Annotated in this window: 117 protein-coding genes, 4 tRNA genes, 1 pseudogene and 2 riboswitches (2 of these 124 cut by a window edge); of the genes and pseudogenes, 68 read left to right on the plus strand and 54 right to left on the minus strand. The window is 65.6% G+C overall.

Translation table 11 applies throughout. The annotated features are described in order from the left end of the window. The 4 genes in view from VO57_004295 to VO57_004310 are tightly spaced (at most 4 nt apart) and all read right to left on the minus strand, a layout consistent with a single transcriptional unit that may run on beyond the window. Positions 1-767, minus strand: partial view of a DUF58 domain-containing protein gene (locus VO57_004295; GenBank protein XBL70572.1) — the 5' portion only. Its footprint begins 556 nt before the window's first position; the window shows 767 of its 1,323 coding nt (coding positions 1-767); its start codon is at positions 765-767; the stop codon falls past the left edge of the window. A gap of 4 nt (positions 768-771) precedes the next feature. Further along, positions 772-1,734, minus strand: coding sequence for a MoxR family ATPase (locus VO57_004300; GenBank protein ID XBL70573.1), 963 nt, complete (start codon positions 1,732-1,734; stop codon positions 772-774). Continuing rightward, complete coding sequence (locus tag VO57_004305) at positions 1,731-3,026, minus strand: DUF4350 domain-containing protein (protein ID XBL70574.1); 1,296 nt, start codon at positions 3,024-3,026, stop codon at positions 1,731-1,733. The genes VO57_004300 and VO57_004305 overlap by 4 nt, the downstream gene beginning before the upstream one ends. Before the next feature lies 1 nt (position 3,027). Next, on the minus strand, positions 3,028-3,660 hold the full coding sequence (locus VO57_004310) for a hypothetical protein (protein XBL70575.1): 633 nt from the start codon (positions 3,658-3,660) through the stop codon (positions 3,028-3,030). A gap of 165 nt (positions 3,661-3,825) precedes the next feature. Between VO57_004310 and VO57_004315 the strand changes: the two genes are divergently transcribed. Continuing rightward, complete coding sequence (locus VO57_004315; protein ID XBL70576.1) at positions 3,826-4,521, plus strand: c-type cytochrome; 696 nt, start codon at positions 3,826-3,828, stop codon at positions 4,519-4,521. Positions 4,522-4,578: 57 nt separating this feature from the next. On the opposite strand, the gene VO57_004320 is transcribed toward VO57_004315, so the two are convergent. Together VO57_004320 and VO57_004325 are read right to left on the minus strand one after the other, a co-directional pair. Beyond that, positions 4,579-5,259: an RlmE family RNA methyltransferase gene (locus VO57_004320; GenBank protein ID XBL70577.1), complete on the minus strand. Its 681-nt coding sequence runs from the start codon at positions 5,257-5,259 to the stop codon at positions 4,579-4,581. Beyond that, complete coding sequence (locus VO57_004325) at positions 5,259-6,455, minus strand: Ppx/GppA phosphatase family protein (protein XBL70578.1); 1,197 nt, start codon at positions 6,453-6,455, stop codon at positions 5,259-5,261. Before VO57_004325 ends, VO57_004320 begins: the two co-directional genes overlap by 1 nt. A gap of 184 nt (positions 6,456-6,639) precedes the next feature. Here VO57_004325 and VO57_004330 point away from each other — a divergent pair. Both VO57_004330 and VO57_004335 read left to right on the plus strand, forming a co-directional pair. Next, positions 6,640-6,713 (plus strand) — tRNA-Gln (locus VO57_004330). Positions 6,714-6,784: 71 nt separating this feature from the next. Then, positions 6,785-7,672: an LOG family protein gene (locus VO57_004335; protein XBL70579.1), complete on the plus strand. Its 888-nt coding sequence runs from the start codon at positions 6,785-6,787 to the stop codon at positions 7,670-7,672. Positions 7,673-7,716: 44 nt separating this feature from the next. On the opposite strand, the gene thiD is transcribed toward VO57_004335, so the two are convergent. From thiD to glmM, 3 genes are read right to left on the minus strand one after another with little or no spacing between them, the layout of a single operon-like run. Then, entirely contained in the window at positions 7,717-8,532 is an 816-nt protein-coding gene (gene thiD / locus VO57_004340; GenBank protein XBL70580.1) for a bifunctional hydroxymethylpyrimidine kinase/phosphomethylpyrimidine kinase, read from the minus strand. Further along, entirely contained in the window at positions 8,529-8,753 is a 225-nt protein-coding gene (locus tag VO57_004345) for a DUF1272 domain-containing protein (GenBank protein ID XBL71392.1), read from the minus strand. Before VO57_004345 ends, thiD begins: the two co-directional genes overlap by 4 nt. After that, a complete protein-coding gene (gene glmM / locus VO57_004350; protein XBL70581.1) occupies positions 8,753-10,090 on the minus strand; it encodes a phosphoglucosamine mutase in 1,338 nt (445 codons plus the stop codon). Before glmM ends, VO57_004345 begins: the two co-directional genes overlap by 1 nt. Before the next feature lie 137 nt (positions 10,091-10,227). On the opposite strand from glmM, the gene VO57_004355 reads away from it, so the two are divergent. Together VO57_004355 and VO57_004360 are read left to right on the plus strand one after the other, a co-directional pair. Beyond that, positions 10,228-11,487: a cation:dicarboxylase symporter family transporter gene (locus tag VO57_004355; GenBank protein XBL70582.1), complete on the plus strand. Its 1,260-nt coding sequence runs from the start codon at positions 10,228-10,230 to the stop codon at positions 11,485-11,487. A gap of 32 nt (positions 11,488-11,519) precedes the next feature. After that, complete coding sequence (locus VO57_004360; GenBank protein ID XBL70583.1) at positions 11,520-12,134, plus strand: superoxide dismutase; 615 nt, start codon at positions 11,520-11,522, stop codon at positions 12,132-12,134. Between the two features lie 76 nt (positions 12,135-12,210). Here the strand turns inward: VO57_004360 and VO57_004365 are convergent, their stop codons facing one another. From VO57_004365 to VO57_004375, 3 genes are read right to left on the minus strand one after another with little or no spacing between them, the layout of a single operon-like run. Continuing rightward, positions 12,211-13,407 (minus strand): AI-2E family transporter, encoded by a 1,197-nt coding sequence (locus VO57_004365; protein ID XBL70584.1) that lies wholly within the window; start codon positions 13,405-13,407, stop codon positions 12,211-12,213. 60 nt (positions 13,408-13,467) lie between these two features. Then, entirely contained in the window at positions 13,468-14,088 is a 621-nt protein-coding gene (locus VO57_004370) for a sigma-70 family RNA polymerase sigma factor (GenBank protein XBL70585.1), read from the minus strand. Next, positions 14,085-14,297 (minus strand): NepR family anti-sigma factor, encoded by a 213-nt coding sequence (locus VO57_004375; protein ID XBL70586.1) that lies wholly within the window; start codon positions 14,295-14,297, stop codon positions 14,085-14,087. Before VO57_004375 ends, VO57_004370 begins: the two co-directional genes overlap by 4 nt. A gap of 239 nt (positions 14,298-14,536) precedes the next feature. On the opposite strand from VO57_004375, the gene VO57_004380 reads away from it, so the two are divergent. Then, complete coding sequence (locus VO57_004380; protein ID XBL70587.1) at positions 14,537-16,147, plus strand: CHASE domain-containing protein; 1,611 nt, start codon at positions 14,537-14,539, stop codon at positions 16,145-16,147. A 131-nt stretch (positions 16,148-16,278) separates the two neighbouring features. Here VO57_004380 and VO57_004385 read toward each other — a convergent pair whose 3' ends face one another. The 10 genes from VO57_004385 to phaC form a co-directional block, all read right to left on the minus strand. Next, a complete protein-coding gene (locus VO57_004385) occupies positions 16,279-17,082 on the minus strand; it encodes a response regulator (GenBank protein ID XBL70588.1) in 804 nt (267 codons plus the stop codon). Positions 17,083-17,412: 330 nt separating this feature from the next. Further along, complete coding sequence (locus tag VO57_004390) at positions 17,413-17,838, minus strand: response regulator (protein XBL70589.1); 426 nt, start codon at positions 17,836-17,838, stop codon at positions 17,413-17,415. Between the two features lie 94 nt (positions 17,839-17,932). Further along, positions 17,933-19,090, minus strand: coding sequence for an N-acetyltransferase (locus tag VO57_004395; protein ID XBL70590.1), 1,158 nt, complete (start codon positions 19,088-19,090; stop codon positions 17,933-17,935). 15 nt (positions 19,091-19,105) lie between these two features. Beyond that, positions 19,106-19,264 (minus strand): hypothetical protein, encoded by a 159-nt coding sequence (locus VO57_004400; protein XBL70591.1) that lies wholly within the window; start codon positions 19,262-19,264, stop codon positions 19,106-19,108. A gap of 160 nt (positions 19,265-19,424) precedes the next feature. After that, positions 19,425-19,955 (minus strand): GNAT family N-acetyltransferase, encoded by a 531-nt coding sequence (locus tag VO57_004405; GenBank protein XBL70592.1) that lies wholly within the window; start codon positions 19,953-19,955, stop codon positions 19,425-19,427. Then, positions 19,952-21,049 (minus strand): LPS export ABC transporter permease LptG, encoded by a 1,098-nt coding sequence (lptG, locus tag VO57_004410; protein ID XBL70593.1) that lies wholly within the window; start codon positions 21,047-21,049, stop codon positions 19,952-19,954. Before lptG ends, VO57_004405 begins: the two co-directional genes overlap by 4 nt. 11 nt (positions 21,050-21,060) lie before the next feature. After that, positions 21,061-22,284, minus strand: a complete 1,224-nt coding sequence (locus tag VO57_004415) for an LptF/LptG family permease (GenBank protein XBL70594.1) — start codon at positions 22,282-22,284, stop codon at positions 21,061-21,063. A 92-nt stretch (positions 22,285-22,376) separates the two neighbouring features. Beyond that, complete coding sequence (gene clpS / locus VO57_004420) at positions 22,377-22,799, minus strand: ATP-dependent Clp protease adapter ClpS (protein XBL70595.1); 423 nt, start codon at positions 22,797-22,799, stop codon at positions 22,377-22,379. A gap of 163 nt (positions 22,800-22,962) precedes the next feature. Further along, complete coding sequence (gene phaP, locus VO57_004425; GenBank protein XBL70596.1) at positions 22,963-23,766, minus strand: TIGR01841 family phasin; 804 nt, start codon at positions 23,764-23,766, stop codon at positions 22,963-22,965. A gap of 116 nt (positions 23,767-23,882) precedes the next feature. Then, positions 23,883-25,799, minus strand: a complete 1,917-nt coding sequence (gene phaC / locus VO57_004430) for a class I poly(R)-hydroxyalkanoic acid synthase (GenBank protein ID XBL70597.1) — start codon at positions 25,797-25,799, stop codon at positions 23,883-23,885. Between the two features lie 147 nt (positions 25,800-25,946). On the opposite strand from phaC, the gene VO57_004435 reads away from it, so the two are divergent. Beyond that, positions 25,947-27,134 carry an LL-diaminopimelate aminotransferase gene (locus VO57_004435; GenBank protein ID XBL70598.1) on the plus strand — a complete coding sequence of 396 codons (1,188 nt, stop codon included), beginning with the start codon at positions 25,947-25,949 and terminating at the stop codon, positions 27,132-27,134. 151 nt (positions 27,135-27,285) lie between these two features. Then, positions 27,286-28,449: a crotonase/enoyl-CoA hydratase family protein gene (locus tag VO57_004440; GenBank protein ID XBL70599.1), complete on the plus strand. Its 1,164-nt coding sequence runs from the start codon at positions 27,286-27,288 to the stop codon at positions 28,447-28,449. 311 nt (positions 28,450-28,760) lie between these two features. On the opposite strand, the gene VO57_004445 is transcribed toward VO57_004440, so the two are convergent. Continuing rightward, positions 28,761-29,537: a thioesterase family protein gene (locus tag VO57_004445; GenBank protein ID XBL70600.1), complete on the minus strand. Its 777-nt coding sequence runs from the start codon at positions 29,535-29,537 to the stop codon at positions 28,761-28,763. A 151-nt stretch (positions 29,538-29,688) separates the two neighbouring features. On the opposite strand from VO57_004445, the gene VO57_004450 reads away from it, so the two are divergent. The 17 genes from VO57_004450 (at position 29,689) to VO57_004530 (ending at position 44,964) form a co-directional block, all read left to right on the plus strand. Next, positions 29,689-29,762, plus strand: a tRNA-Cys gene (locus tag VO57_004450). Positions 29,763-29,812: 50 nt separating this feature from the next. Next, complete coding sequence (gene proB, locus VO57_004455; protein XBL70601.1) at positions 29,813-30,625, plus strand: glutamate 5-kinase; 813 nt, start codon at positions 29,813-29,815, stop codon at positions 30,623-30,625. Positions 30,626-30,779: 154 nt separating this feature from the next. After that, positions 30,780-30,902: a hypothetical protein gene (locus VO57_004460; GenBank protein ID XBL70602.1), complete on the plus strand. Its 123-nt coding sequence runs from the start codon at positions 30,780-30,782 to the stop codon at positions 30,900-30,902. A gap of 83 nt (positions 30,903-30,985) precedes the next feature. Then, positions 30,986-32,662 carry a dihydroxy-acid dehydratase gene (locus VO57_004465; GenBank protein XBL70603.1) on the plus strand — a complete coding sequence of 559 codons (1,677 nt, stop codon included), beginning with the start codon at positions 30,986-30,988 and terminating at the stop codon, positions 32,660-32,662. Positions 32,663-32,674: 12 nt separating this feature from the next. Continuing rightward, positions 32,675-33,706, plus strand: a complete 1,032-nt coding sequence (gene ilvC, locus VO57_004470; GenBank protein XBL70604.1) for a ketol-acid reductoisomerase — start codon at positions 32,675-32,677, stop codon at positions 33,704-33,706. A gap of 25 nt (positions 33,707-33,731) precedes the next feature. Continuing rightward, positions 33,732-35,441, plus strand: coding sequence for an acetolactate synthase 2 catalytic subunit (gene ilvG, locus VO57_004475; protein XBL70605.1), 1,710 nt, complete (start codon positions 33,732-33,734; stop codon positions 35,439-35,441). Then, on the plus strand, positions 35,431-35,724 hold the full coding sequence (locus VO57_004480; GenBank protein XBL70606.1) for an ACT domain-containing protein: 294 nt from the start codon (positions 35,431-35,433) through the stop codon (positions 35,722-35,724). The genes ilvG and VO57_004480 overlap by 11 nt, the downstream gene beginning before the upstream one ends. Beyond that, positions 35,708-37,273 carry a 2-isopropylmalate synthase gene (locus VO57_004485; GenBank protein XBL70607.1) on the plus strand — a complete coding sequence of 522 codons (1,566 nt, stop codon included), beginning with the start codon at positions 35,708-35,710 and terminating at the stop codon, positions 37,271-37,273. Before VO57_004480 ends, VO57_004485 begins: the two co-directional genes overlap by 17 nt. A 10-nt stretch (positions 37,274-37,283) precedes the next feature. Beyond that, on the plus strand, positions 37,284-38,708 hold the full coding sequence (gene leuC, locus VO57_004490) for a 3-isopropylmalate dehydratase large subunit (protein ID XBL70608.1): 1,425 nt from the start codon (positions 37,284-37,286) through the stop codon (positions 38,706-38,708). After that, the gene (gene leuD / locus VO57_004495) at positions 38,698-39,276 is read left to right on the plus strand and encodes a 3-isopropylmalate dehydratase small subunit (protein XBL70609.1); all 579 of its coding nucleotides are present in this window, start codon (positions 38,698-38,700) and stop codon (positions 39,274-39,276) included. Before leuC ends, leuD begins: the two co-directional genes overlap by 11 nt. After that, positions 39,273-40,352: a 3-isopropylmalate dehydrogenase gene (gene leuB, locus VO57_004500; GenBank protein ID XBL70610.1), complete on the plus strand. Its 1,080-nt coding sequence runs from the start codon at positions 39,273-39,275 to the stop codon at positions 40,350-40,352. Before leuD ends, leuB begins: the two co-directional genes overlap by 4 nt. 31 nt (positions 40,353-40,383) lie before the next feature. Then, positions 40,384-40,459, plus strand: a tRNA-Thr gene (locus tag VO57_004505). 257 nt (positions 40,460-40,716) lie between these two features. Continuing rightward, positions 40,717-41,493, plus strand: coding sequence for a hypothetical protein (locus VO57_004510; GenBank protein ID XBL70611.1), 777 nt, complete (start codon positions 40,717-40,719; stop codon positions 41,491-41,493). Positions 41,494-41,591: 98 nt separating this feature from the next. After that, a complete protein-coding gene (locus VO57_004515; GenBank protein XBL70612.1) occupies positions 41,592-42,170 on the plus strand; it encodes a hypothetical protein in 579 nt (192 codons plus the stop codon). A 378-nt stretch (positions 42,171-42,548) separates the two neighbouring features. Then, positions 42,549-43,001: a MarR family winged helix-turn-helix transcriptional regulator gene (locus tag VO57_004520; protein XBL70613.1), complete on the plus strand. Its 453-nt coding sequence runs from the start codon at positions 42,549-42,551 to the stop codon at positions 42,999-43,001. A 173-nt stretch (positions 43,002-43,174) separates the two neighbouring features. Beyond that, positions 43,175-44,512 carry an aldehyde dehydrogenase family protein gene (locus VO57_004525; GenBank protein XBL70614.1) on the plus strand — a complete coding sequence of 446 codons (1,338 nt, stop codon included), beginning with the start codon at positions 43,175-43,177 and terminating at the stop codon, positions 44,510-44,512. Positions 44,513-44,535: 23 nt separating this feature from the next. Further along, a complete protein-coding gene (locus tag VO57_004530) occupies positions 44,536-44,964 on the plus strand; it encodes a tautomerase family protein (GenBank protein XBL70615.1) in 429 nt (142 codons plus the stop codon). A 13-nt stretch (positions 44,965-44,977) separates the two neighbouring features. Here the strand turns inward: VO57_004530 and VO57_004535 are convergent, their stop codons facing one another. After that, positions 44,978-45,247: a metal-sensitive transcriptional regulator gene (locus VO57_004535; GenBank protein XBL70616.1), complete on the minus strand. Its 270-nt coding sequence runs from the start codon at positions 45,245-45,247 to the stop codon at positions 44,978-44,980. Positions 45,248-45,448: 201 nt separating this feature from the next. On the opposite strand from VO57_004535, the gene VO57_004540 reads away from it, so the two are divergent. From VO57_004540 to VO57_004550, 3 genes are all read left to right on the plus strand, one after another. Further along, positions 45,449-46,417, plus strand: coding sequence for an XdhC family protein (locus VO57_004540; GenBank protein XBL70617.1), 969 nt, complete (start codon positions 45,449-45,451; stop codon positions 46,415-46,417). Beyond that, complete coding sequence (locus VO57_004545; protein ID XBL70618.1) at positions 46,414-47,034, plus strand: nucleotidyltransferase family protein; 621 nt, start codon at positions 46,414-46,416, stop codon at positions 47,032-47,034. The genes VO57_004540 and VO57_004545 overlap by 4 nt, the downstream gene beginning before the upstream one ends. A gap of 94 nt (positions 47,035-47,128) precedes the next feature. Continuing rightward, on the plus strand, positions 47,129-48,409 hold the full coding sequence (locus VO57_004550; GenBank protein XBL70619.1) for a sensor domain-containing diguanylate cyclase: 1,281 nt from the start codon (positions 47,129-47,131) through the stop codon (positions 48,407-48,409). 14 nt (positions 48,410-48,423) lie between these two features. On the opposite strand, the gene fghA is transcribed toward VO57_004550, so the two are convergent. The 3 genes from fghA to VO57_004565 are packed head-to-tail and all read right to left on the minus strand — an operon-like array spanning position 48,424 to position 50,742. Further along, positions 48,424-49,263 (minus strand): S-formylglutathione hydrolase, encoded by an 840-nt coding sequence (fghA, locus tag VO57_004555; GenBank protein ID XBL70620.1) that lies wholly within the window; start codon positions 49,261-49,263, stop codon positions 48,424-48,426. 1 nt (position 49,264) lies between these two features. After that, the gene (locus VO57_004560) at positions 49,265-49,633 is read right to left on the minus strand and encodes a cupin domain-containing protein (GenBank protein ID XBL70621.1); all 369 of its coding nucleotides are present in this window, start codon (positions 49,631-49,633) and stop codon (positions 49,265-49,267) included. Further along, entirely contained in the window at positions 49,633-50,742 is a 1,110-nt protein-coding gene (locus VO57_004565; protein ID XBL70622.1) for an S-(hydroxymethyl)glutathione dehydrogenase/class III alcohol dehydrogenase, read from the minus strand. Before VO57_004565 ends, VO57_004560 begins: the two co-directional genes overlap by 1 nt. A gap of 101 nt (positions 50,743-50,843) precedes the next feature. On the opposite strand from VO57_004565, the gene VO57_004570 reads away from it, so the two are divergent. The 12 genes from VO57_004570 (at position 50,844) to VO57_004625 (ending at position 63,627) form a co-directional block, all read left to right on the plus strand. Next, positions 50,844-51,452, plus strand: coding sequence for a flavin reductase family protein (locus VO57_004570; GenBank protein ID XBL70623.1), 609 nt, complete (start codon positions 50,844-50,846; stop codon positions 51,450-51,452). Between the two features lie 83 nt (positions 51,453-51,535). Next, the gene (locus VO57_004575) at positions 51,536-52,525 is read left to right on the plus strand and encodes a metalloregulator ArsR/SmtB family transcription factor (GenBank protein XBL70624.1); all 990 of its coding nucleotides are present in this window, start codon (positions 51,536-51,538) and stop codon (positions 52,523-52,525) included. After that, complete coding sequence (gene metF, locus VO57_004580; protein XBL70625.1) at positions 52,522-53,472, plus strand: methylenetetrahydrofolate reductase [NAD(P)H]; 951 nt, start codon at positions 52,522-52,524, stop codon at positions 53,470-53,472. The genes VO57_004575 and metF overlap by 4 nt, the downstream gene beginning before the upstream one ends. Further along, positions 53,469-54,518 carry a homocysteine S-methyltransferase family protein gene (locus tag VO57_004585; protein ID XBL70626.1) on the plus strand — a complete coding sequence of 350 codons (1,050 nt, stop codon included), beginning with the start codon at positions 53,469-53,471 and terminating at the stop codon, positions 54,516-54,518. The genes metF and VO57_004585 overlap by 4 nt, the downstream gene beginning before the upstream one ends. Next, positions 54,515-55,042, plus strand: coding sequence for a GNAT family N-acetyltransferase (locus VO57_004590; protein ID XBL70627.1), 528 nt, complete (start codon positions 54,515-54,517; stop codon positions 55,040-55,042). Before VO57_004585 ends, VO57_004590 begins: the two co-directional genes overlap by 4 nt. Positions 55,043-55,045: 3 nt before the next feature. After that, positions 55,046-57,685, plus strand: coding sequence for a methionine synthase (gene metH, locus VO57_004595; GenBank protein XBL70628.1), 2,640 nt, complete (start codon positions 55,046-55,048; stop codon positions 57,683-57,685). A 56-nt stretch (positions 57,686-57,741) separates the two neighbouring features. Next, a riboswitch (glycine riboswitch) is annotated at positions 57,742-57,844 on the plus strand. A 133-nt stretch (positions 57,845-57,977) separates the two neighbouring features. Then, entirely contained in the window at positions 57,978-59,111 is a 1,134-nt protein-coding gene (gene gcvT / locus VO57_004600; protein ID XBL70629.1) for a glycine cleavage system aminomethyltransferase GcvT, read from the plus strand. A gap of 3 nt (positions 59,112-59,114) precedes the next feature. After that, positions 59,115-59,486 carry a glycine cleavage system protein GcvH gene (gene gcvH / locus VO57_004605; GenBank protein XBL70630.1) on the plus strand — a complete coding sequence of 124 codons (372 nt, stop codon included), beginning with the start codon at positions 59,115-59,117 and terminating at the stop codon, positions 59,484-59,486. Next, complete coding sequence (locus tag VO57_004610) at positions 59,483-59,908, plus strand: hypothetical protein (GenBank protein ID XBL70631.1); 426 nt, start codon at positions 59,483-59,485, stop codon at positions 59,906-59,908. The genes gcvH and VO57_004610 overlap by 4 nt, the downstream gene beginning before the upstream one ends. Before the next feature lie 15 nt (positions 59,909-59,923). Continuing rightward, positions 59,924-61,291: an aminomethyl-transferring glycine dehydrogenase subunit GcvPA gene (gcvPA, locus tag VO57_004615; GenBank protein XBL70632.1), complete on the plus strand. Its 1,368-nt coding sequence runs from the start codon at positions 59,924-59,926 to the stop codon at positions 61,289-61,291. Beyond that, positions 61,288-62,889: an aminomethyl-transferring glycine dehydrogenase subunit GcvPB gene (gcvPB, locus tag VO57_004620; GenBank protein ID XBL70633.1), complete on the plus strand. Its 1,602-nt coding sequence runs from the start codon at positions 61,288-61,290 to the stop codon at positions 62,887-62,889. The genes gcvPA and gcvPB overlap by 4 nt, the downstream gene beginning before the upstream one ends. 12 nt (positions 62,890-62,901) lie before the next feature. Further along, positions 62,902-63,627, plus strand: coding sequence for a hypothetical protein (locus VO57_004625; protein XBL70634.1), 726 nt, complete (start codon positions 62,902-62,904; stop codon positions 63,625-63,627). A gap of 151 nt (positions 63,628-63,778) precedes the next feature. On the opposite strand, the gene mmsB is transcribed toward VO57_004625, so the two are convergent. From mmsB to VO57_004690, 13 genes are all read right to left on the minus strand, one after another. After that, a complete protein-coding gene (gene mmsB / locus VO57_004630; GenBank protein XBL70635.1) occupies positions 63,779-64,651 on the minus strand; it encodes a 3-hydroxyisobutyrate dehydrogenase in 873 nt (290 codons plus the stop codon). 134 nt (positions 64,652-64,785) lie between these two features. Beyond that, positions 64,786-65,568 carry an enoyl-CoA hydratase-related protein gene (locus tag VO57_004635; GenBank protein ID XBL70636.1) on the minus strand — a complete coding sequence of 261 codons (783 nt, stop codon included), beginning with the start codon at positions 65,566-65,568 and terminating at the stop codon, positions 64,786-64,788. A gap of 104 nt (positions 65,569-65,672) precedes the next feature. Further along, positions 65,673-66,725, minus strand: a complete 1,053-nt coding sequence (locus VO57_004640) for an enoyl-CoA hydratase/isomerase family protein (GenBank protein XBL70637.1) — start codon at positions 66,723-66,725, stop codon at positions 65,673-65,675. Next, positions 66,722-67,096, minus strand: coding sequence for a VOC family protein (locus tag VO57_004645; protein XBL71285.1), 375 nt, complete (start codon positions 67,094-67,096; stop codon positions 66,722-66,724). Before VO57_004645 ends, VO57_004640 begins: the two co-directional genes overlap by 4 nt. 11 nt (positions 67,097-67,107) lie before the next feature. Continuing rightward, a complete protein-coding gene (locus VO57_004650; protein XBL70638.1) occupies positions 67,108-68,253 on the minus strand; it encodes an acyl-CoA dehydrogenase family protein in 1,146 nt (381 codons plus the stop codon). A gap of 64 nt (positions 68,254-68,317) precedes the next feature. Then, the gene (locus VO57_004655; protein ID XBL70639.1) at positions 68,318-68,962 is read right to left on the minus strand and encodes a hypothetical protein; all 645 of its coding nucleotides are present in this window, start codon (positions 68,960-68,962) and stop codon (positions 68,318-68,320) included. 11 nt (positions 68,963-68,973) lie between these two features. Beyond that, positions 68,974-69,498: a DUF1254 domain-containing protein gene (locus VO57_004660; GenBank protein XBL70640.1), complete on the minus strand. Its 525-nt coding sequence runs from the start codon at positions 69,496-69,498 to the stop codon at positions 68,974-68,976. Further along, positions 69,498-70,106, minus strand: a complete 609-nt coding sequence (locus VO57_004665; protein ID XBL70641.1) for a DUF1214 domain-containing protein — start codon at positions 70,104-70,106, stop codon at positions 69,498-69,500. The genes VO57_004660 and VO57_004665 overlap by 1 nt, the downstream gene beginning before the upstream one ends. A gap of 34 nt (positions 70,107-70,140) precedes the next feature. Continuing rightward, positions 70,141-71,103 (minus strand): polysaccharide deacetylase family protein, encoded by a 963-nt coding sequence (locus VO57_004670; GenBank protein ID XBL70642.1) that lies wholly within the window; start codon positions 71,101-71,103, stop codon positions 70,141-70,143. A gap of 10 nt (positions 71,104-71,113) precedes the next feature. Beyond that, positions 71,114-71,578 carry a hypothetical protein gene (locus tag VO57_004675; protein XBL70643.1) on the minus strand — a complete coding sequence of 155 codons (465 nt, stop codon included), beginning with the start codon at positions 71,576-71,578 and terminating at the stop codon, positions 71,114-71,116. A 112-nt stretch (positions 71,579-71,690) separates the two neighbouring features. Further along, a complete protein-coding gene (locus VO57_004680; GenBank protein ID XBL70644.1) occupies positions 71,691-72,269 on the minus strand; it encodes a hypothetical protein in 579 nt (192 codons plus the stop codon). A 39-nt stretch (positions 72,270-72,308) separates the two neighbouring features. Then, complete coding sequence (locus VO57_004685) at positions 72,309-73,040, minus strand: hypothetical protein (protein ID XBL70645.1); 732 nt, start codon at positions 73,038-73,040, stop codon at positions 72,309-72,311. Positions 73,041-73,100: 60 nt separating this feature from the next. Next, a complete protein-coding gene (locus tag VO57_004690) occupies positions 73,101-74,600 on the minus strand; it encodes a CoA-acylating methylmalonate-semialdehyde dehydrogenase (GenBank protein XBL70646.1) in 1,500 nt (499 codons plus the stop codon). 233 nt (positions 74,601-74,833) lie between these two features. On the opposite strand from VO57_004690, the gene VO57_004695 reads away from it, so the two are divergent. The 6 genes from VO57_004695 (at position 74,834) to VO57_004720 (ending at position 78,169) form a co-directional block, all read left to right on the plus strand. After that, positions 74,834-74,907, plus strand: a tRNA-Gly gene (locus VO57_004695). A gap of 98 nt (positions 74,908-75,005) precedes the next feature. After that, positions 75,006-75,278, plus strand: coding sequence for a UvrB/UvrC motif-containing protein (locus VO57_004700; protein ID XBL70647.1), 273 nt, complete (start codon positions 75,006-75,008; stop codon positions 75,276-75,278). Between the two features lie 186 nt (positions 75,279-75,464). After that, on the plus strand, positions 75,465-76,457 hold the full coding sequence (locus VO57_004705; protein ID XBL70648.1) for a GGDEF domain-containing protein: 993 nt from the start codon (positions 75,465-75,467) through the stop codon (positions 76,455-76,457). Between the two features lie 19 nt (positions 76,458-76,476). After that, positions 76,477-77,028: a TMEM165/GDT1 family protein gene (locus VO57_004710; GenBank protein XBL70649.1), complete on the plus strand. Its 552-nt coding sequence runs from the start codon at positions 76,477-76,479 to the stop codon at positions 77,026-77,028. Positions 77,029-77,164: 136 nt separating this feature from the next. Further along, entirely contained in the window at positions 77,165-77,626 is a 462-nt protein-coding gene (locus VO57_004715; protein ID XBL70650.1) for a DNA starvation/stationary phase protection protein, read from the plus strand. Between the two features lie 78 nt (positions 77,627-77,704). Continuing rightward, complete coding sequence (locus tag VO57_004720) at positions 77,705-78,169, plus strand: NUDIX domain-containing protein (protein XBL70651.1); 465 nt, start codon at positions 77,705-77,707, stop codon at positions 78,167-78,169. On the opposite strand, the gene dinB is transcribed toward VO57_004720, so the two are convergent. Further along, positions 78,166-79,305, minus strand: coding sequence for a DNA polymerase IV (gene dinB, locus VO57_004725; protein XBL70652.1), 1,140 nt, complete (start codon positions 79,303-79,305; stop codon positions 78,166-78,168). The genes VO57_004720 and dinB overlap by 4 nt on opposite strands. A 66-nt stretch (positions 79,306-79,371) precedes the next feature. On the opposite strand from dinB, the gene VO57_004730 reads away from it, so the two are divergent. Continuing rightward, on the plus strand, positions 79,372-80,664 hold the full coding sequence (locus VO57_004730; protein XBL70653.1) for a multidrug effflux MFS transporter: 1,293 nt from the start codon (positions 79,372-79,374) through the stop codon (positions 80,662-80,664). 89 nt (positions 80,665-80,753) lie between these two features. Here VO57_004730 and VO57_004735 read toward each other — a convergent pair whose 3' ends face one another. The 6 genes and pseudogenes from VO57_004735 to crtY all read right to left on the minus strand — a co-directional run bounded on the left by VO57_004735 (position 80,754) and on the right by crtY (position 87,256). Then, positions 80,754-82,622 (minus strand): acetyl/propionyl/methylcrotonyl-CoA carboxylase subunit alpha, encoded by a 1,869-nt coding sequence (locus tag VO57_004735; protein ID XBL70654.1) that lies wholly within the window; start codon positions 82,620-82,622, stop codon positions 80,754-80,756. 33 nt (positions 82,623-82,655) lie between these two features. Continuing rightward, positions 82,656-83,666, minus strand: coding sequence for a phytoene/squalene synthase family protein (locus VO57_004740; GenBank protein XBL70655.1), 1,011 nt, complete (start codon positions 83,664-83,666; stop codon positions 82,656-82,658). Continuing rightward, positions 83,663-84,250 (minus strand): TIGR00730 family Rossman fold protein, encoded by a 588-nt coding sequence (locus VO57_004745; GenBank protein ID XBL71286.1) that lies wholly within the window; start codon positions 84,248-84,250, stop codon positions 83,663-83,665. The genes VO57_004740 and VO57_004745 overlap by 4 nt, the downstream gene beginning before the upstream one ends. 108 nt (positions 84,251-84,358) lie before the next feature. Beyond that, positions 84,359-84,520, minus strand: a pseudogene (locus tag VO57_004750) (barstar family protein). A gap of 29 nt (positions 84,521-84,549) precedes the next feature. Further along, positions 84,550-86,052 carry a phytoene desaturase gene (locus tag VO57_004755; GenBank protein ID XBL70656.1) on the minus strand — a complete coding sequence of 501 codons (1,503 nt, stop codon included), beginning with the start codon at positions 86,050-86,052 and terminating at the stop codon, positions 84,550-84,552. Then, positions 86,045-87,256, minus strand: coding sequence for a lycopene beta-cyclase CrtY (gene crtY / locus VO57_004760; GenBank protein ID XBL70657.1), 1,212 nt, complete (start codon positions 87,254-87,256; stop codon positions 86,045-86,047). Before crtY ends, VO57_004755 begins: the two co-directional genes overlap by 8 nt. A gap of 130 nt (positions 87,257-87,386) precedes the next feature. Between crtY and VO57_004765 the strand changes: the two genes are divergently transcribed. Next, a complete protein-coding gene (locus tag VO57_004765; protein XBL70658.1) occupies positions 87,387-88,271 on the plus strand; it encodes a MipA/OmpV family protein in 885 nt (294 codons plus the stop codon). A 105-nt stretch (positions 88,272-88,376) separates the two neighbouring features. On the opposite strand, the gene VO57_004770 is transcribed toward VO57_004765, so the two are convergent. Beyond that, positions 88,377-90,431, minus strand: a complete 2,055-nt coding sequence (locus VO57_004770; protein ID XBL70659.1) for a S9 family peptidase — start codon at positions 90,429-90,431, stop codon at positions 88,377-88,379. 114 nt (positions 90,432-90,545) lie between these two features. Between VO57_004770 and VO57_004775 the strand changes: the two genes are divergently transcribed. The 3 genes from VO57_004775 (at position 90,546) to VO57_004785 (ending at position 94,458) form a co-directional block, all read left to right on the plus strand. Next, a complete protein-coding gene (locus tag VO57_004775; protein XBL70660.1) occupies positions 90,546-91,817 on the plus strand; it encodes an amidohydrolase family protein in 1,272 nt (423 codons plus the stop codon). 103 nt (positions 91,818-91,920) lie between these two features. After that, positions 91,921-93,738: a DUF885 domain-containing protein gene (locus VO57_004780; protein ID XBL70661.1), complete on the plus strand. Its 1,818-nt coding sequence runs from the start codon at positions 91,921-91,923 to the stop codon at positions 93,736-93,738. A 312-nt stretch (positions 93,739-94,050) separates the two neighbouring features. Continuing rightward, positions 94,051-94,458, plus strand: coding sequence for a hypothetical protein (locus VO57_004785; protein ID XBL70662.1), 408 nt, complete (start codon positions 94,051-94,053; stop codon positions 94,456-94,458). Between the two features lie 13 nt (positions 94,459-94,471). On the opposite strand, the gene VO57_004790 is transcribed toward VO57_004785, so the two are convergent. Then, positions 94,472-94,882 (minus strand): hypothetical protein, encoded by a 411-nt coding sequence (locus tag VO57_004790; protein XBL70663.1) that lies wholly within the window; start codon positions 94,880-94,882, stop codon positions 94,472-94,474. 62 nt (positions 94,883-94,944) lie between these two features. Then, positions 94,945-96,561 (minus strand): AbgT family transporter, encoded by a 1,617-nt coding sequence (locus VO57_004795; protein XBL70664.1) that lies wholly within the window; start codon positions 96,559-96,561, stop codon positions 94,945-94,947. Positions 96,562-96,743: 182 nt separating this feature from the next. Between VO57_004795 and VO57_004800 the strand changes: the two genes are divergently transcribed. The 9 genes from VO57_004800 (at position 96,744) to VO57_004840 (ending at position 103,523) form a co-directional block, all read left to right on the plus strand. Beyond that, positions 96,744-96,929: a DUF1328 domain-containing protein gene (locus tag VO57_004800; GenBank protein XBL70665.1), complete on the plus strand. Its 186-nt coding sequence runs from the start codon at positions 96,744-96,746 to the stop codon at positions 96,927-96,929. A 43-nt stretch (positions 96,930-96,972) separates the two neighbouring features. Beyond that, a riboswitch (TPP riboswitch) is annotated at positions 96,973-97,084 on the plus strand. Between the two features lie 48 nt (positions 97,085-97,132). Further along, positions 97,133-99,022, plus strand: coding sequence for a phosphomethylpyrimidine synthase ThiC (gene thiC / locus VO57_004805; protein XBL70666.1), 1,890 nt, complete (start codon positions 97,133-97,135; stop codon positions 99,020-99,022). Next, on the plus strand, positions 99,019-99,543 hold the full coding sequence (locus tag VO57_004810) for a hypothetical protein (GenBank protein XBL70667.1): 525 nt from the start codon (positions 99,019-99,021) through the stop codon (positions 99,541-99,543). Before thiC ends, VO57_004810 begins: the two co-directional genes overlap by 4 nt. 31 nt (positions 99,544-99,574) lie before the next feature. Beyond that, on the plus strand, positions 99,575-100,156 hold the full coding sequence (locus tag VO57_004815) for a hypothetical protein (protein ID XBL70668.1): 582 nt from the start codon (positions 99,575-99,577) through the stop codon (positions 100,154-100,156). Positions 100,157-100,266: 110 nt separating this feature from the next. Then, positions 100,267-100,821, plus strand: coding sequence for a nuclear transport factor 2 family protein (locus VO57_004820; protein ID XBL70669.1), 555 nt, complete (start codon positions 100,267-100,269; stop codon positions 100,819-100,821). A 181-nt stretch (positions 100,822-101,002) separates the two neighbouring features. Further along, entirely contained in the window at positions 101,003-101,836 is an 834-nt protein-coding gene (locus tag VO57_004825) for an IS5 family transposase (GenBank protein XBL70670.1), read from the plus strand. Between the two features lie 128 nt (positions 101,837-101,964). Then, positions 101,965-102,702 carry an HNH endonuclease signature motif containing protein gene (locus VO57_004830; protein XBL70671.1) on the plus strand — a complete coding sequence of 246 codons (738 nt, stop codon included), beginning with the start codon at positions 101,965-101,967 and terminating at the stop codon, positions 102,700-102,702. A gap of 74 nt (positions 102,703-102,776) precedes the next feature. Further along, a complete protein-coding gene (locus tag VO57_004835) occupies positions 102,777-103,016 on the plus strand; it encodes an AbrB/MazE/SpoVT family DNA-binding domain-containing protein (GenBank protein ID XBL70672.1) in 240 nt (79 codons plus the stop codon). 117 nt (positions 103,017-103,133) lie between these two features. Further along, complete coding sequence (locus VO57_004840) at positions 103,134-103,523, plus strand: type II toxin-antitoxin system death-on-curing family toxin (protein ID XBL70673.1); 390 nt, start codon at positions 103,134-103,136, stop codon at positions 103,521-103,523. Here the strand turns inward: VO57_004840 and VO57_004845 are convergent. Beyond that, positions 103,520-103,996: a YaiI/YqxD family protein gene (locus tag VO57_004845; protein ID XBL70674.1), complete on the minus strand. Its 477-nt coding sequence runs from the start codon at positions 103,994-103,996 to the stop codon at positions 103,520-103,522. The genes VO57_004840 and VO57_004845 overlap by 4 nt on opposite strands. A gap of 74 nt (positions 103,997-104,070) precedes the next feature. Here VO57_004845 and VO57_004850 point away from each other — a divergent pair, with 74 nt between their 5' ends. Then, on the plus strand, positions 104,071-104,667 hold the full coding sequence (locus tag VO57_004850; GenBank protein XBL70675.1) for a hypothetical protein: 597 nt from the start codon (positions 104,071-104,073) through the stop codon (positions 104,665-104,667). A 247-nt stretch (positions 104,668-104,914) separates the two neighbouring features. On the opposite strand, the gene VO57_004855 is transcribed toward VO57_004850, so the two are convergent. Further along, the gene (locus VO57_004855; protein XBL70676.1) at positions 104,915-105,346 is read right to left on the minus strand and encodes a PRC-barrel domain containing protein; all 432 of its coding nucleotides are present in this window, start codon (positions 105,344-105,346) and stop codon (positions 104,915-104,917) included. 316 nt (positions 105,347-105,662) lie between these two features. On the opposite strand from VO57_004855, the gene VO57_004860 reads away from it, so the two are divergent. From VO57_004860 to VO57_004875, 4 genes are all read left to right on the plus strand, one after another. Continuing rightward, a complete protein-coding gene (locus tag VO57_004860) occupies positions 105,663-105,875 on the plus strand; it encodes a cold-shock protein (protein XBL70677.1) in 213 nt (70 codons plus the stop codon). A 74-nt stretch (positions 105,876-105,949) separates the two neighbouring features. Further along, positions 105,950-106,150, plus strand: a complete 201-nt coding sequence (locus VO57_004865) for a hypothetical protein (protein XBL70678.1) — start codon at positions 105,950-105,952, stop codon at positions 106,148-106,150. Positions 106,151-106,374: 224 nt separating this feature from the next. After that, entirely contained in the window at positions 106,375-106,782 is a 408-nt protein-coding gene (locus VO57_004870) for a DUF6491 family protein (protein XBL70679.1), read from the plus strand. A 142-nt stretch (positions 106,783-106,924) separates the two neighbouring features. Then, positions 106,925-107,509, plus strand: coding sequence for a fasciclin domain-containing protein (locus VO57_004875; protein ID XBL70680.1), 585 nt, complete (start codon positions 106,925-106,927; stop codon positions 107,507-107,509). 78 nt (positions 107,510-107,587) lie between these two features. Here VO57_004875 and VO57_004880 read toward each other — a convergent pair whose 3' ends face one another. Further along, a complete protein-coding gene (locus VO57_004880) occupies positions 107,588-108,112 on the minus strand; it encodes a hypothetical protein (GenBank protein ID XBL70681.1) in 525 nt (174 codons plus the stop codon). 172 nt (positions 108,113-108,284) lie between these two features. On the opposite strand from VO57_004880, the gene VO57_004885 reads away from it, so the two are divergent. Beyond that, positions 108,285-108,710, plus strand: a complete 426-nt coding sequence (locus VO57_004885) for a hypothetical protein (GenBank protein ID XBL70682.1) — start codon at positions 108,285-108,287, stop codon at positions 108,708-108,710. Here VO57_004885 and VO57_004890 read toward each other — a convergent pair. Continuing rightward, complete coding sequence (locus VO57_004890) at positions 108,707-109,051, minus strand: DUF962 domain-containing protein (GenBank protein ID XBL70683.1); 345 nt, start codon at positions 109,049-109,051, stop codon at positions 108,707-108,709. The two genes, VO57_004885 and VO57_004890, sit on opposite strands and share 4 nt — an antisense overlap. A 156-nt stretch (positions 109,052-109,207) precedes the next feature. On the opposite strand from VO57_004890, the gene VO57_004895 reads away from it, so the two are divergent. Next, positions 109,208-110,284 (plus strand): PAS domain-containing protein, encoded by a 1,077-nt coding sequence (locus VO57_004895; GenBank protein ID XBL70684.1) that lies wholly within the window; start codon positions 109,208-109,210, stop codon positions 110,282-110,284. After that, positions 110,281-110,394 carry the beginning of a response regulator gene (locus VO57_004900; GenBank protein ID XBL70685.1) on the plus strand. Its footprint extends 270 nt past the window's final position, so only the first 114 of its 384 coding nucleotides appear in the window; the start codon lies at positions 110,281-110,283; its stop codon lies off the right edge, out of view. Before VO57_004895 ends, VO57_004900 begins: the two co-directional genes overlap by 4 nt.

Below are 110,394 nucleotides of genomic sequence, written 5' to 3' on the forward strand. Positions count from 1 at the left end.
CGGTCGAGCCGGGGAACGCCGTCGATCGGCTCGCACATCGCCTGCCCGCAATCGAAGGCGAACACGATCTGGTTGTTGCGCTCGGTCTCGTTCTCGCGCGCATAGAGCGCGGCGTGGCGGGCGCTCGCGTTCCAGTCGATCCGGCGCTTGTCCATCCCCGCCTCGTATTCGGTCAGCGCTTCGAACTGGGTGCCTTCGCCGCGCCGCCGCCGGGCGATCAGGCCCAGCTCCGCATCGCGCAGCAGCGCCTGCAATGGGCGCGAGCGGATCGGCGAGAGGTCGGGCCACACACGGATTTCCCGTTCCAGCGCGATCCGCTGCTGGCGGCTGCCGAGGCCCCAGGGGCCATCCCATGCGAACCACAGGGTGTCGACCGGCGCGGTGCCGCGACGCTGCGGCACCAGCTGCGTCTGCGCGGTCCACACATCCTGTTTACGTCGCAGAGCCAGATCGGCGCGCCCGCCCGGCGCGAGTCGCGGGTCGAGCGACACGGCGGCGCGCACCGCTCCCGGAGTGCCGCCGATGTCCGCCGACACGCTCAGCGGGGCAGGCTGGCCGATCTCGACATCGCCGTCATGCGCGATTGTCCATTCCCCGAGCGTGCCTGCCCGCGCGGCGTCGATCAGCACCAGCACCAGCAGCACCCCCGCCGCGACCGGCACCGCCAGCCACGCCTGTGGCGCGAGCAACGCGACCGCCAGCGCCAGCGGCGCGGCCAGCGCGACGATCCGCGCGGTGCGGATGGTGGGGAGCAGGGCGGCGGCCATGGTGCTAGCGCGGCGCCTCGGTGCTTTCGATCAGGTCGTCGACGATTCCCTCGACCTCGCGCCCCTCGATCTCGGCGGCGGCGGAGAGGATCAGGCGGTGCCGCAGCACGGCCGTGGCGAGAGCCTTGATATCGTCGGGCACCACATAGTCGCGCCCGTCGAGCGCGGCGCGCACGCGCGCGGCATTGCCCAGCAGCACGGCGGCACGCGGGCTTGCGCCCGTGGCGAGGTCGGCATGGCTGCGCGTCGCGCGGACCAGCCGGACCACGTAATCGACATTCTCCGGCGCGAGCGTGACCGCCTTCACCGCGGCAATGGCCTGCTGCAGCGCGTCACGCCCCGTCACCGGCTCGATCCCGAAGGCCTCGGGCCGGGGCGGGCCCTGTTCTGCGCCGAATCGCGAAACGATCCGCGCCTCTTCCTCCTCGCTGGGATATTCGGCGAGCAGCTTGAACAGGAAGCGATCGAGCTGCGCCTCGGGCAACGGGTAGACGCCCTGGCTCTCGATCGGGTTCTGCGTCGCGACGACCATGAAGCGGTCGGGCAGCAGGTGGGTCTCCCCATCCAGCGTCACGCGCCGTTCCTGCATCGCCTCCAGCAGCGCGGCCTGCGTCTTGGGCGGGGTGCGGTTGATCTCGTCCGCCAGCAGCAGCTCGGTAAAGATCGCGCCGCGCGTCAGGATGAACTGGCTGGTCTGGAAGTTGAACAGGTTGGAGCCCAGGATATCGCCCGGCAGCAGGTCGGGCGTGAACTGGATGCGCCCGTAATCGAGGCCCGTGGCCCGCGCGAAGCACTGCGCGAGGAAGGTCTTCGCGGTCCCCGGCGGGCCTTCCATCAGCACGTGGCCCTGCGCGATCAGAGCGATCAGCAGGTGATCGACCATCGCCTCCTGCCCGATGATCGCCTTGCCGACCTCTGCCTTCACATCGGCGGCCAGCGTGCGGAGCGGTTCGAGTTCCTGGGTCATAGGGTCCTTTCGAGATCGCGGAGCGCGCGGGCGGCGCGCAGCAGGTCTTTGCGGTTGCTGGCCGAGGCGAGCGCCTCCAGCGCAGGGTCGAGCGCGGGGGCACCGCGCGCGGCGAGTGCGCGCTCGATCCCCTCGTCATCACCCGGTTGCAGGCCGAGCCGCTGGGCAATCCGCGCGCGCATCAGCGATGCGTAAGGATCGCGCAGCAGGCGCATGCGGCCGCTGCGGGCGATCACCTGCGCGCCATTGGCGACCAGCTGGCTCTTGCCCGGGGCGATCGCGGGGGCGGGGCGCAGCGCGGGGCCGAAGCGGGCGAAGGCGCGCCACATCGCGATGGCCAGCGCCAGCAGCAGGGTCAGCGTGGCGGCGAGGAAGGGCGGCTCGAACGCGAGGGTCAGCAGATTGCGCGATCCGCCCATGCCGTTGAGCGTCAGGTCGAAGCGGACCGGCCCGTCGGTCCCCTGCCGGGCAATGTCGATCAGGTCGAGCGCCAGCAGCGCGCGCTTTTCCTCGGCCATGCCCCAGTTGTTCATGAGATCGGGTTCGGCGACCAGCATCACGCCATAGACCGGCGCGCTGTCGCCACTTTCGGGATCGAGATAGAGATCGCCATCGAGATAGCTGCCGTCGTCGGCGAGGTAGGCGGCGAGCATGCGACCGTCGCCATCCTCCACCAGCGGGGCGAGGAAACCGCTCTCGCTGCCCGCGCTGTTCTCGGCGTCATCCGCTTCGATTTCGACCGCCGCCAGCGCATCCTTGCTGGGCAGGGTTCCGCTCAGGCCGAGGCCGCGCCAGCGCGCGGCGCGGTCCTTCAGCTCGATATGCGGGAAGGAGAGCGTGCGGCCATCGATCGTCATCGCCCAGTCTTCGCTCGCGCCCAGCAGATGGACCCAGCCGGGCTTGCTGTTCCTGTCCCCCTGCGCGGGCATCGCGAACCACTTGGGCGCGATGATCATTGTCGGGCCGATGGTCCGGCGGCGCTCGATGATCTCGGCGAATTCCTCCTCGTCGATATTCGCCGGGGGGGTGAGGACCAGCAGGCCGGGATCGTTCAGCGCACCGCGATCGCGCGACCGCTCGACCCACACGCCGTCTTCTTCGAGCAGGCGCGTGAGCCCGGCAAATCCGGCGAGCCCGGTGCCCGCCGCGTGCGCCTGGCCATTATTGCCGCTGCCTTCCAGCCCGCCCCGCCCGATCAGGAACAGGAAGGCGACGAAGGCGAGCGCCGCGAACAGCACCAGCGCGAAGGTGCCGCGCTTGCCGAAGGCGCCGGATGGCTGTGCATCGGCCATCTCAGCCACGCTCCAGCGCGAAGTCGGCATAGGCGGCGCGCGCTTCGTTCCAGTCGCGCTCGGTCAGGTCTTCCAGCGCGAACAGTGCGCGTTCCACACTGCGCGCGATCGCGGCGAAGGCGCGCCGACCGGCGTCGGGCAGGGCGTCGAGCCGGGACAATTCGCGCGCGGTGCTGGACGGATGGACCAGATCGGGGCGGCGATTGGCGATCTGCCCGATGCTGCGCGCCAGCAGCAGGCGCACCGCCTCGCCATAGCGGCCCTGCGCGGCGAGCGCGTCGGCATCGCTCAGCAGCGCCTCGGCCTCGGCGCGATCGGGCAGGGTATCCTCGGACTGGTCGGACGCCTTGCTGCGCCGCTTGAGCACCGGAATGTCGAAGATCCGCACGATCAGGAGCACCAGCAGGGCGACGCCGATCGCGATCAGCACCCACATCAGAACCGGCCACGCGGCAACGAACAGTCGCGCTACCGGGGCAAGCAGGTCGACCAGGAATTCGCCGAGCGCGCGCAGCCATTCGGGCGTCTGGGGCGGATCGGGCTGTGCGATGGGCGCGAACTGGATGTCCGAATCGCTGCGCACCGCGCGCCAGGCGTCCACTGCCCCCTCACTGGTCGCTGCCCCTGTCGTCACGCGGGCGGGCTTGGCATGGCCTACACGGGGCCGCAAGCCGTCGCGTTCGCGAATGGTTCGTTTCGCAACGCCAGCGTGGCACTTGCGCATATCGGGCGCTCTGGCTAGATCGCGCGCGCACCCTTCCTGCAGTCTCCCATTCCAGAAACGGCCAGGCACATTTCGATGAAAGACAATCGCAACACCGCATTCGGGTGGATCCTGTTTTCCGGCGTCATCGCGCTTGGCGCGTCGAGCATCAGCTCGATGTACTTCCATGCCGACGATAACGAGCTGCCCGAAGGCGCAGAACCTGGCTTCTTCATCCAGGCGGACGAGGAAGAAGGCGCCGCCGATGCTGGCCCGCCGTTTGCCAACCTGCTCGCCGCGGGCAGCGCGTCTGCGGGCGAAGCGGTCTTCGCCAAGTGCACCGCATGCCACACGATCGCCCAGGGTGGCGCGGACGGCATCGGTCCGAATCTGTGGGGCGTTCTGGGCAAGCCGATCGGCAAGCACGCCGCCGGTTTCGCCTACAGCTCGGCTCTGTCGGGCCACGGCGGCGACTGGACTTATGAGAACATGGACGCCTGGCTGACCAGCCCGAAGGCCTTCGCCAACGGCACCAAGATGAGCTTCGCCGGGCTTTCCAAGGCGGAAGATCGCGCCAACGTGATCCTCTATCTGCTCGAAAATGGTGGCGGCCCGCCGCTGCCCGCACCGGTAGCCGAAGAGCCTGCAGAGGGTGAAGAAGACGCCGATTCGCCGGGCGAAGGCCCCGGCGCGGTGGAAGGCGCGGAAACCGGCGAAGCCGAAGCGGCGAGCGCGATGGGCGCCGATCAGCCGGTGCCCGAAAGCGCGCCCGCGACCAATCCCGAAGGCTGAGGGCTGACGGGGCGGCGCTCTGTCGCCCCGGAGCAACCCGCCCCCGGATGAGGGCCGCTAGTCGCGGCCCCCCGAATCCGACCCTTTGAATCCCTGAGCGACGACATACCATTCCGACGAGCCCTTGCGGCTCGCCGGCGGTTTGGCGTGCTTGACCGTCTTGAAATTCTTCTTGAGCAGCGCGAGCAGCTGCGCGTCGGTGCCGCCTGCGAGCACCTTGGCGAGGAATTGCCCGCCGGGCGCCAGCGTCTGGATCGCGAAGTCGGCCGCGGTTTCGACCAGCCCCATCGTGCGCAGGTGATCGGTCTGCTTGTGGCCCACGGTGTTGGCCGCCATGTCCGACATCACCAGATCGGGCGGCCCGCCCAGGTGGCCCATGATCGTCTCGGGCGCTTCGTCGGCCATGAAGTCCATTTCCAGGATCGTCACCCCGTCCAGCGGCTCGGTCGGCAGCAGGTCGATCCCCACGATGGTCGCCTGCGGGCGCTTCTTCTGCGCGATCTGCGACCAGCCGCCCGGCGCGATGCCCAGATCGACGATCCGCTCCGCCCCGCGCAGGATGCCGAACTTCTCGTCCAGCTCGATCAGCTTGAACGCGGCGCGGCTGCGATAGCCGGCTGCCTTCGCCTCGCGCACGTAGGGGTCGTTCAGCTGCCGCTCCAGCCAGCGGTTGGAGGATGCGGTGCGCCCGCGGGCGGTCTTTACGCGCTTTTGCGGGTCGCCCCGGCTACGGCTCATTATGTTCGTGTCCCACGGTCCAGGTCGCCCGACATGAGGCTGCGCAGAATGCCTTCGCGAATGCCGCGATCGGCAACGCCCAGACGTTCGGCTGGCCACAGGTCGAGGATTGATTCGAGAATTGCACAACCCGCCACGACCAGTTCGGCGCGGTCGGTGCCGATGCACGGCACCTTGGCCCGGTCTGCCAGGCTGAGGCCGGAGAGATGCGCGGAAATGTCGCGCATGGAGCGCGACGGCACGATCAGGCCGTCGACTGCGCGGCGATCGTAATGCGGCAGTTGCAGATGCAGGCTGGCGAGCGTGGTCACCGTGCCGCTGGTGCCCAGCAGGCGGATATCCTCGGCCGACGGAGCGTCGCCGATTCGCCGGGCAAAAGGCGCGAAGCTTTCGTCCACCGTCCGGCGCATCGCGGCGTAGAGGTCCAGCCGGCCCTGCTCGTCATCGGCCTGGCCCGGAGTCATGCCGCCCATCACCGTGTCGGTCAGCGAGACGACACCCCACGGCACGCTCTGCCAGTCGAGAATGCGCGGGATCGCGCCTTCGCCCGGGCCGACCAGAATCAGCTCGGTCGAGCCGCCGCCGATATCGAAGATCAGCGCGGGGCCGTCCCCCTGTTCGAGCAGGACGTGGCATCCCAGAACCGCCAGCCGTGCCTCTTCCTGCGCGGAGATGATGTCGAGCACGATGCCCGTTTCCTCGCGCACGCGATCGATGAACTGCGCGCCGTTGACCGCCCTGCGGCAGGCTTCGGTGGCGACCGACCGGGCGAGGAAGACGTTGCGGCGGCGCAGCTTTTCCGCGCAGACATGCAGCGCGCCCAGCGCGCGGTCCATCGCCTCGTCGGACAGCCTTCCCGACAGGGCAAGGCCTTCGCCAAGGCGTACCACCCGGCTGAACGCGTCGATCACGGTGAAATCCTGCCCCGATGGCCGCGCGATCAGCAGGCGGCAATTATTGGTCCCCAGATCGAGCGCGGCATAGGCCTGTCGCCCGCCGCGCGGGCCCTTCTGGCCCGGTGCCGGAGTGCGCTTGGCAGCGCTATTGCGTCGCCTGCCATCGGACTTGCGGTGGCGTTTGGGAGAATTCGTGGGCTTCGGAGGTTGGTGGTAGCGTTTCTCTGCTACCTCGCCGGACATTTTGCCCTCCGTCGGGTAAGCCCCTTTGCTGTCGTCCGGCGGCGCGAAGTCCGCCATAAGTACTTTTCCAATCCACCCGCAGCGAGATCCCGCGGGCACCTGACCCGGACGCTAAACGCCTGGGCGCATTTGAGCAAGGCTGGCCTGAGCGGATGAGTGCTTGACGCTGCGGCCTCGGCTTTCTAGATGCGCCGCTTCGCGAACGTGTTCCGCCCGCTCTGCGGGCCCGTCGCAATGCTATTGCCCCGTCGTCTAATGGTAAGACTACGGACTCTGACTCCGTCAATTGAGGTTCGAATCCTCACGGGGCATCCAGCTTTTTCCAAATTCGCCCAACACGTTCTCGGTCCTTGCCGGGCGCGCGATTGCCGCCTATCGCCGCTTCAATGAGCAAAGATGGTGGTGTGCGCGATCTCTACGATCGCCGGTTTTATGGGGCGCAGGAAGAGGCGGGTTTCGCCGAGGGCGCCAGCAGCTTCGATACGCCGCAGACGCGGCACCCGGCCTACAAGCTGGCGTTCAGCGACGAGGAGTTCCTCCTCAAGCCAGAGCTGCGCCCGGTTCGTTTCCAGCTTGAGCTGCTCAAGCCGGAAATGCTGCTGGATCAGGCGGGCGTGGGCAGCACGCTGGTGATGTACGGCTCTGCGCGAATCCCCTCGACCGAGGATGTCGAGGCGATGGAAAAGCGCGCCGAAAGCGAGCCCGAGGATGAAGCAAAGGTCACCCGGAGCCTGATCGGCAAGGCCAAGTATTATCAGGAAGCCTACAACCTCGCCCGGATGGTCACCGAAAAGGCGATCATTGAGAATGGCGAGCGGCAGTTCGTCGTCACCACCGGTGGCGGCCCGTCGATCATGGAAGCGGGCAATCGCGGCGCAAGCGACGCAGGTGGCGAGAGCATCGGCCTCAACATCGTGCTGCCGCACGAGCAGGCGCCCAATACCTACGTCACGCCCTATCTCAGCTTCCAGTTCCACTACTTCGCGCTGCGCAAGATGCACTTCCTGCTGCGCGCGAAGGCGGTTGCGGTGTTCCCCGGCGGGTTCGGCACGTTCGACGAGTTCTTCGAACTGCTGACGCTGATCCAGACCGGCAAGATGAAGCCCATGCCGATCCTGCTGTTCGGCGAGGATTTCTGGAGCCGGGTGATCAATTTCGAGGCACTGGCCGAGGAAGGGACCATTTCGGCGCGCGATCTCGACCTGATCACCTGGTGCGAGACCGCGGACGAGGCGTGGGCGGCGATCGCCAAGTTCTACGACCTGAAGGTATAGCGGGCGCGGGCGGCTCTCGTCGCTAGGACGCCCGGCCCACAGCTCTACAGTTTGCGCACCGCCTGATGGCCCATCGGGCCGTGGCCGTCGCCGAAGCCCGGCGCGTTCTCGATCGCCGCGCGGGTGAACTGGCGGGCGAGGCGGATCGCGTGATGCAGCGGTTGCCCGTGGCCGACCAGCGTGGCGATGGCGGCGGACAGAGTGCAGCCCGTGCCGTGCGTGTGGCGCGAATCAATCTTCGCATCGTCGAACTGCATCAGGAAACCTTCGGGCGAACACAGGATGTCGATCACCCGCGCATCGTCCGTGTGCCCGCCCTTCGCGAGCACGTGGCAGTCATTCGCCTCGGCCAGCGCGATCGACGCCTCCACGATCTGCCCGGTATCGGTCAGCGATCGTCCGGCGAGAATTTCGAGTTCGGGAAGGTTGGGCGTGAGCAGCGTCGCTAGCGGGAACAGCTGCTCGCGCATGATCTCCACCGCATCTTCGCGCAGCAGCCGCGCGCCCGAGGTGGCGACCATCACCGGGTCGAGGATCAGTGGCACCCCCTGCGCCTCGGGCAGGGTGGCGAGGCCCTTGGCGACCTCGGCGATGATCCCGGCATCGTGGAGCATCCCGATCTTGATCGCGTCCGCGCCGAAATCGGTCAGGCAGGAATCGATCTGTTCGACCACGAAGTCGCCGCTCAGCGGAGTGATTCCCTGCACCCCGCGCGAATTCTGCGCGGTGATCGCGGTAATCGCGGTCATCGCATAGCCCCCCAGCATCGTGATCGTCTTGATGTCGGCCTGAATCCCTGCACCGCCGCCCGAATCGGACCCGGCGATGGAAAGAATGCGGGGAGGGGGCTTGTCGCTCATCCCTTGAACTTGCGCTCGGTGCTGGCGGGATATTTCTCGAGGAGGTCGCCCGTTCGTGTCGGGCGGTCCATCAGCTCGCCTCCGCAATTGGGGCATAGGTCGTCCAGCCTCTCCGCGCACTGCGCGCAGTAGGTGCATTCGAAGCTGCAGATGAAGGCGCCCGGCCGGGGCGCGGGCAGATCCGCACCGCAGCGTTCGCAATCGGGCCGCATGTCCAGCATCAGCTGGCCGCCCTGACCGCGTCGCACACCGCGTCGACCACCTGTTCCACCTCGCCCGCATCGTCGCCCTCGGCCATCACGCGGATCAGGGGCTCGGTGCCCGAAGCGCGGATCACCAGCCGCCCCTTGCCCGCCAGCGCCCGCTCCGCATCCTTGATCGCGGCCTTGACCGTTTCCGCGTCGAGCGGGCTCGCCCCGTCGTAGCGCACGTTCTTGAGCAGCTGGGGCACGGGCTCGAACATCCGCAGCTCTTCCGACGCGGGGCGGTTGGAGCGGACCAGGCTGGCGAGCACGCGCATCGCCGCGACCGTTCCGTCGCCGGTGGTCGCATGGTCGAGCAGGATCATGTGGCCCGACTGTTCGCCGCCGACATTGAACCCGCCGCTGCGCATCCGGCCCAGAACATAGCGATCGCCGACCTTGGTCCGCTCCAGCGTCAGACCCTTGCCTTCCAGATAGCGTTCGAGGCCGAGGTTGCTCATCACCGTGGCGACCACGCCGCCACCGCGCAGCTGGCCCTTTTCCGCCATGCGGGTCGCGATCGAGGCCATGATCTGGTCGCCGTCGATCGCCTCGCCCTTCTCGTCGATCACGATCAGCCGATCCGCATCGCCATCCAGCGCAATGCCGATATCGGCGCCGGTCTCCACGACCTTGGCCTTGACCGCGTCGAGAGAGGTCGAGCCGACCCCGTCGTTGATATTGGTGCCGTTGGGATCGACGCCCAGCGTGATGACCTCCGCGCCCAGTTCCCAGATCGCGCTGGGGGCGACCTGATAGGCGGCGCCATTGGCGCAATCGACTACGACCTTCAGATCGTCGAACCGGGTCTTGTCGCTGACCGACTGCTTGACCGCGTGGATATAGCGCCCGCGCGAATCCTCGATCCGGCGCGCGCGGCCGATCTCGCTGGCGGGCACCAGTTCGGGCTCCTGATCGATCAGCGCCTCGATCGCGGCCTCGTCCTCGTCCGACAGTTTGAAGCCATCGGGGCCGAACAGTTTGATGCCGTTGTCCTGATAGGGATTGTGGCTGGCCGAGATCATCACCCCCAGATCCGCGCGCATCTCACGCGTCAGCATCGCGATCGCGGGGGTGGGCAGCGGCCCGGTCTGGATCACGTTCACGCCCATGCTGGTGAAGCCCGCGACCAGCGCGTTCTCGACCATGTAGCCCGACAGGCGCGTGTCCTTGCCGATCACCACCCGGTGGCGATGGTCGCCCCGGCGAAAATGTGCGCCCGCCGCCTGCGCGACGCGCATCGCCATGGTCGCGGTCATCGCGCCCTTGTTTGTCTCTCCGCGAATTCCGTCGGTGCCGAAGTATTTGCGTGCCATGATCGAGCTCTTCACACCCTTGCTTGTCGTCTGTACCGAGGCGAACCTGCGCCGCGCGCTTGTGGACGCGTGCGCACGGCGATGGAAGGGGGCAATCGCGCTTGTCGGCACCTGAGACAACCCGTCCCGCACGGCTGGTGACTTTGCGCCTGCCGGTCTGGTGGACCTTCGGCGGGCTCGTCGCGGGGCTGATCGCCGGATCGCTGATCGCCGGGCGGCCGGTTGCGGACAGCATTCTGCCGGTCACCGCACCGGCCGGCGCGCTGTGGCTGCGCGCCTTGCAGATGACGATCATTCCGCTGGTCGCCGCGCTGCTGGTTCTGGGCATCACCCAGCTCGCCAGTGCCGCGCGCGCCGGGGCGACCGCGCGACGGATGCTGGTGTTCGTCGCGGCGGCGCTGGTCTTCGGCGGGGTTGCGACATTGATCGCGATGCCGTTGTTGCTCGATGCGGTGCCCGCGCCCGCGGGCGCGCAAAGCCTGCTGGCCGCGAATGTCGAGCCGCAAGAGGTGCCTGGCCTGAGCGAATTCATCCTCTCGCTGATCGCGCCCAACATCATTGCCGCCGCGGCCGAGACCGCGATGCTGCCGCTGACGATCTTCTTCGCGCTGTTCGCGGTTGCGATCACCCGCCTGCCCGATTCCCAGTCGGCTATTTTGCGCAGCTTCTTCGAGGCTGTGGCGAACGCGATGCTGATGCTGATCGGCTGGGTGCTGTGGGTTGCGCCGGTCGGGGTCTTCGCGCTGGCGCTCGGGGTCGCAGTGCGAGCCGGCGGAGACGCGGCGTTCCTGACTCTGATCCACTATATCGCCACCGTCGCGGCGATGGGCGGGATCGTGCTGGTCGCCGCCTTCGTGGTCGGTGCCGTGCGGCACGGGCCGCTTCCTTTCGCGCGCGCGCTGCTGCCTGCGCAGGCGGTTGCCATCTCCACCCAGAGCTCGCTCGCGAGCCTGCCCGCGATGCTGGCGAGCGCACGGCGGCTCGACATCAGCGAGAATGTCGCGGATTTCGTGCTACCGCTCTCGGTCGCGATCTTCCGCGCGACCAGCCCGGCGATGAACCTCGCGGTGGCAATCTACGTCGCGCATCTGTTCGGTATCGAGCTGGGCCTTACCGCCATGCTTGCCGGGCTGGCGGTCGCCTTCGTGATCTCGATCGGGTCGGTCAGCCTGCCCGGCACGATCAGCTTCGTCGTCTCGATCGGGCCGATCGCGCTGGCGATGGGCGTGCCGGTCGAGCCGCTTGCGCTGCTGGTCGCGGTGGAGATGATCCCCGATATCATGCGCACGCTGGCCAACGTCACCGCAGACGTCGCGCTCGCCAGTGCGACCGACGGTGAAAAGGGCGAAAATCTTGCAACGGATGCCGCGCCCGCGCGTTCACTTACCGACAGCTGAACCACAAACCCAAAGAATGGGAGACAACACACATGGCTTTCGAAGTTACCCCGCTGCCCTATCCCGACACCGTGCTGGCCCCGGCGGTCTCCGCCGAGACGCTGAGCTATCACCACGGCAAGCACCACAAGGCCTATATCGACAAGACCAACGCGGCGATCGAAGGCACCGATCACGCGGACAAGTCGCTCGAAGAGATCATCGCTGCCGCGCGCGGCAGCGACCAAGGCCTGTTCAACAATTCGGCGCAGAGCTGGAACCACGGGTTCTATTGGAACTCGATGGCGGGCGAAGAAACCGCCGCCTCGGACGAGCTCAAGAGCATGATCGAAAGCGCCTTCGGCTCGGTCGATGCGCTCAAGGAAAAGCTGCAGGAACGCGGTGCCGGTCACTTCGCCAGCGGCTGGGTGTGGCTCGCCGAAAAGGGCGGCAAGCTCTCGATCGAGGAAACCCATGACGGCGACACGCTGGCCGACCAGGCCGGGGTGAACCCGCTGCTCGTGATCGACCTGTGGGAGCACGCCTACTACCTCGACCACCAGAATGCGCGTCCGGCCTATCTCAAGGCGCTGACGACCGAGAAGCTGAACTGGGGCTTCGCGAGCGAGAACCTCGCGCGCGGCGAGACCTGGAAATATTCCAGCTGATCGGACGAGATATCGTCAATGATTGAAAAGGGGTCGGGCCGCGCTGCGGTCCGGCCCCTTTTTTGTGAAGTTGGTATTACCCGTTGGGCGGAGGCGTGAGGGTCTCGTCCGCCTCTTCGATCAGCGGGGTTTGGAACAGCGGTTCGCCGAAGATGAAGCCGAGCAGGTTGGGCCGCCCGACATGGTCGAAGAAGGCGGTCAGCATCAGCAGCAGCGGGACCGACAGCAGTGCGCCGATCGCGCCCCAGATCCAGGTGAAATAGGAAAAGGCGAGCAGGATCATGACCGGGTTCATGGTGAACCGGCGGCCGAGGATCGCGGGCGTGATCGCATTCGCCTCGAACACGTGCAGCGTGATGTAGGCGACCGCAGGGATCATGCCGAGAAACACCGAATCCGCCGTGCCCAGCCCGAACAGCACCAGCAGCCCGGTCATCGCCAGCGGGCCGACATAGGGGATGAAGTTGAGCAGGGTTGCAAGGCCGCCCCACATGATCGGCGCGGGCAGCCCCATGGCCCACGCGCCCAGCGCGACGACGATGCCGACGCCCAGATTGATCCACGCCACGGTCAGGATGTAGGCAGCAACCCGATCCTGAACCTCGCGCAGCACGCGCGCAGCCTTGACGCTGGTGCCGAAGCTGGTCCGCCCGAACAGGATGTTGCGCCGCAGCCGACCGCGCGCCTCGACCATGAAGAACGCCATCAGGAAGGTCAGCATCACTTCGAGCAGCAGCACCGGCGCGCTGATCGCGACCTGCTGGAACACCGAAGGGCCCGCCAGCGTCACTTCGGTCGCGCCCGATCCGCCGACCAGATCCGCCAGCCGCTCGTTGGCATTGGCGAGCCAGGCGAACTCCTCCTGCATCTCGCGGTAGCGCGATCCGATCTGCTCGATCAGTTCGGGCAGCCGGTCGAACAGAGAGAAAGCGGGCTGCAGGATCGCGCTGAAGGCAAGCACCACGATCGCGACGAAAATGACCAGCGCGAGCACCGAGGCAAGCGTGTTGGGCACGCCCCATGACGACAGGCGATCGGCCAGCGGGGCGAGCAATACGGTCAGGAGAACGGCGGCGGTGACCGGCAGGAAAACCACCGAGCCTATCGACAGGACGAAGGGCAGGGCGAGGAACAGCCCCACGCCCAGCAGCAGCACCAGCGTGCTCAGCAGGCGCAGTTCCTGTTCGGCCAGCAGTGTGCGTTTCTTGGAACCGCCGGTAGCACGTGGCGGCTTGTCAGGCCGACGTTCCGCTTCGCCCCCCGGCTCGCTCATCGTGGCGATCCGACGATGCAGTGTGCGGTCAGGGCGCGCCCGGGCAGGGCGCGGATGCCATCAGCTGCGCCCATTGGTCGGTTCGGCCAGACCATTGCCCGCTGCGACATCGTCCAGCTCTTCCAGAATCGCGCGGTGGGCGGTGTCGTCGTCGATCGACCGGCGCGGGATATCGCCATCGGCAAGCATCGCGTTGAGCGCGGCGCGGGCGCGGCCCACGCGGCTCTTGATCGTGCCGACCGCGCAGCCGCAGATATTGGCCGCTTCTTCGTAGGAGAAGCCACCCGCGCCCACCAGCAGCAGCGCCTCGCGCCGCTCGGGCGGCAGGGTCAGCAGCGCACGGTGCATGTCGGACAGGTGGATCGGCTCTTCCTGGCCCGCCGGGGCAGTCAGGATGCGTTCGGCAACGTTCTCGTCGTATTCGCCGCGAAAGCGGTTGCGGCGCATGTCGGTGAGGTAGGCATTGCGCAGGATCACGAAGGTCCACGCGCGCATGCTGGTGCCCGGCTCGAACCGCTCCTGCGCGGCCCACGCCTTCATCAGCGTTTCCTGCACGAGGTCGTCGGCCATGTCGGGCCTGCCGCACAGCCCGCGCGCAAAGGCGCGCAGGTGCGGAACCACGCCCGTCAGCTCACGCTTGAACTCGACCGGATCGGCGGCGGGTGCGGGGTGCCCGCTCATGACTTGCCACCGCCCTTGTCGGCGTCTTTTTCAGGATCGTCGAACTGAGCGAGCAAATCCTTGAAGCTGTCGGGAATCGGTTCGTCGACCACGGAGTCGTAAAGGCTTCGCAGGCTGTCCGCCCAGCGAGGCTCTTCCATGCTCGCGCCATCCTTGCCAGCGCCCTTGAGGTGCTGGCCCTGCGTATCCGGAGTGTGTTTTTCGTTCATGCCTGTCGGCTTACATGGGGTATCGGTAGCCGAAACCCAAGCCTGCCCTTCCCATAATCGATCCAAGACAACAGGAACGTTGCTGCCCGCGCGTGGTTCCCTTGCTAAATCCAGCATTCACCAGGCCGCCGGACGCGCGGCCCGAACGATATTCAAGCGGAGCAGTAGTGGCGTCCGATCCGACACTTCCGACACGGCGATTCAGGCGATGGCTGGTCCATTACCCCCGTGCCGTGCCGGTGGTAATCTTCCTGCTGATCACCGCGATCACTGCGCTGAGCGTCTATGCGATCGAACGCGGCGAGCGGCGGCGCGAGCAGGCGCAGCTCAACGAAACCGCGCAGGTGATTGCGTCCTCGCTGGACCGGCGGGTCAATACCAGCGGATCGTATCTGATCGCTGGCGCTGCTCTGATCAGCACGCTTGACCGGGTACCCGCCGATCTGTTCCGCCGCTTCGCCACCGAACTGCGCCTGGATGCCGATTATCGCGGGGCGGAGGGGATCGGCTGGGCGCCGATCGTGCCGAGCGGGCAGGTCGGCAGCTTCGAACGCATGGTGCAGGCCGATACCGGCGAGCCGTTCCGGATCACGCCGCGGCCCGAGGCAGGCAGCAACTTCGCGGTGCCGGTGACCTTTCTGGAGCCAATGAGCGAACGCAATGCGCGCGCGCTTGGCTTCGACATGTATTCCGAGGCCGTCCGCCGCAGCGCGATGCAGAAGGCGATCGAGACCGGTCGCCCGACCGCGAGCGGCAGGATCGTCTTGGTGCAGGAAGGCGAAGGGCGCGATTCGGGCTTCATCATCTACATGCCCGTGTTCGAGCCGGGCACGCGCGACGAGTTGATCCGCGGCTTCGTCTATGGCCCGTTCAATTCGCAGGTGTTCCTCGATTCGGTGCTGACGCGCGAACTTGTCGGCCAGCGGGGCGTGCGGCTGTATGATGGCGAGCCGGTTGCCGCCAATCTGGTCGCGGCGCACGCGCCTGGACGGCGGACCGGGCGGGTGATGCGGATCGAGGTCGATCTGGCCGATCGGCCGATGACGGTGGAGGTGGAATCGGCACGCGGCGATGCGCTTTCGCTGCTGTCGATGATCACGCTGCTGTTCGGGATCGCGGTCGCCAGCCTTTCGATGCTGGTCGCACGCCTGCTGACCCAGCAGGCGCATGAGGACCAGGCGGCGCTCGATTTCTATGCCGAGCAGAACTCGATCCGCAATTCCCTGACCCGCGAGCTTAACCACCGGGTCAAGAACACGCTCGCCAATGTGCTGTCGATTGTCGCGCTCACCCGGCGACGGGCGCATTCTCTGGAGGATTTCGCCAGCGGGCTCGACGGGCGGATTCGCGCCCTGTCCGCGACGCACGATCTGCTGACCCAGTCCGAATGGGGCACCACGCCGCTTCGCGCGGTGCTGGAGGCGGAGTTGGCGCCCTATGCCAATTCCGCCGAATCGATCCTCAAACTCGAAGGGCCCGAGGTCGATCTTGCGCCCAATGACGCTCTGTCGTTCGGCCTCGCGATTCACGAACTGGCGACCAATGCGTCCAAATATGGCTCCCTCTCGGTCGAAGGCGGGCAGCTCGATGTCACCTGGCACCAGTTGCGCGACAATCTGGTCGAGGTGCTGTGGCAGGAGCGCGGCGGGCCGACGGTACCGAGCGAGCGCCCGCGTGGGTTCGGCACCGAACTGATCGAGAAGATCGTCGCGCACGAGCTCAAGCACCCGGTCGAGCTCGACTTTGCGCCGCAGGGCGTGCGCTGCGTGCTGCGGGTGCCGGTGCGCAAGCCGACCGAGTTCAGGATGCGGGCGCGCAATCGCCCCGCCGGTGTGCAGGCGAGCGATTGAGTGGCTGCGAGCGGGCGCTAGGCCGCTCGCCGCTGCTCCAGTCAGCGGGAAGCCTTGTCAGAGGTCAGAGGAGACAAAAAAAGGGCGCCGCAATCGCGACGCCCTTTTCTTTTGTTCGATGAGACGTTCCCTCAGGCGGAGGCGTTCTCGTGGCTGGCGTTGAAGAACAGCGCTTGGCTGATCGCCGCGCGCACGGTGGCTTCCTGGAACGGCTTGGTGACCAGATAGGTCGGCTCAGGCCGGTCGCCGGTCAGCAGCCGCTCTGGATAGGCGGTGATGAAGATCACCGGCACGCTGCCGATGCTGAGAATATCGTCCACCGCATCGAGGCCCGAGGAGCCATCGGCGAGCTGGATATCCGCCAGCACCAGACCCGGGGTCTTCTCCGCGACCACCTGCTGCGCCTGCGTGCGCGTGGCGGCGGTGCCGCAGATGTCGTGGCCGAGGCCGCGCACGAGGTCTTCCAGCTGCATCGAGATCAGCGGCTCGTCTTCGATGATGAGCACGCTGGTTGCCGATTCGCGATCGATCTCGGCGATCGCATCCTGGACCATCTTTTCGACGTCCTGCGGCGCGATCTCCATTATTTCGGCCGATTGCTCGATCGTGAAATCTTCCAGCGTGGTCAGCAGCAGCGCCTGCCGGTTGAGCGGCGTGACGGTTTGCAGTCTATCGGCGCTGATCTGGTCGGGCAGGTCGGCATTGTCCGCCCCACGGTCTGACACTTCGAGATAGGCGCTCGACCACACCTTGTTGAACGCCCGGTACAGCGGCACGCGGCCACCTTCGAGCGAGGACTTGAGCTCGTCGTCGGCCAGCGCCGCTTCGAGCGTGGCGCGCACGAAGGCGTCACCGGTCTGCTGCGATCCCGTCAGCGCGCGCGCGTAGCGACGCAGATAGGGCAGGTTTGCAGCGACATTTTCTCCAATGGACATGTAGTATCTTTCCCGTCTGAACCTCTCGCCAACGTCCGGCGTCGAGGCAGGTTCCAAGCCTGCGCAAGTTCGCTTGTAAAGCGCCAGCAAGGTGGTTTCGATGACGTGCTGGTGAAAGGGGCGAAAAAAATTTGCGGGGCGAGGAACCGGCTTCGGGCCGGGGCATTCTCCCTATGTCACCGCCGAGACCCCCCTCCCGTCCAAGCGGCCGGTGATACGATCCCGAAGGCCTTCGTTCCGCACCATGCGGATCGAAGGCCTTTTTTTGTGCCTGAGGGTGGTGTGCGAAAGGCGCAGTCCGGGCGTGCCGGGCGGCGCCCGGAAGAACGCTCAGTCGCGCTTGAGGCGGGAGAGGAAGGAGGGCCGCTCGGGCTTGCCGACATGCGCCAGCAGGTCGTCGAAATCGTACGGTTTACCCAGCACCGGGCCCAAGTCTGCGACGTGGGCGGGTATCTCGTCAGGCGATCCGGTCGCGAAGATGACCTTGGGCGCATTGGGGCCGAGCGCCCGCAGCACTTCCGCAATTGCCCAACCATCGCCGCGGTCGGCCAGATGGACATCGAGGATCACGGTCTCGACGTCGCCATCGCGCAGCCGCTCGATCGCCTGCGATGTCGTCGCGGCGATCGCGATGTCGCGCGCGCCCGCCTCGATCAGCGCGTCTTCCACCGCGAGGGCAAGGACGGCATCGTCTTCGACAATCAGGACAGGCCCGTAATTGCGGGTCTTTCGGGGGCTGGCGCCGTCCGGCGGCATTCGTACGTATCCTTCGCGAGGCCGGGGGTCGGCAAGTGGGGATATGCAGCAAACGCCGCGGGTGTCCCTCGCGTTCCGGAGCGAATGCGCGCGCTTACAGATCCTTCTCGTAGATCACGTATTCGCGGTTGATGCTGCTGTCGATCGCGTCTGCGATGGCGACCATTCCCTGATTGTCTTCGAGGATCCAGCCGACCTCGCCACGATCCGAATGAAACACGCTGCTCGCCGACTGCCTGATCTGGCTGATCATCATGAAAGCGAGCTGGCTGGCGAGGCGGGAGTTATGCAGCCGCTTGCGCACACCCATCAGCGGCACCCGCATCCCTGCGTGCATGGGTTTGCGCAGCCAGCGCAGGGTCGCAAGCCAGCCGAACGGGAACAGCTTGCCGCGCGTGCGCGCGAACAGATCGTTGACGTTGGGCAGCGTCATCATGAAGGCGACCGGTTCGCCGTCCAACTCAGCGATGCGGTTGATTTCCGGGTGGATCAGCGGGCGCAGCTTCTTGCCGGTATAGGCAACTTCCGCCTCGGTCAGCGGCACGAAGCCCCAGTTCTGCGACCATGCATCGTTGAGGATTTCGAGAACGATTTCGATCTCGCTCTCGTAATTGTCGAGGTCGATCGGGCGCACGCGGATCCGGTTATTGCGCTCTCCCGACTTGACGATCCGTTGCACCAGTGGGGGGAATTCCCGAGCGACGGGCAGGTCGTAGGTATAAAGGCGCTTGGCCGGTGCATAGCCCGCCCCCGCGATGTAGCCGGCATAGGGTTCGGGATGGTGGCCCATCATGATCATCGGCGAATGATCCTGCCCGCGCACCAGCAGGCCGGGTTCTTCCCAGATGGACATGGAGATTGGGCCGAGGACCCGGTTCATCCCCTGCGTGCGCAGCCAGTCCTCCGCCGCTGCGAGCAGCGCGCTGGCAACCGCTTCATCCTCGGCATCGAAATAGCCGAACATGCCGGTGCCGGGGCCCATGCCCTGTTCGGCGGGCACCTCCAGCGCCAGCCGGTCGATATGCGCGCTGATCCGGCCGACCGGCTTGCCGCCGCGATGGGCGAGGAACAGTTGCGCTTCGGCATGGCCGAAGAACGGGTTCTTGCCCGGATGGATGAGTTCGAGCTGTTCGGCCCGCATTTGCGGAACCGAGTGCGGCAGCTGCGCGGCGAAGCGGCGGCCCAAGTCGACGAAGGCCGCACGGTCGCGGCTTTTCGTCGCATCGAGCGGCGAGACGGTGATGTCGGTCATAAATCTCTGGGCATTTCAGCCGGCCGGCCTGCTGGTGAGCGCAAGATGGGCCATGATGGTGTGGTGCTGGAAAGCGCTGACGATCGGCTCACGCAAGGTTGTGCGATCGAGATCGTGGCTGCGTTTGCGGAACGGCAGATCGGCTTGGGCCTTCGCGGTGTGCGGTCCCGACACGGGCAAATTCCTGTTTTGCGTCCCCTTGGGTGTTTCTACGCTTTTGCGAGAAGGTTGCAACACCAACACAAACGGCCCGAACCTCGCGTTTAGCGCGACAGATGGCCGTTGGGGGCAACCTTCTGAATGCGCGGTGCATTTAGGGATTGTTGCAAACCAGTCAACCAAGCACGCAGACCATTGCGATGCGCGCTACGGCCGGCATGCCCCGCTCCGCCTCGGCCGCGAGTTCGCCTGCGAGACGCGGGTTGTCGGCTGCGGCGAGCTCGACGAAGCCCATCCGGCGATAGAACGGCGCGTTCCATGGGACGTCGGCGAATGTCGTAAGCGTGATCGCGGTGAAGCCCGAATTGCGCGCGTCGATCATGCATCCGCGCAGCAGCGCGGATCCGATCCCGCGCCCTTGCCAATCGGGATGCACACTGAATTCGTATGCATGCAACTCGCGCCCGAAGGGTTCGGTCGCCAGAAAGCCAACAATCTGCTCGCTGGCCTGCGCCACAAGGCAATGGCCGCGCACGATATAGCGCTCCAGTCGATCGACCGGCACGGTTGCCTGCCCGGCGACCCACGCCAGCCCATCGAAGCGTTCGAACATCCTGCCCGCCGCGCGCTCGATCGCGGGCATCGCTGCCGCATCGTCGCGCTGCGCGAGGCGGATGTGCCAGTCGTCGGTCTTTGCGCCGCTCACTCTTCGGTGCGAACGAGCACGGTCTCGCCGATCATCAGGAACAGCAGGAAGGGTGCCCATGCGGCGAGGAAGGGCGGATAGCCCCCGAAATCGCCCATTGCGAGCGCGGCGTTGTCGATCACGAAATAAGCAAAGCCGAGCGCCATGCCGATCAGCGCGCGCATGAACAGCTGACCCGAACGGGCGAGGCCGAAGCCTGCGACCGCGCCCAGAATGGGCATCAGCACCGCGGCGAGGGGGCCCGAAATCTTGTGCCAGTAATTCGCTTCCAGCTCTTCCGTGTCGCGGCCGGCCTGCCGATAGGCCTCGATAGAGCTGCCCAGCTGCCAGAACGGCTGTGTGGTGGGGTCGATCTCCTGCAGCTCGATCGTGGCGGGGGTGATGCCGGGGGCAACGGTCAGCTGGCTCGGCTGCGCCAGGCTCGCCGTGCCGACGGTGAATACGCTCGGGTTCTGCATAGCCCAGCCATCGGGCCCGTGAACCGCCATCGGCGCATCGACCTTCTGGGTAATCTCGGCCGTCGGACTGCGCCTGTAATAGGTCACATCGCGCAGGGTCGGGGCGGGGCCGCCACCTGAATAGCTGCGCGCGGTCAGGATGTTCTGCCCGTCCTCGAGATAGATGCTGCCCTTGCTTTTGGGCTTGTCGGGCAGCGCGCCGAATTCGGTCGCCTCCCACGCGGTCAGCTGTGCGGTCGCGCGAGTCACCACGCGTTCGTTGAAGGCGAAGCTGATCCCCGCCACCAGCAGTGCGGTGACGATCAGCGGGGCGAGCACCTGATGCGCAGACAGGCCCGCCGCCTTCATCGCGATCACTTCGCTGTTCTGATTGAGCGTGACCAGCGTGATGATCGTCGCCAGCAGCACCGAATAGGGCAGAAACCGCTGGATAAGCATCGGTACGCGCAGCGAGGCATAGAGCCACAGATCCGCCTCGGTATTGCCCGGGACCTCCAGGATCTGGCCGCTGTTGGACAGCAGGTCGAGCATCATCAGCACCAGTACCAGCATCACCAGCACCGCGAAGATGCGCAGTGAGAACATCTTGGCAAGGTACAGCGTCAGCGTGCGCGACGGGAAGAAGTCGAACGTCATATCCTGGCCGCTCAGCTCGCCTGTTCGACGCGGAAGGCGTCGGCCCGGCGCTTGGGACGCAGCAGCTTGCCGATCCGTTTGACGATCTTGGCGAAGGCGCTTTCCAGCGCGCCGATTGGCTGGCCGCCGGGGACATGGGCGATCTGCCAGTACCACCACAGGATCAGCCCGGCGAAGATCGCGAACGGGCCCCACAGGCCCAGCGTCGGATCGACCCGGCCAAGCGCGGCGAAATCCTGCATGTACTGATTGACCTTGTGATAGGCGACCACGAGGATCACCGCGACGAACACACCCAGCGCGCTGGTCGACCGCTTGGGCGGAATCGCCAGCGCCACCGCCAGTAGCGGCATGAACAGCATCATCGCCAGCTCCACCATCCGGTAGTTGAAGCTTGCCTGGCTGCCCAGGCGCTGGGCCTCGGTGGTCGTATCGCTCCACCCCATGCGGAGCAGTTCGGGCAGGATATACTCGCGCTCCGCCTCGCCCCGGGCGCGGAACTGCTCGATCGCGGGCAGGTCGATCGGCAGGTCGTGTTCGGTAAAGCTGAGCACGCGCGGGGTCTCGCCCGGCGGGTCCTGCACGATCGTGCCGTCGGACAGGCGCAGGATGATCGTGTCGGGATTGTCGCTGGTCGACAGGAACCTGCCCTCGCGCGCGCTGATCGAGAGGGTCTGTCCGTCCTCGGCGTTGATCCGTGCGAAAATGCCCTTGAGCTTGCGGCCGGAATCCTCGCTCTCTTCGATCCGCAAAGCCATACGGTCGGCCAAAGTGGTGAACTCGCCGACCTTGATCGACGCGCCCAGCGCGCCTGAGCGCAGATCGAACTGCAACTCCTCGTAATAATATTTGGAGACGGGCTGGACGTAGAACACGATCGCCGCGTTGACCGCCATCAGCGCCAGCGTGATCGCGAAGGGCACCCTCAGCAGGCGCCCGTAGCCAAGGCCGACCGCGCGCATCACGTCCAGTTCGCTCGACAGGGCAAGCTGGCGGAACGCGAACAGGGTGCCCAGCAGCAGGCCGAGGGGGATCGCCAGCACAGCATAATCGGGCAGCAGCGTGCCGAGCATCTGGAACACCACGCCGACCGGCCCCCCCTCGGTCGACACGAACCGGAACAGCTTGAGCATCTGTTCCAGCATCAACAGCGTCGCGGCGAGCGCGAACACGCCGATCATCGGGACGATGGTCAGGCGAAAGATGTATCTGTCGAGACGCGAAGAGAAGGGCAAGCGTGGTCCCGCGGCTAAATGGACGGTCGTGGTCGCGATGCCCTAGCGGCAATGCGCGCAAACGTCATGTGGCTTGTCGCACGTCGCCCGGTTCAGGCCTTTTCAAGCGTGCACTGGAGCGGGTGCTGGTTCTGCCGGGCGAAATCCATCACCTGGTTCACCTTGGTTTCGGCGACCTCGTAAGGGAAGATTCCGCACACCCCCACGCCGCGCTGGTGCACCTGCAGCATCACCCGCGTCGCCTCTTCCATATCCATCCTGAAGAACCGCTTGAGCACGATGACCACGAATTCCATCGGGGTGTAATCGTCGTTGAGCATCAGCACCTTGTACTGGCTCGGCTTCTTGGGCTTGGCGCGGGTCTTGGTCGCGACCCCGACATTGGGGTCGGCCGGGCGACCATCCTCGCCATGGTCGTCGTTTCCTGCTGCGGTCGGTGCGCGCGAAGGAAGGGGCGCAGCATCGCGCGGGCGAAGGCTGGCGTCGGGCGCGCGGGGTGTGGCGGGATCGTGCATGGCCAAACAATATCGTAACGCCGGGCAGATCTGCAAGGGACCGGCGGTGGCGAGGGGGGAATGCAAAAGGGGCCGGGCGACATCTGCGCCCGACCCCTCGTGACTTGGTCCGTTACCGGACTGGCGGATCGTTGCCGAAGCCCGGCCCGCTATGATCGCAAGCTCAGGCGGCGAGCTTGTTCATCTTGTCGACCGCTTCGCTCACGCGGCTGGTCAGCGGCGCGAAGGCGTCGTTGGTCAGCTTGATCCACGCTTCGGTGTTCTTCGAACCGGTGGCGACTGCGTGGTCGAACGAGCGGCGCATGATGTCGCCCTGCAGCTTGACCAGTTCGGTCGGCGACTTGGCGGCGGCCATCAGGCGCGCATCTTCGCTCATCTGGTCGGCAGCCTTGCGGGTTTCTTCCACGGCACCGCGGGTGAGGTCCTGCATGCCGGTGAAGAGGATCTTGCCCGCTTCGGCCATCGCTTCGGCGTTGGCGCGCTGGAAGGTGACCATCTCGCCGGTCATTTCGGTACCCTTTTCATACATGCCCGCGAGGCGGGTCTGCATTTCGGCGGCCATGTCGTTCGCAAAATTGGGGGCGAAATTGGGGGTCTTGGTTTCAGTCTTGGTAGCCATGGTGGTGTCCTTCGTCTTGGGGGAGGCAGCGGTCTTGGGGGCCGCCTTCGATTTGGTGGGGGTGGCCTGCTTGCGCTTGGCGGGGCCGGCCTTCTTCTTCGCGACGGGAGCCTTCACGGCAGGCTTCGCCGGCGCGGTCTTCTTGGCCGGCGCCGCTGTCTTGGCGGTCGCAGGCTTGGTGATTGCCTTTTTCGCAGGTTCCTTCGCCGTCACGGTCGGGGCAGGCGCCTCAGGCGCCTTAGCCGATTCGGTCACGGGCTTGCGCTCGCTGTCGGACTTCGCGGCAACGGCGGACTCGTAAGCCTTCTGCGCCGCGGCGTCGCCCTTGTCGGTGGTCTGGTCAGCCATTTGAACGGTAACCTCTTACTACTTGCTGCATTGCACAAATAGCAATTGTGCAATGCGAATTCAAGCAGTTTTTGTGCAGTGCACAAATTGCGGTTTACCGAGGGGAAATGGGCCCTCTACCGGGTTTTTACGTAGCGCCCCGGGGCAGGTTCGATGACCGTGTCGGTCTTGCCGCTGCCCGGCTTGCGCTTGCCCCGCGCGGGAATTTCCCTGTCGTCATGGCTGCGGATCCACTCGATCCAGTCGGGCCACCAGCTGCCCGGATGCTCCGTGGCACCCTTGCGAAACTCCTCGAGGCTGCCGACGCTTTCGTCCTCGTTGATCCAGTACTGGTACTTGCCCGAGGAAGGCGGATTGACGACCCCGGCGATGTGGCCCGATCCTGCCAGCACAAAGCGGGTGGGGCCGGTGAAATGCTCGGTCAGCTTCCAGACGCTGGTCACGGGCGCGATATGGTCGTCCTTGCCTGCCTGGATATAGGTCGGCACCTCGACCCTGGTCAGGTCGATCGCCTCGCCCAAGGCCTCCAGCTTGCCCGGCTTCACCAGCAGGTTGTCGCGGTAGAGATCCTGCAGATAATTGCGGTGCCACTTGGCGGGCAGGTTGGTGACGTCGCCGTTCCAGTGGAGCAGATCGAACGCGGTGTGATCCTCGCCCAGCAGGTAATTGCGCACGACATAGTTCCAGATCAGGTCGTTGCCGCGCAGCAGGTTGAAGGTCGCCGCCATGTAGCGCCCGTCGAGATAGCCGTCGCGCTCCAGCCCCTTGATCGTGGTCAGCTGCTGGTCGTCGATGAAGTGGAGCAGATCGCCCGCATCGTCGAAATCGACCTGCGCGGTGAAGAATGTCGCGCTCTTGACCTTGTCGGCCTCGCCCTTCGCTTCCATCACCGCGAGCGTCGCGGCCAGCGTGGTCCCCGCTACGCAATAGCCGATCGTGTGGACGGCGGGCTGCCGCAGGCGCTTGCGGACATGGTCGATCGCCTCGATCTGGGCGGCGATATAGTCGTCCCACACCACGTCCTTCATCGATGCGTCGGCCGATTTCCAGCTGACCATGAACACGGTCAGCCCCTGGTCGACCGCCCATCTCACGAAGCTCTTCTTCTCATTGAGATCGAGGATGTAGAACCGGTTGATCCACGGCGGAAAAATCACCAGCGGAACCGACAGCACCTTCTCCGTGCTCGGGTCGTATTGGATCAGCTGGAACAGCTCGGTCTCGTAGATCACCTTGCCCGGCGTGGTCGCGATATTCTCGCCCACCACGAAAGCTTGCGGGTCGGAATGGGTCAGCTGGCCCTTCTGCAGATCCTGCAGCAGGTTCTGCATACCCTTGACCAAGCTGTCGCCGCGGGTCTCCAAGATCCGGTCGAGCACGATCGGATTGGTCGCGGGGAAGTTCGCTGGGCTGAGCGCTTCGGCCATCGCCTGGGTCGCGAATTTGAGCTGTTCGCGCTTGGCCGGATCGATGTTGTCCATCTGCTCGACCATCGCCTCCACCCGCTCGCTCAGCAGCAGATAGGTCTGGTGGATCAGCGCATAGACCGGCTGTTCGCGCCACCGCGGATCGGCGAAGCGGCGGTCTTCGCGGGGCAGCTTCGGGCTGGTCGCCTCGGCCTCGCCGCCCTGATCTTCTGGCGGGAGCATCAGCGCCTGCCACAGCTGCGCGCTTTCCGCCCACCAGCGCTGCTGTTCGGCAGGGTCCGCGAAGGGCAGCTGCTGGGTCCAGCTTTCGAACATCGCGAACCACTTGGCGGGCCACTGGGCGGGATCACCCGCCATCATATCGCTGGTCGTCTCGATCGCGTGGGTCTGGCAGAATTCGAGCCACATCGTCTGCAGACGGGTCGCGTTCTCCGCCCATTTCTGAAGGTCGGCGAGCGCGGGCGGCGTGTCATCCGCATCCTTATCCGCATCGCTCTGGCCCGGGGTGGTGAGTGGCGCGAGCATCATCTGTGTCCAGCGCGCCTGCGCCTCCAGCATCGCGGAGAACATGTTCCCCTCGGCTGGATCGGATGAATCCTTGGCCATCGCATCGGTCCTTTCAGTCGATTTCCCCGCAACCGCATGCTTGGGCGTGCAAAGAAATTTCTGGGCGTCCTCTCTCAAGCTTCAATTGCACAGAAGCGCGCGGCGTTCCAGAAAGGACGAAACGAACCGAGCGAGCGGGAGCACAGCTTGAGCGACGAGCAATTTTACCGGATGCGGCGCCTGCCGCCCTACGTGATCGCCGAGGTCAACGCGATGCGCCATGCGGCGCGCGCGGCGGGCCGCGACATCATCGACCTGGGCATGGGCAATCCCGATCATCCCCCGCCGCAGCATGTGATCGACAAGTTGTGTGAGGTCGCAGGCAAGGCATCCGCGCATGGATACAGCCAGTCACGCGGCATTCCCGGGCTGCGCAAGGCGCAGGCGAACTACTACGCACGGCGATTCGGGGTCGAGCTCGACCCCGAGCGCGAGGTGGTGGTGACGATGGGCTCGAAGGAAGGCCTCTCGTCGATGGCGACCGCGATCGTCGCACCGGGCGATGTGGTGCTGGCGCCGAGCCCGTCCTACCCGATCCACACCTATGGCTTCATCATCGCGGGTGCGACGATCCGCTCGGTTCCGACCACGCCGAACGAGGAATATTGGGACGCGCTCGATCAGGCGATGGCCTACACCTCGCCCCGGCCGAGCGTGCTGGTGGTCAATTACCCCAGTAACCCGACCGCCGAGACGGTCGATCTGGCGTTCTACGAGCGGCTGGTGAAGTGGGCGCGGGAGAACGAGGTTTGGGTCCTGTCCGACCTCGCCTATTCCGAGCTCTATTACGACGGCAAGCCCACCCGCTCGATCCTCGAAGTGCCCGGCGCGAAGGAGGTCGCGGTCGAGTTCACCTCGATGTCCAAGACCTATTCGATGGCCGGGTGGCGGATGGGTTTCGCGGTCGGCAACCCGACGCTGATCGCGGCGCTGACGCGGGTGAAATCCTATCTCGACTACGGCGCGTTCACACCGATCCAGGCGGCGGCCTGCGCCGCGCTCAACGGCCCGCAGGACATCGTCGAGGAAAACCGCCTGCGCTACCAGCGGCGGCGCGACGTCATGGTCGAGAGCTTCACCCGCGCCGGGTGGGAGATACCCTCTCCGCCCGCGAGCATGTTCGCGTGGGCTCCGCTGCCGCCGGGCTTCGAGCATATGGGCAGCCTCGACTTCTCCAAGCAGCTCCTGGAACAGGCCGGCGTCGCGGTTGCAGCAGGCATCGGCTACGGCGAGGAGGGCGAGGGCTACGTCCGTATCGCGATGGTCGAGAACGAGCAGCGCATCCGGCAGGCCGCGCGCAATATCAAGCGCTTCCTGCAGCGATCGAACGCCTAGGAAATATCGGCCAAGCCTGAACCGGTATACATCCGTTCCGGATTGTTCGTGTTTTCCAATAAGGTAAACTACGTGCCACGGTGCATGTCCTTGTGGAGGCAGCGGGCGGCGGGGGCGCGTGCACGCAGCGCAGCAATTCATTGCGAGGTGGATGGAGGCGGGTCCGCTGTGGCTCGACCTGTTCCATCGTGACGCCGCGCTGGAGGGCCGCTGGCTCGCGCTGCACCCGCGCGAGTTTGCGCTGCTCTGGCGGTTGGCGGAGACACCGGACGCCACGGTCAGCCAGCGCGCGCTGCTGCAGGACGTCTGGCGGCTCCCTTTCGAGCCCGGCACCAACCGCGTCGCGGTCCATGTCGCGCGGCTGCGGCGCAAGCTTGAGACCGTCGGCCTTGCGGCGATGATCGCCACCGACGGGGCCGGGTACAGGCTGGACAGCGCCGCGCCCTTGCGCAACGAACTATCCGAACGGATTCAAACGAACGAAGAACGGGAGAACGCAAGCATGGCATCGCAGGTCGAGGAACAGCGGGTCGCGGTGGAGATCGGCGAGGATGGCGTGGCGCATGTCTGCCTTAACCGGCCGGACAAGATGAACGCGCTCGACCCCGCGATGTTCGAGGCGATCATTGCCGCGGGCGAATCGCTGATGGAGCGCAAGGATGTGCGCGTGGTGGTGCTGTCGGGCGAGGGACGCAGCTTTTGCGCCGGGCTCGACACTTCCAGCTTCGCGCGCACGCCCGACGCTAACGAGCCCAAGCTGACCGACCGCACGCATGGCGATTCGAACAAGTTCCAGCAGGTCGCGACCGTTTGGCGTAAACTGCCCATGCCGGTGATCGCTGCGGTGCATGGGGTGTGCTTCGGTGGCGGGATGCAGATCGCGAGCGGGGCCGATATCCGCGTGGTCGCGCCCGATGCGCGGATGGCGATCATGGAGATGAAGTGGGGGCTGGTCCCCGACATGGGCGGTTATCAGCTATGGCGCGGGCTGGTGCGCGACGATGTGCTGCGCGAGCTGGTCTATACCAACCGCGAATTCTCCGGCGAGGAAGCGCAGGTCCTCGGCCTTGCAACGCATGTCACCGACGATCCGCTGGCCAAGGCGAAGGAGATCGCCGCGACCATCGCCCGGCGCAACCCGGACGCAGTGCGCGCCGCCAAGCGGCTCCACAATCGGATGCACGACGAGACGGGCGAGGACATGCTGATGGCCGAAAGCGTCGAGCAGGCGAGCGTGATCCGCCAGCCCAACCAGATCGAGGCGGTGATGGCCGGGATGGCCAAGCGCGCGCCCAATTTCACGGATGCCGCCTGAGCCACCCACCTCCACCAAAACTCGGCCCCCTCCCCACGGGGAGGGGCGTAAATCCCTTCGGTTACGTGGGTGACACGTGTCACCCGAGTGTCACCCTGAGAATTAGTCGTTATCTCAAGGGCTTGGTGCGCGCTGGGTGACGCATTGCGGATTTTTGCTCCGCGCGAGCCTGGCGGGCGGCGTTTGCGAACGGGGACGACGACGATGGGAAAGAGCCGTCGCCACGATAGCCTGTGCGCTCGAAGTAGGAAAATGCCCGTCGCCGGGATGCGTAACCTGCTCCTCCCGCTCCCCACCGGGAGGCGAGTTCGCTAGCCAAACACCGCGGCCGCCTGCTGGCTCATCATCACCAGCCGCCCGTCAGCGTCCCACAGGCGCAGTCGCTCGCTCGAATAGCCGTGGTCGGCGTGGTCGCTCGCGGCTTCCGCGATCCACCAGCCGTCGCGCGTCTGCGCCAGCGGATCGAGCAGGTTGATCGCCCAGTTCATCGAGCTGACCGGGCCGGGGCGCTGCATCGCGCGCATTGCGCCCGGCGGCATGGTGTCGCCGATCAGGATCAGGCGGCTGGTCGGGTCGAGTTCGTCTCCACCTTTCAGGCGCAGCCAGCGGCGGACCACAGGACCGCCCTCGCCGCCGGAGGGGGCTGCGCGGCGCAGTTCGTAATTGTTCTGGATGAAGGCCGGGCCCTGGCCCTCCATCAGCCGTTCGGCCTCGTCGATCGGGATCGGGGCGGGGGCGATCGGCTCGGCGGGGTGGACGGCGTTCGCTTCGCGCGAAGCGCCGAACAGCCAGAAGGATGTCAGCGCGGGGCTGCCTTCCGCCAGCAGGTCGACGCGGATCTGCGTGACATTGCGGCCCTGGCGGATGATGCTTGCATGCGGGCTCACCTCGGCGCCGACCGGCGCGACGAACGCCACCTGGGCGGAGCGCAGCGGCGGCAAATCGGGAAAGGCGCGTATGGCGGCGGTGTATGCAATCAGCGCGCTCGCCCCGCCGTAGAGCGTGCGCCCCTGCATCCACTCGTCCGCGGGAAGGGTTACGGTCTCGCCGTTGCCGGCGATCGGTTCTAGCATGGCAGCGATTGTCATGGCGGCTTCCTTATACGAGGGGGCGGCGATGTGAAGACACCCGGCTGCGGCCATCGAAAGGGCCGGCGCGATATTAGAGACCGAAAGGCGATTGAACTGCTGCGATCATCCCGCTAGATGGCGCGCTTCGCGCCAAGCCCGTGAGCAGCGGGGCCCGATGGCGGAGTGGTTACGCAGAGGACTGCAAATCCTTGCACGCCGGTTCGATTCCGGCTCGGGCCTCCACGCGACACGAGGGTAGGACAAGGCCGCAATGGCCGATGCAGGGTGCGCCGATGACCAGTGCCGATTCCTCCGTTGCCGCCAGCCTGAACAGCGCGCGCAGGATCGTCGTCAAGGTCGGCTCCTCGCTCATGATCGATCCCGAAAGCCGCACCGCGCGGACCGCCTGGCTGGTGACGCTGGCGCAGGATATCGCCGCGCTGCGGGCGGGCGGGGCGCAGGTGATCGTGGTCAGCTCGGGCGCGGTGGCGCTCGGCTGGAAGCGGCTGGGGATCGAGCGTTCGCCGCAGCTCGATCGGCGGCAGGCTGCCGCTGCAGTCGGCCAAGGCCTGCTGATGAATGCGTGGAGCGCCGCCTTTGCGACGCAAGGGATCACGGTCGGGCAGCTGCTGCTGACCTATGACGACAGCGAATCGCCTCAGCGCTCCGCCAACGCGCGGGCCACGCTGGGCGTGTTGCTGGATGCAGGCGCGGTGCCGGTGGTCAACGAGAACGACAGTGTCGCCACCGAAGAACTGAAGCTGGGCGATAACGACCGGCTCTCGGCCCGCGTGGCGGAGCTGGCCGATGCGGACCTGCTGCTGCTGCTGTCCGACGTGGACGGGCTCTACGACCGCGATCCCGCAGATCCCGCCGCGCACCACATCGCCCACGTGTCCCGTATCGACGAGGGGATTGCCGCGATGGCCGGCGGAACGCGTCACGAAGGTGTCGGTACGGGCGGCATGGCGACCAAGATTGCCGCCGCACGCCACGCGATCGGGCAGGGCCGGGCAACGATCATCGCGAGCGGCCGAAGCGACCATCCGGTCAGCGGGCTTCGAGAGGGCGCGCGGGCGACTTTGTTCGATTCGGCAAGGTCCTGATTCCAAACAGAAAAACTACATCAAAAAAAGGCGCTCGGATCGAAACGATCCGAAAGATCCCCTCGTTCGGCAACATTTTTGCTTGCCATTAAGCTTTGATGTTATAAACCGCTCGCCACCGCAGCAATCGTGCTGCGCATGCGAGGAACGACGAATGAAGGCCGTGGCCGCCATCCGTACTGCCGACGAGACTGTGCTGTTTGCGCAGGGTCTTGCGCTGCTCCTCGTTATTTTCCTTGTACTTCTTATTCAGCGGGGGGGAGTGCCCATCGGCTAGGCTTAGCCAGACGGACCTCTCGAACCCCGCTCTCCGAACAGGAAAGCGGGGTTTTTTATTGGGTCCGTCAAGGGATCAACGTGATGACTGAGACAACTTCCAAACGCTCCGACGCAATCACCAAGGGTGCGGCCAAGGCGCCTGCACGCGCCATGCTGCGAGGTGCGGGCTACTCTGACGAACAGATGGCCCAGCCCATGGTCGCGGTCGTCAACACCTGGTCGACGGTGACGCCGTGCAACATGCACTTGGCTGATCTGGCCGAGCCGATCCGGCAGGGCCTGAGCGAAAACGGAGCCACCCCGGTCGATTTCAACACCATCGTCGTGTCCGACGGGATCACCATGGGCGGCGAGGGCATGCGCGCCTCGCTTATCAGCCGTGAGATCATCGCCGACTCGATCGAACTGGCGGTGAAGGGCCATTCGCTGGACGCGGCGATCATTCTGGTCGGCTGCGACAAGACCATCCCCGCCGCCGCGATGGCGCTGGCCCGGCTCGATATTCCGGGGCTGGTTTTCTACGGCGGGACTATCATGCCCGGCCAGCTGGATGGTCGCGATCTGTCGATCCAGGATGTCTTCGAAGCTGTCGGCGCGCATGCCAAAGGCGACATGAGCGATGCCGAGCTGGACAAGGTCGAGCGTGCGGCATGCCCCGGCGCGGGCGCGTGCGGCGGGCAGTTCACCGCCAACACCATGGCGATGGCGCTGGCGATGATGGGCATCAGCCCAATGGGCTCGGGCGATCCGCCCGCGACCGACTCCGCCAAGCGGGTCGAGGCTGCGCGCTGCGGGCGGCTGGCGGCCAAGCTGGCCAAGGAAGGCACCTCGGCACGCAGCTTCCTGACCCCCGCATCGATCCGCAACGCGGCGACGGCTGTGGTGGCGAGCGGCGGCTCGACCAACGCCGTGCTGCACCTGCCCGCGATCGCGGCGGAGGCGGGCTTTGCCTTCCCGATCGAAACCTTCGACGAATTGTCGCGCAGCGTGCCGGTGATCACCGACCTGAAGCCGGGCGGGCGCTTTCTGGCGCGCGATCTCTACGCGGCGGGCGGTGTCCCGCTGTTCGGCAAGCGGCTGGCGGACGCCGGGATGCTGGAAGACACCCCCACGGTGACGGGCGACAGCCTGTTTGCCGAACTGGCCCGCGCCGAGGAAACGCCGGGGCAGCAGGTGGTCAAATCGCCTGTCGACCCGGTCAAGGCGACCGGTGGCCTCAGCATCCTCTACGGCGACATCGCCCCCGAAGGCGCGGTGCTGAAGACCGCCGGCTACGGCGCGGCCTCGTTCGAAGGCCCGGCCAAGGTGTTCGAGGGCGAGGAAGCCTGCTTCGCGGCGGTCAACGCCAACCAGATCCAGGCGGGCGATGTGGTCATCATCCGCTACGAAGGCCCCTCGGGCGGGCCCGGCATGCGCGAGATGCTAGCGGTGACCGCCGCGCTCGCCGGGCAGGGTCTCGCGGGCAAGGTCGCGCTGATTACCGACGGGCGCTTTTCCGGCGCGAGCCACGGCTTCGTGATCGGCCACTGCTCTCCCGAGGCGGCCAAGGGCGGCCCGATCGCCCTGGTCGAGGAAGGCGACATCATCCGCATCGACGCGGAAACCCGCCGGATCGACGCCGATATCGACTGGGATGCCCGCCGCGCCGCGCACACTCCCAGACCGCCAAACTCCATGGGCGGGGTGTTCGACAAATACGCCCGTCTCGTTTCGTCCGCCGCCTACGGCGCAACCACCATTCCACCTGTTACCGAGTGAAGGACTGATACCATGCCCAAGACGATCAAGGTCTACACCGACGAAGATGCAAATCCCGAACTGGTGCGCGGCAAGCCCGTCGCCATCATCGGCTATGGCAGCCAGGGTCGCGCCCACGCGATGAACCTGAAGGACAGCGGCTGCGAAGTCATTGTCGGCCTGCGCGACGGTTCGCCCACCGCCGCGAAAGCTCGCGCCGACGGCCTGACCGTGATGCCGGTTGCCGAAGCGGCCAAGGCCGCATCGCTGGTCGCGCTGCTGACCCCGGACATGAGCCACGAGACGATCTTCGCCTCCGAAATCGCGCCCAATCTGGAGCCGGGCGACGCAGTGCTGGTCGCGCACGGTTTCACCGTGCTGTACGAACGCATCCAGCCTGCCGCCGGAATCGACGTGATCCTGGTCGCCCCCAAGGGGCCGGGCGATCTGGTCCGCCGCGAATACGAGCGCGGTGCGGGTGTGCCCTGCCTGTTCGCGGTCCGTCAGGACGCCACCGGCGAAGCGCGTGAGCGGGCGCTGGCCTATGCCAGCCTGATCGGTGGGACCACCGCCGGTGCCATCGAAACGTCTTTCCGCGAGGAAACCGAGACCGATTTGTTCGGCGAACAGGCTGTTCTGTGCGGCGGCGCGACCGAGCTAGTCGCTGCCGGGTTCGAGACGCTGGTTAACGCCGGCTACCAGCCCGAGATCGCCTATTACGAGTGTCTCCACGAACTCAAGCTGATCGTCGACCTGCTGTACGAAGGCGGGTTCGAGAAGATGCACGAATTCGTCTCCGAAACCGCGATCTACGGCGATCTCGTCTCAGGTCCGCGTGTCATCAACGACGAAACGCGCGCGCGGATGAAGGACGTTCTGACCGACATTCAGGACGGCACCTTCGCGCGCAACTGGATCGCCGAAAACGAGGCCGGAAAGAAGAAGTACGACGAGATGCAGGCAGCCGACCTGTCGCACCAGATCGAAGCCACCGGCAAGGAACTGCGCGGCCTGATGTCGTGGTTGCAGTCCGACGAGAAGAAGAAGGAGCAAAAGGCCGCGTAAGCGCGCCTTTGCCCAAGTGGAAGCTATGAACACCATGACCCAGCCCATGCACAGTCCGCAAAGCCAGCCTGCCACCCGCACGGGTGCGCAGCTGGTAGTCGATACGCTGGCCGCGCTCGGCGTCGATTGCGTGTTCGGCTATCCCGGCGGCGCGATCATGCCCGTGTATGACGCGCTGCCGCAGGGCACCACGCGGCACATCCTGGTCCGGCACGAACAGGCCGCCGCCTTCGCTGCCGATGCCTATGGCCGGATCACCGGGCGCGCTGGCGTGTGCCTGGCGACCTCGGGCCCGGGCGCCACCAACCTGATCACGGGAATCGCCAATGCCTATCTGGACTCGGTCCCGATGGTGGCGATCACCGGGCAGGTGCCCCAGACGCTGATGGGCACCGACGCGTTTCAGGAAACCGACATCTTCGGCATGACCATGCCGATCGTGAAGCACTCGATCATCGTCCGCCGGCCCGAGGATATCCCCTCGGCCATGGCGGAAGCCTTCGCCATTGCAGAAGGGGGCCGCCCGGGCCCGGTGCTGGTCGACCTGCCCAAGGACGTGCAGCAGGCGGTGTGCGAACCCGGCGCGCTGCGGCGGCCCGAAGCCGACATCCTGCCTGCGCCGACATCCGAATCGATTGCCGAGGCAGAGCGCCTGATTGCTCGTGCGAAGAAGCCGCTGTTTTATCTGGGCGGCGGCGTCGCGCGCGCCAATGCGAGCGAGATGGTGCGCCGGATCGTGGAGGAAAGCGGGATTCCCGCAGTCGCCACGCTGCAGGGCTTGGGCGTGCTGCCGCCCGAGCATCCGGCGATGCTGGGCATGCTGGGCATGCACGGCCACCGGCCTGCGAACATGGCGGTGCAGGAATGCGACCTGCTGATCGTGCTGGGCGCACGGTTCGATGACCGGGCGACCGGCAAGCTGGCCGAATTCGCTCCGCATGCCTCAGTGGTCCACATCGATGTCGACGCCGCCGAGCTCGGCAAGCTGCGCTTCGCCCATGCGGCAGTGTGCGGCAACCTCAAGTCGAGCCTCGCCACGATCGATTTCGAGAAGGGCGAGATCGACGCGTGGACCCGCTCCACTGCCGAAATCCGCGAGAAGCATGCTCCACGCTATGATGCGCCGGGCAACGGGATCTATGCGCCCGCCATGCTCAAGACCCTGTCGGAGCGGGTCGGCGACGATTTCGTGGTCGCCTGCGATGTCGGCCAGCACCAGATGTGGGTCGCCCAGCACTGCCGCTTTTCGCGCCCGCAGGCGCACCTGACCAGCGGCGGGCTGGGGGCGATGGGCTTCGGCCTGCCCGCAGCGATCGGCGCCAAGCTGGCCGAGCCCGATTCCCACGTCTTCGCGGTCTGCGGAGACGGGGGCTTCCAGATGAACCTTCAGGAACTGGCGACGCTGCGCCGGTACCAGATCCCGGTGAAGATCCTGCTGCTCGACAATGCGATGCTGGGCCTGGTGCGCCAGTGGCAGGAGCTGTTCTTCGACGGGAATTATTCCGAGGTCGACCTGTCCGACAATCCCGATTTCGTCGAAGTCGCCAACGCCTTCGGCATCGAAGCCTTCGGGATCGAGCGCCGCGAGGAAGTGGACGGGGCGATCGACCGCCTGATCAACGCACGCGGCCCGATCCTCGCCCATGTCCGGATCGACCCGGAAGAAAACGTCTGGCCGCTGGTGCCGCCGGGCAAATCGAATGCAGAAATGATGGAGAAGCGCCATGACGCGTAACACCCCGAGCCTTGAGCATATCCGCATCGAATTCGCGTGCGAGGAAGGCGCGCTTCGCCGGACGCTCGGCGTGATCGAGGCGCGCGGTTTCTCCGTCCGCTCCATGCAGATGGGCAGCGACGGGGACCGCGCGGTGATGACCCTCGCGCTCGCGCCGATGGACCCGTCGCGCAGGATCGACACGCTGCTGCGCCAGCTGGACCGGGTCTATGCGGTCGAAAACGCCATCCACCTGAGCAATGACACGCGCGTAGCGGAGGTCGTCCATGTCGCAAACGGATGAGGCGCAGCCGCGCCAGATCGCAATTTTCGACACGTCTCTGCGCGATGGCGAGCAGGCGCCCGGCTTCTCGATGAACACCGCGCAGAAGCTGAAGCTGGCGCATGCGCTGCGCAAGCTGAAGGTGGATGTGATGGAGGTCGGCTTCGCCGCCGCCTCGCCCGGCGATGCCGAGGCGATCCACGCCATCGCCAGCGAGATCGGCTATCTGCCCGATGCGCCCATGCTGTGTTCGCTCTCGCGCGCGATGGAAGGTGACATCATCGCCGCCGAACGCGCGCTGGGCCCTGCCAAGCGCAGCCGCCTGCACCTGTTCTTCGGCACCAGCGACCTGCATCTGGCGGCCAAGCACCGGATGGAAAAGCCCGAAGCGCTCGCCACGATCGAGCGTGCGATCAAGATGGCCAAGGGCCGCTTCACCGAAATCGAGTTCTCCGCCGAAGACGCGCTGCGCACCGATCCCGCGTTCCTGAAGGAAGCGCTGGAATGCGCCGCCGCCGCAGGGGCCGACGTGCTCAACGTGCCCGACACGGTGGGCTACACCTCGCCGGAAGAGATCTACGCCCTATTCGCGGATCTGACCGCCAGTGTCGCGCGGCCCGATCATGTCGTGTTCTCGACCCACAACCACAACGATCTGGGCATGGCGGTGGCCAACAGCCTCGCCGCCGTGCGCGGCGGGGCGGGCCAGGTCGAATGCACGATCAACGGGATCGGCGAGCGTGCGGGCAACTGCGCGCTGGAAGAGGTGGTGATGGCGCTGAAGACGCGGCCTGATCACTACCGGGCGACCAGCGGGGTCGAGACGCGCGAGATCTTCGCGGTCAGCCGCCTGCTGGGCGAGGTTACCGGCAATGCTCCGCCGCGCAACAAGGCGATCGTCGGGCGCAACGCCTTCGCCCACGAGGCCGGCATCCATCAGCACGGCGTGCTGGCCGACCGGCGGACCTACGAGATCATGAGCCCGGAAGACATCGGCCTGCCGTCCAACGCGCTGGTGCTGGGTAAGCACTCTGGCAAGCACGCGCTGCGCGCGCGGCTGGAGGCGCTGGGCCAGGGCGAACTGGGCGATAACCGGTTCGAGAAGCTCTATGCCGATTTCAAGCGGCTGGCCGATACCAGGCGCGAAGTGACCGATAACGACCTGTGCGATCTGCTGGCCGAAGACGGTCGCGGCCACGCGTGGGAGCTGGTCCGGGTCGAGATGCGCACCGGGACCAAGGCCAACGACCGGCCCACCGCCAAGGTCACGCTCGACCACCGCACCCGCGGCCGGTTGACCACGATCGGCCACGGCACCGGCCCGTTCGAGGCGCTGACCGATGCCTTCTGCGTTGCCGCAGAGGTGAAGCATGGCACGCTGGAAAGCGTCGACGCACACCAGCTCAGCCGCGAGATGGAGATCGAGGTCGGCCTGCTGGTCGATGGCGTGGCGATATCGGGACGCAGCCAGCACACCGACGTCGTCATCGCCGCCGCCGAAGCCCTGCTGGCGGCGTTCAACAATCACGAGCGGCTGTCGCACGCCGCGAATTTCGCCGACGCGGCGTAAGGGTCTCGCGATGTCTCAACCACGCTCGCTGTTCGACAAGCTGTGGGACGCGCATGTCGTCGTCCCCGAAAGCGAGGACGCGCCTGCGATCCTCTTCATCGACCTGCACCTGGTGCACGAAGTCACCTCGCCGCAGGCCTTCGCCGTGCTGGAAGACCGCGGGCTCAAGGTTCGCCGCCCCGACCTGACGCAGGCGACGCTCGACCACTCGACGCCGACCCTGCCTGCGGGCGCGGACGGGCGGCTGCCCTACGCGACCGAGGCGGCGGAACGTCAAGTCCACCAGCTGGAGGCGAACTGCGCCAAGCACGGCATCGACCTGCTCGGGCTCGACGATGCGCGGCGCGGGATCGTCCACGTGATCGGCCCGGAAATGGGCCTGACGCAGCCGGGCAAGACTATCGTGTGCGGCGACAGCCACACCTCCACGCACGGCGCCTTCGGCGCGCTCGCCTTCGGGATCGGGACGACCGAGGTCGGCCATGTGCTGGCAACGCAATGCGTGCTCCAGCGCAAGCCGAAATCGATGCGCATCACCTTCGAAGGTGCGCTGTCGCCCGGCGTTGGCGCAAAGGACATGGCGCTGGCGATGATCGCGCAGATCGGTGCCGACGGCGGGCAGGGCTACGCGGTCGAATTCGCCGGAGAGGCGGTGCAGGCACTGTCGATGGAAGGTCGCATGACCCTGTGCAACATGGCGATCGAGGCCGGTGCGCGCGTCGGCATGATTGCCCCCGACGAAACCACCTTCGCCTACCTCGAAGGGCGCGAGCGCGCTCCGCAGGGCGAGGATTGGGACGCGGCGGTTGCCCGCTGGCGCGAGCTGCCCTCCGATCCCGATGCGAGCTTCGACAAGGAAGTCACCGTCGACGCCGCCGCGATCCGCTCGATGATCACCTACGGCGTCTCTCCCGATGCCGCCGCGCCGGTCACCGGCAACGCGCCTGCGCCCGCGGACGATTCCGAACGCGAGGCGGCGGAATATATGCGCTTCGCCGCCGATCGGCCCTTTGCCGAGGCGAAGGTCGACCGCGTGTTCATCGGCAGCTGCACCAATTCGCGCCTGTCCGACCTGCGCGAAGCCGCTGAGGTCATGCGCGGGCGCACAGTGGCAGACGGTGTCACCGCGCTGATCGTGCCCGGCTCCGAAGCGATCCGCCAGCAGGCCGAAGCCGAAGGTCTCGACGCGATCTTCACCGACGCAGGGGCCGAATGGCGCCTGCCCGGCTGCTCGATGTGCATCGCGATGAACGGCGATCAGGGCGCGCCGGGTGAACTGGTCGTCTCGACCTCCAACCGCAACTTCGTCGGTCGGCAGGGCAAGGGCGTGCGCACCGTGCTCGCCGGGCCAGCCACCGCCGCCGCCTGCGCGATCGCGGGCCATATCGCCGACCCTTCGCAATATATGAGCACGGAGGCGCGCGATGCAGCCTGATCCGTTCACACGCCTCGAGGCGCGCACGCTGGTGGTGCGCCAGAGCAATATCGACACCGACCAGATCATCCCCGCGCGCTTCCTCACCACCACCACCCGCGAGGGGCTGGGCGCCAACGCCTTTTACGACTGGCGCTACACCGCCGACGATCAGCCCAAGAACGCCTCGCCCTTCCCGGTCGCAGGCGCAGGCGACCGCCAGGTTCTGGTCGCGGGGCCGAACTTCGGCTGCGGCTCCTCGCGCGAGCACGCACCGTGGGCGTTGCTCGATTACGGTTTTCGCGCGGTGGTCAGCTCGGACATCGCCGACATCTTCAAGAGCAACTCGCTCAAGAACGGGCTTCTGCCGGTCGAGGTCGACGCTGAAACCCACGCCGCCCTGCTCGACCGGCCCGGCGTTGCCATCGCCATCGACCTAGAGGAATGCACCCTGACGACCGAGGACGGGATCGAAGCCAGCTTCAGCGTCGAACCTTTCGCCAGGCGCTGCCTGCTCGACGGGGTCGATCCGCTGGGCCACATCCTCGCGCACGACGCGCAGATCGCCAAATACGAGGCCGCCGCGTGACCCATAAGATCGTACTCCTCCCCGGCGACGGGATCGGCCCCGAAGTCGCCGCCGCCGCGCGTGCCGTGCTCGAAGCGGTCGCGGCGGCGCATGCGCTTTCGCTCGCCTTCTCGACCCACGATTTCGGCGGCTGCGCGATCGACGCGCATGGCGATCCCTTTCCCGAAGAGACGAAATCCGCCTGCCTCTCTGCCGATGCGGTGTTCCTCGGCGCGGTCGGCGGACCCAGGTGGGACGGCGGCGGCCCCCGGCCCGAAGCGGGCCTGCTGGCGCTGCGTACCGAACTGGGCACCTTCGCCAACCTGCGCCCGATCACATTGTTCGACGGCCTCGAAGCGCTCTCCCCCCTCAAGCCGGAACGGGTCGCGGGGACCGATCTGCTGATCGTGCGCGAACTGACCGGCGGCATCTATTTCGGCAAGCGGCAGGAAGGCGACGAGATCGCCACCGACGAATGCGCCTATTCGCGCGGCGAGGTGGAGCGGATCGCCCGCATTGCCTTCGAAGCGGCGCGCGGTCGCGATGGCCGGGTGACCTCGGTCGACAAGGCCAACGTGCTCGCCACCAGCCGCCTGTGGCGCAAGACCGTGATCGCGCTGCGCGACGCGGAGTTCCCCGATGTCGAACTCGATCACGTGCTGGTCGACGCGATGGCGATGAAGCTGATCGAGCGTCCTGCCGCCTTCGACGTGATCCTGACCGAGAACATGTTCGGCGACATCCTGAGCGACGAGGCTTCGGTGATCGCGGGTTCGATCGGCCTCGCCCCCTCGGCCTCGCTCGGCCTGACCCACGGCGGCCTGTTCGAGCCTATTCATGGCTCCGCGCCCGATATAGCCGGGCAGGGCAAGGCCAACCCCATCGGCGCGATCCTGAGCGCGGCAATGCTGCTGCGCCACGCGCTGGGCGAGGAAGCGGCCGCAGCGACGATCGAACGCGCGGTCGCCAAATGTCTCGCCGAGGGCGTGAGCACCGCCGACGTCGGCGGCAGCGCGACCACACAGGAGGTCGCGCAGGCCGTATGCGAAAGGATTCGCGCAGCTGCCCCCAGCATCCCCCTTGCAGGCACCGCATAGCGAGGATAAGGGGCGTCCCTCCAAGCGACATGCCGCTTTAGCTCAGTTGGTAGAGCACATCATTCGTAATGATGGGGTCACGTGTTCGAGTCACGTAAGCGGCACCACCATCCTCAGCTTGTCCACGCGCCATTGTAACGCGAAGAGACGTTCGGCTGGTCCCGCGTGTGGGACTGGACTGGGTAGGCGTTATTCATGGCTGACGTGCGAAAAGCCTGTCAGGGTTAGGTCCCGCCGCTGATGTCGTCTGTTGGGCCGACTGCCGACTGTCAGGTTTTTCTCACTAGGCTGGCCAAACCAGACGTTCTAACCACCGAGCATCTTGATGGAATGTCATTGATCACCAGACGGGACTGCATCACGCATGGCAGCAGCAAATGGCGGCGATTGGCACCCCTTTGCGCACATCAGCGGAAAGGAAGGCTCCACGATGGCCCGACGGACATTCGGGCAAGGTGTTTTAGGCCTGCTGGGTGGCGTTGCGTTTGCTGCGCTTTCCGGATGCCGCCTGTTTGGAGGGAACAGCTACCGCTTCCGCATGACGGTGCAGGTGGAGACGCCCGGTGGGGTGCGCACGGGTTCATCGGTCTATGAGGTCAGCGCCGGGAACAAGGTCGCGATCACGCGCGAAATGGCTACTCGCGATTGGTCGGTGAAAGGGGAGGCAGTCGCGGTCGACCTTACAGGCGGAAGAACCCTGTTCGCGGTGCGCAGCACGGGTGCGCATTTTGGCGACCTGATGGGGCTGTCGATGAATACCCTCCATCCGAACTTTCGCGGCACCGGCTATGATGTGGTCGAGGTGGCAAAGGAACTGGCGCATGGCGAGTATCCCGGACCTAGCGAGGTGGCGCGGGAAGACTATCCGCTGCTGGTAACTTTCGGCGACATCGCCGATCCGGCCAGTATCGTCCGGGTCGAGCCGGACGCGCTTGCCACCCATTTCGGCGAGGGCGTGACGCTGCGCTGCATCACCGTCGAGTTGACAGACGATCCGGTGACCACCGGGATTGAGAAAAGGCTGGGGTGGTTGCCTTCCCACGTAGGAACTCTCGTGCGCCGTCCAACGGACTTGCCGATAGGCGAAATGCCGATCGAACAGCGCTTAATCCGGACCGATTTCCGCTACGGAGATGCGTGATCTGTAGTGTGCGGCACACGGGCTGCTATGGCCGATCTTGGGCGGCTTGCTGACCTTCCGCTTTTGGCAATCGAACTCGCTCATGCGGATGTTCGGCTTTGGCACTCAACTGTTGGCTCGCCGATCGCGGCATTGCCGCGTTCATTTTCAAATACCGACTGGAACCGACGCCCGAGCCGCTCGATGCCTTTCGCTGTACGATGATCCAGAGATTCGCTGTCGCCGCTGCGGGGGGCCCTGAGCTATCGATTCTTTCATCCGCTGTTGCGGATGCACAGGCGGCTATCCGCATGGTCCGAAAATCCGCGACGGAATGGAATATCGTTCCCCACCGTGTTGGTTTCCTGGGCTTTTCTATAGGCCCGATCGCCGGGATCGAAACAGTGGTTAACGCCGATGCGGAGACGATGCCTGACTTGATGGCTGCAATCTACCCGGCAATGGGGCGTGTTGCCGTGACGCAAAACGCCCCACCGCTTTTCGCCGCCATCGCCGCTGACGACCCGTTATGGCGTTCACGAGAGTTCGGCCTCGTTCAGGGATGGCTCGAGGCTGGCCGGTCCGCGGAACTCCATTGCTATCGCGACGGAGGCCACGGCTTCGGAATGGGAACGCCGCAGACTACAAGCGCATGGTGGCTGGACTCGATTGATAGATGGATGCGTGGTTTGGGTTGATGCCAACCGAACGGCAGCTTTGGGGCACTGCCGAGCACCTACCGATGGTCTTAAGTGGGGTGCAAAGCTGACGGAAGTGAGGTTGCCGGAGGTTGCTTGCGCCAGGCCCACAGGGCCAATGATTCAGTAACGATGGGGTCACGTGTGCGAGTCACGAAAGCGGCACCACTATTCTTCGACGGCACATCGCTCAGCATAGTTGCCATCGGGCGCGAGGCGCTTTCAGCGTGGGATCGCTGAAACCTGGTGTAATCTCAGCGAGATTGCACATACATGTTTGTGCGTGTAGGCTGAGCCAGAGATGATCCGCAGGCATTACCGGCCCGGGCTTTGTGCAACAGCCTGGTATCGAGGCATGGCCGAGCACATGGTGGCCCGATGAGCGACGAAGCGAAAACTCCCGACAACAGGACTATGCTCGACGAGATCACGTCGAGGTGTCTTGCTGCGCCAACTCTCAGGACGGCCCGCGTCATCGGCAGATCCTATGATCGCGCGCTCGCCGGAAGCGGGATAACGATCACGCAATTCACGCTGCTGGTCACGATCGCCAAGTATCGGCCGACGTCGATCGCGCAGCTTGGCGAATGGCTCGACATCGAAGCGAGCACCCTGTCGCGCAATCTGGCAAAACTGCGTAAGTCGGGTCATGTCGAGCCGCTCGGTAACGAAGGGCGCGCGCAGGAACTGGTTCTCACGGAAAAGGGAATTTCGACGCTGCGCGAGGTCTATCCCCGCTGGCTCGACACGCAGCAGGATCTTGAAGCGCGCCTCGGCCCGCAAAATGTGGCGGGCGTTCGTAGCAGCCTGACCGATCTTAGGACCGCTTAGCAACCGCGCTGCGGCTGATGCGCCGCGGGACTTGCTTGCACACCTCTAACATGTATATGCATGATTCGTTTAGGAGGCGGTGGTCATCGTCGCCGATCCCAAGTCGCAGAGGGCAGTCCATGCAATACCAGTCGATAAACCCAGCCACCACTTCACCCGGGGCGGAATTTGCCTTGATCACCAATGAGGCGCTCGAAGCGACCGTGCAGCAGGCTGCGGACGCCTTCGAGGTCTGGCGAGGCACCGAGGTGTCTGTCCGAAGCGCAATGCTCCGCGCGGTTGCCGCTTCCTTGCGCGAGGATGCCGGTCGGCTGGCCTCGGTCATCGTCGCGGAGATGGGCAAGAGGGTTCAGGAGGCCTATTTCGAAATCCAGCTCTGCGCGCAGATCTGCGACTATTACGCGGACCATGCCGGGCAATTCCTCGCCCCGGAGCAGGTGCCCGGCGTCGAGGGCGCGCTCGTCCTGAAAGAGCCGATAGGGCCGATCCTCGCGATCGAGCCGTGGAATTTTCCGTTCTACCAGATCTTCCGCGTCGCCGCACCGCAGCTTGCGGCGGGCAATGTTGTGATCGTGAAGCCTTCGGAGCTGGTCCCCGAATGCGCGGTGGAGATTGCCGCGCTGTTCGAAAAGCACTGCGACGCCAAGGGTGTATATACAAATATCTTCGCGTCTCACAACCAGATCGGAGAGCTGATCGCGGATGCTCGGATCAGGGGCGTCACCTTCACCGGCAGCACACAGGCTGGTGCTGCGATTGCCGAACAGGCGGGGCGTAATCTGAAGAAGGTCGTGCTCGAACTGGGGGGCAACGACCCGATGATCGTGCGCGAGGATGCGCCGGTCGAATGGGCGGCTCAGCAGGCTGTGTTCGGGCGATTGCTCAATACCGGCCAGTGCTGCGTCGGGACCAAGCGGCTGATCGTCGTCGGGAAGGACCGGGCGCGAATCGTGGAAGCCGCGCTTGCGCGCATATTCGCGAAGATTCCCACGGGGGATCCGGGCGACCCGGAGACCAAGCTCGGCCCGCTCGTCTCTGCGCGCGCGGCGCAAACGCTCCAGGATCAGGTCGACCGGGCGGTGGCCCACGGTGCGCGCCTGGTCGCGGGCGGCAGCCGGATGAACCGGGCGGGGTTCTACTTCGAGCCGACAATCCTGGCCGACATGGCGCCAAACAACCCCGTCTATCGCGAGGAATTCTTCGGCCCGGTGCTAATGCTGGACGCTGTGGCCAGCGATCACGAGGCCGTGTCGCTCGCCAACGCGACGCCGTTCGGGCTCGGCGCCTCGATCCTGTCCGAAGACATGGAGGAGGCCGAGCGCATGGCGCGCCGCATCGCCAGCGGCATGGTCTTCATCAATCAGGCATCGCGCACCCAGGCCGATTTGCCCTTCGGCGGGATCGGCCAATCGGGCTTCGGGCGCGAACTGGCCGAGGCAGGCTTCGGCGAATTTCTGAATCGCAAACTCGTCACCGCAGTCCCCTGCGGAACCCCGCCGCTGGGCGCTTGATCACCACCACAGGAGAAGAAGAAATGCCACTCTGGACCATCTATCACCCGGTCGATGCCTACACGCCCGAGGCCAAGGCCGAGATCGCGAAGACCATCGTCGATTTCTACCCGATGCTGCCGGCCTTCTACGTCGGCGTCGTGTTCCACGAGATGCCACGCGACAGGATGTTCGTCAGCGGCAAGCCGACCGACGATTTCGTCCGCATCGCGGTCGATCATATCGCCCGGCAGTTCCCCGAGGATGCACTCGCCCAGAAATGGCTCAACCATGTGAGCGCCTCGCTGGCCGCCTTCACATCGGATCTGGGCTATCGCTGGGAGGTCCATTTCGACGAGACCCCATTCAAGTTCTGGCGCATTCAGGGCTATCCGGCACCGCTTCCCGACAGCGAGACGGAGCGCAAGTGGAAGGCGGACGACGCAGCGAGTCCCTACGACTTCGCAGCCTGAGAAATCTACCCAGTCAGCGGCGCTTGGCGAACAGCTCGATCAGTTCCTCGAACTTCTCGCGCTGGTCGCCCTCGTCGCCGCTGGCGATCGCTTCGGCGACGCAGCAGGCGGCGTGATCCTTCAGAACCTGGGTTTCCACCTTGGCGAGCGCGGATTTGACCGCCTGCATCTGATGCAGGATGTCGATGCAATAACGATCATCCTCGATCATCTGCGCAAGGCCGCGCACCTGCCCGGCAATCCGGTTCAGCCGATTGATCTTGGCGGTCTTGGTGTCGCTCATTCTCGACGCTCGTTTCTGCATACCCAAGGGGGGTATAGGCCTGCGCGGGTGCGGGTTCAATCTGGTGCTTGGACCGGGGGCGACAAGATCTGACTGTTTCGCTGGTCCCTATGCGGGCAGGCCTGCTAGCGGTGCAGCAATGCATAAGCCCTCCCCAAATCAGGCATTTGCCCATGAAGTCGACGGCATGACGGTGGCCGCATGAGCGCTGCTGAACCCGGCATTGGAGAGTGGCCGACCGAGGGGCTGGTGGATGATGTCCGCCCGCAGATGTTCCGCGCGGCCGACGCCGGCGAGACGTTCGCGCTGGCCACGATCGTGGCGGCCGATGGCGGGCCGCGCCCGGTAGGGGCGCAGATGCTGATCACGGCAGCTGACTATTGGGGCTTCCTCTCGGGCGGCTGTATCGAGGCGGACGTCGCGCTTCACGCGCGCGAGGCAATCGCCGACGGTCAGCCGCGGCGGCTGGTCTATGGCGAGGGCAGCCCGTTCATCGACATTCGCCTGCCGTGTGGGGGAAGGATCGAAGTGGAGCTCGAGCGGGTCCTGCCCGACGATGCGGCAGTCCACGATCTGCGCCGCCTGACGCAGGCGCGAGAGCCCGCCTTGTGGACCAGCGACGGCAAGCACCGAAGCTGCAGCAGGGACGGGGTGACCGACCCGGCTCCTCGCGCGCGGGTCCGCCGTCGCTACGATCCCGCGCAGCGGCTGGCGGTGGTCGGCACAGACCCCTTCGCGCTCGCGATTGCCGGTCTTGGCCAGCGGATCGGCTGGGATACCGTGCTGCTCGCGCCCTTCGCCTTGGAAGGCGAGACGCCTTTGGAGGTGCCGGTGCTGCGCAGCGCCTTGGCCGATTCGCTGGCGAGCATCGCGCCCGACCCATGGACGGCCATCGCCGTCGCAACGCACGATCTGGAGCGCGATCGGGAGGCGCTGGTGCCCGCACTTGCCGGGGCGGCCGGCTATGTCGGGGTGCTCGGCTCGCGCCGCAAGCTGGACGAGCGAAGGGCTGGCCTGCGCGCCGCAGGATTGCGCGAGGCCGAGATCGACCGCCTCAAGGCCCCGATCGGCCTGCCTATTGGCGCGGCATCGCCGTGGGAGGTCGCGCTGGCGGTGATCGCCGAGATCGTCGCAGATGCCCGGTCTCGCACTAGCGGTGAATCCGCATGACAGGCCACGCTGGGCGCGAGGCAATGCTCGCCGGATGCCACGCGATCGTGCTGGCGGCGGGCGAGGCGAGCCGGTTCGGTGGCGGCAAGCTGCTCGCACGGCTCGATGACACACCGCTGGTCTGCCGGGCGGTGCGGGCCGCCTTCGCAGCGCCGGTGGAATCGGTCCGGGTGGTCATAGGCGCCGACGCCGAGCAGGTCCGCGAGGCGGTGCTGGCCGAGCAGACGCCGCCGCCTGAATTCGTGCACTGCGACAGTTGGCAGCAGGGCCTCTCCGCGTCGCTAAAAGCAGGAATCGGCGCGCTTCCCGCCGATGCGCGGGCGGTGGCGATCTTCCTTGGCGACATGCCGGATCTCAGCGGGCAGCTCGCTGGCGAGGCTCTGCGCGCGGTGCTGGCCGGGGCCCCGGCGGCCTACCCGGTTTTCGGGCAGGCTCCCGGTCATCCGGTCGCGCTGTCGCGGGCGCTGTGCGAGGGGGTCGCGCAGCTGGAGGGCGATCGCGGCGCGCGCGCGCTGATAAAGGATCATCCCGGCGTGGTCCGTCTGCCGGTCGATGATCCGGGCTGTATCATCGATATCGACACGCGGGACGATCTGCGCGTCTACGCGCGCGCGTAGACGCGGCTTATACCTCCGGTAGGAACGCGCGGTCATTAGTTAGGCACTGATTTACGATTTGGCCCTAGCCATAGGCATAGGGAGGAGTTCGTTGATGATGCCGGAGACTCTATTGCAAGGCCGCAACGGGACCTTGTTCTACGTGTTGGCCCAGATCGCCCTGCGCTACGCACTGGTCGTCGCGCTGGTGGCGGTGTTGTGCATTCCGGTGGCGCAAGGATCGTGGGTCACCATGCTGCAGGTCCTTGGGGCCGGGCATCTGTTTTTGGCCTTCGCCCTCAGCCTCATCATCCATTGGGTCCGGAAAGCGCAGTCGGCGGAGAACAAGGCGCGCCTCACCGGCATCAACGAGACGCAGGAACAGATCGAAGAGCTCTTCGCGATGACCGACACGCTGCAAAGCGCGGACAGCAATGCGGACGCTGCGCAGGTGCTGCGCGCCACCAGCCGCAAGCTTCTGCCAGGCTGCGGCGTCGCCCTCTATGTGTTCAACAATTCGCGCGACCGGCTCGACCTGATCGACAGCTGGGACATGCCCGAGGCCTATGTTGCCTCGGACAGTCTGGTGCCGTCCAACTGCTGGGCGCTGAAGCGGGGCAAGGACCATTTCAACAATCCGCAGGAACAGTCGCTGTGCTGTTCCCACTATATCGGTGAGGTCGCGAGTATCGAAGTGCCGATGATGGCGCGCGGGCAGGTTTTCGGCCTGCTGGTGCTGGGCGATCGTGGCGGCAAGTGCTCCAATGTCGAGAAAGCCCGCCGGATCGCGCGGGCGCTGGCCGATTCGACTTCGCTCGCGCTGTCCAACATCTCGTTGCGCGAACAGCTGCGCACCCAGTCGCTGCGCGACCCGATGACGGGCTTGTACAACCGCCGCTATATGGAAGACACGCTCGACCGCTTCCTCGCGCTGGCCCAGCGCCAGCGGCAGTCCACCTCGGTGCTGATGATCGACCTCGACAATTTCAAGACGCTCAACGACGAGCATGGCCATGCCAAGGGCGATGCCGTGCTCAAGGATGTTGCCGCGCATGTGGTCGGTGCGCTGCGCCCGTCGGACATCGTGTGCCGCTATGGCGGCGAGGAGCTGCTGGTGATCCTGCCCGATTGCGGGATCGACGATGCGATGATGCGTGCAGAGCAGGTGCGCGCGCGCATCGAATCGCTGTCGGAACAGCATGGCTGCCGCGTCACCGCCTCGATCGGGATCGCCTCGATTCCGGAGACCGCCAAGTCATCCAGCGATCTGCTGTCCGCCTCCGACGCCGCGCTTTACGAAGCGAAGGCGATGGGCAAGAACCAGGTCCATGCCGCACCGCCGGTGATGACCAAGAAGGCGGGCGAAAACGTGACCGCCCGCCTCGTGGTCAGCTGACCCGCCCGCCGGGCTCAGGCCTTGAGCCGCGCGGCGTGCCACGCCACGTGATCGGCCAGGAAGCTCGAGATGAAGTAATAGCTGTGATCGTACCCGTCGCGCATGTTGAGCGTGAGGGGGATGTTCGCATTCGCGCACGCCTCCGCCAGCAGTTCGGGCTTGAGCTGTTCTTCCAGGAACTGGTCCGCGGTGCCCTGTTCCACCAGCAGCGCATCGGCGCGCGCGCCATCCTCGATCAGGGCGCAGGCGTCGTATGCACGCCATGCTGCGCGGTCTTCACCCAGATAGCCCGATAGCGCCTTCTCGCCCCAAGGCACCCGGCTGGGCGCGACAATCGGACTGAACGCGCTGATCGACGCGAAGCGATCCGCGTTCCTCAGGCCGACGGTCAGCGCGCCGTGGCCGCCCATCGAATGGCCGGTGATTCCCTGGCGAGACATATCGACCGGGAAATGCTCCGCGATCAGCGCAGGCAGCTCGTCCTCGATATAGCTGCGCATCTGGAAATGCGGGGCCCACGGCTGCTGCGTCGCATCGACATAGAAGCCCGCGCCCTGACCCATGTCGTACGCATCGTCATCGGCCACGCCTTCGCCGCGCGGGCTCGTGTCGGGAGCGATGAAGATGATCCCGGCTTTCGCGCAGGCCGCGCGATACTCGCCCTTCTCGGTGACATTGGCATGCGTGCAGGTGAGGCCGGAGAGATACCACAGCACCGGCAGCTTCGCTCCTGCCTCGTGATCGGGCACGAAGACGGAGAAGGTCATGTCGGTGCCGGTGGCAGTGCTCTTGTGACGATAGACGCCCTGCGTCCCGCCATGGCTGCGGTTCTCGCTGACGGTTTCGATGCCCATCCTACACCTCCACCGGAACGAAGGCGGTTGCTGCGTCGCCGGTATTGGGCGTGCCGTCGGCATCCATCACCAGCAGTTTCGCCTCGCCGGCGGTGGCGCGGGGGCGATGCTCGACGCCGCGCGGCACCACGATCAGTTCGCCCTGCGCGAGGTGCTCGACCCGGTCGCGAAACTCGATGTCGAGCTCTCCCTCGACCACCAGGAACAGCTCGTCGGTGTCGGGGTGGCAATGCCAGTGATAGTCTCCCTCGACCCGCGCGAGCCGGACCTCGTTACCGTTGTAGCGCGCCGCGACGCGCGGCGACCAGTGCTCGGAAAACAGGGCGAACTTCTCGGCCAGATTGACCTTTGCCGGGGCTGCGCTGCCCATCAGTCGTACACCACGACGGAGCGGATGCTCTCGCCCGAGTGCATCAGGTCGAACGCCTTGTTGATTTCTTCCAGCTTCAGCACGTGGGTGATCATCGGGTCGATCTGGATCTTGCCGTCCATGTACCAGTCGACGATCTTGGGCACGTCGGTGCGGCCCTTGGCGCCGCCGAACGCGGTGCCGCGCCAGTTGCGGCCCGTCACCAGCTGGAACGGGCGCGTCTCGATCGTCTTGCCCGCTTCGGCGACGCCGATGACGATCGAGGTGCCCCAGCCCTTGTGACAGCATTCCAGCGCCTGGCGCATGACATCGGTATTGCCGGTGCAGTCGAAGCTGTAATCAGCCCCGCCGTCGAGCATTTCGACCAGATGCGCGACCACATCGTCGACATCCTTCGGATTGACGAAATCGGTCATCCCGAAATGTTCGGCATAGGGCTTCTTGTCGGGGTTGATGTCGACGCCCACGATCCGGTCGGCCCCCGCCATCCGCGCGCCCTGAATCACGTTGAGGCCGATCCCGCCGAGGCCGAAGACCACCACATTGTCGCCCGGCCGCACATCGGCGGTGTTGACCACCGCGCCGACGCCCGTGGTCACCCCGCAGCCGATATAGCAGCTGGTGTGGAACGGCGCGTCTTCGCGGATCTTGGCGACCGCGATCTCGGGCAGGACGGTGTAGTTCGAGAAGGTCGAGCAGCCCATGTAGTGGTAGATCGGCTTGCCCTGATAGGAAAAACGCGTGGTCCCGTCGGGCATCAGGCCCTTGCCCTGCGTTTCGCGGATCGCGCTGCACAGGTTGGTCTTGCCCGACAGGCACATCTTACACTGGCGGCATTCGGGCGTGTAGAGCGGGATGACGTGATCGCCTTCCTTCACGGATGTCACGCCCGCGCCGACCTCGCGCACGATGCCTGCACCTTCATGGCCGAGCACGCTGGGGAACAGGCCTTCGCTGTCGAGCCCGTCGAGCGTGTAGGCATCGGTGTGGCAGATCCCGGTCGCCTTGATCTCGATCAGCACTTCGCCGGCCTTGGGGCCTTCCAGATCGAGTTCGACGATCTCGAGCGGCTTCTTTGCTTCGAAGGCGACGGCTGCGCGGGTTTTCATGGGGGAATTCTCCTTCTCGCGGGGTCTGTCTGCATGGCAACGCGCCGGGTGGCGCAAACGTGCCTTGCGCTTGTTCGGATGCCTGCCTAGGCCCTTGATCCGTGATCGATCAATCCGCCTTTCGCGATGCGCTCGGTACTTTTGTCACCGGTGTGACGATCGTGACCGCCTATGATGAGGACGGGCAGCCTTCCGGATTGACGGCGAACAGCTTCAATTCGGTCTCGCTCGACCCGCCGATGGTGCTGTGGAGCCTGTCTCTGGGCAGCCGCAATCTGCCCGTGTTCCGCAATGCGAAGGCATGGGCGGTACACGTGCTGGCGGCGGACCAGCAGTCGCTTTCCAACCGCTTCGCCAGCCGCGGGGCGGACAAGTTCGGCGATCTGGACTGCGGCGACGGGCCGGAAGGGGCCCCGCGCCTCGAAGGGTGTGCGGCGCGCTTCGGCTGCACCGCCAAGTTCGAGTACGAGGGCGGCGATCATGCGATCTTCCTTGGCGAGGTGGTCGATTTCGAGCGGACCAGCGCCGAACCGCTGATCTACCACGGCGGGCGCTATGGCCGGGTGATGCCCGATGGCGAGCCCGCCAGCGATACCGCCAAGGCGCAACTGGTCAGCGACGGCCTGATCGTACAGGGCGGCGAGGGCTGGCGGCTGACCTCCGCAGGCCGCGCCCAGCTACAGCTTCTGCGACAGATCGAGAGCGGCTGAGGCAGCTGCAAGTGCAGGCTGCGTGAGCCTCTCGCTCTCGCAGGACTTGTAGATATAAAAATATCTTTATATGTCGGATCGCGATGCGGACCGAAGCCATCCTGCGCGCGCTTGGCGACACCACCCGGCTGCGGATCATGCGGCTGCTGGGGACGATCGAGCTTGCTGTGGGTGAGCTGTCGCAGGTGCTCCAGCAGAGCCAGCCGCGTGTTTCCCGCCATGCCTCGATCCTGTGCGATGCAGGGCTCGCGGTGCGTCGCCGCGAAGGCAGCTGGATCTATCTGCGCGCCGCGACCGAGGGCGCGCATGGATCGCCGCTGACGGCGGCGGTGGCCCGGCTGCTTTCGATCGCCGAGCAGGAAGACGCCGAATTCGCCGCGCAGTGCGAAGAGGATCGGGTCCAGCTCGCCGCGATCCGCAATGCGCGCGAAGACAAGGCGGCCGAATGGTTCGAAGCCCATGCGACCGAATGGGACGACCTGCGCCGCCGCCATAGCCCGGATGAAAAGGTCGAAGCCGCCCTGAACCGCGCGTTGGGGGGCGAGCCGCTGGGCGAACTGCTCGACATCGGCACCGGCACCGGGCGGATGGCGGAGCTTTTCGTCGAAGGGGCATCGCGGATCGTCGCGCTCGACAAGAGTCTCGAGATGCTGCGGGTGGCGCGGGCCAAGCTTCAGCATCTGCCCGCAGAGAAGGTCGAGCTGGTGCAGGGCGATTTCCTCTCCCTGCCGTTCGACAGCGCGTCGTTCGACACGGTGCTGTTCCACCAGGTGCTGCACTATGCGCCCGATCCGCTGGTGCCGCTGCGCGAAGCGGCGCGGGTGCTGCGGCCGGGCGGGCGGATCGCGATCGTCGATTTCGCCGCACACCAGCAGGAAGAACTGCGCGAACGTTTCCAGCATGCCCGCCTCGGCTTCGAAGACGGGCAGCTGGTCGGCGCTCTGGAGCAGACCGGCTTTGCGAGCGAACCTCCGCGCTCGCTCGAAGGCGACACGCTGGAGGTCAGAATCTGGGTCGCCCGGCGCATCGACGCGCTCGGCACCCGCGAAACCACACGAAAGGCGGCACGATGACGGCCGGACCAGGCACCATGTTCGATCCCGCTCGCGAAGCAGACTATGCGACCACCCCGCCGCTGTTCAGCGGACTGCCGGGCGATATCGACGTCAGCTTCGAATTCTTCCCGCCCAAGACGGAGAAGATGGAAGCGTCGCTGTGGAGCGCGATCGAGGAGCTGAAACCTCTCGATCCCCACTTCGTCTCGGTCACCTACGGCGCGGGCGGCTCGACGCGCGAGCGCACGCACAAGACGGTCGCGCGGATCATCGCCGAGGCCGGGTTGCCTGCCGCTGCGCACCTCACCTGCGTCAACGCTTCGAAGAAGGAAACGCAGCGGATTGCCGAGCACTACTGGGAAGCGGGCGTGCGCCACATCGTGGCGCTGCGCGGTGACATGCCGCGCGAGGACGGCACGCTCGGCCCGTTCGAACCGCACCCCGATGGCTACGCCAATGCCGAAGAGCTGGTGCGCGGGCTGAAAGAGGTCGCCGATTTCGAGATTTCGGTCAGCGCCTATCCCGAATGCCACCCCGACGCGCAGAGCCCGCAGGCGGAGATCGATTACCTGAAGCGCAAGATCGATGCGGGCGCGGACCGCGCGATCACGCAGTTCTTCTTCTCGCCCGAAACATTCTTCGCGTTTCTGGAAAAGACCGACAAGGCGGGTATCGACGTGCCGATCGTGCCCGGCATCCTTCCGATCACCAATGTCGCCAAGGCGCGCGAATTCGCCGGGCAGTGCGGCGCCGAAATTCCGCAGTGGATGGACAATCTTTTCGAAGGGCTCGACCAGCGCCCCGCCGCGCGCCAGCTGGTTTCGGCCACGATCGCTGCAGAAATGTGCCGTCGGCTCTACGCGGGCGGAATTCGCCACTATCATTTCTATACGCTCAACCGCGCCGACCTCGCTTACGCGATCTGCCACCTGCTCGGCATGCGGCCCACGGAGAACCCAGCATGACCGACGCCCGCCAGACCCTGATGCAGGAAGCCGCCAAGCGCGTCCTCATATCCGATGGTGCGTTCGGCACGCAGATCCAGAACCGCAAGCTGACCGAGGCGGATTATGCGGGCGATCTGAACCTGCCCGCCGACCAGAAGGGCAATAATGATATCCTCGCGCTCACTCGCCCCGACGTGATCGCCGACATTACCCGCGCCTATCTGGATGCCGGGTCGGACATCGTTTCGACCAACACCTTCTCCGCCAACACGATCAGCCAGGCGGATTACAAGGCGGAAGACAAGGTCGACGCGATCAACTTCGAATCCGCCCGCATCGCGCGCGAACTGGCGAATGAATACGCGGCGAAGGACGGTCGCCCCCGCTTCGTCGCGGGCGCGATCGGCCCGACCAACAAGACCCTCTCGCTCTCGCCCGATGTCGAAGACCCCGGCTATCGCGAGATCACCTTCGATCATCTGGTCGAAGTCTATCGGCAGCAGGCCGCCGGGCTCGTGCAGGGCGGGGCGGACTTCATCCTGATCGAGACCGTGTTCGACACGCTCAACGCCAAGGCGGGCATCTTCGCGGTGAAAAAGCTGGAGCGCGAGCTTGGTCGCGAGGTGCCGATCATGATGAGCATGACGCTGACCGACCTTTCGGGCCGCAACCTGTCGGGCCACACGGTCGAGGCGTTCTGGCACTCGGTTCGCCATGCCAGGCCGGTGACCATCGGGCTCAATTGCAGCTTCGGCGCGGAACAGCTGCGCCCGCATGTCCAGTTGCTGGCCAAGCTCGCCGATACGTTGGTGATGGTCTATCCCAATGCCGGCCTGCCTAACGAGCTGGGCGAATATGACGAAGAACCCGACACCACCGCAGCGCTGGTGAAGGCTTGGGCGGACAAGGGACAGGTCAACATTCTGGGCGGCTGCTGCGGTTCGACCCCCGAACATATCGCCGCGATGGCGAAGGCTGTTGTCGGTCTGCCCCCGCGCGAACTGCCCGAACCGCCCACGGTGATGCGCCTCGCTGGGCTCGAACCCTTCGAGATCGCTGCATGAGCGATGCCGCTGTGGAGCGTGTGGTGGTGCGAGAGGCCGGCGGAGAGGATGCTGGGCGGCTGGCGCTGGTGTCTGACGCGACCTTCCTCGAAACCTTTGCCGGAATGATTTCGGGTGACGCGCTCGTTACCCATTGCCAGAAGCGCCACGCGCCCGCCTATCTTAGAGGACTGCTCGAAGGCGGGGCGCGAGCCTGGCTGGCCGAGCTGGACGGCGCGCCGATCGGCTTTGCCCTGCTCACCGCGCCCGAACTCGACGCCGCGCGCGAGGGGGATGTCGAGCTCAAGAAAATCTACGTTCTGTCACGCTTTCACGGCAGCGGGATCGCGGCCCGCCTGCTGGACGCCGCACTCGCCGGGGCGGCGGGCCATGCGCGCCTGCTACTCGGCGTGAAGGACGATAATCAACGCGCCATCGGCTTTTACACCAAACAGGGATTTCGCCAGATCGGCACGCGACGCTTCGATGTCGGCGGTACGCTGTACGACGATGTCGTTCTCGCCCGCGATCTGGACCGGACTTAAATCATGACCGAGCAAAATATCGCCAACTTCGTCAATATCGGCGAGCGGACCAATGTGACCGGCTCCGCCCGGTTCAAGAAGCTGATCATGGACGGCGACTACGCGACCGCGGTCGAAGTCGCGCGCCAGCAGGTCGAAAACGGCGCGCAGGTGATCGACGTCAACATGGACGAGGGCCTGCTCGACGCGGTCCACGCGATGACCACCTTCCTCAAGCTGATCGGTGCCGAGCCCGATATCGCGCGCGTGCCGGTGATGGTCGACAGCTCGAAGTGGCATGTGATCGAGGCGGGCCTGCAATGCGTCTCGGGCAAGCCGATCGTTAACTCGATCTCGATGAAGGAAGGCGAGGAGGAATTCCTGGCCCACGCGCGTCTGTGCATGGACTACGGCGCGGCCGCCGTGGTGATGGCCTTCGACGAGACCGGCCAGGCGGACACCAAGCAACGCAAGGTCGAGATCTGCACGCGCGCCTACAAGCTGCTGACCGGAATCGGCTTCCCGCCCGAAGACATCATCTTCGATCCCAATATCTTCGCGGTCGCGACGGGGATCGAGGAGCACGACCGCTACGGGCTCGATTTCCTCGAAGCGGTGAAGGAGATCAAGGCCGCGTGCCCGCATGCCAAGACCAGCGGCGGGCTCTCCAACCTCTCCTTCAGCTTCCGCGGCAACGAGGTCGTGCGCCGCGCGATGCACTCGGTCTTCCTCTACCACGCGATCCCCGCCGGGCTCGACATGGCGATCGTCAATGCAGGGCAGATCGACATCTACGACCAGATCGACCCGACTTTGCGCGAAGCGTGCGAGGACGTGATCCTCAACCGCGATGTACCGGGCGAGGAGACCGCGACCGAGCGGCTGATCGCGCTCGCTGAAAGCTACAAGGGCAAGGACCAGAAGGCGGAGAAGGAAGCCGCCGAATGGCGCGGCTGGCCGGTCGAGAAGCGGCTGGAGCACGCGCTGGTCAAAGGCATCGACGCGCATATCGTCGACGATACCGAGGAAATGCGCGCCGCCACCGAAACGGCCGGCGGTCGCCCGATCGAGGTGATCGAAGGCCCGCTGATGGACGGGATGAACGTGGTTGGCGACCTGTTCGGTTCGGGCAAGATGTTCCTGCCGCAGGTGGTGAAGTCGGCGCGCGTGATGAAGAAGGCGGTCGCCCATCTGATCCCCTATATCGAGGCGGAGAAGGACAAGCTTCCCGAGGCCGAGCAGAAGACCAAGGGCAGGATCGTGATGGCGACCGTGAAGGGCGACGTCCACGATATCGGCAAGAACATCGTCGGCGTCGTGCTCCAGTGCAACGGCTACGACGTGATCGACTTGGGCGTGATGGTGCCGTGGAGCGACATCCTGAAGGCCGCGAACGACAACAAGGCGGATATCATCGGTCTGTCGGGCCTGATCACCCCCTCGCTCGACGAGATGGTGACCGTCGCGGAGGAAATGCAGGGCGCGCAGATGTCGATCCCGCTGCTGATCGGCGGGGCGACCACCAGCAAGGTGCACACCGCACTCAGGATCGATCCGGCCTATGAAGGCCCGGTGATCCACGTGCTCGACGCGAGCCGCGCTGTCGGGGTGGCGAGCCGCCTGCTGTCCGACACCCAGCGGGATGCCTTCGTCGACGATACGGCCAGCGAATATGTGAAGGTGCGCGAGGCGCGCGAGGGCAAGACCAAGAACCCGCTGTTCACGCTCGAGGAAGCGCGCGCCAACCACTATGATCCGTTCTATTCGGACAAGCCCGCGCCGCCGATGCGGCCGGGCCTGCACGTGTTCGACGACTGGTCGCTGGCGGACCTGCGCGAATATATCGACTGGACGCCGTTCTTCCGCGCGTGGGAACTGCACGGCAAATACCCGAAAATCCTCGACGACGAGGTGGTCGGCGAAACCGCGCGCACGCTCTTCGCCGATGCCAACGCGATGCTCGACCGGATCATCGATGAGAAATGGCTGACCGCGCGCGGCGTGTGCGGCTTGTGGCCCTGCGCGCGCGATGGCGATGACATTACGGTCTATCTCGAGCGCAACGAGGAGCATGTTGTGCTCCCGATGCTCCGCCAGCAGATCAAGAAGAGCCGTGATCGCGCGAACATGTGCCTCGCCGATTTCATCGACCCCGCGGGCGACTGGATCGGCGGTTTCGCGGTCGGCATCCACGGGATCGACGAGCCTTCGCGCAAGTTCATCGCGGACAAGGACGACTATTCGGACATCCTGCTCAAGTCGCTCGCGGATCGCTTCGCCGAGGCTTTTGCAGAGCGGCTGCACAAGCATGTCCGCACCGATCTGTGGGGCTATGCGCCCGACGAACAGCTGACCAACGATGCGCTGATCAAGGAAGAATATCGCGGCATCCGCCCCGCGCCGGGTTATCCTGCGTGCCCCGATCACTCGCTCAAGCCGATGCTGTTCGAGTTGCTCGATGCCGAGGCCAATACCGGCCTGACGCTGACCGAGAATTTCGCGATGTGGCCCACGGCGGCGGTCAGCGGGTTCTATTTCGGCCACCCGGAAGCGGAGTATTTCGGGGTTGCGCGGATCGGCCGCGACCAGCTGGAAGACTATGCGCAGCGCAGAGGCGTGGATATCGCGACCGCCGAACGCTGGCTGCGTCCCAATCTCGATTGACGCACCGCAGCAAATAACGCACACCGCCAGTCGTTCTCCGCAGAAGCGATTCTGCGGCGGAGCGCGCGGGAGAGATCGTGGAGAGGCCCTGGCCGAACCGCGGCGCCGAAGGAGCAACCGCCCCGGAAACTCTCAGGCAAGGCGAACCGCGCGCGCCGATTGGACACTCTGGAAAGCGTCTCTGGCACTGCCAGCGACCACCGAAGGGGTAAGCTCTCAGGTATTCCGACAGAGGGGGCAGGCGGCAAGGATGCGCACCAACGCGCGTCTTCCCGCGGCTGTCGGATATTGAATGATGAGCGAAGAAGAGACCGAAACCGCGCCGGAAAAGCTGGCTCTCGATGCGTGGCATCGTGCGCATGGCGCGCGCATGGTGCCCTTCGCGGGCTACGAAATGCCGCTTCAGTACGAAGGGATCGTGGCCGAACACGATTGGACCCGCGCGCATGCGGGCCTGTTCGACGTGTCGCACATGGGCCAGCTGACTCTCGAAGGCCCCGATGGAGACATTGCCGCGGCGGCAGAGGCGCTGGAAGCCCTCGTCCCCGGACTGGTCAGCAGCCTGAAGCCGGGCCGGATGCGCTATACGCTGCTGCTGGCCGAGGATGGCGGCATTCTCGACGATCTGATGGTGACCAATACCGGGCAGCACGTCGCGCTGGTGGTCAACGGCGCATGCAAGTGGGACGACATCGCCTTTTTGCGTGAGCATTTGCCCGACGACATCACCCTGACCCACCACGAAGACCAGGCGCTGCTCGCGCTGCAGGGCCCTGAAGCGGTCGATGCGCTGGGCGAACTGGTCCCTGCCGCCGCCGAACTCGTGTTCATGACCGCAGGGTTTTACGACTGGAACGGCGTGCCGCTGTGGATCAGCCGCGCGGGCTACACCGGGGAAGACGGGTTCGAGATTTCGGTGCCCGCCGATCACGCGGAAAAGCTCGCCGCGGCGCTGACGGAGGACAAGCGGGTCAAGCCGATCGGGCTGGGCGCACGCGATTCACTGCGTCTCGAAGCGGGCCTGCCGCTGTATGGTCATGACCTGACTGCGGAGGTCGATCCGGTCACCGCCGAGCTGACCTTTGCGCTCAGCAAGAAGCGGCGCGAGGCGGGTGGCTATCACGGGCACGCGCGGATCAGCGGCGCGCTGAGCGATGGTGCGGCGCAAAAGCGTGTCGGCCTCGTGCTCGACGGGCGGCTGCCCGCGCGCGAGGGTTCGGAGATTTTTGCGGGCGACGCCCAGGTCGGTACCGTCACCAGCGGGGGCTTCTCGCCCACGCTCGGCCACCCAATCGCGATGGGCTATGTCGATGCTGCCCATGCCGAGATCGATACCGCGCTCGAAGTGCAGGTCCGGAACAAACGCCTGCCCGCGCGCGTCGCGAAAATGCCCTTTGTCCAACACCGCTATTTCCGGGGGAGCTAGCAAATGTCCCGTTACTACACCGAAGATCATGAGTGGATCGAAGTCGAAGGCGAAGCCGCGACGGTCGGCATCACCGACTATGCGCAGGAACAGCTGGGCGACATCGTGTTCGTCGAACTGCCCGACGAAGGCGCTGAGCTTGAAAAGAGCAAGGACGCGGCCGTCGTCGAATCCGTGAAGGCGGCGAGCGATGTCTACGCCCCGATCACCGGCACTGTGATCGAGGTGAACTCCGCGCTCGAAGAAGACCCCGCGCTGGTCAACTCCTCTCCCGAGGAAGACGGCTGGTTCTTCAAACTGACCATCGCCGACGAGAGCGAGCTCGAAGGCCTGATGGACGAAGCCGCCTACAAGAGTTTCGTCGAGGGTCTTTGATGCTGCGCGGCGTCACTCTTCTGGCGGGCGCCGCCTTGCTGAGTGGGGGTGCGTTTTCAGTCCCCAGCGATGCGATGTCCGTGGAAGAGGTCATTGCCAATATCGAGGCGTTCGATGGAAAGGACGTCACTGTCCACGGATGGCTCGGCCGTTGCAGTGGGTATGACTGTGGCCTGTTCGTGTCGGTTGAAGACGCCGAGATGGTTGAGAATGGTGAGACCGGTTCAGACGAGTGGCTGGCCGCGTTCGACCGAAGTTTACGTATTGGCGGAGGGAGTGCTTTCGATGCTCTCGCTAGCACAATGCAATTTCGTGAAGTCGTGATTGAGGGTCGGGCTAGCAGCGAGTGTTTCCAACCCAACACTTTCTGTTTCGATCGCGCGAGCGACATCGAGCCGAGTTCAATTCGTAGAGTTCTATAAAGCGGAAGCTATACAATGCGCTACCTCCCTCTGACCGATGCCGATCGCGGCGAAATGCTCGCCAAAGTCGGCGCGTCCAGCATCGACGACCTGTTCGTCGATGTGCCCGAACATGCGCGGCTCAAAGGCCCGATCGAGGGCCTGCCGATGCACGCCAGCGAGATGGCGGTGGAGCGGCACATGCGCGCGCTCTCCGGCAAGAACCTCGCGGCGGGGGATGCGCCCTTCTTCCTCGGTGCGGGGGCCTATCGCCACCATGTGCCCGCATCCGTCGATCACATCATCCAGCGCGGCGAGTTCTTGACCGCCTATACTCCGTATCAGCCGGAGATCGCGCAGGGCACGCTGCAGATGCTGTTCGAGTTCCAGACGCAGGTCGCGCGGCTCTATGGCTGCGCGGTCGCCAATGCATCGATGTACGACGGCTCGACCGCGTGCTGGGAAGCGATCGCGATGGCGGGGCGGATCGCGCGCGGCAAGCGCAAGAAGGTCGTCCTCTCGGGCGCGCTGCACCCGCATTACGCCGAGGTCGTGCGGACCATGGCGAAGTTCACCGAGGACGAGATCGCCGACGCGCAGCCGACCTTGCAGGGCTCGCCCAATCTCGACGGGCTGATAGGCCGGATCGACGAGGATACTTCGTGCGTCGTCGTGCAGTACCCTGATATTCTCGGGCGTCTCTCCGACCTCGAAAAGATCAGCGAAGCCGCGCATGCCAAGGGCGCGCTGGTGATCGCTGTGAACCTTGAGCCGGTCGCGCTCGGGGCGGTGAAATCCCCGGGCGAAATGGGCGCGGATATCGTCGTCGGCGAAGGTCAGTCGATTGGCGTCGGCCTTCAGTTTGGCGGGCCCTATCTGGGCCTGTTCGCGGTGCGCGACCCCAAGCATGTCCGCATGATGCCCGGCCGTCTGTGCGGCGAGACGCAGGATGCCGAGGGCAAACGCGGTTTCGTGCTGACGCTTTCGACGCGCGAGCAGCACATCCGGCGCGAGAAGGCGACCAGCAATATCTGCACCAACAGCGGGCTGTGCGCGCTGGCGTTCAATGTCCACATGAGCCTGCTGGGGGAGAAGGGCCTGCGCCAGCTCGCGGCGGAGAACCACCGGCTTGCGTGCCTTGCAGCGGATAAGCTGGCGGCTGTGCCCGGCGTCACCGTGCTCAACGACAGCTTCTTCAACGAATTCACGCTCATGATCGGGCAGGATGCACGCAAGGTCGTCCGCAAGCTGGCCGATCAGGGCATCCTCGCGGGCGTCTCGCTCGGTCGGCTCTTCCCGGCCAATGATGCCCTGTCCGAAGGCCTGCTCGTCACGCTCACCGAAACCACCAGCGAGGAGGATATCGAGACCCTCTGCGCTGCCCTGAAGGAGGTGCTGGCATGAACGCGCCCAACAAGTCCGGCTGGAAGCCCAGCGCGCCGCTCGCTGGCGATACCGAAAGCGCCACCTTCACCGGCAACCGTGCGTTGATGCTCGAAGAGCCGCTGATCTTCGAGATCGGCCATATCGAGACCACCGGGGTAGACCTGCCCGAACCGCAGGCCGATGCGCCCAGCCGCCTCGGTGGGCTTGAGCGCACCGACACGATCGGCCTGCCCGGTCTGTCAGAGCCCGAATGCGTGCGTCACTATACGCGGCTCAGCCGGCAGAACTACGCGATCGACCTCGGGCTCTTCCCGCTTGGCAGCTGCACGATGAAGCACAATCCGCGCCTGAACGAGAAGGTCGCGCGGATGCCGGGCTTCGCCGACGTCCACCCGCTCCAGCCGGTCGATACGGTGCGCGGCGCGCTCGAAGTCATCAACGAACTTGCCTTCTGGCTGATCGAGCTGACCGGCATGCACGGCGTTGCGATGAGCCCCAAGGCGGGCGCGCATGGCGAGCTGTGCGGCATCCTGTGCATCCGCGCCGCGCTCGAAGCGCGCGGCGATGCGCGCAAGGTCGTGCTGGTGCCCGAAAGCGCGCACGGCACCAACCCCGCCACTGCCGCCTTCGCTGGCTATGAGGTGGAGGATATTCCGGCGACCGCAGAGGGCCGCGTCGATCTGGAGAAGCTCAAGGCGCGGCTCGGCCCCGATGTGGCGGCGGTGATGATCACCAACCCCAACACCTGCGGGTTGTTCGAGCGTGACATGAAGGCAATTTCCGACGCGGTCCACGCGGCGGGCGGCTTCGTCTATTGCGACGGCGCGAACTTCAACGCGATCGTCGGCAAGGTGCGCCCCGGCGACCTCGGCGTCGATGCGATGCACATCAACCTGCACAAGACCTTCTCCACCCCGCACGGCGGCGGCGGACCCGGCTCCGGCCCGGTGGTCCTGTCCGAAGCCCTGTCGCCCTACGCCCCGCTGCCGTTCACCGCGCGCGGCGAAGACGGCACGGTGCATCTGGTCGAGGAAGAGAACGCGCACGAGTTCGGCCATTCGGACGCCTTCGGCCGGATGACCGCGTTCCACGGGCAGATGGGCATGTTCACCCGCGCGCTCGCCTACATCCTCAGCCATGGGGCGGACGGTCTGGCGCAGGTCGCGGGAGACGCGGTGCTCAACGCCAATTATATCCTGCGCTCGCTCGATGATCTGCTCTTCGCGCCCTTCGGCGAGAGTGGCCCGTGCATGCACGAGGCACTGTTCGGCGACAAAGGCTTTGCCGAGGATGTCTCCACGCTCGACCTCGCCAAGGCGCTGATCGACGAGGGCTATCACCCGATGACGATGTACTTCCCGCTGGTGGTCCACGGCGCGATGCTGATCGAGCCGACCGAGACCGAGAGCAAGGCGGGCCTCGACCAATTCATCGGTGCACTGCGCTCGGTCGCGGAGCGGGCGAAGGCAGGCGACGAGAGCCTGAAGGCCGCGCCCTATTTCGCGCCGCGCAGGCGCCTCGACGAAACGCAGGCGGCGAGGAAGCCGGTGCTGGCTTGGGAGGGCGAACTCGCCCCCGCAGGCAAGCCGGTGCCGAGCGAGATCGGCGGGCAGTAGAACCCGCGCGGCATGAAGATCGTCTTCAGCCGCAAGGGGTTCGACAGCGGATCGGGCGGCGGATCGTCGCCCATCGTGGATGGCGTACCGGTCTCGCTGCCGATCCCCGACAGCAAGGGGATCGCGACAACAACCTACGGCGACCTGAGGCTAGGCGAGCTTGCCGCTCGGGCGAGCCGGAATGCTTTCGGGGCGGACAGCCTGTGCCACCACGATCCGCTGTTCACCGGCGAAGGCCGCTGCATCTTCGGGCAGGTCGGCGCGGCGCAGACGCATCTCGCCAATCACGGTGTGGGGCTGGGTGACGTGTTCGTGTTCTTCGGGCGGTTTGCGGGCGAGGGGGAAGCGGCGCACCATCGGATTTTCGGATATTGCCAAGTCGAGCGGGTGATCGACCTGACCGCGTGCGACAAAGCGGAGCGTGCCGAGTATGCGGCGCTCGGTCATCCCCACGCGCTGGGCCTGCATGGGCCGAACGATACGCTCTATGTCGGGCCGGGGCGAACGGCGGGCAGGGCCTCGGATGCGCTGCGTCTGACGGCACCGGGCGAAGCGCTAAGCCGGTGGGTTCGGCCGAAGTGGTTGCGGCGCGGTGACCTCTCCTACCACGATGCCGAGTGGCGCTGGGCTGCGCGCAATCGCCTGATCGCCGTCAGCCGTGGGCAGGAATTTGTCGCGGACGTAGGACGGCGCAAGGCTCCGCGCGAATGGCTGGAGCGGATACTCGAAGAATTCTGATCCTCCCCGTTTCTCCGCAGGATAAATGGGGAGGGGGACCGCCCGCAGGGCGGTGGAGGGGCCAGTGGCGCCATGGCCCCTCCGTCACGCAGCCTGTGGCTGCGCGCCACCTCCCCATTCACCGATGCGGAATGGGGAGGATCTTGAGGGCTTACTTGTACGTCTTGATGATCGCCGAGAAGTCGAGGCCGTCATTGCCCGCGCCCGAGAAATCCTCGTACAGGCTCGCCGCGCGTGCGCCCAAGGGAACGCCCGCGTCGACCTCTTCCGCCGCCGCCATCGCGAGGCGCAGGTCCTTGAGCATCAGCGCGGTCGCGAAGCCGCCCTGGTAATCCTTGTCGGCAGGGCTCTCGACCCCCACGCCCGGAAGCGGGGTGTAGGCGTTGAGCGACCAGCAATAGCCCGAGGACTGCGACGAAATCTCGTAGAACTTCTGCGGATCGAGACCCAGCTTCTGCGCCATCTGCATCGCTTCGGCGACCCCGATCATCGAGATGGCGAGCAGCATGTTGTTGCAGATCTTGGCTGTCTGGCCCGCGCCAGCGTCGCCCGCATGGATCACTGCCTTGCCCATGCCTTCGAGGATCGGCTTAGCCGCCGCGAACGCCTCTTCGGTGCCGCCGACCATGAAGGTCAGCGTGCCACCGTCCGCCGCCGCGATCCCGCCGCTGACCGGCGCGTCGACCATCTTGTAGCCCTTGGCGGTGGCCATCTCGGTCACTTCCTTGGCGGTGGCGACGTCGATGGTCGAGCAGTCGAGCAGCGCCGCGCCTTCGGGCGCATGGCCGATCACGGCGTCGGAATAGACCGACTTCACGATTCCGCCATTGGGCAGCATCGAGACCACCGCGTCGACGCCCTGCACGGCTTCCTTGGCATCGGTGAAGGTCTCGCAGCCATTGCCCTTCGCCTTGGCGAGCGCGTCCTCCGACAGGTCGAACGCGCGCACTTCGTGGCCGTTCTTGACCAGGTTCGCGGCCATCCCGCCGCCCATGTTGCCGAGGCCGATAAAGGCGATTTTCATAGTGCTATCCTCTCTCAATCATTCGTCATCGCGAGCGTAGCGACGCGATCCATGGAGCGACCGCCGCCTCTGCGAGTATTGGGCCATGGATTGCTTCGTCGCCTGCGGCTCCTCGCAATGACGAAGCTAAGGGTTCACCGCCCCTTCCACTGCCCGTCGCGCTTCTCGATGAAGGCTTTCATGCCCTCGGCCTTGTCCTCGGTTGCGGTGAGGATCTGGAACAGGCGGCGTTCGTGGAGCACGCCTTGGCCGAGGAAGGTCTCGTAGGCAGCGTTGACCATTTCCTTGTTCACCATCGCGGCCATCGGCGGCATCCCGGCGATGGTCGCCGCAGAGGCTCGCGCCTCGTCCATCAGCGTGTCGTGCGGCACGACGCGCGCGACGAGGCCGCTGCGTTCGGCTTCCTCGGCGTCCATCATCCGCCCGGTCAGGCACATTTCCATCGCCTTGGCCTTGCCGACTGCGCGGGTGAGACGCTGCGATCCACCCATGCCCGGCGCGACGCCCAGCTTGATCTCGGGCTGGCCGAACTTCGCCTTGTCGCTCGCGATGATGAAGTCGGCCATCATTGCAAGCTCGCACCCGCCGCCCAGCGCGAAGCCGTTGACCGCCGCGATCCACGGCTTGCGCACGGCTTCCACGATGTGGCTGGTCCACTTGGCGAAGAAGTCCTGCAGGTAGAAATCCGCCGCGTCCTTCTCGCTCATCTCCTTGATGTCCGCGCCCGCCGCGAAGGCCTTATCGCCCGACCCGGTCAGGATCGCGCACAGCTGGCTATCGTCGTTCTGGTAGGCGGCGAAGGCCTCGATCAGTTCGTCGAGCACCACGCTGGAAAGCGCATTGAGTGCCTGCGGGCGGTTGAGCGTGATGGTGGTGACGGCACCGTCGGTTTCGCTGGTGATGGTTTCGTAGGCCATTTCTACTCCTCGTCGCTCCTGCGCAGGCAGGAGCCTAGATAACGTGTGTTGTGCGACCTGCGGGCCGCATCTGGGCCCCTGCCTTCGCAGGGGCGACGGCAAGTTCAGTTGCCGAGCGGCGTCCACTCCTCGCCCTCGGGCAGGGCGGCGAAGATCGCCTCGATCTGTTCGTCGGTTACGCCTTGGGGCGTGGCGGGGTTCCATTGCGGGTCGCCGGTCTTGTCGACGATCACTGCGCGCACACCCTCGGCGAAATCGTGGCTGACGAGCACGCGGCTGCCGATGCGGTATTCCATCCGCATCTCGTCGGCGAAGCTGCCAAGCGTCAGGCTGTCCGCCAGCTGGCGCAGCGCGACCTTGCAGCTCTGCGGGCTCTTGGCGCGCAGCGTCTTGAGTTCCTTCGCGGCCCAGTCGGAATCATCTGCCTCGAGCGCGGCGAGGATATCCTCCAGTGTGCGGCCCGCGAACAGCCGGTCGATCGTCTCGCGATTGGCGAGGATGCGCGCCTCGGGCGGGGTTTCGGATGCCTCGTCGAGGATCGACTGGATGTTGGCCGGATCGTCGATGATCGCGGCCTTCACCCGGGCGAGGTTCTCGCTCGCAATGTAGTGCGTGGCGAGACCGATCGCGTGGCACTCCGCCCCGTCGAGCCGCGCGCCGGTGAGCGCGAGGAACTTGCCCGTCTGGCCCGGCAGGCGGCTGAGATACCATCCGCCGCCGACGTCCGGAAACAGGCCGATCCCCGTTTCGGGCATGGCGAACTTGGTATTCTCCGTCGCCACGCGGAACGCCGCAGGCTGGCTGATGCCGACCCCGCCGCCCATCGTGATCCCGTCCATGAAGGCGACCACCGGCTTGGTGTAGGTGAACAGCTGGTGGTTGAGCTGATACTCGGCGTGGAAGAACTCGCGCCCCGTCTTTCCCTCGTCGTTCAGCGCCGAGTTTCGCAGCATCGCGATATCGCCGCCCGCGCAGAAGCCGCGGCCTTCGGCATGGTCGATCATCACCACCGCGATGCCGGCATGGTCGGCCCACGCGCCCAGTGCCTCGGCCATCGCGACGCACATCTCGGTCGTCAGCGCATGGATCGCCTTGGGGCGGTTCAATGAGATGTGGCCCACGCTCTTGTGGGTGTGGATGTTGAGCTGGTCGGTCATGCCGCGTCCTTGTGTTCGATGAGATCCCAGCGGTTGCCCCACGGATCGTTGAAAACCGCGACGGTGCCATAGGGCTCTTCGCGCGGTGCTTCGGTGAATTCGACGCCCCATTGCGCCATGCGGCGATGGTCGGTCGCAAAATCGTCCGACTGGAGAAACCAGCCGACACGCCCGCCTGCCTGGTGGCCGATCGCCGCAGTCTGTTCGTCGTTTGCGGCGCGCGCGAGCAGCAACTTGCCGCCGCTTGCACCTGCCATGACGACCCAGCGCTTGCCGTCGCCCAGATCGCTGTCTTCCTCGACCGTGAAATCGAGCGCGTCACGGAAGAAAGCGATCGCCTCGTCGTAATCGGGGACGAGGAAGGTGGTCATGGCAAGGCCGGTCACTGCCGAAGCAAATCCCGGCCCACGATCATGCGCATCACCTGGTTGGTGCCTTCGAGGATCGAGTGCACGCGCAGGTCGCGCCAATAGCGTTCGATCGGGTAGTCCTTGAGGTAGCCGTAGCCGCCGAACAGCTGCAGCGCGTCGTTGACGACCTTGGAGCCATTGTCGGTCGCCAGCCGCTTGGCCATCGCGGAGAAGCGCGACTTGTCGGGCGCGTTGTCGGTGACTTTCGCCGCCGCGAGATAGAGCAGCGCGCGCGCTGCCTCCAGATCGGTCGCCATGTCGGCGAGCATGAATTGCGTGTTCTGGAAGTCCGCAATCTGCTGGTCGAACTGCTGGCGTTCCTTGGTGTATTTCACCGCCTCGTCGAGGCAGCGCTGCGCCCCGCCCAGCGAGCAGGCGCCGATGTTCAGCCGTCCGCCGTCGAGCCCCATCATCGCGAAGCGGAAGCCTTCGCCTTCGTCGCCTACGCGGTTCTCCACCGGTACGCGCGCATCCTCGAAGATGACCTGCGCGGTCGGGCTGGCATTCCAGCCGAGCTTCTTCTCGGGCGCGCCGAAGCTGACGCCCGGCGTGTCCTTGTCGACCACCAGGCAGGTGATGCCCTTGGTCTTGTGCTCGCCCGTGCGGACCATGGTGACATAGACGTCGTTCACGCCGCCGCCGGAGATGAACTGTTTGGTGCCGTTGAGCACATAGTGGTCGCCATCCAGCACCGCCTGCGTCTTGAGCCCCGCCGCGTCCGATCCGCTGCCGGGTTCGGTGAGGCAGTAGGAGGCGAGCTTTTCCATCGTCACCAGCTGGGGAAGGTATTTCTCCTTCACGCCTTCGCCGCCGAAGCGGTCGATCATCCAGCTGGCCATGTTGTGGATCGAGATGAATGCGCTGGTGGTGGGGCAGCCATAGGCCATCGCCTCCATGATCAGCGCCGCTTCGAGACGGCCGAGGCCGATCCCGCCGCTCTCCTCGCTGACATAGATCGCGCCGAAGCCGAGCTCGGCGGTCTGCTTGATCGTGTCGACGGGGAAGTGGTGATCCTCGTCCCACTTGCCCGCGTGGGGCGTGATGTTGTCGGCGGTGAACCGCTGCGCCATGTCCTGGATCGCGAGCTGGTCGTCTGAAAGCTGGAATTGTCCGGTCATGGAAGGCGACCTAGCCCCCCGGACGCGGATAGAAAAGGGGACAAAACGCTAGGGCGGGCTGCGATCAGGGTGCGCTGGAGCCGCGATCCGCCGGGCAGCGTTTGCGCATCGTGATGCGATCGGGGTAGCTTGACGCGGTAACGGCCAGCCGCTCCCGCCCGCCGACCAGCCGCATCGAGTAGTCTTCTTCCCAGCGCTCGCCTTCGCCTTCCATCGCCAGCGACACCACCAGCCCATCCCGGGTGCGGCGCACCGCGGTGACCTCGCCCCGCGATTCGTAGAAGCCGATGCTGCCCGGGCGCACCATCATGCGCAGGTCGGAGTCGGGCGCGCAGCTACCCTCGACGCCATCCCATTCGCCCAGATAGCTCGCCGGAATCGCGGTCAGCGCAGCGCGGTTGCGCGCGACATCGTCTGCCGGGACATTGGGCAGGGTGTAGAGCGTCGGTTCGGAAGAGGGCGCAGGCGAGGGTGTAGTTGGGGGTGTGGTAGAGTGCGGGGGCGAAGCGCTGGTCGAGGCGCTTTCCACGGCTGTCGGCGTTGCATCGCCTGTCGGTGCGCGCGCGGTCGGTTCTGATGTGGTGGTCGACGGGGCGCGCTCGCCTGACACCGCCACATCGCCGGCAGCGTCCTCGCCCGGTTCCGGCTGCGAATCCCCGTTCCTGCCGTCGCAGCCGACCAGCACGATCAGCATCGCGGTAGCAGGCATGATCCGCCTCATCATCGTGCATTGCCCCCTCTGATCGCACGGCAGCTGTCTTCTACCGCAATCTTCTCCACCGCGCGATAGTCGGCCTCGTTCGGTGCGATCCGGCGGATCAGAACGACCCCGCGCTGGGTCGGGGCAGGGATGGAGAAGCCCTCGGGCTCGCTGAGGGGCGGTAGCAGCCGCATCGCGAAGCGCTTCCCCTCGCCCCGGAAGGTCAGGAAATTATTGGTCTGCGCGTCATACACCGAGAGCGAGGAATAGCCCGGCCAGGCGGCCATCTCGATCGCGACCGCGTCAACCCCCTCGGAAAAGTCGAACAGGCAGATCGAATAGGCGAGCTCAGGGGAAGCGCGCACTACCCGTTGGGTCTGGGGTGTCATCCGCGGCGCAAGCCTGAAGCCGTGCTGCGGAATGCCACGCTGTTCCATCGCGGCCATTGCGCGTTGCATGATAAAGCCAGGCGCGCCGTACAGCACCGCAAGGTGGCCGATCACGATCGCGGCAAGCAGGACGAACAGCGTCAGAAACGTGCGCATCACAGATCCTCCGCAGTGGTGCAGCCCAGCCGCGCGATACGCGGCGGGTTGAGCGCGAGCTTGGGCGTTTCCAGCACCTCCGCCGATGGCACGTAGAGCCGCAGAGTCAGGTCGAAATGGCCCGCGTTGCGGCTGGAGATCCAGTGCTCCGCACCCTGCGGCCGCTGGGGCGCGATGATCGCCTGCCACGCGCCCTCGCCTGTCTCGCTCGCACTGATCGACAGCGCCTGGTCTTTGTTCATCGGCAGGCGGCTGTTCGCATCGTAGAGCGTGATCGACCACCACCGCGCGGCCTGCCCCATGCCCGACAGGCGATAGCGGCAGCCTTCGCGCAAGGGACGTCCACGCTCATCGCGAGAGCGGGTGAAATAGATCGCCTCGCGTCGCTGCAGCGCGAACAGCCCGTGCTTGGCGACGCGCGCGCGGGTGTAGGGATCGGCGCCGTCCGAACCGATCGCGAAATCGGTGCGCCAGCCATCAATGGCGATCCCGGCGATCCCGGTGGGGGCGCTGCTGCGCGGCCAGATGCCGGACAGCACCAGCGCAGACGCACCGCCTATCGCGAGGCCCACCAGAATGGCGGCGAGAAGGCCCAGCACAAATCGCATGGCCGGCCCACGATAGCAGCTTGGTGGTTAAAGATCAGTCGTTCTGTTTGCGCGGCAGGCCGAGCACGCGGGTATCGAACCATTGCTGCGCCCGATCGGTGTCGTTGCCGCGATACCAGCGCGGGGCGGGCAGGCCCTTTTCCCACGCGACCATCTCGGTCAGGCTGCCTTGGGCGGAGGGAGTGTCATAGACGGGGGCATAATCGGCGAAGGGATCGGCATAGGCCTCGTCCGCGCTGACGATCGTCCAGCCCTTTGCCTCCAGCGCGCGGACCAGATCGCCGATGTACATCGCGTTGAGGTCGGTCTCGTGCAGCAGGATCACGTGAACCGGGGAGCGCCCGATCGTCTGCCGGGCGAGCTGGTCGTAGAACTCGGCGGCGTCGACCTGCGTTTCGATATAAAGATCGTGCAGCGCCTGCCGGTCGATCTTGTGCCCGTCTGCAACCGCGCGCTTGGCGGCGCTTTCGTAGAACCAGTCGCTTGCGTCGATCGTCACGTAGCCATTGGAGAGGCCACGCTGCGCCAGACCTTCACGTACCGCGTCGCGCTTCCCCTTATCCTGCCGACCTTCGTCGAGGTAAGGATAGCGGAACCACGGGCGGTATCCCGCGCGCCCGTGCAGCCATTCCTCGGCGGCGTCGATATCGGCCAGATATGCGGCGGCGTCTGTCTGCGAGAGGTGGGGGTGGCTCGCCGAATGGTTCGCGATCACGTGCCCGGCGGCGACATAGGCTACGATCCGTGCCTCGTCATCCGCGCCATCGATTTGCCCGGGATTGACGAAGAACACCGCCTGATCGACGCCCGCTTCGGCAAGGTTTGCGATCAGCAGCCGGGTGCGCTCTTCCTCGCTGAGGAAGGCGCCGGGTGCGCGCGGCGCATCGTCGAAGCTCAGCGCAATCCGCTTTTCGGGCGGTTGCGGCGGGGCGGATGTGTCCTCGGCATGCGCGCAGGCGGCGAGCAGGCCGAGCATGAGGGGAACGAGCCAGCGCATGGCCCGGACGCTAGCCCGGACAGCGGCGGTAGGTAGTGGTGGAGCGTTCACCCGTGTCGAAATTACGGACGGTCAGCGTCTTTGCCACCGGATCGACCCGGAATTCGAGCTCGTCACGGGTCGGCTCGTCGGCATAGGTGGTGTCGAACAGCGCGCGGATGTGGCCGGGCGCGCGATCCGAGACGGAGATGAACTTTCCGCCGGTCTCGAAGAACGAATAGCCATCCTCCCGAATGGTCAGCACTTTGCCTATCTTGTCCTGCTGGTAACCGTCACATTGAGCCTTGGTTACCGCCGCGCCATCAGTTTCGCGCCACTTGCCGCGGATCGCCGCAGGGAAGGTCTGGGCAAAGGCGCTAGGTTCCTGTTGTGCGTCGCCGTCCGAGGGCAGACCCTTGGGCGGGCCTGCACCATCGCCGATCCCGCCATCGGGTTCGACCGGGATCGGGGGCTGGCCGGCATCCGGCCCTTGCATGCCTCGATCTGCGGCTGTCGTGTCGACCTCCTGCTCGTTGGGTGTGGGCGAGCACGCAGACGTGGCGAGCAGGGCGACAAGCATGGGAAGAGCCAAACGCATGGTCGCGATGCTAGCGCGTACAGCGGCGGTATGTCCTGATTGAGCGTTCATCCGTGTCGAAATTGCGGACGGTCAGAGTCTTTGTTGCCGGATCGACGCTGAATTCCAGTTCGTCACGGGTCGGCTCATCGGCAAAGCTGGTGTTGAACAGCGCACGGATGCGCCCCGGCTCGCGCTCCCTGACGGACACGAAGCGCCCGCCCGCTTCGAAAAACGTATAGCTGTCGTCGCGGATCGTCAGCACCCTGCCCATGTTGCCGGGCAGATAGCCGTCGCACTGCGCGGGGGTTGCCGCAGCATCCTTGGTCTCGCGCCACTTTCCCCGGATTGCGGCAGGGAAGCTCCTGGGCAGGGTGCTCTGCCCTGCGGACCCGTCTTCGTCCGGAAACAGCCCGGGCCAGGGCGCCGCGTAGAGCTGGCTCGCGCCACCGCCGATCGTCCTGGCCGGTTCGACGGCAATCGGGATCTGGCCGGTTTCGACGGAGGGTGCAGGCGCGTTCGAGCCGGGTGCGGCATCATTGTCGCTATCCGCAGCGGAGCAGGCAATCACACCCAGAGCGACTGACGATAGGAGAGCAAGCGATTTCATCGACGGTGAATGTCCTGCTGCCGCTCGCTGTCCGACTGCTCAGCCACCGCACCGGGTCAGCGGAATCGGGCTATGCCCGGGCCCGACCAAAGCACCGCTCTTGCCTCCCTGGTCCAGCACGATGCCATAGGGTTCCTCCTGGCCATCGTCTTCCAGCTCGATCGCGTTCGGCCCGGCGTAGTGGACCTTGGTGAAATTGCTCGTCTTGCCCTGCCAGGTGATCTTCGTCGGCGCGATCTTGATCAGGCTGTCGGAGGCGGCCTTGCAGGTGCCGTAGGTGGACCAAGTGCCTTCGTACTCGGAGGGGATCAGATGCGCCTCGCGGATTGTCGCGCACTTGCGGAATTCGAACGGTTCGAAACCGTCGCCCGAAAGGGTCAGGCGCTTGCCACCGTCCGACAGCCGCAGCGTGTAGGACTCTTTCGACCGGTCGTCGGCATACTGGAAGAAGCCCTCGCTCTCGATCCGGTCGTCGGAGATCTGCGAGATCGTCTCGGGAGTGAACGCGCCCTCGTAATATTGCAGCAGCTTGGGCTCGATCGTCAGCGCCGTGTCGCTGAGCGTGGTGCACGCGAACTCGCCCGCATCGACACTGTCCCACCCGCCGCGGAAGTTCATGGGAATGGCGTCGAGTGTGCTCGGCGTGGGCTCTGCCTGCGCGGGCGGGGGCGCGGCGTCCGCGCTTTTCCTGTCCGCGTCCTCGGCTTCACCCCCACATGCTGACAAGGCGACCAGAGCCGCCACTGGCGCAATGAACCTGACCATATTCATCCGTCTTCCCCCTGTAGTGGTGTGCCCCAAGCGGATATTGGCAAGGTTTCCGGCTGCGGATCAACCCATGGTGGGGATGACGAAGGCGTTGGAGCCATCGCCACCGCCATCGGGCCAGCGCTGGGTGACTTTCTTGGTCTTGGTCCAGAAGCGCAGCCCTTCCTGCCCGTACTGGTCGATGTCGCCGAAGCCCGAACGCTTCCACCCGCCGAAGCTGTGGTAGCTGACGGGCACGGGGATCGGCACGTTGATGCCGACCATGCCGACGTTCACCCGGTGCGCGAATTCGCGCGCGGCGTGGCCGTTGCGGGTGAAGATGGCGACGCCGTTGCCGTACTGGTGCTCGCTCGGCAGGCGCACCGCATCCTCGAAATCCTTCGCGCGCACGATCTGGAGCACGGGGCCGAAAATTTCTTCCTTGTAGCTCTCCATGTCGGTGGTCACGCGGTCCAGCAGCGTCGGCCCGACGAAGAAGCCCTTTTCGTGGCCTTGCAGGCTGAACCCGCGCCCGTCGATCACGACCTCGGCACCTTCCTTCTCCGCAGTGTCGATCCACTGTTCGATCCGCGCCTTGTGCTCGGGCGTGACCACGGGGCCGTATTGCGCATCCTTGTCGGTCGAGACGCCGACCCGAAGTGCGTTGATCGCGGGGATCAGCTTTTCGCGCAGACGGTTCGCGGTATCCTCGCCCACCGGTACCACCACCGGCAGCGCCATGCAGCGTTCGCCCGCCGAGCCGAAGGCGGCGCCCGCCAGATCGTTCACCACCTGATCGAGATCGGCGTCGGGCATCACGATGCCGTGGTTCTTCGCCCCACCGAAGGCCTGCACGCGCTTCCCGTTAGCGGTGCCGCGCGAGTAGATATACTGCGCGATGTCGGACGATCCGACGAAGCTGATCGCGGCGATGTCGTCATGGTCGAGGATCGCGTCGACCATTTCCTTGTCGCCATTGACCACCTGAAGCAGCCCTTCGGGCGCACCGGCTTCCACGAACAGTTCGGCGAGGCGGATCGGCACGGAGGGATCGCGTTCGGACGGCTTGAGGATGAAGGCGTTGCCTGCCGCGATCGCCATGCCGAACATCCACATCGGGATCATCGCGGGGAAGTTGAACGGGGTGATGCCCGCCCCGATGCCGAGCGGCTGGCGCATCGAATAGACGTCGATGCCCGGGCCGGCTCCTTGCGTGTATTCGCCTTTCAGAGCCTGCGGGATACCGCAGGCATATTCGATCACTTCGAGCCCGCGCTGCACGTCGCCATGCGCATCGTCGACCACCTTGCCGTGCTCGCTGGAGAGCAGCTCGGCCAATTCCTGCTTGTTCGCTTCGACCAGCCGCTTGAACTCGAACATCACGCGCGCGCGCCGCTGCGGGTTGGTCGCAGCCCATTCGGGCTGGACTTCCTTCGCCTTGGCCACCGCCCGTGCGAGCAGTGCGGCATCGCCCAGCGCGACCTCGGCCTGCACCTCGCCGGTGGAGGGGTTCCACACCTTGTGCGTGCGGGCGGCTTCGCCGGCGGCGACGCCTGCCGCGAGATGGTGGTCGATAGTGCGCATGGGGGCTCTCCGTGAATTTACTCTTCGGTAGCGCGCTAGACGCTGCGCCCGCACCAGATCAAGGGAGGAAGGGCCCGCACACCACTGGCGAAAGAGCTAGCCGTAGCGTCCATCGCGCTCGATGCGCCCGAAATCGCATGGGGGTTGGCCGCAGTCAGGGGCGCTGCGTTCAACCCATCTTGACCGGGACCTAGCGAAGGTGCAATCGCGCCACGGCCCAATGCGGCCCCGATGCGGGTGTAGCTCAATGGTAGAGCAGCAGCTTCCCAAGCTGACGACGAGGGTTCGATTCCCTTCACCCGCTCCACAATCCTGAATTAGCCGCAGAAAACCGCGACTTCGGAGGCGAGCGTGCGCCTTGTGCGGAGCGTGGGACCGGAAGTCGCATCCGCGCGTTCAACCGTCATGAGGAAGACCGTCGAGGATCTCCAGCGCGAGATGGAAGCCGCCGCGCGTGCGCTCGATTTCGAGACCGCAGGGCGAATACGCGACCGGATCAACCTGATGCGCGGCGGAGCGAATGCCGAAGAGGCGGCAAAGGCGGATACCTCCGGCCTGATCCGCCAGCAGCCCGGTGCCATGGGGCTGGGCACGAGCCGGCAAAGGCCGATTCCTCCCGCAGGCTGGAAGAAGCCGCCTAAGCCCGACCTCATGACCTCAGGCCGAAAACGCAAATGAGCATCGGCACCGCGCATGGCGCGATCGGGCAGGCGGCACGATTATCCCCTCTTTTGAGACTTTTGGAATTGCGTCACGGATGCGGGCTTAGATAAAAATTCACCAACGCGCCGTATAGTTAATGCCGCTGCGGCTCATGGATGATCGGGCGCGGCACGATGAGGATACCGGACGGACGAGTGGGGTATGGGTAAGGACAATATCGGGCGCGACGTGCTCACGTTTCTGGCTGGCAATCTGCTCGATCCCACGCCGATGAACTATCGCTTCGGCTATCTCTACCTGACCCGGTCGAGCAAGGTGATCTGCGAGGAAACCGACACCTACATCGAAAACGGCATGCGCATGAAGCAGGAGACGATCGTCGAGATCATGGGCAAGCATGCCTCTGCCTCCGACGATCCCGAAGAGCGGATTGCCGCGCGCGACGAAGCGGTCGAACTGTTTCTCAACACTGCCGGAGAGCTCGCCCGCGAGGCAAAACGCCAAGCGGACGGTGTCGGACGCGACATTGCGGAGGAAAGCCAGGTGATCCGCGAGGGCGCGCAGGGCGAGGATCTGACCGGCGCGATCCGCCGCATCATCGACCGGGCGGAGGAGGCGGAGCGGGAATTGTCCAACGCCTCCAACCGGATCGACCGGCTCCAACGCGATCTCGACGAGGCGCGCAACAAGGCGCTGGTCGACGAACTGACCGGCATCCCCAATCGCCGTGCGACCCGCGCGACCATTCAGGATCTGGAGATCCGCAAGGTCCGCTATTGCCTCGGCCTGATCGATATCGATCATTTCAAGGCGATCAACGATACCTACGGCCACCCGGTGGGTGATCGCGCGCTGAAGCTGGTTGCCGAAGCGCTGAGCGAATCGCTCTCCCCGTGGCCGGTCGCGCGCTGGGGAGGAGAGGAGTTTCTCGTGATCGCCGAGGTCGCCGACGCGAAGAAGCTGGCGGAGCGCGTGGCCGAGGCGAAGGAAACGCTCGCCGAACGCAACCTCAAGCTGCGCGAGACCGACGAGCCGATGGGCCCGATCACCTTCTCCGCCGGGGTCGCGGTCAATTCCGAAACCAGCGACGAGACGCTGCGCCGGGCCGACAACGCGCTGTACGAGGCGAAGAAGGCAGGCCGCAACACGGTGCTGATCGCGCCCGAGAGCGGCCGCGTGGCAGACGCCGCCTGACCGCGCGCACCGCCCGCCCATGTCCTCCTTCCTCTTCGGCTTTGCCGCGGCCCTGCTGCTGACCATCGGCGCGCGCGACCAGCTGCTGGTCGCTCGGCTGGCCGGGCCGCTCGGCGCGATCATCCTGCTGGCGGCGCTGGTCGCTGCGGTCTTTACCGCCGGGCTGATGGCGCTGGCGGGCGATGCGATTGCGCAGATGTTGCCCGACGCGGCGCGTCGGATGCTGGTCGCCATCGCGCTGGTCGTGGCTGCGGTGGAACTGGTGTGGCCGGGGCGGGACAGGCGCCCGAAAGAGCCGACCCGCTCGCCCTTCGCAGCCTTCGTCGTGCTGTTCGCCCGGCAATGGGGCGATGCCGCGCGCTTCCTGCTCTTCGCGCTCGCCGCCGCCACCGCGCTGCCTGCCTATGTCGCGCTCGGCGGTGCGGCGGGAGCGGGGGTGGCGCTGGCCGGTGGCTGGGCGCTGGGGGAAGAGCTGGAAGCCCTGCCGCTGCGCGCCTTCCGGCTAGTGATGGCGGGGATCGTGCTGTTCGCTGGGCTGCTGATCGGGCTGGGTGCGCGCGGGATCATCTGAGCCCCGCTACCCCCGCCGGGCGAAGGCCCAGTCAATCACAGTAATCGAAGCTTTGGCAGGAAACCGGGAGCGGCTTGCTCCGTTGACCTCACGAGACCCTTTCCAAGGCCCAATAAAATAACACAGGAGACCAAACATGGCTCAAGCTGGCGACAATTCGAAAACCGCACTGGTGCAGGAACTTAACGGCCTGCTGGCGGATCATCTCGCGCTCTACTTCAAGACCAAGAACTTCCACTGGCACGTGAAGGGCCCGCGGTTCCGCGATCTGCACCTGCTGTTCGACGAGCAGGCGATCGAACTGCGCGACCAGATCGATGCGATCGGCGAACGCGTGCGCAAGCTGGGCGAGGTGACGCTGACCTCGATCGGTTCGGTCGCCCGGGCGACGCAGGTCAAGGATCAGGATTCGACCGACCTAGATGGCGACGCGATGGTCAAGGAACTGCACGACGACAACGTCGCGATGATCAAGCGCCTCAAGGGCATGAAGCCGCTGGCCGAAGAGGCGGGCGACAATGCGACCGACGGCCTGCTAGACGACTGGACCGACATGGCGGAGGAACGCGCGTGGTTCCTCAAGTCGACGCTCGGCTAGTCCCCCGTTAGCCAGGCAACCAGAAGGGCCGATCCAGCGCTATGCCGGGTTGGCCCTTTTCTATATCCCGCATCCATCATGCCGCCACTGCTGCCCCGCTTGCTCCACCGCCTCGCGCTGCGCGTCGCCCACCGTCTGCGCCACGTCTGGCGGCGGCTGGCGAAGCCGCAGCTGCGCGGCGTGAGCGTCATCCTGCGCGATCCCGACGGCCGGGTGCTGTTCGTCCGACATACCTATGGCCCGCCCGACTGGAGCCTGCCGGGTGGCGGGATCGCGCGCGGCGAAGCGCCCGAGGCAGCCGCGCGGCGCGAGATGGCGGAGGAACTGGGGCTGACGCTCGGCCCGGTCAGCGAACTGGGCACGATTGAGGAGACGATCTCCGGCGCGCCGCACACTGCGTATCTCTTCCTGGCCGAGATCGACGATGCCCCGGTGCCCGACGGTCGCGAGATCGTGGAGGTGCGCTTCGTGATGCCGGACGACCCGCCGCAGCCGGTCAGCGGCCTCGCCGAAAGGCGGATCGGGTACGTCCTGAAGGCCTAGAAGAGAGCGAGCTGCCCGCTGTCGGCGTCGTCGGATCGCCCCTCGTCTTCCTCTCCGGAAGCGTCCCGTTCGAGATTGGAGAGTGTCAGCCCCATCAGGCGGATCGGGCGGGGCAGGGGCAGCAGTTCATCGAGGATTGCGTGCCCGATCGCGGCGAATTCGGCCTTGTCTGCGACATTGCGCGGCAGCGATCGGGCGCGGGTCATCAGCTGGAAATCGTTGTATTTGAGCTTGAGCGTTACCGTACGCCCGCGTGCCTGCGCCCGCTCGATCCGCTCCCACACGATGTCGACGATCTCGTCCAGCGTGGTGCGCAGCTCCTCCGCCTCGTGCCGGTCGACCGAGAAGGTGCGTTCTCCGCCGACAGACTTGCGGATGCGGTTGGCGCGCACGGGCCGGTCGTCGATTCCGCGCGCCGCGCGATAGAGATAGTCGCCGAAGCTGCCGAAATGCTGCGCCAGCCACGCCGCGTCCTTCGCGGCAAGATCCGCGCCGGTCGCGATGCCCAGCCGCGCCATCTTCTCCTCGCCGCGTGGGCCGACCCCGTGGAACCGGCGGATGGGGAGCGTCTGGACGAAGGCCGCGCCCTCTCCGGGGCGGATCACGCACATCCCGTCGGGCTTGTTCTGGTCGCTCGCCAGCTTGGCGAGGAACTTGTTGTAGCTGACCCCCGCGCTCGCGGTCAGGCGGGTCTTGGCGCGGATTTCCTGCCGGATCATCTGCGCGACCTGCGTTGCCGAGGCGATGCCCAGCTTGTTGACCGTCACATCGAGATAGGCTTCGTCCAGACTCAGCGGTTCGACCAGATCGGTGTGGTGGCGAAAGATCGCACGGATCTGGTCCGACGCCTCGCGATAGGCGTCGAAGCGGCTCTTCACGAAGATCAGGTCGGGGCACAGCCGCTTGGCGGTAACCGACGGCATCGCCGATTTTACGCCGAACTTGCGCGCCTCGTAACTGGCGGCGGCGACCACGCCGCGCCCGCTCGCCCCGCCGACCGCGACCGGTTTGCCCCGCAATTCAGGGTTGTCGCGCTGCTCCACGCTGGCGAAGAAGGCATCCATGTCGACATGGATGATCTTGCGAGTCGGCGGTGCTTCGCCGCGATCTTCCGGAGTGGTCTCGCCTTCGCTCATCGCGGCCCTGCGATAGCACACAGGTTGCCAATCGGAACCGACGACGCCATTTGCGGTTTTGTGCACATGCGAAATCCAGATTACGGGCCCGGCGAGTCGATCGACCGGCAGAGCGTCGATGCTCGCGCGCCTGCGGCGCTGCCGCCGTCGGGCCAGCGGATCGGCGAACGCCAGCTGATCGCGATGATGGCGCTGCTGATGGCGCTCAACGCGCTGGGCATCGATGCGGTGCTTCCTGCGCTCGACAACCTTGCCACCGATCTGGGCGCAAGCGGCAATTCGCGTCAGTTCGTGGTCGGCGCCTACCTGCTCGCGGCGGGTCTGGGCGCGCTGGTGCCCGGATCGCTGGCAGACCGATACGGTCGGCGTCCGGTGCTGTTCGCGGCGCTGGGCCTCTACATCGCCTTCTCGCTGCTGTGCGCGATGGCGTGGAATTTCGAATCGCTGCTGACGCTGCGCTTCCTGCAGGGCTTCGGCGCGGCGGGGATCGTCGCGCTTCCGCCCGCGATCATCCGCGACCGGGTGGGCGGCGACAAGATGGCCCGGATGATGAGCCTGATCTTCGTCATCTTCCTGATGGTGCCCGCGATCGCGCCCAGCATCGGGCAGGGCGTGCTGATGGTGATGGGCGACTGGCGCTGGATCTTCGTGTTCACCGCGGTCGCCGGCGTGGCGATGGGCGCATGGGCATGGCGCAACCTGCCCGAGACGCTGCATCCAGAAGACAAGCAGCCGATCCAGCCGCGCGTGATCGCGCGCAACATGCGCGCCACGCTGACCATGCGGCAGGCGCTGGGCTACACGCTGGGCAGCGCGGTGATCTTCGGGGCGCTGTTCGGTTTCATCAACTCGGCGCAGCAACTGGTGGGCGAGGCATTCGGCGCGGGGCCGTGGTTCCCCGCGATCTTCGCCTGCTGCGCGGGCGCGATGGCGGTGGCCAGCTGGACCAATTCGCGGATCGTCGAGCGTTTCGGTGCCCGCCGCGTGAGCCACACTGGCCTGTTCCTGTTCCTGATCGTCGCCGCGGTGCAGCTGTTCGTCGCGACCATGACCGAGGAAACGCTGTGGACCTTCGTCCCGCTGATGGCGGCGAACATGATGCTGCTCGGCTTTATCGGTGCCAATTTCGGCTCGATCGCGATGCAGCCCTTCCGCGAGACGGCAGGCGCGGCGGCAAGCGTGCAGACCTTCTTGCGGATGGTTACCGCAGCGGTGATCGGCGCGAGCATCGGCTATGCCTATAACGGAACCGCGATCCCGCTGGCGACCGCGCTGTTCGGCGGCGCGCTGATCTGCATCGGCCTGGTGCTGTTCGCGGAGCGCGGCAAGCTGTTCGGCCCGCCGGTGGACGACGATTGAGTTGGGCGTGAGCCCACCCCGCTGGGACTAGCGGGCAAGCCCGCAAATCTCGCTCCCCTCCCGCTTGCGGGATGGGGTGGGGATAGGTTCTATTCCGCAGGCTCCACCACGCACAGGACTGCTTCGACCTGCACCTGACCGCCTTCGCTGGCGGAAAGCTGGGTCACGGTGCCGTCGAACGGCGCGGTGAGCGAATGCTCCATCTTCATCGCCTCGAGCACCATCAGCCGCTGGCCGGCGGTGACGCTGTCGCCCTCCGCCACATCGAGCGCGATGACCTTGCCCGGCATCGGCGCGAGGATCGCGCCGTCGCCTGCCGCAGCCGCCCCAGAGCCGCGCGAACCCCGGTCGAAGGCGAAGGACATGCCGTCGGCGAAAACGACCACACGGTGCGGATCGACGAAGCCCGTCGCAGCCTCGAAAGCCGGACCCTCTGCCGCCGCGACGACGCGCGTATCGCCCTTGAAAGAGAGGCTGGTGGTCAGGCGCCCCGATGCATTGAGCCGGAAACCGGCAGGCTGGTCCTCGTGCTCCTCTGTTTCGGCGAGCACCACGAAGTCCGCAGCGGTCTGCCAGATCGCCTCGTAGGGCTCGTCCGATTCCACCAGATCGTCGATCTTGCGTTCGATGAAGCCGGTATCGAGGTTGGCATCCTCGAAATCCTCGTCGCGCAGGCAGTTCGCGATGAAGGCCGCATTGGTGCGCACGGGCCAGATTTCGACCCCGTCGGCGATCTCTGCCAGCTGCTCGATCGCATCTTCCCGGGTATCTGCCCAGGTCACGAGTTTGGCGACCATGGGATCGTAGTAGGGCGATATCTGATCGCCTTCCTCGACGCCCGTTTCGATGCGGCCCCGCAAGCCGATATCGAAATGGTCGAGTGACCCGGTGCTGGGCAGGAAACCGCTGGACGGATCCTCCGCATAGAGCCGCGCCTCGATCGCATGACCGTCGATGAACAGCTCGTCCTGCTTGAGCGGGATCGCTTCCCCCGCTGCGACCAGCAGCTGCCACTCGACCAGATCGACCCCGGTGATTTCTTCGGTCACCGGATGCTCGACCTGAAGCCGCGTGTTCATTTCCATGAAGAAGATGCGGTCGGCTCGCAGGCCTTCGCTGGCGTCGGCGATGAATTCGATCGTGCCCGCGCCTTCGTAATCGACCGCCTTGGCCGCGCGCACCGCGGCGGCGCAGATTTCCTCGCGCGTGGCCTCGTCCATGCCCGGCGCAGGCGCTTCCTCGATCACCTTCTGGTGGCGGCGCTGGAGCGAGCAGTCGCGTTCGAACAGGTGGACGTGGTTGCCGTGGCTGTCGCCGAACACCTGCACCTCGATATGGCGGGGCGAGGTGATCCATTTTTCGAGGATCACGTCGTCATTGCCGAAGCTGGCCTTCGCCTCGCGCCGGCAAGATTCGAGCGCGGAGAGGAAGTCTCCCTCGGCATCGACCTTGCGCATCCCCTTGCCGCCGCCACCCGCGACCGCCTTGATCAGCACGGGATAGCCGATCGCGTCGGCTTCCTGCTTCAGGCGTTCCGGGCTCTGGTCGTCGCCGTCATAGCCCGGCGTCACGGGCACGCCCGCCTCGCGCATCAGCTTCTTGGCCGCGTCCTTCAGGCCCATCGCGCGGATCGAGGAGGGCGGCGCGCCGACCCAGATCAGCCCTGCGTCCTTCACAGCCTGCGCGAAATCGGCGTTTTCCGAGAGGAAGCCGTAGCCCGGGTGGATCGCCTGCGCGCCGGTCTGCTTGGCGGCGGCGATGATCTTCTCGCCCACCAGATAGCTTTCGGCAGCGGGCGAGGGGCCGATGTGTACCGCTTCATCGGCAGAGCGCACGTGCAGCGCCTTGGCGTCGGCATCGGAATAGACCGCAACGGTGGCAATGCCCATCTCGCGCGAGGTGCGAATGATGCGGCAGGCGATTTCGCCGCGATTGGCGATCAGGAGCTTCTGGATCATGCCCGCAGCGCTAACGCCAAGTGGGCGGCAGGTCTACCACCCGGCAACCGGGCGCAGATCGTCGCGGGTGTAGGGCGGCCAGTGCTCGGGCTCGGGCGCGTGCTTCGTGACGGCCTCACCGAAGGCGGCGATCACATGGACGAGCTTTTCGTACCACGGCACATAGGTGCGGGTGTCCCACGCCAGCTGGCCTCGCGCGCGGACCTTGCGCCCGATCACGCCGTAGATGCGCGCGGCGGACAGAACCGCCCAGCGCTGGCGGAAACGCAGGTGTTTTGCGCCCAGCCGGGACGCGACCTCGTACATTTCCATCCGGTCGACCAGCCGTGCGGAGACCGCAGCGAGCGCGAAGCGGTTATCCTCGTCGGCATAGTTCTCGCGCGTCAGCCCCGCGTCTTCCAGCCACTCGTCGGGCAGGTAGCAGCGCCCGGCTGCCGCATCCTCGATCACGTCGCGCGCCACATTGGCGAGCTGGAAGGCCAGCCCGAGATCGCACGCGCGGTCGTAGATGAAGCTGTCGTTGGGGGCGAACATCACCCGCGCCATCAGCACGCCGACCGCGCCCGCCACGTGGTAGCAATAGCGCATCAGCTCCTTCTCGCTGTGCGGGCTGAAGCCGTTGGCATCCATCGCGAAGCCTGCAATGACCTCGTTCGCCATGTCGAGCGTGATGCCCGCCTCTCCTGCGACCTGGCCTAGCGCGTCGAACGCGACATCGGCGGTCGCGCCGCCTTCCAGCGCGCGGCGGGTGAGCACCTTGATCGCCTGCAGTCGGTCCTCGATCCCCGCCTGGTCGCCCAGCTCGCCGCCCTTCTCCTGCGCGTCGGCCAGATCGTCGCACCGGCGGCACCAGGCGTAGAGCATCCACACGCGTTCGCGCGTGGCCTTGTCGAACAGCTTGGAGGCAAAGGCGAAGCTGCGCGATCCTTCTGCAATCGCCTCGTAGGATTCGCGCACCAGCGCAGCCCGGTCGCGTCCGCCGCCGGGGCGGGGGATCGAGGGGCGCACGAAGCGGGAAGGGACGAGGGGGCGGGCCTGGTTCAAAGCTGGTCTGCGCTCATGCGATAGATCGGGGTATTAGGCTTATAAGACGCAAGCTTGTCGAGCAGTTCCGGCAAACTGTCCGCAACCTGAAGAATTTCGCGATGTGTTGCACGTACGAAACCCGTATCGGCCATCCGGTTTACGAATTGCACAAGATCGTCGTAAAAACCGAAGGCGTTGAGCAGGCCGACCGGATTTTCGTGATAGCCGATCTGCGCCCAGCTGAGCGCTTCGAACAGTTCGTCCATCGTCCCCATGCCGCCGGGCAGGGTGATGAAGCCGTCTGCAAGGTCGGTAAAGTGCTGCTTGCGCTGGTGCATCGTATCGACCGTGATCAGCTGCGTGCAGTCGTGGTTGGCGAATTCACGTTCCACCATCGCATGCGGGATCACCCCGATCACCTCGCCGCCCTCGGACAGCGCGCCTTGCGCCAGCGCGCCCATCAGGCCCAGCCGCCCGCCGCCATAGACGACGCCGATACCGCGTTGTGCGAGCAGCGCGCCAACGTCCCGCGCCAGCTCGAGATAGCGCGGGTCGGGCGGGGTCGCCGCGCCGCAATAGATGGCGAGGCGAGAGAGTTTCATATTTTCATCCTGTCCTTCTTCGATGCTAAGGATGAACTCATTCTCGTGCTCGGCATGGTACTTCTCGGCGTCGCGTAGCACCTGCATGAGCTTCGCAAAGTCTTCTCCCAACGTCTCGCGTGCGAGGTCCGTGTCACGCCACCGCACTTCGAGTGGACGCGGAAGAATAGCGACCAGCAGATCGAACAGCGCGTCCAAGTTGGGCCCGAACCAGTCTGGAGTATCTGGATGTCCGCGCACCTGCGCGTAAAAATCGCCCACGTTACGCATTTTGCTGCCATCAAGATGGAGCTGCGTCGTCAAGCGGAGAGATCCTCTATCATCAGTCCGGCGGTCGCCTTCGCGCTACCGACCACGCCGGGGATGCCCGCGCCTGGATGGGTGCCCGCGCCGACGAGGTAGAAGTTCTTGATCACATCGTCGCGGTTGTGGCCGCGGAAATAGGCGCTCTGTGTCAGCACCGGTTCGAGGCTGAAGGCGCTGCCCAGATGCGCGTTGAGATCGGTTGCAAAGTCGCTTGGCGCGTAGTGGAACTTGGTCACGATGCGCTTGTGAATGTCGGGCACCAGCCGCTTGCCCACCTCGTCGAGGATGCGCTTTTCGAGCAGCGGGCCGACCTCGTCCCAGTCGACCGGCAGCTTGCCCTGGTGCGCCACCGGGACCAGCGCGTAGAACGTGCTGTGGCCCGGCGGCGCCATGGAGGGATCGCTCTTGCTCGGGTGGTGGAGGTAGATCGAGAAGTCCTCGGGCAGCACGCCGTTGGAGTAGATATCGTCGAGCAGCCCTTTGTAGCGCGGCCCGAACAGGATCATGTGGTGCGCGATGCCCGGCCATGTCCCTTCGAGGCCGAAATGCACCACGAACAGCCCGGGGCTGTAGCTCTTGCGGGCAAGACGGCGACCCATGCTCCACCCCCGCTGCGAGCGGCCCAGCAGGTCGCGGTAGGAGTGCATGATGTCGGCATTGCTGGCGACCGCGTCGAAGCGCTGGACGAAGCCGCTCTGCGTCATCACGCTCTTCGCGCGCTTGTCGTCGACTTCGATCCCGACCACCGGGTCGCCCAGCCGGATCGTCCCGCCGATCCGCTCGAAATGGCGCACCATTCCCGCGATCAGGCGGTTGGTGCCGCCCTTGGTCCACCACACGCCGCCATCCATCTCCAGCTTGTGGATCAGCGCGTAGATGCTCGACGTCTTCATCGGGTTGCCGCCGACCAGCAGCGTGTGGAAGCTCAGCGCTTCGCGCAACTTCTCGTTCTCGACGAAGCTGGAGACCATCGAATAGACGCTGCGATAGGCCTGCTTCTTGGCGAGCGCGGGCGCAGCCTTGAGCATCGATTTGAAATCGAGGAAGGGCACCGTGCCCAGCTTGACGTAGCCTTCCTCGTAAACCCCCGCGGAGTATTCGAGGAAGCGCTGGTAGCCTTCGACGTCCTTGGGGTTGAGCTTCGCGATCTCCGCGAACAGCTCTTCATGGTCGTTCGAATAGTCGAAATTCGTGCCGTCGGGCCAGTTGAGGCGGTAGAACGGCTTGACCGGGACCAACTCGACATCCTGCGCGATGTCGTGGCCCGAGAGTGCCCAGAGTTCCTTGAGGCAATCGGGATCGGTGACGACCGTGGGCCCGCCGTCGAACGTGAAGGTGCCCGTGTCGGTGTCCTTCTCCCAGTAATAGGCGCGCCCGCCGGGCTTGTCGCGGCCCTCGATCACGGTCGTGGCGATCCCAGCGCTCTGCAATCTGATGGCGAGCGCGAGGCCGCCGAAACCGGCCCCGATAACGCATGCTGTGCGGCCTTCAGCCATTGTCGGCAGTTCCTTCTGGTGGGGCGAGCGGCGGGCGGTGCGATGCCAGCGCGCGCAGGGCATGGGGGATCGGGACCGGCGGCTTGCCGGTCAAGACCCTGAGCTTGTCGGGGGTGGTCGAACGTGCGGCATAGAACCGCTCGATCAATCCCGGCGATAGGCGATAGAAGCGCGAGAAGATGCGATATCGTTCCTCAGGTTTCGCCGCGCCGAACAGCATTTTGCCGAGCATCCGGTAAAAACCGGTCCGCTGCCACACACGGCGCGCATGCGCTTCGAGTAGGGCGGCCATCTGTTCGCCGGGCAGATCGCGGTTGTCGGCCACCAGCAGCGCGGTTTCGACCGCGAAGGGCAGGGTATAGCTGGTCAGAGGGTGGGATATCATCGCCCTCGCGCCTGCCATCGCCACGCCGGGCACGCGCACTTCGCGCTGGTAGCGGGCCAGATCGCCGCCGGTCACGACTGGGAGCACGCCGGTTTCGAACGCGAGGGGCTCGCCGTGCCAGCCCATCGCATCGCAATAGCGATCGATCCTGCTCGAGAGCGCTGCGCGGTCGAGCACGGGGCTGTCCTGGTAGTAGGTATCCTCGACGAACAGCTCGTCGGCGGCGAGGGGGAGGGTGTAGACGAAGCGGAACGCGTCGTGCTGGGCGAGCTTCGCGTCCATCACGATCGGGCGGTCGACATCGTGTGGGGTGTCGGTGCGCAGATGGCGTCCCATGAACACCTGCCAGCCACCCTCGAACGCGTCGGACAGGATGAAGCCGCGCGCGTCGATCACGCAGCGCGCCTCGATCCGCTCGCCCCCCTCCAGTGTGGCTCCGCGCGCATCGACCGAGGCCACGTTGCGGCCCGTGTGAATGGTCGACTGCGACAGTTCGCGGCGCAGCGCGGCGTCGAAATCGGCGGATGCGAGGGAGACGTAGGTGCTGTCCAGACGGCGCGAATGTTCGGGGAAATGGACGTCGTAACCAGCAGGCCAGTGGATCTTGCGAAACGGGGCAAGCAGCGCCGCGCCGTCGCGCGTCAGATCGCTTTCGAACCAGCTCCAGCGGTGATTGCCGCCCAGCATCTCTCCCGCCTCGACCAGCACCACTGCCAGCGAGGGGTCCGCCCGGCGCAGGGCGAGCGCGATCAGGCCACCGGCAAGGCCGCCGCCAAGGATTGCGATGTCGGCACGAGCCCCTGATGTCGCCGGTGTCATCGCCAATGCTCGTAGGGCGCTGGGGAAAAAGGTGCAATTGAACTTGCGGTTGCCCGCGCAATCATGCGCTTTTGCGTGGAACTATGCCTCTACATCGCCGTTCAAAGGGGCGCAACATGAGGGATAATCCATGCGTTCAATTCTACCCACCCCCGCAACGTTCGCTGCGGTCGCGTTCGCCTGTGCCGGGGTGGCCACGCCGGCGCTCGCGCAAGACGGCCCGGATGATGATGCTCCGGCCCGCTCTGCCGAAGGCACAGTGTTCGACGGCGACTGGGTCCAGGTCGGCATAGGCGCGGGCTTTGCGCCCGATTACGACGGTTCCGACGATTACGAGGTGTTCCCACTGCCGATCATCCAGGGGAGCCTCGGGGGGATCGATATCAACCCGCGTGCGGCCGGTTTCGCACTCGATTTCATTCCCGACAGCGCTGACAGCAAGGTCAATTTCGGCTTCGGACCTGCGGTGCGCCTGCGTACCTCGCGGACCGGCGATATCGAAGATCCGGTGGTCGCCGCAGCAGGCGAGCTGGATACCGCAGTCGAGGTCGGGCCGAGCGCCAGCATCGGCGTGTCGGGCGTGCTCAACCCGTACGACAGCCTGTCGGCCAATGTCGACGTGCGGTGGGATGTCGCGGGCGCGCATGAGGGCATGGTGATCAACCCGGGCATCACCTACTTCACCCCGGTCAGCCGCGGCGCGGGCATCAGCCTGTCGCTCAGTGCGGAGCACGGGGACGAAGCGTTCAACGAATACTACTATTCGGTCACCCCCGCGCAGGCGACCGCCAGCGGCCTGCCGGTCTACGATGCCGGTTCCGGCTTCAACAAGCTCAGCGCGAACCTGCTGGTGGGGGTCGATCTGGATGGCGATCTCGCCAATGGCGGCCTCGCGCTGTTCGCGATCGGCGGCTATTCGCGGATGATCGGCGATGCGAAGGATTCCCCCTTCGTCGCGCTGCGCGGCGATGCCGACCAGTTCCTGATCGGCGGCGGCATCGGCTACACCTTCTGACGCGCGGGGTGCGCTAGGTTCGCGCGCAGCGGACTGCCATCGCAAACGCATAAAAAAGGGCGCGGAGGCTTAAACCTCCGCGCTCTTTCTATTGGCAGGGTGGCATTATTCGCTCTTGTCCTCGATCATCAGGTCGGGACGCGGGGCAGGCATCTGCGCATCGCGGTCGCCCGTCTTCAGAAAAGTGTCGAACCACTGCATCATGCGCAGGTTGTAGTCGTATCGGCTGGCCGCGAGCCGGTTGCCGTGGCCTTCGCCCGGGAACAGCACGAGGCGCACCGGGGTATCGGGCTTGCGCACCTTGATGTTGCGATACAGCTCGTAGCTTTGCGTCGGCGAAACGCGCGTGTCTTCCGCCCCGTGCATGATCAGGATCGGGGTTTCCGCCTTGTCGACGTGATAGATCGGGCTGCGTTCGAGCAGGTGATCCCATTCTTCCCACGGCCACTTGCGCTCGTGCACCAGATACATTTCGTTGGGGATGTCGGTGGTGCCGAACTTGCTGATATTGTTGGAGATGCCGACGAACATCACGCTCGCGGCATATTCGCTGGAATAATAGGTCGCGCCCCAGGCGCTGGCGAACCCGCCGTAGGAGCCGCCGGTGATTCCGGTGCGGTCCGCATCGGTCACCCCTTCGGCAACCAGCGCGCGCTTGGCATCGACGATGTCGTCGAATTCCTTGCCCGCATAGTCGCCCTGGTGCTGCTTGGAGAACGCGGTGCCGTAGCCGGTCGAGCCGCGATAGTTCGGGTGGAACACGGCATAACCCTGACCCGCGCCGACCTGGCCGGGCATCGAATAGCCGGTCAGCCAGCCATTGGTATAGTGCGCTTCCGGCCCGCCATGGACCATCATGATGGTCGGCGCGCCGCCCTTGGGCACACCGCCGACCGGTTCGATCAGAATGCCCTCGATCTGCTGCCCGTCGCGCGCGGTGTAGGTCATCGTGCGCTGGGTGCCGAAGTCGATTTCGGCGAGCCACGGGTTGTGGCTGGTCCAGCGGGTGAGGGTGGTGCCGTTCAGCGCGAACAGCTCACCGGGATGGCGCGGGCTGTCGGCACGCACGAACAGAGAATCGCTACCGCCGTTCTCCAGACTGGTCGGCACCAGCTCGCCGGGGTCGATTTCCTGCGCCACGCTGCCATCGGCATTGTACATGCGCAGGATCGTATCCGCGCCCTTGTCCACGATCGCGGCAAGCTGGCCATTGGCGAGCCATTCGGTATCGCCGACCGCTTCCGCCGCGCCCTGGTTGAGCGCGCGGTATGCACCGCTGGCGACATCGACCAGATGCAGCGTGGTCGCGGCGGGATCGTGCTGGTCGATCCCGGCGACCAGCGAGAGCTGCCTGCCGTCGGGCGAGACTTCCAGATCGCCCAGCTTGCCCGGCGTTTCTACCTCGCGCAGCACGCGGCCCGTGCCCAGATCGATGATGTTCACCCGGCTGGCGGTATAGGTGTCGTCGATCCGCGGGGTCGGCTGGCTTTCGACAATGCCGAGCTTGCCGTCGGGCGTCAGCTTGAACGAGGTGACGTAGCCGGACACGGCGATCTCGCGCGGCTTGGCGTCGATCTCCTCGCCACCGGCCTGCGCGGCGAACAGGCGGTTGAACCGCTCTTCCTCTTCATAGACCACCGCGTTGAAGCCTTTCTTGGCCTCTGCCTTGCGGTCTGTGTCGGGGGCGGCGCTCGCCAGCAGATAGAGCGTCGCGCCATCGGGTGCCCATGCGTAGCTGCGCACGCTGGCGTCCTTGACCTCGGCGAGTTTCATCTGCGCGCCACCATCGACGGGGATGCCCCAGACCGCGCGATCTTCGTCGTCCTTGCTCCACAGGAAGCTGACCATCCGCCCGTCGGGCGAGAATTCGACGGTCGAGACGGAGACATCCTCGGGCAGGAAGACCCGCGTGTTGTCAGGCCCGTAGGCCATTTTCAGCTGCTGCTGCGTGCTGCCATTATCCTCGCCCGCAACCACGTCGGGCAGGCTGGCGGTGGTGTAGGCGACGCGGCTGCCATCGGGCGAGACGGCGATTGCGCCCACGCTTTCCAGCTGTGCCACATCCTGCGGCGTCATCGGGCGCGCTTGGGCGGTCGCGGCGAGCGACACCCCGGCGAGCAGGCTGGCGGCGGTCAGGGCAGTGCGGGTGGCGTGGTGCATCTTCTGGTGGTCCTCTCGTATCGTTTCGGTTGTTTTTGCCAAACTGTGCGGCAGGTTATAGCCAGCCATCAGGTGTGCGCAAACGTGCGAGCGGGCAAAAGGGGGAATAGGACGATGCGGGTACTGGTCTGGATGATGGCGGCGATTGCTGCGCTGCTGGGTACGCCTGCGCTGGCGCAGGTGACGGTGATCCATGCCGGATCGGTGATCCGCGATGCCGATGGCGAGCCGAGCGGCCCTGCCACCATTACGATCGAGGACGGCCGGATCGTGTCGATCGTCGACGGGCTCCAGACGCCGGGTGGCGAGGCGCAGGTGATCGATCTTGCCGACAAGACCGTGCTGCCCGGCCTGATCGACCTGCATGTCCACCTCACCGGCGATCCCGGTGGCGATTTCTGGAAGGAAGCGACCGAGCCTGACGAGTGGGGCGTGGTCGTGGGCGCGAAGAACGCGCGGATCACCGCACTGGCGGGGTTCACCACCGTGCGCGAGGCGGGCAGCGGGCCCGAAACCGCCTTCGCCCTGCGGCGCGGAACGGCCGAGGGGCTGATCCCCGGCCCGCGGATCGTCGCGGCGGGCGTGCCGCTGGCGATCATCGGCGGGCACGGCGACGTCAACGGCTTCCGGCCCGAGGTCAACGAACTGCTCGACAGCGGCTTCACCTGCACCGGCCCGGTCGAATGTGCCGCCAAGGTGCGGCTGGCGAGCCAGAACGGCTCCGACGTGATCAAGATCACCGCCACCGGCGGCGTGCTCAGCCAGCAAGGCCGTGGGCTGGAGGCGCATTTCAGCGATGCAGAGATGAAGGCGATTGCTGACACCGCCCACTCGCTCGGCCTCAAGGTGATGGCCCATGCGCATGGCGCGCGCGGGATCGAGGCGGCGAGCCGCGCCGGGATCGATACGATCGAGCATGGCACCTATCTGGACGAAGCTGCGACGCGCGCGATGCGTGAGAACGGCACCGTGCTGGTCCCCACGCTGATGGCGTTCCAGGGCGTGACCGAGCGGCTGGGCAAGGGCATCTACACCCCCGTGGTGGAGGACAAGATCCGCGCCGTGGCCGAAACTGCGCGCGTCTTCATGGGCAAGGCGCTGCGCTGGAACGTGCCGATCGCCTTCGGCACCGATGCGGGCGTGTTCGCGCATGGCCGCAACGCGGGCGAATTCGCGCTGATGCGCGCACAGGGCATGACCGACCGGCAGGCTCTCGCCAGCGCGACCACTATCGCCGCGAAGGTGCTGGAGATGGACGACCAGATCGGCCGCCTCGCGCCCGGCTATTCGGCAGACATCATCGCGGTCGACGGCAATCCGCTGGACGATGTGACGGTGCTGGAGAAGGTCGACTTCGCGATGGTGCGTGGCCGGGTGATCGAATAGCCGACGTTCGTCGATTGGCCGCTGGCCTTTGCAGAAGGCGATTGGCGGGCGTCCTGGCCCGGCCTACCGTCGCGCGATTATATTCCTGGGGGAGACTACCGACATGACCATCCGCCGCCTGCTGACCGGAGCCGCCGCGCTCGCCCTGCTTGCCTCGCCCGGGGTGGCGCTGGCCGATCATCACGAGGAAGCGCCCGCCGCCGCGCAGCAGTCCGAACACGACAAGCTGTTCGCGCTGTTCGCCGATTCCGATGCGCGCAGCCTCGAACTCAATCCGCTCAGCCGCCTGTTCCGCGGCGACGACACCAATGCGGACCGATTGGGCGACTATCTGACCGATGCGAGCTATTACGCCTCGCTTCGCGATACGCAGCTCAATGTCGCGCTGCTCGAACAGATCGACCGCGCCAAGCTCTCGCCGACCGACCAGCTCGCCTACGACGTGTTCAAGTACAACCAGGATGAATCGCTCAAGGGCGCAACCCCGGAAATCCGCGCGCTGACCGAGGTGCGCCCGGTCAACCACTTCAGCGGCTTCCACACCTTCTACCCCAATTTCGCGAGCGGTACCGGCGCGGCACCGTTCAAGACCATCGCGAACTACGAAGACAACCTCAGCCGCCACGACGACTATATCGCCATCACCGACCGCTCGATCGAGAAGTTCCGTGAAGGGATGGAAACGGGCGTGGTCGAGACCAGGCTGACCATTGGCAACGTGATTTCGCAGCTCGACACGCAGCTGGCGATCCCGATTGCGGAATCGCAGTTCATGGGCCCGACCACCATGTTCCCCGAGGATTTCTCGGACGCGGAGAAGGCCCGCCTGACCGCCGCCTATGAGGCCAAGACCCGCGAAATCTACGCCGCGCACGAACGGCTGCGCGATTTCCTGCGCGACGAATATCTTGCCGCCGCGCGCGAGGAGGTGGGCCTGAGCCAGATGAAGGGCGGGGCGAAGCTGTACGAACAGCTGATCGAGAGCACCACGACCCTGCCGCTCAAAGCCGACTACATCCACCAGCTGGGCCTCGCCGAGGTCGAGCGGATCAAGGGCGAGCTGGAGGCGTTGAAGGAAGAGGTCGGCTACGAGGGCACGCTGGGCGAGTTCTTCGACTACGTGCGCACCGATCCCAAGTTCAAGCCGGAGAGCCGCGAGGCGCTGACCCAGACCTATTACGATATCGGCAAGCAGGTCGATGCGAAGATCGGCGAGCTGTTCAGCCTGGTCCCCAAGTCCGAGCTCAAGATCGAGCCCTACGACCCCTCGATCGAGCAGTTCAGCGCGGGCGGGTCTTACCAGTCGGGTACGCCCGACGGATCGCGCCCGGGCACGTTCTTCTTCAACGCCTACGACCTGCCCAGCCGCCTGACGACGGGCAATGTGACGCTCTACCTCCATGAAGGCGCGCCGGGGCACCATTTCCAGATCAGTCTGGCGCAGGAGAACGAGGATCTGCCCGCCTTCATGCGCTTCGGCGGGACGACCTCCTTCGTCGAAGGCTGGGCGCTCTATGCCGAGACGCTGGGCAACGAGATGGGCTTTTACGAAGACCCGTGGGCGCGGTACGGCACGTTGCAGGACGAACAGCTGCGCGCGATGCGGCTGGTGGTCGACACCGGCATCCACTCCAAGGGCTGGAGCCGGGAGCAGGCGATCGACTTCATGCTCGAAAATTCAGGCATGACCCGCACCGAAGTGGTCGCCGAGGTGGAACGCTATATCGCGATCCCGAGCCAGGCGCTGGCCTACAAGATCGGCGCGCTGAAGATCCAGGAACTGCGCGAGCGCGCGCAGACCGAGCTGGGCGATGCGTTCGACATCAAGGATTTCCACGCGCAGGTGCTGAACACCGGCGGCCTGCCGCTGCCCGTGCTGGAGGAAAAGATCGACCGCTGGATCGCGAACGGCGGCGGCTGACCGCGCGCCAGCTGGGCACTATCCCTCCCCGCGCCTGATAAGAAACCGGGCTGCGGCTGTCGCATAACGGGGCGGTCGTTCGGCGGGGCTGCGGCCCGCTTGCGAACGCGTGCGCCATCGGCCAAGAAACAATTGTTAACTACGCAATTTCCGGCAGTGAGTCACACGCGCATCATGTGGCGGTGGCACCTGGCAGGGCGCGGTACCGGAACGGCGAGCTGCCGCGCGGGGCCGCTGCCCGCTGCGGCGCATCCGCATCGCGACCGGTTCTTGCGATGCCTGGCACGATTATCACAGGAGCAATCGCCACCGATGGCCACCGCCGACACCATTCCCGCCTGGATCGCCATGTTCATCGGCATCTATGCCTTCGCCGCCGCCATGGGCGAGCTGCGGCTGCCGGGCACGTGGAAGGCGATGATGCAGGATTTCGAGCAGTCGCCGGGCATGCGCTTCATCGCGGGAATCATGGCCCTGACGCTGGGCGCGGTGATCTATCTCGTGGTGCCGTGGCGGCCGGACGACTGGTTGTTCATCGCAGTCTCCGCGCTCGGCGGGCTGCTGGTGCTGGAAGGCATCGTGCTGCTGGCGGCGGGCGAACGCGTCGTCACCTTCGGTCGCTGGCTGATCGCGAGCGCGAGCGAGGTGTGGGCGGGTCTTTCCGCGATCCTGGGCGCAGGGTGCATCTTCGTCGCTCTGTCGCGGCTGGGCACGTTCTGAGCCGCTGCCGGCCCTAGGGCAGGCGGCAATCCTGATAATATTCGTAGGCCTGCCCGCCCTCGCCGGTGAAGGGCGCGCCCTTCTCGCAATCGAGGCGCAGGTCCGCGCCGACCCCGCCCCAGGCATCGATCACTGCCTCGACATTCTCCGCCGGGATTTCGAATGCCACGGTGCGCCCGTCGGCGGTGGTCATGTCGCCGATCGGCGGGTCCATATCGAGCGCGATGCCCGACACCGCGCCGGAGATAGTCTCGCGCGTGCTGGCCGGTTCCGCTTGCGCCTCGGCAGTCTCCTCCGCCTCCGGCGCGGGGGCAGGGTCGGCCTCGGTGACCGCTTCGTCTGCCTCGGCCGAGCTGTCGTCGCCATCGGAACAGGCGGCCCCTGCGAGCAGGATCGCGGCTACCAGCATTCTGCGCATCGTCATTCCCCCATCAATCGCGCGGGGAAGCATACCGGCGATACCTCACGCGGCAAGTCGGGCAGCTCTCACTGCGCCGGGTAATAGGTCGGCGAACCGGGCCCCACCGGCAGGCCCAGCGCAAAGGTCCACAGGTAGAAGAAGATCGACCACACGATGAAGAAGCAGATCGAATAGGGCAGCATCATCGCGATCAGCGTGCCCACGCCGAGGTCCTTCTGGTAACGTGTCGCCCAAGCCAGGATCAGCCCGAAATAGCTCATCATCGGCGTAATGATGTTGGTGGTGGAATCGCCGATCCGGTAGGCGGCCTGGATCGCTTCGGGCGAATAGCCGATCAGCATCAGCATCGGCACGAAGATCGGCGCGGTCACCGCCCATTGCGCGCTCGCGCTGCCCAGCGAGAGGTTGATCAGCGCGCAGATGCCGATGAAGGCGAAGAACATCGCCGGGCCGGTCATCCCGGTGTCCTTGAGGAATTGCGCGCCGGTGACCGCGGTGATCCCGCCCAGATGCGTCCACCCGAAGAACGCGACGAACTGCGCGGCGAAGAATACCAGCACGATGTAGAGGCCCAGGGAGCTGAGCGCGCCCGCCATCGCGTCGATCACGTCGCGGTCGGTCTTCATCGTCTTGGCCGCGCGGCCATAGGCATAGCCCACACACACGAAGAAGATCAGGATCCACACCACGAACCCGTCGAAGAAGGGCGAATCCATCCGCTCGCCCGTCTCCAGATTGCGCAGCACGCCCCACTCGGGCCACAGCGTCAGCGCCATCAGCGCGAAGACGCCCAGCATCGCGATGCCCGCCCAGCGCAGGCCCTTGCGCTCGCTCTCCTGCAGCGGCTGCATCATTCCTTCGTCGAGGATCTCGGGATCGGCCTTGGAGGCGTCGAATTTCCCCAGCTGCGGCTCGACGATGTAGATCGAGACGAGGCTGCCGATCGCGGTGATGAGGAAGGTGCTCGCGACCATGAAATACCAGTTGGCGGTCGCCAGCACGGTATAGTCGGGGTCGATCAGCTGCGCCGCTTCCTCGGTAATCCCGGCCAGCAGAGGGTCGATCGTGCCGATCAGCAGGTTGGCGGAATAGCCGCCCGAAACGCCCGCGAAGGCCGCGGCCATGCCCGCCAGCGGATGACGGCCGAGCGCGTAGTAGATCGCGCCGCCCAGCGGGATCAGCACGACATAGCCGACTTCGCTCGCGGTGTTGGAGATGATCCCCGCGAACACGATCGCCACGGTCACCAGCTTGGGCGGTGCACCCAGCACCAGGCTGCGCACCGCCGCGCTCAGCAGGCCGGATTTCTCCGCCACGCCGACGCCGAGCATCGCGACCAGCACCACGCCGAGCGGCGCGAACGAAGTGAAGTTGTCGACCAGCCCGGTGAAGATGCGTTGCAGCCCCTCCACGTTCATCAGGCTGACCGCGCGGATCATCCCGTCATCGGCCACGCCGGGCGCGCCAGCGGGCCTCGGGTCGACCACCGCGACGCCAAGATAGCCGAACAGGCCCGACAGCAGCACGATGCCCACCGCCAGCAGCGCGAACAGAGTGACGGGGTGGGGGAGGAGGTTGCCCAGCCATTCGACGCCGTCGAGGAAGCGGGTAAAGGCGTTGCGCTTCGGCTTGGCGACAGCCTCGGGCGTATTCTCGTCTGCGGGCGGGGGAAATTCGGTCATCGTGGCTCCGGTCGATTGGCGGCCTGGGCGCGCGAAAGAAAAGGTGCGAGTGGGTGTGCCCTCAAAAGTACCCGGGGGACAAGCCCGTCCTCCAAAGCCGCCAACAGGCACGAACGCGCCTGAACTGGCACTAAACGAGTGCCGACTGCGGAACCGGGCGCGCAACCGCCGGTTGGTCGGGTATGATCAAACTGGCTCTCATATGTCTCGTCGTCGCCGCTGTTGCCGCGATCCTTGGTTTCGGCGGCGTTGCCGGTGCCTTCGTCGATATCGCGATCTGGCTGGCGGTCATCGCCGCCGTCCTGTTCGTGATCTTCCTGGTGCTGGGCATTGTGGCCGGTAAGAAGGCCTCCGACGCGCTCGACTGATCCGGCGAGCGCTTTACGCCGGGCACCGCGTGCTCTACAGTCATGAACATCCCCGGGGAGCCTGCCGCGAAATCGCAGGTTGAGAGCGGAATAGACCGCGACCCGTCGAACCTGATCCCGGTAATACGGGCGGAGGGAGGGAGCGGTTTTCGGAAAAACTCCCGGCCTCCGCCCTCGCTCCGACTTTGTAAGGAGCGTTTTTCATGGCCGACATCCCCGCCCGCACCGAAATCGGAGTTACCACCGGGCCCATTCGCGGCAGCCGCAAGGTCCATGTCGCCGCGCGCACCGGCAGCGGCGTTCGCGTTGCCATGCGTGAGATCGACCTCGAGGGCGGAGAGCCTTCCCTGCGCGTCTACGACACCTCCGGCCCCTACACCGACCCCAATGTCGCGATCGACATCAACATGGGCCTCCCGCAGCTGCGCCGTGAATGGATCATGGCGCGCGGCGATGTCGAGGAATACGACGCGAGGCCAGTGAAGCCGGAGGATAACGGCCAGCTCGGCCCCGACCGCAGCGGCGGCGTTCCGCAGTTCCCCAACGTGGTGAAGCGGCCTCTGCGGGCCAAACCGGGCGCGAACGTCAGCCAGATGTACTATGCGCGCAAGGGCATCATCACGCCCGAGATGGAATATGTCGCGGAGCGCGAGAACCTGGGTCGCGAAATGATCGCGAAGGACCGCGATGGGCAGAGCTGGGGCGCGGCGATCCCCGATTTCATCACGCCGGAGTTCGTTCGCGACGAGGTGGCGCGGGGCCGAGCGATCATCCCCAACAACATCAACCACCCCGAAAGCGAACCGATGGCGATCGGGCGCAACTTCCTGGTCAAGATCAACGCCAATATCGGCAACTCCGCCGTCGCATCCGACGTCGCCAACGAAGTCGACAAGATGGTCTGGTCGATCCGCTGGGGTGCCGACACCGTCATGGACCTGAGCACAGGCCGCAACATTCACGACACCCGCGAATGGATCATCCGCAACAGCCCCGTCCCCATCGGCACCGTGCCGATCTACCAGGCGCTCGAAAAGGTCGGCGGCGTGGCCGAGGACCTGACGTGGGAGATCTTCCGCGACACGCTGATCGAACAGGCCGAACAGGGCGTCGACTATTTCACCATCCACGCGGGCGTGCGCCTGCCCTACGTGCCGATGGCAGCCAAGCGGATGACCGGCATCGTCAGCCGCGGCGGATCGATCATGGCCAAGTGGTGCCTCGCGCATCACAAGGAGAGCTTCCTGTACGAGCGCTTCGACGAGATCACCGAGATCATGAAGGCCTATGACATCGCCTATTCGCTGGGCGATGGCCTGCGCCCCGGCTCGATCTACGACGCCAATGACGAAGCGCAATTCGCCGAACTCTACACGCTGGGCGAACTCACGAAGAAGGCGTGGGAGCAGGATGTGCAGGTGATGATCGAAGGGCCGGGCCATGTGCCCATGCACAAGATCAAGGAGAACATGGACAAGCAGCTCGAAGCCTGCGGCGAGGCGCCCTTCTACACGCTCGGGCCGCTCGTCACCGACATTGCGCCGGGCTACGACCATATCACCAGCGGCATCGGCGCGGCGCAGATCGGCTGGTATGGCACGGCGATGCTCTGCTACGTGACGCCGAAGGAGCACCTCGGCCTGCCCGACCGCGACGACGTGAAGGTCGGCGTGGTGACCTACAAGCTGGCCGCCCACGCGGCGGACCTCGCCAAGGGCCACCCGGCGGCGCAGGTGCGCGACGATGCGCTGAGCAAGGCGCGCTTCGAGTTCCGCTGGCGCGACCAGTTCAACCTCTCGCTCGATCCGGACACCGCCGAGCAGTATCACGACCAGACACTGCCCGCAGAAGGCGCCAAGACCGCGCATTTCTGCTCGATGTGCGGGCCGAAATTCTGCTCCATGAAGATCAGCCAGGAAGTGCGCGAGTTCGCCGCGAGGCAGAACTCGGACAGCTATCTGGCGAGCGAGAACCTGAAGGGTGAGAACTCGCCCGACCAGCGCGCCGAGAACGAGAAGGGCATGGAAACAATGAGCGAGGTCTACCGCGCCAAGGGCGAACGACTCTACCTGCCCGAGCAGGAGACCGAATGAAGCCGCGCGCCATCGCAGCAGCGCTCTCGCTTGCCCTCTGGCTCGCCCTCGTGCCCCGTGCGGCCGCCGCACAGGACGAGGGCGGCGCTGAGGTGCGCGCGGGAGAGCTGCGGATCATCCACCTCTGGTCGGTCGATCCCGATGCTTTCCTCGCGCAGTGGAACCAGCCCGACCCGCCGACCCTGCCGACCACGACGCGGACGGCCCGCAACCGGCCGATCCAGCAGTTCATCCTGTACGGCGGGTGCCAGCGCGATTTTGCCGGGCAGTGCCATCTCTCCGCCGTCGTCACCGTCACCGCGCCCGACGGCACGCCCTATGGCGATCCGATCGCGTTCGACGCGCTCCCGCTCTCGCCCACGGTCGCGCAGGGCTTCGGTCTCGCCCCCAATTCGATCGGCCTGGTGATCGAGGATGGCGAGCAGCTGGGCGACTACACCGTGCAGCTCGACGTGACCGACGAGATCGCCGGGGTTACCGCCAGCCAGACGACCGTGCTGGAGATCGTCGAAGCCGACTGAACGGCGGTGACGATAGGAGGCGGGGCGACGAATGACCGAATACCTGATCTTCTTCGCCATCGTGTTCGGCGTGAACCTGCTCCCCGCGTTCGGGCCGCCGACCTGGTCGATCATCGCGCTCTATACGCTCAGCGGAGATCTGGCGCTGCCGATCCTCGTTCCCGTGGGCGCGCTGGCGGCGGCATCGGGGCGCTTGCTGCTCGGCCTCGCCACGCGCTATCTGGGCGCAAGGTTCCTCTCCGCGCGCACGCAGGACAATCTGGCGGCGGCGCGCGAAGCGCTCGAGAAGCGGCGCGGCAGCACGCTGCTGGGGCTCGGCCTGTTCGCGCTCTCCCCGCTGCCATCGGCGCAATTGTTCATGGCCGCGGGCCTCGCCCGGATGCGCCTGCTGCCCTTCACCGCGGCGTTCTTCGCCGGCCGGTTCGTCTCCTACACGATCTACGGCGTCACCGCGCACACCATCCGCGCGACCAGCCTGGGCGAGGTCATCCGCAGCGGCCTCACCAGCCCGTGGGGCATCGCGCTGCAGGTCGCGATGCTGGCGGGGATCGTCGCGCTGACCCGGATCGACTGGCGCAAGCGGCTGGGCGGCGGCGACACGCCCGAAGGCTGAGCGCGCCCAGTGCCGCCGGTCCGCCTGGGAGCGGCTTTCGCAGAGCCGCCGCTTGACCTTCGCACCCGCGCGCGGTTGCATCGGCCACCTGATAGAGAGGGGGCTGTCCGATGAACTCCAATCGCCTGAATTCCGCGCGGTCTAACCCTCCGCGCACCGCCTGTCTCGCGCTGGCCGCGGCGCTGCTGTGCGGGGCCGTGCCGCTCGCCGCGCAGGAGGCTCCGCCGCGCGATTATGGCGAGGTGACCGCCGACAACACGCCGCTCGCCGCCGCCTATATCGCCGCCTACACCTCGCGCGACTGGGACGCGCTGGAGCCGCTGCTCGCAGAGCAGGCCAGCTTCCGCGACCCGACCGCCACGCTGGTGTTCGGCGGGGTGGAATCGCAGGGCCGCGCCGCGATCATGGAGCGGTTTCGCGTCGGTTACGCGGGCATCACGCACATGGAGTTCACGCCTTTCCGCCAGATCGTCTCGGGCGATGTCGCGGTGGCCGAAGGCGCACTCCACTGGGGCCTCGACCTCGGCGAGGGCAAGGCGGTGGACAGCGTGACGCCGATGGTGATCGTGCTGACGCTGCAAGACGGCAAGGTGATCGAGCACCGCGACTACGTCGACTACGCCCCGTTTCTGGAGGGGGTGCGCGAGGTGCGGGCTGGGGGGTAGGCTGGGGGCTGGGCTTCGCGGCGAAGCAGAACGCGGATAACTATCTGGCGAGCGAGAACATCAAGCACGAGACCTAAGAGCCTGTCTTCAAAAGTAGTTGGGAGATATCAGCTGGTTGCGCTTGACGCGCTGGTGCATCGCTGATTCCGGGGTTTCGCCAGAAACGACCGAGGAATAAGCGATGTGGACCGATACCTCCCGGCAGCAGCATAGCCGCCCGGGTCTACGTTATCCAAGCGATTTGCGCGATGCCGAGTGGGCCTTGATCGAGCCTCTGTTGCCGCCCGCGAAACCTGGCGGCAGGCCGCGCTGCGCCGACCTGCGCGAGGTGATGAACGCGATCCTCTATCTGGCAACAAGCGGTTGCCAATGGCGGATGCTGCCCAAGGATTTCCCTCCGCTCTCGACGGTTCAACGCTATTTCTATGCCTGGCGCGACAGCGGCCTATGGCAGACGATCAATCACCTGCTGGTGATGGCTGCGCGCCAGATCGAAGGGCGCGAGGCCAGCCCCAGCGCCGGGGTGATCGATAGCCAGAGCGTCAAGACCACCGAGAGTGGCGGCCCACGGGGCTACGATGCGGGCAAGAAGATCATGGGACGCAAGCGTCACATCATCACCGATACGCTCGGACTGATGTTGTTCGTCACCATCCACGCTGCCAGCATTCAGGATCGCGACGGGGCGGTCGATCTCATCAAGGCAATCCGCTACCGCTTCCCGTGGCTGCGCCACCTCTTCGCCGATGGGGGCTACGCAGGCGACAAGCTCATCGGCGCGCTTCAAGGGCATGGGCAATGGACGCTCGAGATCGTGCGCCGCTGCGACACCGCCAGGGGCTTTGTTCTGCTCCCGCGCCGCTGGGTGGTCGAGCGCACCTTCGCCTGGCTCGGCAGATGTCGACGGCTCGCAAAGGACTGGGAAAGAACTATCGAAAGTTCCACCGCATGGACTACCATCGCCCACATCCGCCGCCTCACCCGCCTCATCGCAAGCCACTGCCAGATCGCATAAACTTCTGAGTCAGGCTCTAAGTGCGGGACGCCAAGTAAGCCGGTGGGAAGACGGGAGCACGATTGCAGAAAGGTCTTACCGCCGTTACCTCTTACGCGAAGAGCACTATACAGAGAGACCGTTTGTAAATGGGCGGCTACCGAAGACCTTCATTGCCGAATGCCGTCGCGCGACAATTGAGGCAGGCAGCTGGCTTTGGATGTGCGCGTTGCGGACATCCTTACATTGAATATCACCATATTATACCGTGGTCGGAGGAGCAGCATTTTCGTCCGTCCGACATGGTTGCGCTATGTGGAAATTGCCACCCAGCTGTCGCTAATTGGGCGCGGGATCGTCAATACGAATTGAAATATGCACCCTACAATATCTCACAAGGTAAGATGCAGGGGGCGCTAGACTACGACAAACGTACCTTAAATTTTAAGGTCGGAGGGACTCGATATGAAGAAACGCCTACAATTTTGCAATTTTATGATACACCAATCATTAAGTGCCGCCTTGATGAAGGGCAGGCGAAAGTCAGCCTAGTAATTTTGGATGAAACATTTCATCAAGTTCTTGTGATCGAGGACAATGTGATACGGTTTCGTGTCGATGACCTTTGGGATTTTGAATACGGCCATCGGCATGCAGTGGCCCGTCGCGGAAAGGGGGATGTGATCCTCCGTATGGACTTTCGCGGGGACGAAGCGATCATTGAAGGCCGAATTTTTCTTGGTTGCGATAGGGTTGATCTGAGCCCTGATCGAATGACCATGCCGCGGGGTATGCAAGTTGCTGGAGGCCACGTGCGACAATGCGCGGTCGGTATCCAAATTGGCGATCCAGAAGTTGCACTGCCTGTTCGTTGCCGATTGTCTTAGGATCAAACGGACGGTGTGCCATCCTCACTCTGAACACGCATGGTGCTCCAATCAAATATCGTTATAACATCCGTATGAACAAGCCGCTCAAGATCACTAAGATCGGCAATTCCGCCGGGATCGTCCTGCCCAAGGAGGTGCTGGCGCGTCTGCGGGTCGGGCCGGGGGATCAGCTCTATCTTTCCGAAGCGCCGGACGGGGTACGGCTGACGGCGGTCGATCCGGATTTCTCTGTTTCTTGGGCCGCGAAGATGGATGCTGCCGAGGCGATCATGCGCGAGGATCGCGATATCCTGCGCGAACTGGCGAAGTGATCCTCCCCTCCTTTTCAAAGGAGGGGATTGAGGGGTGGTATTGCGACCGCAAGGTCGCAAATACTCGCTTCGTCCGCCACCACCCCCAACCCCTCCTCTGAAGAGGAGGGGGCTTCGGTGACCGCCCGCAAAGAACCCCAATGGCTCTCGCTCGACCTCGCGCTCGCCATCCATGATCGCCAGTTGGCCGAACATGGCGGGCCTACGGGCGTGCGCGATCAGGGGATGCTTGAAAGCGCGCTGGCCCGTCCGCTCAACCAGTGGACCTATGGCGAGGATGATCTGTGCGCGCCCGCCGCCGCCTACGCCTATGGCATCGCCCTCAACCATCCCTTTGCCGACGGCAATAAGCGCACGGCGTGGGTGTTTGCGCGCCTGTTCCTAAGGCTGAACGGGCAGGCCCTATCTTTTGCGCCGAGGGATGCGATCGATATCGTGCTGGCGCTGGCCGCAGGCGAACTTTCGGAAGACGAGTTGGCCGACTGTTTCCGCCAGCACCTCGCCTAACTCCGCCCCATCCCCACCAGCACCCGGTCCAACGCCTGAAGGAACCGCGACCGGTCCGCCTTCCCGAACGGCGGCGGGCCGCCACCAACGCTATCCATCCCGGCGCGCAGGTCTTCCATGATGGCGCGGGTGGCGATCGCGCTGCCGATGCTGGCGGCGTCGAAGCTCTTGCCGTTGTGGCGCAGCACTAACGCGCCCGCCTTGAGGCAGCGCTCGGCCAGCAGGATGTCGGCGGTGATGACCACGGTCCCTGGGCTGGCATTCTCCGCGATCCAGTCGTCCGCCGCGTCGAAGCCATCCGAGACCACCACGCGCTTGACCCGCTCGCTCACCGGCACGCGGAAGGGGCTGTTGCTGACCACGCGGACATGCGCCTTGTGGCGCGCGGCCACGCGGTAGATTTCCTCCTTCACCGGGCAGGCGTCGGCATCGACCAGAATGGCGGGGTGCGGGATGGTGGTGGGTTCGCTCACGCGGGGTCTCCTAGCGAAGATCGCGGCGTCGCCAAAACTTTCCTACTCCGCGCAAATCTGCCTTAACCTCTCCGATGAGCGCCTCCGACAAACCCCGCCCGTCCGCCGTTTCCTCGCAAGTCCGCGACGTCCCGCCGGAAGACCGCTGGGACAGGCGCAAGATGGCGGAGTTCCTGCGCGTGCTCGCGGCGACGCAGCAGGTGACGGCGGCGGCGAAGGCGGTCGGCATGTCGCGCCAGTCGGCGTACCGCTTGCGCAACCGGCAGAAAGGCGAGCCGTTCGATATCGCGTGGGAGGCGGCGTTCCAGCATGGCTACGACGCGCTGCATCAGGCCGCGCTCGAACGCGCATTGCACGGGGTGGAGGAGCCGGTGTTTCACGGCGGGGAGCAGGTCGGCACGCGGCGGCGGTATGACGAGCGGCTGACCGTCTTCCTCCTCGCGCGCCGCAACGCGCTCGGCGCGCAGCGGCTGTCGCGCTATGGCGTGGCGGCGGAGTTCTGGTCCGAACGGTGGGAGCAAATGCTCGACCGGATCGAGCATGGGCCGATCGTGTGGCAGGACGAGGACGGCACGCGGCTGCTCGACGATGATACCAAGCGGGCGAAGGATATCGAGGCGCGCCACATGCTCGACGCGAGCGAAGATCGCGCGCGCAACGGCTCGCGATAGAATGGCGGGCGATTTGCGCGATGTGTCACCCTGCGGGCGATGGCCGCGGGTGAAAACCGTTTTTCGACAGTGGTTTATGCCGCGCAAGATGTGCTCGGCGAGGGGGTGACAGGTGGGTGACACGTGTCACCCTGTCGCCGCCGCGCTTTCGCCGCCACGCCGCAGCCCGGGCGGGGCGGGTGTAGGCTACGAAAAAGCCCGCCCGGCGGGTCTGCGCGGGCGGGCCCTGTGGAGGGTGGGGGTGCGCCTACATTCCCGCCGCGGGCATCTGCGCATCGGGCAGGGCGGCGAGGTCCTGCGCGGTCATTTCGGTCTGCACATCCTTGTCGTCGCCATCCATCCGCATGCTCAGCCCGTCGAGCGGGATCATCACGAAGCGATCGGGATCGGTGTTGTCCAGTTCGACGAACAGCCCGTCGACCGCGCCCGATGCATCGCGGTGGACCGCTTCGATATCGCCCAGCTCGGTGCCGTCGGCGGCGACCAGGTCGGCATCGATCAGCTGCAGCTCGGTCATTCCCAGCGCGGCCTCTTCCATGCCCGCCGCAGCGGCGCTCTGTTCGGCCTGCGCCTCCATCCGGTCCTCGGCCACGTCGGCCTGCTTCTCGGCCTCGGACTCGCAGGCGGTGATCGCCAGCGCGGCGAGCGGGAGGGCGGCGAGTTTGAGAATCTGCATCATCTGTCTCCTCTTGTACGGGGCGACCAACGGCGCGAGCGGGGATCGCGTTCCGACGCTCGCAGGGCGGGGTGGCGAGGGGGCGCGCAAGAGATGAGGCAATGGGGATTAGGTAATTGCGCCGATCGGTGCTACATAAGCCTCGCTGACGTCGAAATTTGCGACGGACTTCGGAATTTGCCTCGCCGCTTGCCCCTGCTTACCCGCCCGGGCCCCGGCGTAAACCAGACGACGTTTTCCTTTCATCGGACGATTTGACGCAAAACCCTGCGCGCAATTTCGCGCGAGGGGCCTTCATTGTTCTTGAAAGGAACATCACATGGCCAAGACTGGCACCGTAAAATTCTTTAACAGCGACAAGGGCTTCGGCTTCATCCAGCCGGACGACGGCTCGGCCGACAGCTTCGTGCACATCACCGCCGTCCAGGCGGCCGGGATGCAGGGCCTCGATAAGGACCAGCGTCTCAACTACGAAGTCGAGCAGGGCCGTAATGGCAAGGAAAGCGCCGTGAACCTCTCGGCCGCCGACTGATCATCGCGAGGGCGTCGCTTCACACCGAAGCGGCGCCCTTTCTCTTTCACCCACCCCCCGCCGGAGGACGCCCCATGAGTCAGAGCTACGAATTCTATTGCGCCCGCGCGGACCAGGCCGCCGCCGCCGCGGACAAGGCCGAACTCGCCAATGTGCGCGACCGCGAACTGCGCGCCGAGAAGACCTGGCGCGGCCTTGCCGAACACGCCCGCGCCGTGGCCGAGGAACGCGCCAAGCTGGTGCGTGACAAGCAGGCGGAAGCCGACGCGGCCTGAGCCCGCTTTCCTACTCGCCCAAAATATGGCTTGTTCCGAGGGATGAGCCAGTGCCCACTATCCGTCCTTCTGTGCGCAGCTTTTGCGGTTCGGCATGATCCGCATGCGCCAGCCGGGCCTCCGCGCTTGGGCGGGAAGCGGCAATGGGCCGGGCGGGAACGCGCGCGGCCGGTTTTCCGTTTTCAGAGCATAACCGCGCTTACGCACCGCATAGGAGGTTCGTTATGAACAATCCAATCGCCTGCCTGACGGCCCTGGCCGGGGCAACCGTCCTTGCATCCTGCGCACCCGTTCCCGAACCAGCGAGCGCGCAAGGCGATCCTGCGGAGGAGACGCTTGCCGGGCTCGACACCAGCAATCAGTGCTTCTTCATGCGCAACGCGGATCGCTATTCCGAAGCGCCCGATGCCCCCAACGGGAATGAGCGGATCTTCGTGAAGACCCGCGCCAACGAGCGGTTTGTGCTCGAAACGCTTAGCAACTGCCGGGATATCGACTTTGCCTACGAAGTTGCGCTCGACAACCGCTTCGGGTCGAACCTGTGCACCGGGGATACCGCAAACCTGCTGGTCCCGTCGCCGAGCGGCACCGACAGCTGCATGGTTCGCGTGATCGGCCGGATCGAGGATTAATCGCGTCTGGTGCGGGATTGCGGCCAGATGCCTCATTTTTGCCAGAATCGGAACATCGCGAGCCCAAGCCCGTTGATGGGGAGAACGGAGCGGCCAACCGGTTGCGACGTGTCTACGAAGCTCCCAAGAGGACGATAACCCCATGAACAAGCTAGCCCTAACGCTCGCCTCGGTCGCCGCGCTCTCGCTCGCCGCATGTGCCGAATCCGACACCGTCAACGATGACGCAGCGATGACCGATGACACCGCCGCCGACCAGATGGCGGTCGATGACGCGGCCAGCGGTACCATCGTCGAAGTCGCGCAGGCCGACCCGCAGCTCTCGACCCTCGTCGAAGCGGTAACCACGGCGGGCCTCGGTGAGACTCTGTCGAGCGGTGAATACACCGTGTTCGCACCGACCAACGCCGCCTTCGACAAGGTGCCGCAGGCGACTCGCGACGAACTGATGAGCGAAGCAGGCAAGGAAGACCTGGCCAACATCCTCACCTATCATGTCGTCGAAGGGGCGACCGATGCAGCCGCGCTGACTGCAGCGATCGAGGCCGCGGGTGAAGACGGTTACACGCTGACCACCGTCAATGGTGCAGAGCTTACCGCGATGATGGACGGCGACAATGTCGTGTTGCGAGATGCGGCGGGCAACACCGCAACCGTCACGATGACCGATATCGACGCCTCGAACGGCGTGGTCCATGTGATCGATACCGTGCTGATGCCGCAGTAAGCGCATCCGCACCTCTGAACGACGAAGGGCTCCCGGTTACGGGAGCCCTTTTCGTGTGTGTAGCGGTGGCTTGTGCGATCAGCGCGCAGCCGCGCTGGAGGTTTCCTGCACCACCGGGCGCGAGACATAGGTGATCGCCTGTCCTTGCGAAGGCTGGGCGACACGGGCGGGCCGGTCGAGCTCCAGCGGACGGCGCGGTGCCGGACGAGGCGGTGCCCGACGTGCATAGCTGCGCTGCTGGTCGATCGCGCGGCGCTGCTCGGCCTCCCACCGCAGCGCCTCGGCCTGAGCGGCGTCGAAGTCGAACTCGCCAAGTTCGGCTCCGGCTTCGCTGTAGGCAAAACGCGGAGCGAACCGCTCTTGGCTGTACAGCCCGCGTTCTCGCAGTTCGGCGACCTCGTAGGTCTTGCCGTTCGCCTTCAGCGGGTAGTGATCTGCGGCGCCGAGGGCACGACGCTTGTCGTCGATCGCGATCGGTCCGGGGCCGGGCAGCGGCGTCTCGGCGTGGATCTGGCGCGGGGTCGTATCGATGGCGGCACCGGCTACCGCACCGCCGATCGCGACTACCGCGACTGCTCCAACGATCCCGGGTAAGGCGCGCATCTTGCTGTACTCCCTGACAAATTCTGCGTCGAATTCCTTTGCCATCACAATACGCAAGCGCCTTCCGGGGTTCCCGTAAGGTCTTGCGATCGGCCGCGCTTTCCGTTTCCTGCGGTGCAGGATAGATAATGCGCCAGTAACAAAGCACCCTCTCTCGCCGAAAGGAACCCCCATGCGCCTGCTGGTTGTTGCCATTCCCCTGCTGCTCGCTGCGTGCCAGACCGAGAACGGAGCGCGTGCGCCCGGTACTTCGCCCGAAGGTTTCGACGCCATCGGAAAGAGCGAGACGATCCGCTTCACCGGCACCGAGCCTTTCTGGAGCGGCAAGGTGAGCGGGGAGAGCCTGACCTACAAGACACCCGAGAATACCGAGGGCGTCAGGTTTGCTGTCCGTCGGTTCAGCGGGCAGGGCGGGCTCGGCTTCTCCGGCACGCTCGACGGGGCGGCGTTCGACATGACGGTAACGCCGGGTGCCTGCTCCGACGGGATGAGCGACCGGACCTATCCCTACACGGTGACGCTGAAGATCGGCGACGACACGCGCGAAGGCTGCGCGTGGACCGATGCGCAACCCTTCGAAGGCCCGGAGGCGCCCTAGCCTTGCGGTCGGTTCACGCCTGCGCGATCGAGCTCCGGGCCGAGCCGCCCGGTGATCCACAGGAAGAACATCCGGAAATCGGCGATCAGGCTCCACAGCGGATAGGTGAAGGTCGCCGGGCGGTTCCGTTCGACCCGGAAATGCGCGATCCAGGCAAAGAAATAGCCGGCCACGGGCAGCGCAAGCAGCAGCCACCAGTTGCGGCTCGCCAGGGCGACAACCGCAAGCGCGATGACCAGCCCGGTGCCGACATAGTGCAGCCGGCGCGTTGCCGGGCGGCTGTGTTCGCGCAGGTAGAAGGGCCAGAACTCCGCAAAAGTGGTGTAGGTGCGCTCGCCCATCAATGCCTCCCCGAGATGCTTCCGAACCATCGACGCGCGCAGATGCCCGAAAAGGGATGCGCGTGAAGAAAATGCAGGAACGAGCGCGGAATATGCTCGTTCAAGCGATCAATGTTAATAGCGCGCAGCCTTCGGGCACCAGCTTAACGGACACCTATGGCCGACCGACCCGAAGTACATAGTCAGGCATCGCAACGCGATCCCAATGCCCGGCCGCGGCGCGACATGAAGGATGTCGGGCACGAGGACCGGTTCTCCGACACCTCGGGCGTGCTGTTCGAACAGGCGATGGCGCAGACGCGGATGGCGGTGTGCCTGAGCGATCCGAACCTGCCCGATCAGCCGATCGTGTTCGCGAACCGCGCGTTCCGCCGGCTGACCGGTTACGACGAAGACGAAATTCTCGGTCGCAACTGCCGCTTCCTGCAAGGTCCGAAGACCGATCGCGCCGAGGTTGCTCGGGTGCGCGAGGCGATCGAGAACGAAGACGTGGTGGTGGTCGAACTGCTCAACTACCGCAAGGACGGCACCGAGTTCTGGAACGCGCTGCATCTGGGCCCGATCTACGATGCGCAGGGCAAGCTGCTCTACTTCTTCGGTAGCCAGTGGGACGTGTCGGACGTGCGCGCCGCGCGTGAGGAAGAGCGCCACGCCCGGGCGATGGCGCGCGAATTGTCGCACCGGATCAAGAACATGTTCTCGGTCATATCGGGCATCGTCAACGTGATGGGCCGGGTGCGCGGGGTGGAAGACACTACATCGGAGATAAACAGCCGCATCCATGCGCTGGGCCGGGCTTATGAGACGACCCTGGACGAAGCATCGGTCGGGGTGATCGATCTTGGCCCTGCGGTGAAGGCGATCCTCGAGCCTTACGCGGTCGACGAGCGGGTGAAGTTTCTGGGTAACGGCGCACAGGTACCATTTTCGGCCATGTCGCTGATCGGCCTTGTGCTTCATGAGCTGGCGGCCAATGCCACACGCTACGGCGCCTGGGCCGAGGGGTATGACGGGCAGGTGTCGGTCGACTGGCAGCGGCGCGATGGCAACGCGGTGCTGACCTGGATCGAAACCGGCGGGGCACCAATTTCCGGTGCGCCGGCGCATATTGGCACCGGAGCGACTATTATGAATCGTATGGTAGCTGCGGCGCGAGGCACGATTGAGAGAGAATGGAAGCCGGAGGGGCTGCACGCAGTCCTGACCGTGCCGATCGAAGGGGGCAATACGTGATCGATGGATGCCGCATCCTGTTGCTGGATGACGAACCGCTGATCCTGATGGATCTCGAATTCGCGGCGGAAGACCGTGAATGCCGTCCGCTGACCGCCACCAATGTGCGC

The sequence above is a fragment of the Citromicrobium bathyomarinum genome, assembly GCA_001306305.2.
In the GTDB taxonomy this organism is placed as follows: Bacteria; Pseudomonadota; Alphaproteobacteria; order Sphingomonadales; family Sphingomonadaceae; genus Alteriqipengyuania; species Alteriqipengyuania bathyomarina.

What these genes read in the sequence shown, in the direction of transcription:
- VO57_004300 (XBL70573.1), bottom strand. Translation starts at nt 1,734, where the DNA reads ATGACCCAGGAACTCGAACCGCTCCGCACGCTGGCCGCCGATGTGAAG.
- VO57_004305 (XBL70574.1), bottom strand. Translation starts at nt 3,026, where the DNA reads ATGGCCGATGCACAGCCATCCGGCGCCTTCGGCAAGCGCGGCACCTTC.
- VO57_004315 (XBL70576.1), top strand. Translation starts at nt 3,826, where the DNA reads ATGAAAGACAATCGCAACACCGCATTCGGGTGGATCCTGTTTTCCGGC.
- VO57_004320 (XBL70577.1), bottom strand. Translation starts at nt 5,259, where the DNA reads ATGAGCCGTAGCCGGGGCGACCCGCAAAAGCGCGTAAAGACCGCCCGC.
- VO57_004325 (XBL70578.1), bottom strand. Translation starts at nt 6,455, where the DNA reads ATGGCGGACTTCGCGCCGCCGGACGACAGCAAAGGGGCTTACCCGACG.
- VO57_004335 (XBL70579.1), top strand. Translation starts at nt 6,785, where the DNA reads ATGAGCAAAGATGGTGGTGTGCGCGATCTCTACGATCGCCGGTTTTAT.
- thiD (XBL70580.1), bottom strand. Translation starts at nt 8,532, where the DNA reads ATGAGCGACAAGCCCCCTCCCCGCATTCTTTCCATCGCCGGGTCCGAT.
- VO57_004345 (XBL71392.1), bottom strand. Translation starts at nt 8,753, where the DNA reads ATGCTGGACATGCGGCCCGATTGCGAACGCTGCGGTGCGGATCTGCCC.
- glmM (XBL70581.1), bottom strand. Translation starts at nt 10,090, where the DNA reads ATGGCACGCAAATACTTCGGCACCGACGGAATTCGCGGAGAGACAAAC.
- VO57_004360 (XBL70583.1), top strand. Translation starts at nt 11,520, where the DNA reads ATGGCTTTCGAAGTTACCCCGCTGCCCTATCCCGACACCGTGCTGGCC.
- VO57_004365 (XBL70584.1), bottom strand. Translation starts at nt 13,407, where the DNA reads ATGAGCGAGCCGGGGGGCGAAGCGGAACGTCGGCCTGACAAGCCGCCA.
- VO57_004370 (XBL70585.1), bottom strand. Translation starts at nt 14,088, where the DNA reads ATGAGCGGGCACCCCGCACCCGCCGCCGATCCGGTCGAGTTCAAGCGT.
- VO57_004375 (XBL70586.1), bottom strand. Translation starts at nt 14,297, where the DNA reads ATGAACGAAAAACACACTCCGGATACGCAGGGCCAGCACCTCAAGGGC.
- VO57_004385 (XBL70588.1), bottom strand. Translation starts at nt 17,082, where the DNA reads ATGTCCATTGGAGAAAATGTCGCTGCAAACCTGCCCTATCTGCGTCGC.
- VO57_004390 (XBL70589.1), bottom strand. Translation starts at nt 17,838, where the DNA reads ATGCCGCCGGACGGCGCCAGCCCCCGAAAGACCCGCAATTACGGGCCT.
- VO57_004395 (XBL70590.1), bottom strand. Translation starts at nt 19,090, where the DNA reads ATGACCGACATCACCGTCTCGCCGCTCGATGCGACGAAAAGCCGCGAC.
- lptG (XBL70593.1), bottom strand. Translation starts at nt 21,049, where the DNA reads ATGACGTTCGACTTCTTCCCGTCGCGCACGCTGACGCTGTACCTTGCC.
- clpS (XBL70595.1), bottom strand. Translation starts at nt 22,799, where the DNA reads ATGCACGATCCCGCCACACCCCGCGCGCCCGACGCCAGCCTTCGCCCG.
- phaP (XBL70596.1), bottom strand. Translation starts at nt 23,766, where the DNA reads ATGGCTGACCAGACCACCGACAAGGGCGACGCCGCGGCGCAGAAGGCT.
- phaC (XBL70597.1), bottom strand. Translation starts at nt 25,799, where the DNA reads ATGGCCAAGGATTCATCCGATCCAGCCGAGGGGAACATGTTCTCCGCG.
- VO57_004440 (XBL70599.1), top strand. Translation starts at nt 27,286, where the DNA reads ATGGAGGCGGGTCCGCTGTGGCTCGACCTGTTCCATCGTGACGCCGCG.
- VO57_004445 (XBL70600.1), bottom strand. Translation starts at nt 29,537, where the DNA reads ATGACAATCGCTGCCATGCTAGAACCGATCGCCGGCAACGGCGAGACC.
- proB (XBL70601.1), top strand. Translation starts at nt 29,813, where the DNA reads ATGACCAGTGCCGATTCCTCCGTTGCCGCCAGCCTGAACAGCGCGCGC.
- VO57_004460 (XBL70602.1), top strand. Translation starts at nt 30,780, where the DNA reads ATGAAGGCCGTGGCCGCCATCCGTACTGCCGACGAGACTGTGCTGTTT.
- VO57_004465 (XBL70603.1), top strand. Translation starts at nt 30,986, where the DNA reads ATGACTGAGACAACTTCCAAACGCTCCGACGCAATCACCAAGGGTGCG.
- ilvC (XBL70604.1), top strand. Translation starts at nt 32,675, where the DNA reads ATGCCCAAGACGATCAAGGTCTACACCGACGAAGATGCAAATCCCGAA.
- ilvG (XBL70605.1), top strand. Translation starts at nt 33,732, where the DNA reads ATGAACACCATGACCCAGCCCATGCACAGTCCGCAAAGCCAGCCTGCC.
- VO57_004480 (XBL70606.1), top strand. Translation starts at nt 35,431, where the DNA reads ATGACGCGTAACACCCCGAGCCTTGAGCATATCCGCATCGAATTCGCG.
- VO57_004485 (XBL70607.1), top strand. Translation starts at nt 35,708, where the DNA reads ATGTCGCAAACGGATGAGGCGCAGCCGCGCCAGATCGCAATTTTCGAC.
- leuC (XBL70608.1), top strand. Translation starts at nt 37,284, where the DNA reads ATGTCTCAACCACGCTCGCTGTTCGACAAGCTGTGGGACGCGCATGTC.
- leuD (XBL70609.1), top strand. Translation starts at nt 38,698, where the DNA reads ATGCAGCCTGATCCGTTCACACGCCTCGAGGCGCGCACGCTGGTGGTG.
- VO57_004510 (XBL70611.1), top strand. Translation starts at nt 40,717, where the DNA reads ATGGCAGCAGCAAATGGCGGCGATTGGCACCCCTTTGCGCACATCAGC.
- VO57_004520 (XBL70613.1), top strand. Translation starts at nt 42,549, where the DNA reads ATGAGCGACGAAGCGAAAACTCCCGACAACAGGACTATGCTCGACGAG.
- VO57_004530 (XBL70615.1), top strand. Translation starts at nt 44,536, where the DNA reads ATGCCACTCTGGACCATCTATCACCCGGTCGATGCCTACACGCCCGAG.
- VO57_004535 (XBL70616.1), bottom strand. Translation starts at nt 45,247, where the DNA reads ATGAGCGACACCAAGACCGCCAAGATCAATCGGCTGAACCGGATTGCC.
- VO57_004540 (XBL70617.1), top strand. Translation starts at nt 45,449, where the DNA reads ATGAGCGCTGCTGAACCCGGCATTGGAGAGTGGCCGACCGAGGGGCTG.
- VO57_004545 (XBL70618.1), top strand. Translation starts at nt 46,414, where the DNA reads ATGACAGGCCACGCTGGGCGCGAGGCAATGCTCGCCGGATGCCACGCG.
- VO57_004550 (XBL70619.1), top strand. Translation starts at nt 47,129, where the DNA reads ATGATGCCGGAGACTCTATTGCAAGGCCGCAACGGGACCTTGTTCTAC.
- fghA (XBL70620.1), bottom strand. Translation starts at nt 49,263, where the DNA reads ATGGGCATCGAAACCGTCAGCGAGAACCGCAGCCATGGCGGGACGCAG.
- VO57_004560 (XBL70621.1), bottom strand. Translation starts at nt 49,633, where the DNA reads ATGGGCAGCGCAGCCCCGGCAAAGGTCAATCTGGCCGAGAAGTTCGCC.
- VO57_004565 (XBL70622.1), bottom strand. Translation starts at nt 50,742, where the DNA reads ATGAAAACCCGCGCAGCCGTCGCCTTCGAAGCAAAGAAGCCGCTCGAG.
- VO57_004575 (XBL70624.1), top strand. Translation starts at nt 51,536, where the DNA reads ATGCGGACCGAAGCCATCCTGCGCGCGCTTGGCGACACCACCCGGCTG.
- metF (XBL70625.1), top strand. Translation starts at nt 52,522, where the DNA reads ATGACGGCCGGACCAGGCACCATGTTCGATCCCGCTCGCGAAGCAGAC.
- VO57_004585 (XBL70626.1), top strand. Translation starts at nt 53,469, where the DNA reads ATGACCGACGCCCGCCAGACCCTGATGCAGGAAGCCGCCAAGCGCGTC.
- VO57_004590 (XBL70627.1), top strand. Translation starts at nt 54,515, where the DNA reads ATGAGCGATGCCGCTGTGGAGCGTGTGGTGGTGCGAGAGGCCGGCGGA.
- metH (XBL70628.1), top strand. Translation starts at nt 55,046, where the DNA reads ATGACCGAGCAAAATATCGCCAACTTCGTCAATATCGGCGAGCGGACC.
- gcvT (XBL70629.1), top strand. Translation starts at nt 57,978, where the DNA reads ATGATGAGCGAAGAAGAGACCGAAACCGCGCCGGAAAAGCTGGCTCTC.
- gcvH (XBL70630.1), top strand. Translation starts at nt 59,115, where the DNA reads ATGTCCCGTTACTACACCGAAGATCATGAGTGGATCGAAGTCGAAGGC.
- gcvPA (XBL70632.1), top strand. Translation starts at nt 59,924, where the DNA reads ATGCGCTACCTCCCTCTGACCGATGCCGATCGCGGCGAAATGCTCGCC.
- gcvPB (XBL70633.1), top strand. Translation starts at nt 61,288, where the DNA reads ATGAACGCGCCCAACAAGTCCGGCTGGAAGCCCAGCGCGCCGCTCGCT.
- VO57_004625 (XBL70634.1), top strand. Translation starts at nt 62,902, where the DNA reads ATGAAGATCGTCTTCAGCCGCAAGGGGTTCGACAGCGGATCGGGCGGC.
- mmsB (XBL70635.1), bottom strand. Translation starts at nt 64,651, where the DNA reads ATGAAAATCGCCTTTATCGGCCTCGGCAACATGGGCGGCGGGATGGCC.
- VO57_004635 (XBL70636.1), bottom strand. Translation starts at nt 65,568, where the DNA reads ATGGCCTACGAAACCATCACCAGCGAAACCGACGGTGCCGTCACCACC.
- VO57_004640 (XBL70637.1), bottom strand. Translation starts at nt 66,725, where the DNA reads ATGACCGACCAGCTCAACATCCACACCCACAAGAGCGTGGGCCACATC.
- VO57_004645 (XBL71285.1), bottom strand. Translation starts at nt 67,096, where the DNA reads ATGACCACCTTCCTCGTCCCCGATTACGACGAGGCGATCGCTTTCTTC.
- VO57_004650 (XBL70638.1), bottom strand. Translation starts at nt 68,253, where the DNA reads ATGACCGGACAATTCCAGCTTTCAGACGACCAGCTCGCGATCCAGGAC.
- VO57_004655 (XBL70639.1), bottom strand. Translation starts at nt 68,962, where the DNA reads ATGCCTGCTACCGCGATGCTGATCGTGCTGGTCGGCTGCGACGGCAGG.
- VO57_004660 (XBL70640.1), bottom strand. Translation starts at nt 69,498, where the DNA reads ATGCGCACGTTTCTGACGCTGTTCGTCCTGCTTGCCGCGATCGTGATC.
- VO57_004665 (XBL70641.1), bottom strand. Translation starts at nt 70,106, where the DNA reads ATGCGATTTGTGCTGGGCCTTCTCGCCGCCATTCTGGTGGGCCTCGCG.
- VO57_004670 (XBL70642.1), bottom strand. Translation starts at nt 71,103, where the DNA reads ATGCGCTGGCTCGTTCCCCTCATGCTCGGCCTGCTCGCCGCCTGCGCG.
- VO57_004675 (XBL70643.1), bottom strand. Translation starts at nt 71,578, where the DNA reads ATGCAAGGGCCGGATGCCGGCCAGCCCCCGATCCCGGTCGAACCCGAT.
- VO57_004680 (XBL70644.1), bottom strand. Translation starts at nt 72,269, where the DNA reads ATGAAATCGCTTGCTCTCCTATCGTCAGTCGCTCTGGGTGTGATTGCC.
- VO57_004685 (XBL70645.1), bottom strand. Translation starts at nt 73,040, where the DNA reads ATGAATATGGTCAGGTTCATTGCGCCAGTGGCGGCTCTGGTCGCCTTG.
- VO57_004690 (XBL70646.1), bottom strand. Translation starts at nt 74,600, where the DNA reads ATGCGCACTATCGACCACCATCTCGCGGCAGGCGTCGCCGCCGGCGAA.
- VO57_004700 (XBL70647.1), top strand. Translation starts at nt 75,006, where the DNA reads ATGAGGAAGACCGTCGAGGATCTCCAGCGCGAGATGGAAGCCGCCGCG.
- VO57_004705 (XBL70648.1), top strand. Translation starts at nt 75,465, where the DNA reads ATGGGTAAGGACAATATCGGGCGCGACGTGCTCACGTTTCTGGCTGGC.
- VO57_004710 (XBL70649.1), top strand. Translation starts at nt 76,477, where the DNA reads ATGTCCTCCTTCCTCTTCGGCTTTGCCGCGGCCCTGCTGCTGACCATC.
- VO57_004715 (XBL70650.1), top strand. Translation starts at nt 77,165, where the DNA reads ATGGCTCAAGCTGGCGACAATTCGAAAACCGCACTGGTGCAGGAACTT.
- VO57_004720 (XBL70651.1), top strand. Translation starts at nt 77,705, where the DNA reads ATGCCGCCACTGCTGCCCCGCTTGCTCCACCGCCTCGCGCTGCGCGTC.
- dinB (XBL70652.1), bottom strand. Translation starts at nt 79,305, where the DNA reads ATGAGCGAAGGCGAGACCACTCCGGAAGATCGCGGCGAAGCACCGCCG.
- VO57_004730 (XBL70653.1), top strand. Translation starts at nt 79,372, where the DNA reads ATGCGAAATCCAGATTACGGGCCCGGCGAGTCGATCGACCGGCAGAGC.
- VO57_004735 (XBL70654.1), bottom strand. Translation starts at nt 82,622, where the DNA reads ATGATCCAGAAGCTCCTGATCGCCAATCGCGGCGAAATCGCCTGCCGC.
- VO57_004745 (XBL71286.1), bottom strand. Translation starts at nt 84,250, where the DNA reads ATGAAACTCTCTCGCCTCGCCATCTATTGCGGCGCGGCGACCCCGCCC.
- VO57_004755 (XBL70656.1), bottom strand. Translation starts at nt 86,052, where the DNA reads ATGGCTGAAGGCCGCACAGCATGCGTTATCGGGGCCGGTTTCGGCGGC.
- crtY (XBL70657.1), bottom strand. Translation starts at nt 87,256, where the DNA reads ATGACACCGGCGACATCAGGGGCTCGTGCCGACATCGCAATCCTTGGC.
- VO57_004765 (XBL70658.1), top strand. Translation starts at nt 87,387, where the DNA reads ATGCGTTCAATTCTACCCACCCCCGCAACGTTCGCTGCGGTCGCGTTC.
- VO57_004770 (XBL70659.1), bottom strand. Translation starts at nt 90,431, where the DNA reads ATGCACCACGCCACCCGCACTGCCCTGACCGCCGCCAGCCTGCTCGCC.
- VO57_004775 (XBL70660.1), top strand. Translation starts at nt 90,546, where the DNA reads ATGCGGGTACTGGTCTGGATGATGGCGGCGATTGCTGCGCTGCTGGGT.
- VO57_004780 (XBL70661.1), top strand. Translation starts at nt 91,921, where the DNA reads ATGACCATCCGCCGCCTGCTGACCGGAGCCGCCGCGCTCGCCCTGCTT.
- VO57_004785 (XBL70662.1), top strand. Translation starts at nt 94,051, where the DNA reads ATGGCCACCGCCGACACCATTCCCGCCTGGATCGCCATGTTCATCGGC.
- VO57_004790 (XBL70663.1), bottom strand. Translation starts at nt 94,882, where the DNA reads ATGACGATGCGCAGAATGCTGGTAGCCGCGATCCTGCTCGCAGGGGCC.
- VO57_004795 (XBL70664.1), bottom strand. Translation starts at nt 96,561, where the DNA reads ATGACCGAATTTCCCCCGCCCGCAGACGAGAATACGCCCGAGGCTGTC.
- VO57_004800 (XBL70665.1), top strand. Translation starts at nt 96,744, where the DNA reads ATGATCAAACTGGCTCTCATATGTCTCGTCGTCGCCGCTGTTGCCGCG.
- thiC (XBL70666.1), top strand. Translation starts at nt 97,133, where the DNA reads ATGGCCGACATCCCCGCCCGCACCGAAATCGGAGTTACCACCGGGCCC.
- VO57_004810 (XBL70667.1), top strand. Translation starts at nt 99,019, where the DNA reads ATGAAGCCGCGCGCCATCGCAGCAGCGCTCTCGCTTGCCCTCTGGCTC.
- VO57_004815 (XBL70668.1), top strand. Translation starts at nt 99,575, where the DNA reads ATGACCGAATACCTGATCTTCTTCGCCATCGTGTTCGGCGTGAACCTG.
- VO57_004820 (XBL70669.1), top strand. Translation starts at nt 100,267, where the DNA reads ATGAACTCCAATCGCCTGAATTCCGCGCGGTCTAACCCTCCGCGCACC.
- VO57_004825 (XBL70670.1), top strand. Translation starts at nt 101,003, where the DNA reads ATGTGGACCGATACCTCCCGGCAGCAGCATAGCCGCCCGGGTCTACGT.
- VO57_004830 (XBL70671.1), top strand. Translation starts at nt 101,965, where the DNA reads ATGGGCGGCTACCGAAGACCTTCATTGCCGAATGCCGTCGCGCGACAA.
- VO57_004835 (XBL70672.1), top strand. Translation starts at nt 102,777, where the DNA reads ATGAACAAGCCGCTCAAGATCACTAAGATCGGCAATTCCGCCGGGATC.
- VO57_004850 (XBL70675.1), top strand. Translation starts at nt 104,071, where the DNA reads ATGAGCGCCTCCGACAAACCCCGCCCGTCCGCCGTTTCCTCGCAAGTC.
- VO57_004855 (XBL70676.1), bottom strand. Translation starts at nt 105,346, where the DNA reads ATGATGCAGATTCTCAAACTCGCCGCCCTCCCGCTCGCCGCGCTGGCG.
- VO57_004860 (XBL70677.1), top strand. Translation starts at nt 105,663, where the DNA reads ATGGCCAAGACTGGCACCGTAAAATTCTTTAACAGCGACAAGGGCTTC.
- VO57_004865 (XBL70678.1), top strand. Translation starts at nt 105,950, where the DNA reads ATGAGTCAGAGCTACGAATTCTATTGCGCCCGCGCGGACCAGGCCGCC.
- VO57_004870 (XBL70679.1), top strand. Translation starts at nt 106,375, where the DNA reads ATGAACAATCCAATCGCCTGCCTGACGGCCCTGGCCGGGGCAACCGTC.
- VO57_004875 (XBL70680.1), top strand. Translation starts at nt 106,925, where the DNA reads ATGAACAAGCTAGCCCTAACGCTCGCCTCGGTCGCCGCGCTCTCGCTC.
- VO57_004880 (XBL70681.1), bottom strand. Translation starts at nt 108,112, where the DNA reads ATGCGCGCCTTACCCGGGATCGTTGGAGCAGTCGCGGTAGTCGCGATC.
- VO57_004885 (XBL70682.1), top strand. Translation starts at nt 108,285, where the DNA reads ATGCGCCTGCTGGTTGTTGCCATTCCCCTGCTGCTCGCTGCGTGCCAG.
- VO57_004890 (XBL70683.1), bottom strand. Translation starts at nt 109,051, where the DNA reads ATGGGCGAGCGCACCTACACCACTTTTGCGGAGTTCTGGCCCTTCTAC.
- VO57_004895 (XBL70684.1), top strand. Translation starts at nt 109,208, where the DNA reads ATGGCCGACCGACCCGAAGTACATAGTCAGGCATCGCAACGCGATCCC.